Origin of the sequence: Flaviflexus sp., assembly GCF_052087705.1 — a bacterium.
GTDB lineage: Bacteria > Actinomycetota > Actinomycetes > Actinomycetales > Actinomycetaceae > Flaviflexus > Flaviflexus ciconiae.
The window spans coordinates 21,852-137,194 of sequence record NZ_JBQCYC010000002.1 but is presented as its reverse complement, the minus strand read 5'-3'; the positions used below and the strand labels follow the sequence as shown (position 1 = coordinate 137,194).

The window sequence follows — 115,343 nt, the reverse complement described above, 5'->3', positions numbered from 1 at the left end:
TGTCAGTACAGTCGGGATCAATTCATTAACGTCTGCAGCCCGGCCATTAATTCATCAGGTAAGGTGCCTCGTCCGGTAGGAGACCGCCACAACGTAAGACACAGTTAATTACTCACATGGAGTACTTCTTAACCCTTGCGCAGAATTCCTTGGAGCCACCGGATTGCATGAGACGTGTGCACGATGCCGCCGCCCGCGTGCGCGTTAAACCTGTACACCTCCATCTCCGCCTGTCCCGCAAACCAGTTGTGGGAAGCGAAGACCGTTGAGGGCGGAGCCACCGGGTCCATGAGTCCCGTGGAAAACAATGCGCGGCCACGAGCTCGCTTCGAGAAATTAACAACGTCGAAATAGGAGAGAGTCTCGAACACCTGGTCGACCATGTTCTTCTTAATCGCCAGATAATCCGTTATTTCCGCGTAGGGATAGGCGTCGGTCAAGCCGATCGCACGTTCGAAATTCGCGAGGAAGGGCACGTCGGCAATTGTTGCTGTCACGGGCGTTCCCCTCATGCCCGCCAGGGTGGCGGACACAAGAGCGAGGGCGCCGCCTTGCGAGCCACCTGCGGTCACGAGCAGCCCCGGGTCAATACCGTCGAGGTGCTGTGCGGTTTCAATGGCATTCGCTGCATCCGTATAGAGCCGCCGGTAATAGTACTCGGATGGATCGTGGATGCCTCGCGTCATGTGCCCCGGAATTGATGGCTGTATCGTCCCGATGTCGGGGGTGTCACCACCCCCACCCCACTGGGCTCCCTGTCCGCGCGAATCAACAACGAGTTCCGCAAATCCCGCGCTTGCCCAGTGCAGGTGCTCCTCCGGTAGGCCGCGCCCACCCCCGTACCCAACAAAGGAAACAACGATGGGCAGTGGTTTCGAGCTCTCGCGGGGACGAATAAACCACGCCTTGACCGGCATCTTCCCAAATCCGCAAATCGAGAGGTCCTCTACGATCAGCCGCTCCAGGTGCGGTGCACAGACCGTGCGTTCGAGAGGCTCGGGGTTCGCGGGATGCTCGGACAGCGTATCGAGCCAGAAGCGGTCGAAGTCAGCGGGTTCGGTCACATCGGGCCGGTAGGTGCGAAGCTGATCAAGTGAGTAGTCAAAGAATGCCACGGTTATTTCACCTCGTCCCTAGTCCAGGGCGCAATCGCGCAGGATCTGAAGGATGTGTCGATAGTGGGCACCTGTCGCACGGGTCATTCCTATCTCGCAGGTTCGATTACATGAGGCATGTGCAGTGCTGCTCAGTTCTGCCACCTCCTGGCTCTGACCAGCCGTGGCCGAAGCCGTGAGCTCCGGGTGCAGCATCCCCCTGTCGCCCGCAAATCCGCAACACTTCCACGCCTCGGGCACCACTGTAGTTTCAGCAACGGCTCGAGCCACCGCTTCGAGGTCCTCATTCAATCCGAGCTGGGTCGATGAGCAGGTGGGATGAAGGGTGATGGAGGACAGGCGGGTACCGACTTCCAGGAGGGGCAGAATCTCGCGCCGAGCGAAGGTGATCGCATCGATGACCTCGATGTCGATCCCTTCCATGTCGTCAACAAGGCGCGCAAATCCCTGCGTGCACGAGGTCGCATCCGATACGAGGGTCACGTTCCCGTTGCCGGTTGCAATGGCCGCCTCGACGATACTCTTCATCGTGTCCTTGCCCCGCCTTGCCCCTTTCGACGACCAGACCGTACCGCAGCACAAGGAGTCGACGTTGTCGGGAATCGATAGCAGGACGCCGACAGCATCGGCCAGCTGTAGCAGAGCATCCTGGACTCCGGGTTCCCCTTCGGGACCAAACATGGAATTGACACAGGCCGGTACGTAGAGGAATCGGGAGGGTGCCTCCCTCTCCCTGCGACGTCTACTCTTCCCTCCCGCCGGCAGATCGGGTTCCCACTGTGGGAGAACATTGGGATCAAGAATGCGGCGACCCGCAGCATTCAACGAACGCGTGGCCTTCTTTAGGGGGCCCGGCAGCACATTTGCAACCGTGAGGCCGGTTGCCGCGACGCGAGTGAATGCACCCCAGTGCCTCGCAGCCACATCCCATCCCCGGTCCGCGATCGGGCTCATTGTTCCCGCGCGCTGGCCCTTCACCAGCTCCCCGGTATCGATACCGAGCGGGCACGCCACAGCGCACATCGAATCCGCCGCACAGGTGTCGACCATGCCGTACTCGTACTCGGCGGGAGCATCGCTGGGATGGAGAGCACCTGTTGCCACGTTTCTCATCGTTGCAATGCGCTGGCGCGGAGTGAGCGTCAGGTCCTCGGATGGGCAGACGGGTTCACAGAACCCACATTCCGTACACCGGTCAAAGGAGGGGTCGACGGCCGTCGATTCCTTAAAGTTCTGCAGATAAATGCGATCGTTGTCGGACAGAATTGCGTCCGGGTTAAGAATGCCGTGGGGATCGATCAGCTTCTTAATATCCCGCATGATCCCATACAGTTCCGGGCCGTATTGGCGTTCGACAAATGGTGCCATGACTCGACCGGTCCCGTGTTCCGCCTTGAGCGTCCCTTCCCGGCTCAGAATGAGGTCAACCATGTCCTCGGTAAAGCGCTCATATTTGTCTCGCGCACGGTCATTCCCGAACGTATCGGTCAACATGAAGTGGATATTTCCGTCCTTGGCATGCCCAAAGATCACGGAATTTTCATATCCGAACTGATCAAAAAGAACCGAGAGTTCCTCGCACGTGTCGGCGAGTTTTGCCATGGGGACGGCCACGTCCTCCAAGAGCGCCGTGCTGCCGCTGGGGCGAGCACCAGCCACCGATGTGTAAAGCCCTTTACGGAAGCTCCATAGAGCGGAGCGGGTTGCTGAATCCGTGGTCGAGTCAATCTTCGAATCAATGGGGAGGTCGCGGAGCACGTGTTGGAAATCCCTGACTCGTTCGGCCAACTCATCGCTCGTCGAGCCTTCGTGCTCGACGAGCAGGGCCGCCTGACCAAACACATCCAGATCACGTACGAGTCCCGGCACACCAGGGATTACCTTCCCTACCGTGAGGGATTGGGCATCCATCAGCTCAATCGCACTTGCCCCTGTGCCCTTTAGAGCTTCCAGCGAGCTCATGGCATCGAATACGGAGGAGAAGACGAGGAGCGCGGTGGAGGCATACGTCTTCTTTTCGACCGTTCGGAACGTTGCAGACCCCACGAATCCCAGCGTGCCTTCGGAGCCAATGAGGAGATGCTCGAGGATTTTGGCCGGAGTCGCGTGATCGAGGAAGGAGTTGAGGCCGTATCCCATCGTGTTTTTCAATGAGAATTGGCGTCGAATGTGGCCCACAAGATCGGGGCGGCTCATAATCCGAGCTCGCAGGTCAAGAAGCCCCGTGCTGATGGCGTTCTCGCGGCTGTGCAGGTGATGGTCAGCATCAGCTGCACCGGTTTCGATCATCGTTCCGGACGGGAGAACCACGGTAAGACTGTCGATCGTCTCGTACGAATTTAATTCTGTTCCGCAGGTCATGCCCGAGGAGTTGTTCGCCACCACGCCCCCGATCGTGGCAGCTCCTTCCGAGGCCGGATCGGGGCCAAGCTTTCGGTGGTATGGGCTGAGGACGGCATTGGTATACCGGAGGGTCGTACCCGGCTGGCAGGTTACTCTTCCACCATCATCGCGCACCTCTACACCGCGAAAGTTCGTTCTTACGTCGACGAGAAGCCCCGCCCCTTGTCCCTGACCCGACAGGCTTGTGCCACCGCCCCGGAAAGTGACAGGCCGCGACGGGTTTGCTTTCAGCAGCGACGCCACGTGCTCGATATTGTCTGCTCGGACAACAGCGTCCGGCACGACGGCAAAGTGAGAGGCATCGTGCGCCAGTGCCTGCCGCATTAGTTCATTGGCCATTGTCCCGTCATCTTTCTCTTCGCCAGTTCCACGGCCCCCTCGACACCATCCAAGCCCATGATGTTGAAGCCTTGACCGCGCAACTTCTCCCGCAGGCCGTTCCCGATCGGGTTGTCACCAGCCGCGATAGAGCCGGTGAGGACTATGTTGGTGGCGTCGTTTCCGGCAGCCGCATGGACAGACTGAACGAGCTCATCAATCGCCTGCGCGACGATCTGCCCAGCAACCTCATCGTCTCGCGCCTGTGCAGTATCAAGGTGCATGGACAGCGCGGCAACGCGGTTCGGGGGCTGTTTGTAGAAATTCCCAATCCAGTCGTGCGGGCTGACCCCATCAAGGACGAGACCCTCAAGCACGGTCGCCGGGCCACGGTCCGTGGCAGAATCCAAAGCGGCTCGAGCCACCGCCATCCCCAGCCATGCGCCGGCACCACGATCGCCGAGGATGTAGCCGTAGCCGTCAATGATCCGGTCGACAGCGATGCCCCGAATCGTGGCGGCTACTGCCCCGGTGCCCGCCACCAGGATGACACCGTCTGCCGGAACTTCCACCCCGGGCTGCGCCAGTGCGGACCAGTAGCCAACAACAAGGTCGGAACACACGGTTGGGGTTCCGGGTAGCCCCACAGATCGCCACGCATCAACGGTGGCCTGCGTCATGGCATCCGGGCCACTGAGAAAGCCTGCGAGACCCGCGACTCCAGCTCGAATACGAGCTCGGTCGCCCTCGGTGATCTTGTCGAGGGCACGGCTGAAAACATCGGTGAGAGACCTATACGGATCGGAGCCGGAGTTCGGGTTGACTCCCCCACCGAATTCCGTTGACACAACGCTGCCGTCGGCCCGCTCAATCCGTACCCGTGAGCGCGTACCCCCGCCGTCTATGCCGAGGACAAGACCATCGTCCAGCTCTGCACTCAATCTCGTAACCCCGCACATCCCGTCACACTCGTTCGCCCTTCACTCTCGCGAACTATGCCGATCATCCTCATGGCTTGTAATGCCTTCTGGATCGGGAATCCTCGATGGCGGCCCTGGTAACCTCCAGGGCCCTAATGGACGCTTCAAAGGTCTGCTGCGCAATCGCAACGAAGAGGCAGTCCACAATCATGAGCTGGGCGAGTCTGGAACCGGTGGCCCCCGACCGGAATGTGGTTTCACGGGCCGCGGTCAGGAGCGTCTTGTCGGCCATCTTCGCCAGCGGGGAATCTGGCGAATTGGTTACGCCCACAGTTGTCGCACCATTGGCCCCTGCAATCCGTAGTGCCTCCAACGTATCGACCGTTGACCCGCTGTGAGAGAACCCGAATGTGACGGTCTTGTCTGTCGCGAGTGCGGCAATCGTGATGGCACGGTGGGGGTCGATCGAGCAGTCTGTCACCAGCCCGATTCGTTCCAGCTTCTGCTCGAAATCCAGCGCAACGAGACCCGAGGCGCCAACGCCGAAGACCTGGATGCGCTCGGCCGCTACGACATCGGCGACGACGGCCGAGAGATCGCTCAGGGAGAGCATCCGGGACGTGTCCTCGACGGACTTCAGGTCCGCGTACGCAATCTTCTTGACGACAGAATTCAGGCTATCGCTGGGGAGAATATCACCCGTATCGCTGTAGACTTCTTCCGCTTGGCTCCGGGCACCTGCCTCGTGGGCGAGTCCGATCCGCAGTTCCGAATATCCCGCAACCCCTACCTCTCGGCAGAACCTCACGACCGTTGTCTCCGAGGTTTTGGCTTCCACAGCAAGCGATCCGATTGACATGGTCGAAACCCGCGAAGGATCGGCAACGATGATCTCCCCGACTCGTCTCATCGCAGGCTGCAGATCGGGAAGCTTCCTCCGGATGACGGCGCTGAGTGGTGCTGCGGTCATGTTCATTGCTCCTCTACGAGTGTTTCCACCGTGTCCAGGGCGGAGTCCGAGCCAGACCGAGCCAGTTCTTCTCGGACACTTGCCCGGAGCTTACCGTAGTTGGCAGGAGATGGCGCCGCGGCGAGCAGCTTCTTCGTGTAGTCGTGTTGCGGATTGAGGATGACCTCGTCGGATGGCCCCTGCTCGACGATGTTTCCGCGATAGAGGACGATGATTTCATCGGAGAAGTGCCGTGCCGTCGCAAGATCGTGGGTGATGTAGAGAACCCCGAGATTGTCCTCCCTCTGGAGCCGTGCCAGCAGGTTCAGTACGGAGAGCCGAATCGACACGTCGAGCATGGAGACCGGCTCGTCCGCCACCAGGTACTTCGCACCGGGGGCAAGCGCGCGGGCGATAACCACGCGCTGGCGTTGACCACCCGATAGCTCGTGGGGTTTACGGTGCGCATAGGTTTCCGGGGGTGTGAGGTTCACACGTGAGAGGAGCTCATTCACCTGCTCCGCTACTTCGTCCTTCGACCGTGCGCGACCGTGGATCTTGAGTGGCCGACCGATGTGGTGAGCAATCGTGTGGAAGGGGTTTAGGGAGGCAAACGGATCCTGGTAGACCATTTGAACGAGCTTGAGATAGTCACGGCTCTGGGATCCCCGGACATCCGAATGCAGGCCCTCGACGGTAATGGAACCCTCGGTAGGTTGTTCGAGCCGCATGATCATCTTCGCGATTGTCGACTTTCCCGAACCAGACTCTCCGACGATTGCAATCGTCTTCCCCGGTTCCAGCGTGAGCGACACGTTGTTCACGGCACGTAGCTTCGAGGATTTCAGGCCCTTCCGGATCCGGAATTCTTTCGACACATTGTCAACAATGAGACTCATCGACCTACCTCCTCGCTCTGCCCCCGGACAAACGCACCTTCGTCCCCGAAGAGTGCGGGGAAGGAACCGAGGAGCTTCTTCGTGTACTCGTGTTGTGGATTCTCGTAGATGCTTTGTGCGGTGTTGAGTTCCACGATTCTGCCCTCCCTCATGATCGCGATCCTGTCCGAAATCTCGAGGAGGAGTGGTAGATCATGGGTGATAAAAATGACCGCGAAATCGAGCTGCTCGCGCAGTTTCATGATCTCTCGGAGAATCTCACGTTGAACGACAACATCGAGGGCCGTCGTCGGCTCATCCATGATCATGACCTGGGGATTGAGGGCGAGCGCCATGGCGATCATGACGCGCTGCCTCATACCGCCAGATAGTTCGTGGGCGAACGCGTTGATTCTCTCGGGGTCCACCCCAACGATTTCCAGGAGCTTCCTGGACGCTTCTTCCTTCGCCTTCTTCGACATGTTCGGCCGATGCGTCTTAAAGACATCGTGGAGCTGGGCGCGCACCGATAGCACCGGGTTGAGGGCGTTCATTGCACCCTGAAATACCATGGATATTTTGTTCCACCGGAAAGCGCGCAGATCATCACCATCGAGCTGCGTCACGGCAATATCGGTTCCATCCCGATCGTGGAACGTGACGTCACCGCTTGTCAGGGTGGCGGGGGGCTTCAGCAGCCGGTTGATACCGTAGGCCAAGGTGGACTTTCCGCATCCGGACTCCCCGGCAAGGCCCAGGATCTCACCTCGATTGAGAACGAGATCGACATTCTGCACGGCCCGAACCGGTGGTTGCACGTGATAGGTAACGGAAATACTCGACGCCGACAGGACCGGGGTGTGAGTGCGCAGGTATTCTTCGTGATCAGCCGTCGTGAGCGGTAGCGTACTCATCGTTTTTGCGCCTTTCGTGTGCGTCGTGCCTGCTTCTTGGCCTTGCGGACTTGCCGCACGGCCTCCGGTGCAAGTTTGAGCTTCGGGTTGATAGTTTCATCGATCGCAAAGTTGATGAGGGACAGGCCGCACCCCAGCATCGCGATCAGCAGCCCTGGCGGCACAAACCACCACCAGGCACCCTGATGGAATGCACTTTGGGTGGAGGCATCATTCAGTATGGTGCCCCACGTGATCGCACCGGAGGGGCCCAGTCCCAGATAGGAAAGACCCGCCTCGGAAAGAACAGCGAGGACCACTGCCGAGAGGAACATCGACGACAAGAGCGGGAGCAGGTTGGGGAGGATCTCCACGAGAATAATCCGGAACGTTGACTCTCCCGATGTCTTCGCCGCCGCCACATAGTCTCGGCTCCGCAATGACTTTGCCTGGAATCTCAGGACAACCGCTGAGCCTGCCCACGAGGTGAAGCCGAGGACAACGGCAATCATCCACATGGAGCGGGTCTCGAGGTAGGTTGCGATGACGACAACGAGCGGCAGGCCCGGAATCACCAGCATGATGTTGGTGGCAAGAGACAGGATCTCGTCGACGATCCCGCCACGGTAGCCCGCGACGATACCGAAGAAGAGGGAGCAGATCACAGCGATGAGGCCGGCTGTCGCACCCACCATGAGGGAACCGGCAGCGCCCTCGGCAAGCTGAGCCAAGAGATCAGCACCAAGGTTGTTCGTGCCGAGGGGGTTTTCTGCCGATGGCGGTGAGGTGACGGGGTTATCGTAGTTGCGCGGGTCCTGGGTGAGGCCCGGCCCGATGATGGCAAAGACGACCACGATCAGGGTCAGGACGATACCAATGCCGAGCTTCACGTCAATCCGACGCCTGCGCTTGCGGGGAGCAACAGTTGCTTCCGTGCGGATCCCCTCCATCCGCTCATCCACCGTTTCTTGGGTGGTCAGATCGAGCGGAGCGTTTGGGAGGTGTTCTTCATGAGAGTTAGACATTGCTACGAGTCCTCGGGTCGACGAATCCATAGACAAGATCCATGATGAAATTGGCGAGCAGGACGGTCACGGTGATGACGAGGAAGACACCCTGCATGAGAGCGAAGTCCTTGTCTTGGACCGCCGTGATGAGGAGTTTTCCGATCCCCGGATAGGAGAACACCTGCTCCATTACGATCGAGCCGGCAACCACGAAGCCCAGCGTGATCCCGAAGCCAGCCAGCGATGGCAGCACTGCGTTTCGTCCCGCGTACCAGAAGAAGATGCGCGACTTCCGCAGGCCCTTGGCCTCGGCTGTGGTCACGTAGTCCTCTGACATGACCGACACCATCATGTTGCGCATGCTCAGCACGTATCCACCAACGGAGGCAACGATGATGGTGATGGCGGGGAGTATGCCGTGATAAATCACGGAAGAAATGAAGCCCCAGGATAACTCTGGCCCGGCATAGAACTCCCGCAGGGAATAGCCTCCGATAATGGGGAACCATCCGAGCGAGACAGAGAATACGGCTACAAAAATGAGGGCGAGCCAGAAATAAGGAAGCGACTGCAGGAGTGTCATGGCGGGGATGAGCGCGTCAGCTGCGCTTCCGCGCTTCCATCCGGCAAAGGCGCCAATAGCCACGCCCATAATGAAGGAGATGATGGTCGTGAGCCCAACGAGCCCCAGCGTCCATGGCAGAGCCGAGCCGATCAGGTCAGTCACCTTGGCGGGAAACATCGAAGACGAGACACCGAGGTCTCCCCGGAAAATGTTGCCCCAGTACTCGACGTATTGATCGAGCATGGACGAGTCGTCTGCACCGAAGATCGTATCGATCGACCGGCGCATCGCCGGGGTAATCTCGCCACCACGGCGCATGATCTTGTCCATGAAGATCGTGCGAGGGTCACCGGGCATAAGCCTGGGCAGCAGAAAGTTCAGCGATACGGCTGCCCACAGCGTGACAACGTAGAAAGTAAGGCGCCTGAGATAGTAATTCATGCGGCGCAGCTCCTTCACATCAGAGAGGTGGGTGGGGAGCACCTACGCACACCCCACCCACCTCTATCAACTACTCGGCGTACTCCAGCGAGGAGAGTACGTAGGCGGCAGATGCGCCATCCCAAGAAGCGGGGAAGACGTACAGGTCGTCTTCACTCGGCCATCCCGTGAAGTTCGTCTGGTTGTAGAAAGTCTGCGAACCAGCGTGGAACAGCGACAGGTACGGCACGTCTTCGACGATGTGACGCTGCACCTCGGCGTAGAGCTCCTTCAGCTCCTCTTCATCATTCGTGGCTGCGGCGGCAGTAATCGCCGCGTCAACCTCGGGATTCGAGTAGCGTGAATAGTTCGTCTGGGTCGGCTCAAGCTGAGTTCCAACCGGCTGCGTGAACTCCGTTGTAAAGGAGTTGCGGTAGATCTGGAACGGATCCGAGGTCGGGGTTCCGAAGAGCGCACCGAGGAAGATCTCGTAGTCACCGGTCATCCGTCGATCGGAGTACTGGTCCTGCGTGATCGTATTGTTGATGAGTTCGATACCGGCATCTTTCGCTTGCGCGGTCATGAGGTCGGCAGCGGCGTTCTGGTCAGACCAGCCCTCAACGGTTTCGATCTTGATCGACAGTCTCTGACCGTCCTTTTCGAAATAGCCGTCCGAGCCCATCGTGTACCCAGCTTCTTCCAGGATCCTCTTGGCCTCCTCCGGCTGAGCATCCTCCGGGTTGAGAGTATCGATACCATCGGCTACCCAGGCGTCATCACGTCCAGGCTGGACGAAGGCCGGCGAACCCAACTGAGCGAGGTTGTAGTATGCCTTTTCGTTGATTTCACCGCGATCGATCGCGACGCTCAGTGCCTGACGCACGGCCTTATCGGTTTGCATGCCCTGACAGCCAAGCTCCGCGTTCGAGCAAATGAGGCCCACGGTGGGGTTCGGGGAGGTCACGTTTAGGTAGCCCAGGTCGGCCGCATTGATGATGGAGTCGGGCTGCGGGGCGAACATGGTCGTGTAGTCGAGTTCCTTCGACTTCAGCAGAGATTCGGCAGAAGCTGCGCCATCAATACCGAGGTACTGTACTCGGTCGATGGACGGACGCTCCGTGTCCCAGTAGTTCTCGTTTGCCACCATCGTGTATCCAGCATCGGTCGCCGAATCGACCATGAACGGGCCGGTACCGACGGGTGCGTCATCGTTAGCGAAGGTGACGAGGTCGTCCAGGTCGCTGTAGACGTGCTCAGGAACGATGTAGGTGGCACCAAGAAGCGAATATTCGTTTCGGAAAGACGGGATTGTGAAGGTGAACTTCACCGTGTTTCCATCGACTGCTTCCACGGACTCAATGAAGTCCAGCTGCACCGCATCATTGGTGAAGGAGTAAACAACATCGTCGGCGGTGAAGTCCTCGCCATCGTTCCACTTCACTCCCTCGCGGAGGCTGATTTCCAGCTCTGTACCATCGTCATTCCAGGTAGCTTCCTCACCCAGAAGGGGGATCGGGTCCACGTCCTGGATCTTGTTGTACAGGAAGAGCGGCTCGTAAACCCCACCGAGTGCACCATGTAGAGCCGTCGGGGAATACGGGTTGAAGTTGGCAACGATCGGGATATTCGATCCTGCCCACACGGTCAGGGTGGGGCCATCCTTAACCTCACCATTGGTCGAGTCGCCAGTATCGTTACCCGTGTCTCCACAGGCACCAACCAACCCGATCATTGCTACCGCAGCAACGGCGGCAAACCGTCGAAGAGTATTTCGTCGTGATGACATAATTTTCCTTTCGAACTTCTTTGTTCGGCCACAAGCGTCCGAGCGCCCACTCAAATGGTAGGTTTATTACCTTCGAATAATCAAGCAGAAATGTTATTTACTTACAAAGTCGGTTTTAGACGAGCATGGAAGAACTCTTCAGTACAGGAGTTCGCCCATGTTTCCCCGAGTAATGGGTGCCATGACGTCCGACACTTGGCGGGCACCCGGGATGGCCTCCCGAAGAGACGATGCCCCCCACAACTTGTCAATGAAGTGCTGTGCCCCAAGACCGATATCGGGCGGCGTCAGCCACCCAAACCCCTCCCCTAGGTTCGCGGCCAGCATGAGCATCTCAACGCCGGTGCGAACCGGCTCAAAGAGACCTGGATCAAGCACGTGGACCTGGACCCCGACGCACACCTCACCGCGGTGCTTCGAGAATGTGGGAACAAACCGTGCCTCGCGAAACGCCACTCCCGGCAAGCCAAGGGCGTTGAGGGAGGCGGCGTAGCTCGCCGTGAGCCACGGCGCCCCCACGATCTCGAATGGTCGGGTCGTCCCACGCCCCTCGGACAGGGTGGTGCCCTCGAAGAGAGCAGTGCCGGGGTACACGAGCGCCGTATCCGTCGTGGGGAGATTCGGGGAAGGCATCACCCACGGCAGCCCGGTGTCCGCCCACGTCATGGACCGGCCCCACCCCTCCATCCGAATAACCGACGGCAATTGAATCCCGGCGCTCCGCGCAGCGTGCTGGGCGAGCTCACCGAGGGTCAGTCCGTGCCGAATCGGGACATCCAACCTGCCCACAAGGCTGGCAAAGTCCGGCTCGAGGCCCGGACCTTCTCTCGTCACCCCGTTGAGCGGGTTGGGGCGATCGAGGACATAGAAGGGGATTCCGGCCTGGATAGACGCGGTCATGACATCGATGACGGTCGCGGCATAGGTGTAGTACCGCGTCCCCACATCCTGAATATCGGCAATGACAGCATCCACACGCATCTCACGGAGAGCGTTGGCAATATCCGAGCTCTCGGCGGCGTACACATCGATGATGGGCAGGCCCGTTGCAGAATCTGTCGCATCCTGTTCCGTGAAGCCTGCCTGCGCCGTTCCATGCAAGCCGTGCTCGGGCGCGAGAAGGGCACGGAGTTGTCCCGTCCCATTCAGCGCATTCTTTGCACTCACAAGGTCGGCGGTCACCGCCGTGTCATTCGTCAGGAGCGCCCAGCGCTCTCCCGGCACCAGAGTCGGATCGGCAAGGAGGCGTTCGAGGCCCGTCAGCACCCTCACGATTGCGTCCGGCTCCCAGTCGACGGCACCGGCATCGGACATCTGCCGGTCGGGACCTCATCACCGACAAGCACCCGCCCCGCGGCCCGAACCGCACTGCCGTTGTCCCCGTAGGTGTACAGGAGAGGCACACCCGAGGGCACCGCGACCCCATCGTGCGGAGAGCGGATGGCAACCACTGTCACGCTAATTCCCGCACCGACAAGCCCGTCAATCACCCCGGCAACGTCGACGCCATCCTTCCACGCATCACGAAGAATGAGCACCGCCTGGCTGACATTGAGATCGGGGTTGCTCCACGGTCCTCCCTCGGCTTCACTACCGCCCCACAGCACCTCCCGCACATCGTGTCCAGCACCTTCCAGCATGCCCTTCAGGACCTCACCGGGGTTCACCCCGCGTTTTTGCGGATCAATGCCCGGGTGTGCGATGAGCACCGACGCCGGCTGCTCGAGTGGGAAAAAGACCTCGGCATCACGAACGGTGAGCGATGCTCGAGCAACTCGCTCCGCGATTTCTTTGTGACGTTCGGACGAAAAGACATCAAGGCCGGGAATGTCACTGTCGTCGAGTCCCACCTTGAGTTTCAAGCGGAGGATCCGCCGAGCGGACTCGCGCAGGCGCTCACGATCGAGCCTCCCATTACGTACCGCGTCCAGCACCGCGGCGTATGCGCTGTGTAGATCACTCGGCATGAGGACCTGATCGACTCCCGCCAGGAGCGCCGACACGCATGCCTCGGCGGGGCCTTCCGGTCTGGCCGCGCCACCCATGTCCATGGCATCGGTCACGATAACGCCATCAAAGCCCAGATCCTCGCGCAGCACCCCCTGCACAATCGGCTTCGAGAATGTCGCAGCGTTATCCGGGTCAAGGGCGGGAAAGATCACGTGGCCGAGCATGACCGCCTCGGCACCCGAGCGGATTGCCGCTTCAAACGGCATCCGTTCGGTCCTGTCCCACTCTTCTCGGGATACGGGAATCGACGGAAGATCAAAGTGCGCATCCACCCGCGCGCTCCCGTAGCCGGGAAAGTGCTTGAGGGTTGACGCAAGTCCGTTCGCCCCTTGGGCTTTTACGAAGGTCGACACATATTCCGCCGAAACACGCGGATCGGACCCAGTGGTCCGAATATTCACGCCGGGATTATCTGCCACCATCATCACGTCGGCCACGGGTGCGAGGTTCTGATGAATACCCACCGCCCTCAATTGCTCCGCAGTCACCCTCCCCACCTCTGCGCAGAGGTCGCGGTCCCCGGTTGCCACGAGGGCCATTGCCCCGGGCATGTGAACCGCACCCACCCGCACGCGAGCGACGGTGCCATTTTCCTGGTCGGTCGAAATCAGTAGCGGCACATCGGCTGCCGTCTGCAGGTCGAGCATGGTGGTGCGAATGTTTTCGACGGGCTCATGGTCCCCACCGGGTGGGAAGTAAATAACCGCACCAAGTTTGTACTGATCGATCATGTCCCGCAGCTCCGCATGGAGTTCCTCGGCACTCGCCCCGTCAGCGGAGCCAAACCCCATGACATTCTGCGCGGCATGCCTGCCGCTCGCCACGCAAAACAGTTGCCCTACGAGCTTTTCGTCGCTCCACTCATCCACGCTTTCGAGCGCAGACCGCACTGTCGTCGCCATTTCGTTCCTCAAATCTTTTTGGTATCGAGCAATAATCCTGGACCAAACACGTAACATGTAAGATACTTTCGTAATACACTTCATTTTGGTCAGTTACCTACAACGATAAAGGGCCGGCTCCCAATCAACAAGAACGGAGACATGATGACCGACCATTCATTGCGAGCTCACACACGGACTACCGAGACCATCGACCCCGCCTACTCGAACCTGGACACCTTATCGCCCACGGAGATCGCCACGGCGATGAATGGGGCCGAATCGCTTGTCACGCTCGCAATCGACAAGGCAATACCTGCGATCGGCCAGGCAATCGACGCAATTGTCACGGGGATGACGTCGGGCGGTCGGCTCATCTACATCGGTTCAGGAACGTCCGGACGGCTCGGGGTTCTCGACGCGTCTGAATGCCCACCAACTTTTTCCTCCCACCCCGATGACATCATCGGAATTATTGCCGGGGGCGATGATGCCCTGCGCACTGCCATTGAGGGGGCCGAGGACGACGCCGACGCAGGGGCGCAAGATCTCCTCGCCCATTCAATCACCAATCGTGACGTCGTCGTCGGCATCACAGCGTCGGGGCGCACGCCCTACGTTCTGGGTGCGGTCCAGGCCGCACAGCGGGCCGGAGCCACGACTGTTGGCATCTCCAACAACGACGGCTCCAAGCTGGGCTCCCTGGTCGATATTCCCATCGAGGTTCCCGTCGGCCCGGAAGTCCTCGCGGGATCAACCAGGCTCAAGGCTGGTTCAGCGCAAAAGCGCGTGCTCAACATTCTGACCACCGCCACCATGGTCAAGCTGGGAAAGACATACGGCAATCTCATGGTCGATGTCTCCCCGACCAACGAGAAGCTGCGTGAACGCGCAATCAACCTCGTCACTCGCATCACCGGAGCTAGCGAGGAAACTGCGCTGGAGACACTCGTGGTAGCACAGTGGCGAGTCAAGGTCGCAGCCACAATGCTCACCCATTCCATCAGCCCCGCAATGGCCGAACAAGTCCTCGCAGGGAAAGACGGCAGGCTTCGGCTCGCACTGGCCGACACCAAGTAGTCAGCACACTCCACGAGCCCATCTCCACAACCCAAATACTCGTCTCCACGACCCACACAAAAGTGCCGGGGAAGGATTACCTTTCCCGGCACTTTCAAGTGTGACTCAATGAGTCAACAAGTTACTTGAGCTCAACCTTGGCGCCAGCGGCCTCGAGGGCCTCCTTGGCCTTGTCAGCGGCCTCCTTGTCGACACCCTCAAGGACAGCCTTGGGAGCGGAGTCAACGAGGTCCTTGGCTTCCTTGAGGCCGAGCGACGTGAGTGCACGGACCTCCTTAATGACCTGGACCTTCTTGTCGCCGATCTCTGCGAGGATGACGTCGAAGTCCGACTTCTCTTCCTCAGCAGCAGCCTCGCCACCAGCGGCGGGAGCGCCACCGGCTGCAACAGCAGCAACCGGAGCAGCAGCGGTAACTTCAAATTCCTCTTCGAACTTCTTGACGAAGTCGTTGAGCTCTACGAGGGTGAGCTCCTTGAAAGCCTCAATGAGCTCTTCGGGGGTGAGCTTAGCCATGCTAGCCTTCCTTCCTTCCTGCTACGCGAGCAGATTGTGTTTATGCCGCCAACTTAGGCAGCGGATTCCTGCTTCTCGCGCAGGGCATCGACGGTGCGCACGGTCTTGGTGACCGGCGCCTGGAGAACGTAAGCAGCCTTGAACAGCGATGCCTTGAGGGCACCTGCAGCCTTGGCGAGCAGTACTTCGCGCGACTCGAGGTTCGCAAGCTTGGCGACATCCTCTGCGGGGATGATTGCCCCTTCGAGAACACCGTTCTTAATAACAAGCTTTTCGTTGTCCTTAGCGAAGTCACGAAGCGCCTTAGCAACGACAGAGATGTCGCCCTTGACGAAGGCAATAGCGGTGGGACCAACGAGTTCTTCGTCGAGGCCCTCAACGCCGGCTTCCTTCGCGGCAATCTTCGTGAGCGTGTTCTTCGCGACCTTGTACTCGGCGTTGTCGCCCATTGCGCGCCGAAGGTCCTTCAGCTGCTCAACGGTCAGACCGCGGTACTCGGTCAGGAGCGCACCGCTCGACTCACGGAACAGGTCCGCAAGTTCAGCGATTGCTTCGCTCTTATCCGGCCTTGCCATAGGGCCTCCTTCCACTTGTGCCGCCTGGCCACAATTCATAAAAAATGCCCCGTGCAGGCGGCACGGGGCATGAAAGCTCTATACTCACCTGCGCTGGCTTCTTTACGAATTTCACCCCGTCTGGCTCACGGGTGACCGGCGGTCTTCGGCACATACCAGATTACGAGATCAGGCCCAATCTGCCAAGCGGATGGACCGAAGTGTGCGCGAGGACTCAGCCAGCCTTGCCACGGGTCCGATTTGATGTCGAATTATGGCAGAAGTGGGGACAGGAGAAGCACCGCATAGCCTGCCATACCAGCCGCGGGAAGGACCCAGCGTACAGTGTCTTTCTGCTGCGCCAGAGCCGCGATAAAAGCGACGTAGAGGGGCACGGCCGTGATCGCATATCGGCCGGGAACGACGCGGAAGTAGGCGATCACGGAAGCTATTTCGCGGGCCTGCACGATGAGACCGGTGAGGATCGGGAGCAGGACGACGAGGATACCCAGGTAGCGGAGCGCTCCTGTGCGCTTAATTGCGCAGTAGATCCCGACCGGAACGACGATCAGGAAGGCCGCAAAGAGCAGCCAGCTCCATCCCTCCAGTAGCCAGGAGTTGAGACTCGGGTCGAGGTACCAGTCGCGGGAGGGTCTCGTGAGCCCCCAGGGGGCTCCCGCACCCACGATCGTGTTGATGACAGCAAGGGTGTCCCCTGCAGTGAACGGATCGGTCGATAACCCGGTGATTGAGGGAACGTAGTCCTCGGGGCGACGCCCATTCTGGAATACGGTCCACGCCACGTACGACAGCATCGTCCCAAGTGCGATGGCAAAGCCGGGCTTGAGAGCGCCGCGCTGATCCTTCTGGAACAGCCCCATAAGAATGGCTAGTCCGCCCACGGCGAGAACCGCAACGACGGACATTGTTCTCGTTAACGATATTCCCGCCGCTATGAGGAACGGCGGTATCCAGCCGTAGTTGCCGTGCTTAACGACTCTCGCCGCAAGCCAGACAGCAGCGGCTCCCGCCATCATGCTCACCGCATCGTTGTGAACAATCACGGACGACAGTGCGAGTGCTGGCACGCTCATGGCAATGAGCGTGGCTCCGGCACTGTTTCTCTTACCAATGCCCCAGCACCGAATGGCGCCATAAAGTGCGGCTACTCCCACGGCACCAAACAGTGCGGATGCGAAGCGCGCACCGTCGGTGAAGTCAATGCCCACGGTATCGGCTATCTTGCCGACTCCGGCCGCGAAAGCGAAGTAGAGGGGCGGGTGGAAGGTGTTGTAATTTTCGCCTTCGAGCGGCCAGTCGGTAACGGGACGCTCTGTGACCTCATCGCACGGTGGCGGGGTCTCCCCGCGAATATCTCCATCCATGCCCCGACACGACCACGTCTCAAGGGTGTACGGGCTCAGATTGTCGCCCTGGACGGGCAGTTCCCCGATCGAGATCCGGTAGGCGTAGTCAACGTACGTCCATTCACCAATGTTGGACAGGGCGGGGGCCGCTAAGGCGGCCACGGTTGACCAGATAATCGAGAGCAACGCGAGGATTCCGGCGATGCCCCAATCGGGTAAACGCCAGCCCCCGACCTGACGGTCGGGGGCTGGCGTTGGTGAACTGACCAGGGTCAGTCCTCTTCGTTCAGTCCACGGGTCTTGGTGGCATCAAGCGGGATGCCGGGGCCCATGGTGGTCGAGACGGTTGCCTTCGAAATGTAGCGGCCCTTCGAGGAGGACGGCTTGAGACGAAGGATCTCCTCCTGAGCTGCTGCGTAGTTGTCGACGAGCTGCTCGGCGGTGAAGGAGGTCTTGCCGACGATGAAGGCGAGGTTGCCGTGCTTGTCGACGCGGAACTCGATGCGTCCACCCTTGATGTCGTTAACAGCCTTCGCTACGTCCATCGTGACCGTGCCGGTCTTCGGGTTGGGCATGAGGCCACGGGGGCCGAGCACGCGGCCGAGGCGGCCGACCTTGCCCATGAGATCCGGGGTTGCGACAGCCGAGTCGAAGTCGGTCCAGCCAGCTGCGACCTTCTCGATAAGCTCGTCGCCGCCGACCTCGTCAGCGCCAGCGTCGATTGCCTGCTGTGCACGCTCGCCGGTGGCGAAAACGATAACGCGGGCAGTCTTACCTGTGCCGTGGGGCAGGTTGACGGTGCCGCGGACCATCTGGTCCGCCTTGCGGGGGTCAACGCCGAGACGGAACATGACCTCGACGGTGGCGTCGAACTTAACGGTCGACGTCTCCTTGGCGAGCTCGAAGGCCTTCTTCGGGTGGTAAACTTCGCCGGCGTGGATCTTCTCCGCCGACCTCTTGTAGTTCTTTGAGCGCTTTGCCATTGCTGCTTTTCTCCTTAGCAGTTGTGGTTAGCGGACCTGCGCAGGCCCTTCCACATTCCGCGGTTGCGGATTTCTAGTTCTGTGGTTGTCGATTACTCGACCGTGATGCCCATGGAGCGGGCGGTGCCTGCGACGATGGCGGATGCTGCCTCAATGTCATTGGCATTAAGGTCGGGCATCTTCATCTCGGCGATTTCGCGCACCTGGTCCTTGGTCAGCTTGCCGACCTTGACGGTGTGCGGGGTGGCCGAAGCCTTCTTGACGCCAGCAGCCTTCTTAATGAGCTCTGCTGCGGGCGGGGTCTTCGTGATGAACGTGAACGAGCGGTCCTCGTACACGGTGATCTCGACAGGGATGACGTTTCCACGCTGGGATTCTGTCGCGGCGTTGTAGGCCTTGCAGAACTCCATGATGTTGACGCCGTGCTGACCGAGAGCCGGACCGATGGGCGGTGCCGGGGTAGCTGCGCCAGCCTGAATCTGGAGCTTGATCAGGCCAGCAACCTTCTTCTTGGGAGGCATGATGATCCTTATTTCTTGAGTGTTGACGGAACCCAATGGCAGAGGGGTCCGCCCTGGTTTCCTTCTAGTCGGCCTTCTTGACCTGACCGAAGGACAGATCGACCGGGGTTTCCTGGCCGACAAGTGTCATGAGCACCGTGAGGCGCTGGTTTGCTGCGTCGACCGCATCGATCGTGGCCGGCATACCGACCCACGGCTCGGTGGTAAGGATGACGTTCTCGCCAACCTCGAACTCGACGGAGACAACGGCGGGCTGGCCCTTCGTGGGCTTGCCCTGAGAGCGGAGCTCCTGAGCAACCTCGGCCTCAACAACCGGGGTAAGCATTTTGATGACCTCGGGCTCGGTGAGAGCGACCGGGTCGCGGCCGTTACCGACAAAGCCGGTGACGCCCTGAGTTTCCTGCACGGTACGCCAGGCCTCGTTGTCCATGTTCATGCGAACAAGGGCATATCCGGGCATGCGGACGCGGGTGACGAGCTTGCGCTCGCCGCGCTTCACCTCGAAGACCTCTTCCATCGGCACCTCGACCTGGAAGATGTACTCCTCCATGTTCATCGACTTGGTGCGGATCTCGAGGTTCTGCTTGACGCGCTTCTCGTAACCGGCGTACGTGTGGAGCACGTACCAGCGGCCGGGAAGGCCCTTGAGGCGCTTACGGATCGCGGCGGGTGAGGTCGGATCCTCGACCGGGGTCTCAGTCTCGTCCGCTTCAGCGGCGGTCTCCTGAGTTTCCTCGACCTGATTCTCCTCAGTAGGAGCTTCCGTGGCAGCGTCTTCCGCCGGGGTCTCGACAGCGTCCGAGATCTCCTCGGAATTCATCGACTCGTCCTGCGACACGATTTCCTACTTTCCTAGCCGAAGATCAAAAATGCTAGCCGTGCAAAGACAACGTCCAGCAGGCCTACAAAAGCCATGATAATGAGCACGAACACGATGACCGTGACGAACAGGGTTCCCAGTTCCTTACGGGTCGGGGTGACGACCTTCTTCATCTCGCCAATGATCTGGCGGAAGAACAGCTTGATGCGCGCCACTAGACCGAGCTTCTTCTCGGATTTGGGCGAGCGCGAGGCGTCTCCGGCCTGGGTTGATGCGTCGCTCACGCGCATGTCCTTCCTTTGTTGGGATAAAGAAAGCGGCTCCGAAGAACCGCCTTCTCTGGCAGGGCAGGAGGGACTCGAACCCACAACCGCCGGTTTTGGAGACCGGTGCGCTACCAATTGCGCCACTGCCCTACGACTGAGAAAGCCTTGTCTATTATGCCCGCCCGAGCGGTTAATAGCCAGTGAACGTTCTCACGCCTTTGCCAACATTAATACCCTGAAGTCTCGAAGTCGAACCGGGTGGCGCCAGGGTGGTGAGCATCACGGGCTACATCCCACTGACATCGTTCGGCCGCACCTTCCTTAGTGATGGAGTACGGCGATCTCGCGATCGACCACAGTATCGCGCATCGTTCGATAGCAGTACCCCTGACAGCGCGGGAGCGGAGCTCCTCGTCACGCCGCAGTGGACGCCGCCGGCAGAATTCACCCGGCCCTAGAGGTTCCAGCTATCCCCCAACATGCGTCGATAGCTTCCGACACCCCGGAGCCTGCCGTTCACCACTCTCCGGCATCGCCTTTCTGGTGGTCATTGTTCCATCCTGGTAGAAACCTGTGTCCATAGAGTAATAGGGCGCAGACATGCGGGGGAAGACGTGAAAAGATTACCGGGTGAGTACAAATACACCTGCGCGCCGCGTATCCGCGCGGCTTGGCGCACTTCAAGAATCTGCAACCCTTGCCGTCGACGCTAAGGCCAAGGCCCTGAAGGCCGCCGGACGCCCGGTTATTGGCTTCGGTGCCGGCGAGCCCGACTTCCCCACGCCCGATCATATTGTCGAGGCCGCTATCACCGCGGCTCGCGACCCGAAGAATCACCGCTACTCCCCCGCGAAGGGACAGCCGGCACTTCGCCAGGCGATCGCGGAGAAGACGCGCCGCGATTCCGGTGTTGAGGTTGACCCGAACAACATCATCGTGACGAATGGTGGCAAGCAGGCCGTCTTCGAGTCTTTCGCCGCGCTCCTTGACGAGGGCGACGAGGTTATTCTCCCCGCCCCGTACTGGACCACCTACCCCGAGGCTATCCGTCTAGCCGGTGGCGTTCCCGTTGAGGTGTTCGCCGGAGCCGACCAGGAATACAAGGTCACCGTCGAGCAGCTGGAAGCGGCCCGCACGGAGAAAACGAAGGTTCTGCTGTTCTGCTCGCCTTCGAACCCAACCGGTGCTCTCTATTCAAAGGAGCAGACGAAGGCGATTGGCGAGTGGGCTCTCGAGCACGGCGTCTGGATCATTACCGATGAGATCTACGAGCACCTGACCTACGACGGCCTGGAGAACTCGTACATTCTTGCCGAGGTTCCCGAGCTCGCAAATCAGACGCTTGTTCTTAACGGCGTTGCCAAGACATACGCGATGACGGGGTGGCGGGTTGGCTGGATGTACGGCCCTGCCGACATCATTAAGGCCGCCACGAACATGCAGTCTCATATGACCTCGAACGTCGCAAACGTCAGCCAGGCAGCCGCCCTCCAGGCTCTCACCGGCGACCAGGCTTCCGTTGCCGAGTTCCGCGAGGCCTTTGACCGTCGCCGCCAGCTTATCGTTGCCGAGTTGCGCAAGGTCGATGGCTTCGAGGTCCCCACCCCGCAGGGTGCGTTTTACGCTTACCCGTCCGTGGAGAAGGTGCTTGGGCGAGAGATCGCCGGGCGCGTCCCGACCACGTCTTCCGAGCTTGCCGAGATCATCCTCGAAGAGGCCGAGGTCGCTGTTGTTCCCGGTGAGGCCTTCGGTCCCTCCGGCTATCTCCGCCTGTCGTACGCGATGGCGGACGAGGATATTCTCGAGGGCGTCCAGCGCATCCAGAAGCTACTCAACAACTAGTTAAATGAATTCTTCCCGGTCATTTTGTGCCGGCGCGAGATTCGAGAGCGGGCGGCACGTGCCGCCCGCTCTTCGTTACCCGAACTCTTGCTTCCATCAGTCTCGTTCGTTTCCCTGCCCGCAGTCGTTTCTTCCTCCCTCGCTCGGTTATCTGTCGACATTGTGCTTTTTCTCCGCAATATTGGTGTTTCTCATCTATCCCTCATAATTTTCCTTGATAATCAGGGCTAGGGAGAGTTTCTAATCCCGCCCAACATGTTGTCTGAACAGGAAGGATGTCCATGCGGTTACCGAAGCCCCGCTGGTCGGTGCGCACGCGTATCGTGGCCACCGTTTTCCTTCTGACAACAATGACCCTGACAGTTGTCGGTATTGCCTTTTTCACGGTTCAGCGGAACCAGATCGAGGATCGGATCAATAACCAGCTTCAGATTGCACTCGAAGAGTTCGCAACGGAAGCGGTAGAGGCTTACGAGTCCGATAACTTCAACAACTTAAGCGACCTCTTGCAGGACGTCCTGAGCCACCGGGTGCCCGAGGAATCGGAGGGCATGGTTGGTTACGTCGGGTCTCGGCCCGCGTGGACACAACCGGGTGGGCTCGACATGATCGCCGACGACGAGCTCATGGACACTCTCGATGCTCGCGTTGAAGCGCTCGAGGGGTCACAGGAGGGTGAGGTCCGCACGGTCGCCACGGCAACGTCAACGTACCGCTACGCCCTGATGCCAATCACCCTGGGAGATCTTGGCTCCGGCGCCTATGCCGTTGCCTACGACTTCGATGCGGAACTATCCCAGCTCGTCGACACATTCCAGATCTATCTCATCGCCGCGGTTATCTGTCTCGCCATTCTTCTCGGTGCCTCCTGGCTTATCGCGGGCGAGCTACTGCGCCCCATCAGGGAGCTGCGAGAAACAGCTGAGCAGATCAGGGAAACTGACCTGGATGCTCGCATCGAAGTAGACACCAACGATGACCTGGCCGACATGGCCCGCACCTTCAACACGATGCTGGACCGTATCCAAGCCAGCTTCGACTCCCAGATGCGACTGTTGGATGATGCTGGGCACGAGCTTCGCACCCCGATCACAATTGTCCGCGGTCATCTTGAACTCATGGATGCCGACAATCCCGAAGACGTGAGCTCGGTTCGCGATCTTTCGATTCACGAGCTCGACCGCATGCACCGGCTCGCAGATGACCTCGTTATGCTCGCCAAGGCTGAGCGCCCCGACTTTGTTCAGACCCATCCGGTGGATGCTGGGCCGTTTATTGATCACATTTACGAACTGGTTCAGCAAATCAGTCCCGAACATACGTGGCAGCACGAGTCCCGCATCGAGTCCATTATTGAAATGGACGATCAGCGCATGACGCAGGCAATGGTCCAGCTTGCTGCGAATGCCGTGAAGTTCTCCCCGAAGGGATCGATGATCGGCATTGGAATATCCGTTGGTCGCGAGGCGCGCCTCTGGGTACACGACCGCGGGATCGGCGTCAGTTCTGAGCGCCGGACCAAGATCTTCGAGCGTTTTGGTCGCGCCGATACGACGGTCGAGGGCGCCGGCCTGGGCCTGCCCATCGTTGCCGCAATTGCTCAGTCGCACGGCGGCCGCATCGACCTTGAATCTACCCCCGGGAAGGGATCCACCTTCACCATTGTTATTCCGCACGAGGAGACCCCATGGCCAACATCCTGATCGTTGAAGACGAGGCCGGCATCTCGTCCTTCGTTTCGAAGGGCTTGAAGTCCGCCGGCCACCTGCCCACCGTGGCAAGCACCGGTGAGGACGGTGTCATGCACGGACTATCCGGAGGCTACGATCTCATCATTCTGGATATCGGCCTTCCCGACATTAACGGCTACGAGGTTCTCGAAAGGCTCCGCGGCCAGGGCGTAGCCACTCCCGTTATCATTCTGACCGCTCGGTCCTCCGTTGGTGACACCGTGCAGGGCCTCGAGTCCGGTGCAGACGACTACATGGCGAAGCCATTCCGGTTCGAGGAGCTTCTCGCCCGCGTCCGCCTACGCCTGCGTTCCGAGGCCCCCACCCAGTCAACCACCCAGCTTCAGGTGGGCGAGCTCGTCATGGACCTGCCCAAGCACCAGGTGACTCTGTCTGGCAGAATCATTGACCTGTCATCCCGCGAGTTTTCTCTGCTCGAGGCGTTCATGAACCACCCCGATCAGGTGCTGTCCCGCGAGCAGCTACTCGATCGGGTTTGGGGCTACGATTTCGACCCAAATTCGAACGTCGTTGACGTCTACATTCGCTACCTGCGACGCAAGATCGGCAACGAGTGGATCACGACTGTCCGCAACATGGGGTACCGGCTCAGTGAGCCAGTCAACGAAGGCCGGGGCAGATAGTCACATGCTCCTTTCGGTACCCTTAATGTGTGCCGAAGAGACCCGCCTCGTCGACCCGTGCATTCTCCGACTCTCGCTCATTCAGGCCGGAGCTGCACGGCGTTAGAGGACTCGCAATCCTCCTTGTCGTCCTCTTCCACATCATCGGAGCCGGCAAGGTCTCGGGAGGCATCGATGTCTTCCTCGCCATCACCGGTTTCCTTGCCATCCCAAGCCTCCTTCGTCGCACCGGCAAGACGTGGCGCATCGATCTTACAAAGCGTTTCTCCGGCCTGATCCGCCGCCTCTTCATCCCGCTCCTTCCCGTCCTTGTCGCAGTTGGAGTAGCCGGAATCTTCCTCACTCCCCTGTCTGAACAGCCACAGCTCTACGCCGAGTTGCAGGCAAGTATTTTCTTTTACGAGAACTGGGAGCTCATTAATTCTCAGCTGACCTACGATGCTGCGGGACCGCAAACATCCCCGCTTCAACACATCTGGTCTACCTCTATTCAGGGCCAGTTCCATGTCGCCATGACGTTGCTCGTCATGCTCGTCGCGTTCATCGCAACCAAGGCCGGTCTCACGAAGAAGAGCACCCTCATTGGTGTTCTCCTTATCGTCAGTGCCGCCTCGTTCGGATGGGCAATACACGACACGGCGACCAGCCAGGCCTCCGCCTATTTCTCGACATTCTCCAGGGCCTGGGAACTCACCCTCCCCGGCGTTCTCGGCCTGGTTGTCGGCAACATCAAGCTTGGACCGGCCACCCGCGGAATCATGTCCTGGGTAGGTATTGCACTGATTGTCTCCTGCGGATTCGTGCTGGATGGTGCGGCCCTCTTCCCCGGGCCCGCTGCCCTGTGGCCCGTCCTCGGCGTCTGCCTCGTTCTCACGGCAGGTAAAACCCGCACCCGCTGGGGCGCCGACAGGATGCTTCGCAAGTGGCCGTTCCAGCGCATTGGTGATATTTCGTATTCGCTGTACCTGTGGCACTGGCCAATCCTTATTTACACCTTGGCAGCAACCGATCAAGAGCGCGCCGACACGCAGACCGCAGTCTTCGTGCTCGCACTTTCGCTTGTCGCCGGATACCTGGGTAAGAAGTTCTTCGAAGACGGTGCCGCAAACTGGAAGCTGGCCTTCCCTCACCCGGTCCGGTCGCTGGCCACAGGAACAACCGCTGTCGTTTCTTCCTTCATTCTCGCCTCCGGGGCCCTCGCCTTCAGCGAAGAGGAGCTCGAAGCCACCGTCATTGAGTTCGAAGAATCCCTCGTCAACGCCGACTACCCGGGCGCCGGTGCGATGATGGCTCCGGCCTACATGGTCATTGAGGGCCGCACCCCGGCACCGGAGAAAGACATCCTTAAGGTCGATGTGGGGTGGCAGCGCGAAGCTAACCTCGAGTCCCCCTGCATCCAGCGCAAGGACGGCACCGACCCCACCTCCTGCCAACACCCGGTGGCTGACAGCGGGCCGTTGGTGATCATGGCGGGGTCTTCCCACACCGGCCAATGGTCCGCCGCAATCGGCGAGCTAGCCGAGGAGTACGGGTGGGATCTCGAGCTGTACGAAAAGTCCGGTTGCCTGCTGACAACCGACCCGGAGGACAACGAGGCGGGTATCCAGGTGACACCGAGCTGTGTCGAGTGGAATGAAAACGTCATGGCCACAATCGCCCAGCGGCAACCAGATCTTGTCATTACAACGGGAACTACGAGGCTCGGTACCGAGCCCGAGATGACATCGGAGGGCATGGTTCAGGCCGTCGATCGAATCACCGACATGGGGATCCCCGTCTTCCTGTTCCGCGAAAACCCGGAACAGACCGAAGAGTGGCTCTCCTGTATTCAAGAAGCCAACGGCGATGCGCACACGGAGTGCGGCCAGGACCGCGATGCCTTCTACAGCGCCACCATAGATGAGCAGGGTTACCCGCTGGACCGTCCCACCATCGACATGTTCGACACGTCAGAGTACCTGTGTGACAACAGTGAATGCTACGGAACCGTCGGCAACGTCTACGTTCTCCGGGACGAGAACCACCTGTCCGCCACGTTCGTGAACTCGGCCCGCCCCTTTATCGAGGAACAGATGAGGGCTTCTTACCCAGAGCTCTTCAACCTCCCACTGATGAGCTACGCGGACGAGGGAATAAACTAGCCCTCCCCTCGCCGGAGTTTGTGGAACTCGCTCCAACCACCCATGCGCGGCTGAGCCCCGCTGTGCCGGCTCTTTTGCCGAGCAGGGCTCACGCCCGTGCTTTCCCCCGGGAAGCTCTATCTGTCGGGACTATTTGCCGCTGGCCGTCATGCGGTTGCGCCGGGCCAGGTGGCCGTAGCCGCGAGCAAGCCACCGTTCTGCGGCAGCAAGCCTGCCCTCGGCGTCGCTCAACCACTCACGGCCGTCTTCGCGGCGGGCTCCGGCAATCAGAGAAAGGGTTACGCCGGCGCAGCGTGCCATGAGGGCCGTGGGATCAACCTGCTCCTCGCAGATCTGCGCCCACCGTTCCAGCTCCGCGGGAACATGAGGGTAGGCCTGGGGCGCCAGGTACGGCAGGACGGAGATGTGCCCGAGCAAGCAGCCCAGGTCATCCACCCGATATCCGGGGCCCAGCGAGTCGACATCAATGAGTGCGGAAACGCTGTTGTTTTCAGAATCCATGAGGATGTTTGCTTCGTAGAAGTCGCCGTGGGTGGTGATAACGGGACCCGGGTCGGAGTTGGCCATGAGGTAGTTGACACCGTAGGCCAGCATTTCAATCCTCGTCCGGTACTGCGGGAGGACGGTGATGGCGGCATTGGCGTAGTGGTCGGCACGCTCGGACCAGGCAGGACGCCTCGTCAAAGTGGCCGCCTGTTCTGGGAGCTTGTCGAGCAGGCCAATGAGGTTGCCGAGCACCTTGTCGGTGTTCTTCCCCATGCCCCGGCTCAGCAGATTGGCGAGCGGCTCGCCTTCACCGGAGGAAATAAGAACAAGACCCTCGGGCGTGTCGTGCAAGACCCGGGGTGCCGGGATCCCAGCGTCAACCAGCATCCGGTGCCGTTTTACGAGCGAGTGTGCGTGGGCGGGGCGGACGACCTTCGCGTAGGCCTTCGTCTGGTCCGGGTAGATCACGCGGAGCACGCCGCGGCGGGTCGGCCGGTACGAGAGGAGTTCAAGCTTGACCCGCTGGCCAATCAGGTTGCCCATGGCTCGCGATTCGCAGGCAACCTTGAGGGCAGGGAGTTCCGGGTCGTTGGGGTGGCGCCACACGTGAACAACAATTCCGTCGGGGCCGTCGATGCGGACGAGGATGTCGGAAGGCGGCTGGGACACCTTGCCGGTGGTGGCACAGATGTATTCGTCGGCAACCTTGCCGCCCGGGACGAGAACGTGCGGGTTTCCGGGTCCTTCGATCTGGACCGTGTAGCCTACGGTCACTCCGGCGCCGGGACGGTGGTGGACGGAATGCACCTTCCACGACCGGACGATCCCGGTGTTTGCGAGCGCAGCGCTCAGCATATCGCCGGCATCGTTGCCGGTTAGCAGCTCAACTTCGCGAGCTTCCCGAATGGCCTGATCAGTCATGCTCATGTGGCTATTGTCCCTAACTTTCTTCAGTCGGGCGCGGTGAGGGCGTTTGCGCGGAACCGGTTCCTTTGGCAGATTGAGTCTGTGCGCGACTTGGACAAACTACCGAAGGTGCACCTGCATCTCCACTTTACCGGTTCGATGCGGGTTTCAACGCTACGCGAGATGGCAGAGCAGCAGGGTATCCGACTGCCCGCCAATCTTGTCGATAACGTTGCCCTTTCCGTCCCCGCTGACCAGCGTGGCTGGTTCCGGTTCCAGCGCTCCTACGACGCTGCCCGTAAGGTCGTCTCTAGCGAGGAAGCGATGCGCCGGATTATCCGCGAAGCAGCGGAGGACGATGCGCAAGAAGGCTCACGTCGGCTCGAGATCCAGGTTGATCCGACCTCCTATGCGCCATTCGTTGGCGGGCTCACCCCGGCCCTCGAGATCATTGTGGACGAGGCGCGCACGACGAGTCGTGTCACGGGAGTCGAAGTTGCCGTTATTGTGGCCGCCTCCCGAATGAAACACCCCCTCGACGCACGAACACTTGCGCGCCTCGCAACAACCTTCGCAGGCGACCAGCCCGGCGACGTCATTGGCTTTGGACTATCGAACGACGAGAGGCGCGGCAATACCTCGGAGTGGGCCGGTGCGTTCAACATTGCCCGACGGGGCGGATTGGCAGCTATGCCGCACGGTGGCGAGCTCCTGGGACCCGAGCACTTGCGCGAAGTCGTTGCCCACCTGAAGCCCACGCGAATCGGGCACGGCGTCCGCTCCGCAGAGGACCCGGACCTCCTTGCCCGCATCGTCGACGCCGGAATCGCCCTCGAGGTGTGCCCCGCCTCGAACGTTTCTCTCGGCGTCTACCCCGACGAGAGCGCGGTACCCCTTCAGGTCCTGTTCGAGTCGGGTGCACAGATCGCGCTTGCGGCGGACGACCCGCTCTTGTTCCTTTCCCGGCTCACTGACCAGTACCGAATCGCACGCGATCTGGGTGCCACCGATCGCCAGCTGGCTGACATGGCGATCTCATCCATCAATTCCTCGCTCGCCTCCGAACACTCGAAGTCGAAGTGGCGTGCAGAGGTTAGGGACTGGCTGGCAACTGACGAAGACGAACAGGGAAACACGGACTGAGTCGCCCACCATGCCTCACCGTCGCAACACTCGTCCCGTTCTTTGAGTACGGTCTCTCGTTGTCGTGTCCGCGTTTCAGCCCAGCCACCACAGCATTGCAATAGTTGCCAACCATGTGCCGCACCGACGAGTCTTGTTTCCAATAAGGTTCCTTACCCATTCCATACGCAAACGCGGCCTGCCTTCGAGTCTTAGGTCGGTGGTCCTAGGTGCGAACGACGTCCCACAGACGAGCAAAACGGATGGTCTTAGGATGACTCTGCTTCCAGAGAATTTCGCTTATCACAAGGGAATACATCACTTCTGATGACCTAGGTCCCGGAGTCTGGAGTGCTGGATTCGCGAAGATTGTCGTGTATTTAATCGTCGATTCAGTCGGATCCGGAACGAGGAGAAAACATGACCTTAACAAAAGAATCACCGGTGCAATACGATGTGATTCTTTCACCCATTGAGGTTGGCAACATTACGTTGCCGAATCGCGTGATCCTCGCACCCATGGGTACCGAGATGGGAACTGAGGATGGTCGCTCCACTCCACGCGAGGCTGCATACTACGGCGCTCGCGCACGCGGTGAAACCGCCCTCATCCTCACGGGAGTGACCTTTCTGCAGTCCGACCTCGAACCGATCGCTCCGGGCCTTGCCCGCCCCGACACCGATGAACACACAGCCGGCCTCAAGGGCATTGCCGATGCTGTTCACGCCGAGGGTGGTCTCGCAGCTCTTCAGCTGACGGCGGGTCTTGGTCGCAACAACTAGTATTACGACGACATAGGCATGGAGCCCGTTTCTTCCTCCGACAACACGTACTTCTTCGATCCCTCCCGCAAGTGTCGCGCGCTGACCACGGAAGAGATTGAGATCATCGTCAAGCGCACGGGCAAGGCGGCACGCCGCGCCTACAAGGCCGGCTTCGACGTCATCGATCTTCACGGCCACACCGGTTATCTCATTGACCAGTTCATGTCTGAGGTTTGGAATCGCAGGACCGACCAGTACGGCGGTTCCCCGGAGAACCGTGCCCGCTTCGCGGTCGAATGCCTCCAGGCGATCAAGGCGAACGCACCGGGCGTCACGACCTCGTTCCGTATCTCCGTCGACCACCATTTCGAGGGTGGCCGCACCTGGAAGGAGACACAACACCTCATTGGCGCACTCGAGGCCGGCGGCCTCGACATGATCCTGTGCGACGACGGCTCGTACGAGGCTATGGACTACGTGTTCCCGCCCTACTACCTGGGTGACGACTGCATGACCTCAGCAGCTGCTCGCGTGAAGTCCATCGCCACGATTCCGGTGGGTGCGTGTAGCAATATTACGCCCGCGAACGGTGAGAAGATCCTCGAGCGTGGCGAGGCCGACCTCATTGTGATCGGTCGCGGCCTCATTGCCGATCCCGATCTGGTGAACAAGCTGCGCGAGGGTCGCGCCGACGACATCCGCCCCTGCATCCGTTGCAACCAGCTCTGCACCGGCAACGCCTTCTTCGGCAAGGCCATCGGTTGTGCGGTCAACCCCGAGGTCGGCTACGAGGCGGAACGCATCATCACTCCCACCGACAACCCGAAGAATATCGCGGTCATTGGTGCCGGTCCCGCTGGGCTCGAGTTCGCTCGCGTCGCGGGTCTGCGCGGGCACACCGTCACGGTGTACGACAAGGAGGAACGCGTTGGTGGCGTACTCCTGCCGGCAGCAACACCGGAGTTCAAGCGTGAGCTGTTCAAGATGATCGGTTGGTGGGAACGCCAGATTGCCATGATCGAGAACGTGACGATCGAGCTCAACCACGAGGTTAAGCCGGGCGGGCCGGAATTGGAAGGCTCCGACGTCATTGTGGTCGCCACCGGTTCACACCCGTTCGTTCCGTCCTCGATCGAGGGAGCAGAGAACGGCGTTGACGTTCTTGCCTTCCACAAGGGCGCCGAGATCGGAAAGCGTGTTATCGTCTGCGGCGGCAGCCTGTCCGGTGCTGACTCAGCCCTCGAACTGGCACAGGATGGTCATGAAGTCACGATTGTTGGGATGGCAGACGAGGTTGCTCGAGACATGCTCATGCTCAACCGCACCTCCCTCCTGCGCGTACTCGACCAGCACGACGTCAAGATCCTGGCCGGCACGACCGTCAAGGCAATCCGCACCGACGGCATTACCGCCGAAACCGCGGAGGGCACCGTCGAGCTCGACGCCGATACAGTGGTCACCGCCTTTGGCCTCAAGCCGGCCACGGAACTTGGCGAGTCACTCGGCGCCCAGGTCCTGACCGTTGGCGACTGCGTGGCACCCCGCAAGGTTGGTGACGCCGTCAACGACGCCTACGCTCTCGCATTCGAGCTCTAACAAGTTCTACGCTAGAAGAATTCACACAGAATCTGACTCATAGTGCGGTGGCCCTGAACATCGCGGCCACCGCACTAGAGAACTCGTCAGCAGACGGGTCTTCTAGAAACATGTCAATCTCGGAGCCGTTGCGAAGAGCGGCGGCACTGGTGTCCTCAACATCCTTCAGTCCGCCGTCCGTCTCTACCTTACTCTCGTGACCGCTGAGGTCATGAAGGGCACGGGCGTCGGCGCATATCTGGCCGTTGTCATCGAGACCAACAACTTCTCCGTTGCTCGCCTTCCCCTCGGCCTGTTCGTCGTCTCCGTATTTATGCCCTACGCCATGGGCTCCACCCTTGGCACCATAGTCCTGACGATCCCGATCGACGCAGAAGTCGTCGTCAACATCGATCCCTGGTTCCCCATCCACGTCATCGGCACCGTCTTTGCGGGCTGTGTCTTCGGTGAGCGCACCTCTCCCCTGTCGGACACGACGATCATGTCCTCGATTGGATCTCAGGTCGACTCATTCGACCACATCGTCACCCAGATGCCGTACGCGGTTATTACGAGCGTCGCCTCGATCCTCGGCTACCTGGTTCTCGGCTTCACCCAGTCGACGCCGGCCGGCCTCATAACAGCGCTCGTCACTCTCGCGATCCTCGTTGTGGTTGCAATGAGGTGTTACAAATCCAGGCCAGGTCATGGTTCGGATTACGCGAAGGTAGAAACTTCCTCACCGAGTACCGCAAACGCCTGAAAAGTGTGATTCCACAGGATCGAGTGTGGGGGTCCCGATCATCGCGGTTGGCACCCACACTATTGGATACTCACACATACCCGAACCTGCCGAAGGTTCTGAAGAACAACACGGCAGGCCGTAGGGTTTAGGCCGACACCCCCATAACACGGTCAAACGCTCTCTCAACAAATGTCCGGTCCATTCCGCCTTGACCAAGCGCACGGTGGAGTGAGAGCCCCTGAATAAGGGCATCGAGATGGACGGCTGTTTCCTCGTCCACGAACCTGCCGAGAACTTCCTGCGTCTCAGCCATCCATCCACCAGTTAGCGTCCGGAAGTCAGGTTTACGTGCCGCGAGGGTGTAGAGCTCGAGGGTAAGAACAAGATTGCGATGCGAGTCGAGAAGCACATCGGATACGTAGGAGACATAACGGTCCCGGAGCTGTTCAGCAGACTCAACATCACCCATGAGCTGGCCTAGTTCCGCCGTACGCTCTTCCACGAAAAGCCCCAAGGCTTCTCTTAGCAGCTCTTCCATGCCGTCGAAGTAGTAGGTCATAGAACCGAGGGGAACATCTGCAAGGGCCGCGATCTTGCGATGAGACGTTCCGCCAACACCGTGCTCAACGATCGAATCCAGGCAAGAGTTAACGATTCTCTGCCTGCGCTCGGGATCCCTCGCGTGCTTCGTTCTCATTGTCCCTCCGGTTGCCAACCACACAACGGCAACGATTTCCTACAGTCGATTACATCTGTACGATCGTACACGTGCCATTTTCGATGACTGAAATCCGCCGCGCTCGCATCGCGGTTGCCGCCATGTTCTTCACGAACGGCGTTCTGTTCGCGAATATCCTTCCGCGCTACCCGGAAATCAAGGACATGTTCGAGCTGAGTAACTCGGCATACGGATTCACGATCGCTCTTTTCCCGGTGGGAGCGATCGCCGCCGGGCTCGCTTCTGCGACTCTTGTGCGGCGCTTCGGATCCGCACGTGTGGCAACGACCGGCATGATTCTCACGTCAATAGCACTCGTTCTTGCGGGGTCCTCCCCCAGCGTTGCCCTGTTTGGAATCATGCTTTTCTTGGCGGGTGGGCTCGATGCGGTTTCTGATGTTGGGCAAAACGCTCACGCCATGGTTGTCCAGCAGGCCTACGGCAGATCAATCATTAGTTCTTTCCATGCGATCTGGTCAATTGGTGCCGTCACCGGTGGCGGCATGTCGGCTCTCGCCATCGCACTGGACCTACCACTCCCCCTACATTTGGGGATCGTCGCAGTGATCTTCTCAGTCGTCTGTCTCTTTGCTCAGGCGAACTCCCTACCGGGGCGAGATCCTGTCGCCGACGAGGAGCACGTGGCCGATTCGGAGGAAATGAAGGCGAGCATTGGCGTCGTGAAACCGCGTGTGGTGTGGATGTTGGCCGCTCTGGTCCTTATTTCGATTGCCGGCTCCATCATCGAGGAGATCGGTAACTCGTGGGCAGCGCTGTACATGACCGACTTCCTCAACACACCGGAGGCAATCGCGGCCTTCGGATACATTTCGCTTGTCGGCGGTCAGTTCATTGGCCGTATCCTTGGTGACCGTCAGGTCGACCGCTGGGGCAACCGCCGCGTCGCCTTCGTCGGCGGCCTTGTCGGCGCAGTGGGCGCTGGGCTCGCTCTGGCTTTCCCCTCGGTCCCCGGCACTCTCATTGGTTTCGCCGCAGCCGGCTATGGCTGTGCCACGATCGTGCCCTCGGCCTTTGATCGCGCCGATAAGCTTCCAGGACTCCAGGAGGGCACGGGAATCACGATGATCTCGTGGCTCATGAGACTCGGCTTCCTCGGTACTCCGCCCTTGATTGGCTTCATTGCCGACAGCACGAGTATCCGCACCGGCCTCATTCTCCTGCCAATCGCCGGCCTTCTCATTGCCCTGCTTTCGGTGGTCCTCCCCACCAAGGAGAAAGACTCAGTGAAGTCTCCTAAGCCCGCTAACCGTAGCGGCTCATAGTCGCATCCGGACGTCACCGTCTGAGCAGTTCCCAGTTGTCTCACCGGGGCAACATCGACCGCGCAACACGACGTTCTCTGACCGCAGGCTTTCCGCTTCAGATCGGAACGTCGCTCCTGCCTGGATCGACGGGACAATTCCACAACAAACACCCCGAGTACGCAGAGGTATGCTCCCCACGTCCTGAGCTGACAATTCAGCTTGGCGCGGGGAGCATGCCTTAACTCTTAGCGCATTCGGTTATCCGGACTCTGAGCCCGAATGATGTATTAGTCTTTCGCCCGCGCCATCATGTTTCGACCAGGTAGTCCCAACAGTAGGGTTTGTTGCTGGCAGGCGGGTCTCGTTACAGGGTCTGCCCGAGGATAAAGGGCTCGTTGACGAGGATGATGCCGTAAGCGTCCTCCACCCGCGAGCGCACTTCCCGTGCCACGGTCAGAATGTCATCGGTTGTGGCACCTCCCCTGTTGGTGAGGGCGAGGGTGTGTTTGGCGGACAGGGAGGCTCTGCCTTCTGTCAGGTCGGCACCGAATCCCTTCTTGCAGCCGGCGTTGTCGATAAGCCACGCAGCGGAGGTCTTGAACTGGCTCCCGTACGGGTACTTCGGGGCGTTTACGGGGATGAGCGCTTCGTCAATGATGGGGTTGGTGAAGAACGAGCCGAGAGAGTAGGTGTCGCGGTCAGCATCGTCAAGGACCATGCCCTTGGACCTGCGGAGGTCAAGAACTGCTTCTCGTAGATCTATCGTGGGTACTCGCTCGCCTACTTCAACGCCTAGAGCATTGGCGAGCTGCTGGTAGGCGATCGGGGTTGAGCGGGTTGCGAGCCCCAGCTGATACGTCACCGACAGGACCACCCACCGTCCCGTTGCACCCCATTCGGCAGTGGACTTCTTGAGGTACGAATTGCGGTAGGACAGCCCCAGTTCAATGGGAGCAAGGTCGGTACGCTTCTTCTTCTCGCGGTCGTAGACGCGCACGGAGTAGAGCGTTTCGGAGACTTCCTGACCGTAGGCACCAACGTTTTGAACGGGAGTGGCACCGAGAGAGCCGGGGATTCCGGAGAGGGCTTCGATGCCGTTCCAGCCCTGGGAGATCGCGACCTTGACGAACTCGTCCCAGGGGGTTCCCGCGGTTCCCTTAAGGATCGCTCCCCCACATCCAGATACCTGGACCTGCTCGATCTCGTTTCGCATATCGATGACGGTGCGACCAGCAAACCCACTGTCCCCCACGAGTAGGTTGGACCCACCACCGAGAACAAGGACATCGATTCCGTTCTCGTCAGCGTCCCTGACGGCATCGACGATCTCTTCTTCGGTCGTTGCCTTCACGAGTCCCCCCACGGGGCCACCGGTTCCGATGGTGGTCAGTTCGGCGAAGGACGACTCTCCTGTTCTCCTGGTGGAGGGGACAGAAGGTCCGATGTCGACGGGTTCGTTCGGTTCGATGATTGAACAGCTCATGCGATCATCTTAGGCCCGCCGGCTACTCATCGGCAGACGCAGAGTTCACCACTCGTGACTACCCTCGCGAAACTACTTCCCCACTTTTCTCACCGCTCTCGTCTTTGCCTTGCCGATGGTCCTTGGTCTCTTCTTGCTCTTCATCCTCGTTTGCGTCAGGGTTGTGGAATGAATGAGGCAGCCGATCTCCTTGCTCTTGCCCAGAAACACGGGCTGAATATCGACCCTGAGTCGTTGAAGGTCAATGACATGGGGCTCGACTACCGCGTGGTCATTGGGTCTGATTATGGCGGCGAGGAGTGGGTTCTGCGCGTACCACGCAGGGAGGGCCTTGCCGACGGTGCTGCTATCGAAGCAAGAGTTCTTGAGCTCGTTTCCCCACATCTGTCGTTTGCGGTCCCCGATTGGCGGATCCAATCCCCAGAACTGATTGCGTACCCGCTGTTGCCGGGTAAGCCAGGCCTGACACTAGACGAAAACGGGAACCCCGTTTTTTATGTTGACATGGCGTCTGTGGAGTACGCGCGGGACATGGGTGATCTCTTCTACGAACTTCATTCCATCGACACAAGGAGGGCCGCAGATATCGGAATTCCTGTCCGTAGCCCACGAGATGTGCGGGAGAATTGGCAGCGCACGATCGATAGGGTATCTCAGGAGTTCAGCATCTCGGGATTCCTCATGGATAGGTGGAATGCTTGGTTGGCTGATGATGAGCTGTGGCCGGATTTCTCTGTGCTTACCCACGGCGAGATTTATGCGGCACACACCCTCGTGGAGGGCAATCGAATCACCGCGGTTCTTGACTGGACCACCTCGGAGGTTAGCGATCCCGTTCGGGACTTCTCGCTCTTCCATGCCTCCGCCGCACCCGAAGCTTTTGACGTCATGCTCGATCGATACCGCGAGCACGGCGGCACCGTCTGGTCGAGGATCAGGGAACACTGTGCGGAGTACATGGCAGCTTCACCGCTGGGATATGCCCTATACGCGATTGAAACGGGAGACCCTCAGCAGCGCGAGATAGCTCAGGCCGGTCTCAGCACGGCCGGCTAGATCATGCACAAGCTTTCTCGGAAGTCTGAGAGCTCGAGTTCCAACCGACCATTTGGACAAAAGTTCTACTCGACTACGCGAGTAGCGTCCCCCACTATTCCTCACACTTGGCTGTTTATCCCCTTTTAACTTGGTATTTACAGCCCGTCTCTCATGCCATCCACCTGGTACGGAGCCTTGCGCCCACCGGAATTCGGGATCTCGTTCCCGTGGTCGTGTAGCGCCACCGGCGGTCGAGCAAGTACGAACCAGACACGAGGTAATTTTGGCAGGGCCCCGTACTTGTCGCCCAACCACCTGAACAGCGGTGGTGTCCCATGTGTTCTCGATGCAATTTTCCGCTACGGCGAAAGTAGGTAAGCAAGACTCGGAGCTTAGCCGGGCATCTTCACGGACACTGGTCAAGCTCCCCATTCATTTCTCGGAAAAGTCCATGTCTGTAAGTTCCGCGAGCGCAATGCCAATAAACCGCAGGCCGGTCTGTTCAAAGGGTTCGTCTCCAACTTTGTGTGCCCAGCAGGCCGTTGCAACAGCTTCTCTCAGAACATGTTTCCACCACGTGCTTCCCAGACTCTCACGAAGGTCACTGCCGTAGCCCTCAAGGAACGCGTTCATCTCGTCTGGGTTATCGTGCCAGCGCCGGAAATACATGCGGATAAAGTCGTGGTGCGCTGGTCGGTATCCGTAGCGACCAAAGTCAATGACGGCAAGCCTCCCCTCGTGAAGGATCCAGTTTCTGCCGCTGTAGTCTCCATGGTTTGGCACGACAGTCACCGGACTGGTCTCGTAGGCTTCCAGGGCCTCGCGCACCCGCTCGCAATCATCCGGCGGGATCCTGTGCGGCTTATCCAGCCACTTCACCGCCTTCCGAAACAGATTCCTCTCGAGCGTTTCGTCGGTTTGGCTCTTCAGTCCGTGGAGTACCCCGAGAACAGCACCCGCTTGCCGCAGGACGTTCGGGTCCCTCTCCATCTCCCCCTCATCCACCAGCTCCCCCGGCAGGTACTCCGTAACGAGAATGCGGTGAGAAGGACTTGCACGGAGCAGTCGCGGGGCAAGGCCCCGCTGCGCAAGGACAGCAATGCCGTCGCGGTGTCCATTGATTTCACGCGCAATATGGTGGTTATCGGGACCGCCCGCTTTCACGATAAGGTCACGGTCCTCGTGGCGGACCCGTACAACGGTCGAATCGACCAGCCCCCACGACAGGTCGGCAACGACCTCCGCCCCGGGGAGCCACTCATCAACAAGGTCCCGCTGCTCCCGATCCATCACCGGCCAGTCACTCATACTCCAACTGTAATGGGAGAAGCAGTGGGGCACTTACCGGGCAATTCTGGACAAGGTAGACACAAAGCGTGGCCGTTATTTTCCCGCCATGGGACCACGCACCGCTTGCTGTAGAGATCCTGCGGGGCGGATGTATGCTTGCGTCACAGCAGAAGGAAAGTAGGTGCCATGAGGTTCCAGACAGTTGGGAGCGCTCTCGCCCTCCTGCTTATGTTGGCGTCCTGCGGCTCTTCGAATGATGATCCCAGCACCTCGGGGGAAGACATGGCGGAGCTAGCCGGAACATCATGGACTGCCACAACACTTGCGGGTGAGGACTTGGATAATGAGCGGATCACCGCAGCTTTCAGTGCGAAATCCATTGCTGGTGGCTCTGGATGTAACAGGTACTGGCGAGACTACGAGACCGACGGAACTAGTATTTCTTTCCCCGGCTCGCATGCTCTGACGAAGATGATGTGCGATGCGAAATCGATGCGGCAAGAAACCGAGTACCACGAGGCATTGTCGAATGCTGAAACATTTGACCTGTCCGAGGAGAGCCTAACTTTCTATAACGGTTCTGGCGACACTCTTGTTGCCTATGTTCGTGCGAGCCAAGAACTTGTTGGGACCACGTGGAACGTTACGAGCTATGCCACCGATAGTGGAACCGTCTCCCCTATCGTCGACACGAAGATGTGGGTAGCGTTCGAAACCGAAACCGGGCTGGCTGCCACGGCGGGCTGCAACCACTTCAGCGGAACCTACATGGCAAATGACGGGGGCCTAATCGTCTCTGAACTCGCGCAAACAGAAATGGCATGCGTAGAGCCCGAGGGGATCATGGATCAGGAATCAGCAATGGGGGACGTCATCAACGCCTTCGCAAGCTACACCATCGAAGGTAACCAGATCACGATTCTCGACCAGTCGGGCCAAACCCTCCTCACAGCCGAACGGCAGGAATAGGGCCAAGCGGAAATAATGCCGACGGGCCTCCGGCGCCGTCAGCCAGTGGCTCTCCCTGCGAGGCTCCTACGAGGCATCCTTTTCGAGGGCGGCCGCCACATCGTCGACATACACGTACTTCCCACGGTCCAGCCTGTCGAGTGAACCATCATCTGTACCGCTCGGACGGTGCGGGATCTCAACTTCGGCGGGCTCGACCCGTTGCCACGGGATCTGCTTCAAAATGTCGTTGATGACGTTGATGCGGGAACGCTTCTTATCTTCGCTCTCCACCGTGTGCCAGCGGGCCCAGGGAGTGTCCGCGGCAGCAAACATGGCGTCCTTGGCACGTGAATAGTCATCCCACCGGGAGATTGACTCAACGTCCATGGGAGACAGCTTCCACCGTCTCATCGGATCCTCGGACCGAGACCGGAACCTGGCCTCCTGCTCCTGAGCTGAGACCGAGAACCAGTACTTGATGATCCGGATCCCATCATCAACCAGCATCCGCTCAAAGTCGGGTGCCTGCCGAAGGAAACGATGGTATTCCTCAGGGCCACAGAAACCCATGACGCGCTCAACGCCGGCGCGGTTGTACCAGGACCTGTCAAAGATCACGATCTCCCCGGCCGCCGGCAAATGGGCCGTGTACCGCTGAAAGTACCACTGCGTCTTTTCCCGCTCCGTCGGCGAAGGAAGAGCAACAACCTTCGCGTGCCTGGGGTTCAGGTACTGGGTGATCCGAGCAATCGCCGAGCCCTTGCCTGCAGCATCTCGACCTTCGAAGATCAGGCATACCCGCTCACCTGTCTCAATCACCCATTGCTGCATGGCAACAAGCTCGGCCTGCAAGCGCCGTAGCTCCTTCTCGTACTTCTTCTTGTCGAGCTTCGGGGGCTTCGGGGCCTGTCCATTCACGTTATCGCTGGTCATCTCCCCATCTTAAATGGAAGGTGACGCACAATACATTCGGGTAGCTGGACATTTCGGACTGAATGACGGGATTACTACTCGAAAATGGAACCTCATCCCATCCCCTCGCTATCCGAGGATTCCCAGTATTCAACGCCGTTGCATGACCGATCTGCTCGCCATCCATGGCACGTACGGAAGCGACGATTTCCCGGTGCCTGTCATGTTCTGGGAAACATAAAACCCGCCCGGGTGTTCCGGGCGGGTTCAAGACTTAGTCGCTTATTAGCGGGTCTCGCGGTGCGTGGTCGAAGCGTTGCAACGTGCGCAGTACTTCTTCATCTCGAGACGGTCGGGATTGTTACGACGGTTCTTCTTCGTGATGTAGTTGCGCTCCTTGCACACCTCGCAGGCGAGGGTGATCTTGGGGCGAACGTCGGCAGACTTAGATGCCACGGTTTCCTCACTTCGTTCTGCGAGATACGGCGGTTCCGCATTCTCTGTTTCCTGTAGCGGGGGCGGGGCTTGAACCCGCGACCTCACGATTATGAGTCGTGCGCTCTGACCAGCTGAGCTACCCCGCCGCAACATCCCACGGGCTGTTGTCCGCAAAATGTGGAGCCCCGACAGGGAATTGAACCCTGGACCTTCTCCTTACCATGGAGACGCTCTGCCGTCTGAGCTATCGGGGCGGCGCGCATAAGCTTATCAGCGCTTCCGATTGCCGACCAAGTTGATCGAACCCTGGAAGCGGTGAGGATACTCACGCACTTTGCACGACTGGTCGTGCGGTGGCGGATGAGGGATTCGAACCCCCGTAGCTCTCGCGTCTGATTTACAGTCAGATACCATTGGCCGCTCGGTCAATCCGCCTCACACCCGAAGGGTGCATATGGGAGACTACCAAGTTTCCTCCCTATCGTGTCAAACTGGTAGGCGTACCAGTGCGCGACCTCTCATTTAAGAGGTGCTTTTCCCGCTTTTGAAAGGGTGGATCATGGCAGACTCGTCGTTCGACGTTGTTTCAAAGTATGACATGCAGGAGGTCGACAACGCGGTCAATCAGACCGCGAAGGAGATCAACCAGCGCTATGACTTCAAGGGCGTCGACGCATCTGTCGAGCTCAAGGGTGAGACGATCACCATGAAGGCGAACTCGGAAGAGCGTGTGCTCGCCGTCTATGACGTGCTGCAGACGAAGCTCGTTCGTCGCGGGGTCTCCCTGAAGTCCGTTGATGTCGGAGAGGGCGAGCCCATCCAGTCGGGCAAGGAGTACCGCCTCGTCGGCACCCTCAAGGAGGGCCTCTCTCAGGAGAATGCCAAGAAGATCACAAAGGTGATCCGCGATGAGGGCCCGAAGTCAACCAAGACGCAGATCCAGGGCGATGAAGTGCGCGTCACCTCAAAGTCCCGTGACGACCTTCAGGCAGTCATCGCGCTCCTCAAGGAGCAGGACTTCGACTTCGCGCTCTCGTTCCAGAACTACCGCTGACCGGAACGGTCAAGCCGTTCATCCCTGCGGCTGAGCAGCTGCAGGGATCCGGGAGGCAGAGGAATGGGTGGGGCCCAGTTCAATTTGATGAACTGGGCCCCACCCACTGCTGTATGCAAGGCTCTGCCGGCCCTGTCAGTAGCCTGCCATCTCCTCCAGGCGCCGAATCCGCTCCTCCATCGGAGGGTGTGTGGAGAACAGCGCACGCCCCTTCCCCGCGAAGGGGTTGGCGATCATCATGTGCGAGACCGTGTCCATCTGAGGGGTCTCCCGCATGGGCTCTCTGACGGTGCCGCCTGAGATCTTGTTGAGTGCCGAGGCGAGTCCCAGAGGGTCTTCTGTCAGCCCTGCTCCACTATGGTCCGCATCGTATTCCCGTGTCCGGGACACGGCGAGCTGGATGACGCTCGCCGCGATCGGGGCAAGGAGCGCCATAAGGATGACTCCAATAATCCCGATCGGGCTGCCGCTGTTGCGTCCCCGCATGCCGAAGAACATAAAGAACTGGGCGACGGATGAGATGATGCCGGCCAGCCCAGCTGCGATCGACGACGTGAGGATATCTCGGTTGTAGACGTGCATGAGCTCGTGTCCGAGGACGGCCCTCAGCTCACGCTTGTCGAGGAGGTCGAGGATCCCATCCGTGACGCAGACAGCGGCGTTCTTCGGGTTCCTGCCCGTCGCGAAAGCGTTGGGGGACGGTGTGGGCGCGATGTAGAGGCGCGGCATCGGCTTGTCCGCCTTCTCGGCGAGCTCCCGCACTGTCTGGTGGTACCAGGGGAACTCAGCTTCGCTGACGGGCAGTGCGTTCATCGCCCGGATCGCGAGCTTGTCGGAGTTCCAGTACGAGTATGCGGTTCCGGCGACCCCGATGAAGGCGAATATGACGATGAAGATATAGTTCCCTGTCCCTGCGGCAAGCAGACCCCCGATCCCGAGAAGGATCGCCCAGAGGGCGCCGAGCAGCACCGCGGTCTTGACGCCGTTAAGCGTTGAACGGTTCATGGTGTCCTTTCGCCTACCACGAGGGTAAAACGGCTCTTTGAGGGCGTGACTGTTGGGCGTAACTTAGTAGTGATAAGGCCGGGTCTTTCGATGATCGGGGTACTTAAGCTACCGGTCAGAATGACTTCTGCATGGATTATTCTGCGTTCTCAGGCCCTGATGTGGCGAGTTTGTGTCGCATTGATTGTCGTGTCCTGGTCCAGAATGGCCAGCGAAACGAACCTGACCGGACGGTCTTAAAGTGCCGTACGGAACTGCTCAGGGCTGGGTTGACTCCTTGATTGCATGACTTTCACGAGTCGTGTTAGAAAGATGGAGGCTATGCGGCGGAGGGTGGCCGCGGATACTCTCGCCGCTTGTCGGGTCAAGATCATGGGTTAGCCAAGACACATACAGGACCTGACAGCGTTAGTTGGGCCAAAAATTTGCCGGGAATTGTGGGCAGGCTCCGTAGAGTTCATTGACCGCGTCGAAGCTAGCCTCAGTGTTTTGTCTCCAAAATGCAGCATAGGGGTCCCACGACTGCTTACCGGTAATATAATCGTCGACCCAGGTGTCTTGGGTTGGTGGTTCATCAACTGGGACCCCGTGGCCCTCAAGGCAAGTTGTGAGCGGGCCCGTATAGTACGCGTAGAGTTTGACGATTTCCTGGCGCGGTAGCGGGCCGATTTGCATAGGATCGACAGGGTATTGGAGAACACAAGAATAATGGGCTAAAAATTGAGCATTTGCCTGGTCCGCTGGTATCCGCTCATATAGGTATGTTCCATTTGCATATGCGGTGCCTTCAAAGCCCTGTTCCTTCATGCATTCGACCTGGACACGGGCGCTGTCGGCTCCGTCAACAACGTCTATGATGGGGAAGTCATCGAGCGTGTAGTTTTCTTCGTGATCCCCATTTGCCCCATGCTCCTGCATGACCTCAAAAATATCCTCCCTATTGTTTTGGATCATTTCGTCGCGGGTCTGGCCGTTGGTTTTTTCTTCCCACGTCTCCGGATAGTCGGTGTCTATAGACGATGCCATAGGGCCCGAATCTGGCTCCTCGATGATGGTCGGATTATGGCGCTCAGCGTCGGTTGATTCGCTCGAGCATGCTACAAGGCCGAGCAGTACCAGAGTGACGGCCGAACATAACTGAATACCTCTCATGGCGTCCTTAATGCTTGTTTTTCAGGAAAGCTTACGAATGTAGCGATTTCTATCACTTGGAGCGCATTTCGGTTATAATGTGATTGACATCCTACTACAACCAGGAGTCGATTACCATGTTCTCTATACGAAAATTCACGAGTCTCGCATTCCTGCTTGCTCTAGCCAGCGCGTTGGTATTTCCTTCAGCTGCCTCTGCTGAATCGTGGGGCAAGTATGTTAATGCTGGCGTGGGGAAGTCCGTTTCCATCACGTCAGTCACCACAACAAACCACTATTGGACACACTCTGTGGAGAGTCAGGTTATCGGGGGTGGGAATTATGTTGGAGGCAGTCAGGCGTCAGTCAGCCATAACTGGTCGGGTAACGTCTTCGCTTCCGTCTTTTCCACGGGAACCATTACATCTCATTCTGCGCGGACGTATTGCCCTCCCGGGAAGGTCTGCGGTCAGTCCACGGGCCTTGACCCCGCGGTAACGCATTGAGGAGTAAGGCGATGAGGAGAAAAAGTGAGTGCTAGAAGCATTGTGACCAAATGGCTTGGCCTCGTAGTGGCGATTGCACTCATTAGTGGCGCTGGATGGTGGGCCGGGAGAGCGACATTGTCAGATCGCGATCAGAGTTCCGAGCAGTGGGCTGATCGGACGGCTTGGGCGGAAGCAAGTGAGACCGAAGTGGGGCGATCGCTAGCATTGACTACAACCGTTCGTCAGCCCACTAATGTTGTGGCAACAAACGTGCTGCCGGGTGTAGTTCGGGAAGCTCATGAGGGGATGCGTAACCAGGGCGAGATTCTCTATGTTGTCAATGATGTTCCCGTTCGTGCCGTGCAAGCGGACTTACCGTTTTGGAGGGACATATCGTATGGTACTCACGGCGATGATGTTGCAGCCCTTCAGCAGGCACTTATTGATTTGGGATACCTGAATACGGCGGTCGATGGGAATTTTGGCAATGCGACCCTGACGGCCGTCAAGCATTGGCAGAAAGACTTGTCCCAAAATCAGACGGGTACGATCGGGCATGGAGAACTTGTCGCCTTTAAGTCTCTGCCCGTCTCAGTTGAACTATCAGAGAGCATCGCGCCCGGCACTGTTTTGAGCGGCGGTGAAGAAGCCGTCATGGCCCCGACAGGTGAACGGACGTTTGTCGTCGTTGTCGCTTCCTACCAATCAGAGCTAATTCCCCCTGGAGCCACCGTTGATGTCCGATATGAGGAATATGAGTGGCAGGGAATCATTGTCGAACGAGTGGAGAACATCGAGGGCAACTTTGATCTCATCCTCCAGGAAGTCGATGGTGGGGAGGTGTGCGGGAGTGACTGCGATGTGCTCCCGCCCGACTCGTATTTGCCGCTCGCTTCTAAAGTAAATATTGTTCCCGAGGTCGCGGGCGTGGGTGTGCCTGCTATGGCCGTACAAACCCGACCCAGTGGTGAGACCTACGTTGTCACTGAGGATGGCGAGATTGATGTAGTGGTGGCGGGATCCGGTCAGGGCATCGTCATAGTCGACGGCATTACCAGCGGTACGCGGGTTGAGCTGCCGGTAGGCGCATCCAATCAAGCGGATCAGCAGTCATGAGCACCGCGACTGATCGTCTCGATGTAGCCATTGGAGATTTGGGTTCGGTACTGTCAGTGGATGACCTTGTATTCCGGTACCGGAAGAATGGTGACGAGCTGTTTGATGGCCTGAGCCACGACTTCTCTCCCGGGCGTATGACTGCATTGACGGGCCCTTCCGGTCGTGGAAAATCCACCCTCCTCTACATCCTTGGTCTCATGCTCACACCGTTGAGTGGAGCTGTGACAGTTGCTGACAAAGTTGTTAGTACACTTCCCGATCGTAGAAGGTCACGGTTTCGAGCAGAACATATGGGTTTCGTATTTCAGGATGCTGCCCTCGATCCAAGGCGCCAGGTGATCGACTCGGTCATTGAGCCCGCCTTGTATGCGGGGTGGGACCGCAATTCTGCTGTGCTCCGCGCCATGGAGCTCATGGATATGATGGGCGTCTCCATTCGAGCTGATCATCGTCCCGGTGAGATTTCCGGTGGTCAAGCGCAACGCGTGGCAGTATGTCGGGCCCTCATGAACAATCCCAAGGTTATTTTGGCGGACGAGCCAACTGGGAATCTCGACCACGAGAACGCAGAAATCGTTCTCTCCGCTCTCGCCGCCATTGCCGAAGACGAAGAGCGCACCGTCATTATTGCGACCCACGACAGTTTCGTGATTGAGAGCTCGCACGAGGTCTTAGAACTGTGAAGCCGCAACTCATACTTCGAGAATCGTGGCAAATGATCCTTGCCTCGAAGGTGCCTTCACTCCTGATTGTGTTACTCGCGACCGTCATGTGCGCAGGAACAATCCTTACTGTCGGACGTACTGTAGCGACAGAATCACAGATCGAGGACCGCCTCGAGTCAGCAGGATCCAGACTCCTTGTTGTCCGAGACATTTCTTCCGCAGGTGACTACCTGACGGAACAGGTTGTCGCGGCAACCGATGGTGTTTCGCACGTTGAGCGGGCTGTCGGCATTTACAATGCGATCGACGTTGTTAATGGTCAAGTGGGTGGCGGCGGAGGGAGGGTTCCCGCCTGGGGTGTCCTCGGTGACATGGAGAATGTTGCACAGTTGACGAGTGGGCGCGTACCCGGACCAGGGGAGGCCTTGGTCTCTCGGGAAGCGATGCTAAGCCTGGGGCTAGAGTATCCAGCGGGGTGGGTGCATCATGTCACCGAGCCTGGACTCAATGACCTCAACATTGTTGGCAGCTTTGAACCGAAGGAGCCTTTTACTGATTACGGGTCGGGAATCATCTACGCCCCCTTATCGCCCATGCCCGCAACATCCCTCCAGGTCATCCTGACCAATGCTGATGTTGCTGACGAAGCACAGATTATCGTCCTAGGCATTATCGATGGGAAAGCTGAAGAGCTCAGGGTCGAGTCACCTATCGGGGTTGCAGCGTTGCAGGCACAGATCATGGAGGATGTGACGATCTTTGGTCGTACCCTTCTTGTTGGTGTCCTCTTGGCGGGCGCGGTCCTGGTTGCGATTGTGACGCTGACAGATGTTCTCGTCCGGCGTGCGGACCTCGGACGCCGCCGTGCCCTCGGGGCAACAAGAGACACGATCATTGGTCTTGTGGTTCTGAGAACCGTCATAGCAGCATGCATTGGCGTTATTCTCGGAATCAGTGTGAGTGCGGCTCTCACGAACAGGCTGGAGGCCATGCCACCTACCTCATTCATGGTTGGGGTCGGTATCCTATCGATCATTGCAGCTATCGCCTCTTCCATCCCGCCAGCAATGTACGCAGCTTACCGGGATCCTGTCGCTGTCCTGCGAACTCCGTAGTCCATCGAACTGAGACCACCAGTAGTAGCGGGGACGCGGGAGGTAGTTGGAGGCACTTGTCGATGGGGACCTAAGGACGAGTGGTACCGCTACACGGACAGGTGACAGTTCTTGTTTCGCGTTAGTGCGGCATTTATGATCCTGATGGCTTCCAATTCGAGTGGATCGCGCGTCAAAGCGGTGCTTGTCCGCGGCGGACAATGACAGATCGTACATTGATGAAGCGCTAGACCCTGCGATGGTCTAGCGCTTCAGGCATCGAATGATGTCTCATTTGACTTGCCTTGGTTTAGGCGTAATGACATCCGTGCGGGCTAGTTCTCGGACTAGCCATCTGGGATACCGGCTCCGAAAGGGGGCACTCGGGTGCTCCTAATCGGAGGGTCCTTCCAAAGGAGCGCTGGACGCGCGAGCAGGCCACGTCCTACGGCAGCCGGTAGGTCCATTCCTCAGTGTCGAACTTCGTTCCACAGCGTGCCTTCGCGGTCTCAATGTCGGCGGCAGTAATTTCACCGGGCTTGGCGTTGAACTTCTGGGTGAAGTGGTCGAGGAACACGTCGATGATGTCTTCGCGTGCCATACCCGTCTGGGACTTCATCGGGTCCACGCGCTTAACGGCTGAACGGAGCCCCTTATCGCGGACCTTTTCCTTGCCGACGCGGAGGCACTCGAGCATCTTGTTGGCATCGATGTCGTAGCTCATTGTCACGTGGTGGACCATGACCCCGTTTGCGAAGTGCTTTTGAGCGGCGCCACCGATCTTGCCCTTCTCGGACGTGATGTCGTTGAGCGGAACGTAGTGGGCCTTCACACCGACCTTCTCGAGCGCTTCCATCACCCATTCGTCGAGGAACGGGTAGGAGTCTTTGAAGCTCATGCCGTCCACGAGAGCGGTGGGGATAACAAGGGAGTAGGTGATGCAGTTACCTGCCTCCATGAACATCGCTCCCCCGCCGGTCACCCGGCGGCAGAGCGTGACGCCGTGACGGTTCATGCCATCCCAGTCGATCTCGTTTTCGACGGACTGGAAGGAGCCGATAACAACGCACGGGGAATCCCATTCCCAGATCCGCATGAAGGGCTTGCGGCGCCCCGCCGCAACGTCCTCGATAAGGGTCTCGTCCATGGCGACGTTGATCATCGGGGAAACAACCGGGCCGTGGATGACTTCGAAGTCGATCTCGTCCCAGTCGATTGATTTGCCGAGTGCACGGCGCACGGCCGTGGCGATGCCGTGGGGGCTGAGGCCGAGCAGTTCGTCGGTGGGCTTGAGAACGTTCGTGACAGCCTGCGCGATGTCGGCGGCATGTGAGTCCTCCGGGAGGCCTTCGATAGCTGCCGTGATCCGGGCAAGAGCATCATCGGGTTCAAGGAAGAAGTCCCCGGCAATCTGAACGTGAGTGAGCTTTTTGTCTTCGACGTCGAGGTCAACAACGACAAGCTTGTGGCCCGGCTCTTTATATTCACCGTGCATCAGTACAGCTTCCCGTCGTGCTCTTCGCCCCGGGAAATCGCCGTCATGGTGTCCCTCTCGACAACCTTGACGCGTTCCCTGCCCTGCTCGGCACCGAGGGCCTTCTCGAACTCTTCGAGAATCTCCCAGCCCTGCCAGGTCGTGTACTTGATGCCTCGTTCGTCGAAGATTCTCGTCATCGTCTCGTAGCCGACCCCCGCGGAGTCGCCGAGCTGGTCGAGTTTGCCGGCCTTCGCGTCTTCCACGAGGTGGGTGATGGTTTCCCTCGCGTCGGACTTTGTGGAGCCAATGAGGCCCACGGGGCCGCGCTTAACCCAGCCGGTCGAGTAAATGCCCGGAATGTGGTCGCCACCGGCTTCGATAACGCGGCCCTCAACGTTCGGGATCACGCCACGAATGTCGTCGAAAGGCAAGTCCGTGATCGGGGACGAGAAGTATCCGACCGCACGGTAGACAGCCTGGACGGGGTAATCAATGTATTCGCCGGTTCCCTTGACGGAGCCGTCACCAACGAGCTCGTTCCTCTCCATGCGGATGCCCTCAACGCGGTCGGTTCCAAGAATCTCGACCGGGGACTGCATCATGTGCAGGTGGATACGGCGGGAGGCCGTCGGCTCCCCGTCTCGCATGACCCAGTCGGTCAGGGTGTTAACAACCTGCTTTGTCTGGTTCGAGGAGCTAATCGCTTCCTGCGAGCCGTCGTCGAAATCAAAGTCTTCTTCGTAGACGATGACATCAACATCCGGGACCTTGCCGAGCTCCCGGAGCTCAAGGGGCGTGAACTTCACCTGGGCGGGGCCGCGGCGACCGAAGATGTGAACGTCGGTGATGGGATTGGCACGCAGGCCCTTCTCGACGTTCTCGGGGATCTCGGTGACCATGAGATCTTCCGGGTGCTTCGACAGCATGCGAGCAACGTCCAGAGCAACGTTGCCAACGCCGATAACGGCGACTTCCTTCGCCTCAAGCGGCCACGTCCGCGGATAGTCGGGGTGACCGTCGTACCAGGAAACGAAGTCGGCAGCGCCGTAGCAACCCTCGAGGTCAACACCCGGAATATCGAGAGGAGCATCGCGATCCGAGCCGGTTGCGAGGATGATTGCGTCGTAGTGTTCGCGCATGTCCTCGATCGAGATGTCCTCACCGACGGTCACGTTGCCGACCAGGCGGATGTCACCGCGCTGCAGGATCTTGTACAGAGCAACGATGATCTGCTTGATTCGCGGATGGTCGGGAGCAACACCGTATCGGACGAGTCCAAAGGGAGCAGGTAACCGCTCATAGAGGTCGATCGATGTTTCGATGTCCGATTTGGACAGGATGTCGGCGGCATAGATTCCTGCCGGGCCGGCTCCGATAACAGCAACTGACAGCGGGCGATCGCTCACGTGCACCTCGATACTTGGGGGTGGATATACCTGATCCATTCTACCGAGGCCCCGACAAAGCGGAAACCAACCAGAGCAAGGCCACATTATGGCTTTCGCGGTCATGGGGCCTCCGGTGGCAAACCGGCCAGTATGCGGTAACCGGGATAGCCCATATGCCGGTGTCGGGGGCAAGCCCATTGTTCCGCACCCGAGCAAGCGAAGACCCGCGGTACATCGCTATACCTGCGGGTCTTCGCTTATCTTCTTCGGAGGCTGTCTATCCACGGTCTGCGCCGGTTTTGCTCCCGCGGTCGATACCGCTAGCCAACAACTGTCGTGTCAAGTCGGATAACACCGTACGTCCATCCGTGGCGGTGGTAGACAACGCAGGGCTGCTTCGTTTCTTCGTCGATGAAGAGGTAGAAGGGGTGGCCGACCAGCTCCATTTCGTACAGTGCCTGGTCGACGCTCATGGGCTCGGCCTCATGAAGCTTATGGCGGACGATGACCGGGGAATCTCCCAGCTGCTGCTCAATTGCTACACCCGGCTCGCGAGGCACGGTGTCCTCGACCTTCGGCGTCGCTTTGACTCCAGCGTTCAGTTCGTCGAGATCAATGTTGAGCTCGGTGGACGCGTGGCCGTTCCCGTCCTTCTTCCGATGATCCTTCTTCCGGTCGCGTGCACGGCGAAGGCGCTCAATAAGTTTGGTGGTGGCAAGGTCCAGTGCCGCTCCGCGGTCCGAGGCCGATGCCTCTGCCCGGATAACGGGGCCCTTGTCGATGACTGTAATCTCAATCTTCTCGGTGACGTCCGTCTGTGCCAGGTGCGCTTCGTGAGTGACTTCTACTTCTACTCGCTGCGCACGGGGTGCGAACTGTTCAACCTTGGAGAGCTTGTCCGAGACATGCTCCTTGAACCGATCCGAAATCTCTGCATTACGACCTTGTACGATGATTTCCACGATTATCTCCTCATGAGGGGTTAGGGCTCAGGGCCCTCTTGAAATGGCAAACTCGCCGAAGTGGCGAGACGATCAAACCACCTCCTTCGAATTCACGATTCCCTGTGGATATCGTTTAACTCATTTTACTCTACGTTTACCCAAAAGTGTCTCGTGAACAGACAATTCCCCTGGCGGAATAACGGCCGCTACACAGAGAGCTCCAAGGATCCGATGTTTGCCCTGATGGAGCGCCTGCCAGCAGGCCTCAAGGGTCGATCCGGTCGTCGCCACGTCATCTACAAGTAGAACCGTCCGAGGCTTTTCCGCTCCCACGAGCCTCACCGGTTCACGTCCCCGACGCTCCCGACGGGACCGTCCCCGTTGGCGCCCCTGCCGGGGCTGAAACATCGTCCGGGACGTCACGGTAACAGATGGGGCCAGCGTGCTCTGCAGGCGCCCGGGGCGGTGCGCGGCTTCGGCGCCACCCGGGTTTACCGTACCGCATACAAGGTCGGAGTTATTCGGATAATCAGAGCTTTGCTCTTCTTGGCTCGATTCGATCGCGCGAGCGAGCCGCTCTGCGAAGCCCCGGGCTATTCCGCCGGCGATTCTATCGGCAATTGTTCCCGCAATGTAGGTGTCGCTCCGGTATCGGGCAGTGCGTGACGGTGCGGGCACGACGTCGATTTCAACGCCGAAGGGCAGACGGAGAGCCATGTCGGTAGCGCAGTCGTCGATGCGGTTTCCCAGCAGCCGATCCAGCAGGCTATTGGGCCTGTTCTTCCAGGCCTGAATGATGCGCCCCATGTCTTCGTAGGACGACATGGTCCACACGGGAAAGAGCGGGTTCTCGTCTCCGTCCGGTCCAATCTGCGACAGTTGCGGAAGGAAGCGGGAGATCTCCAGCGGCGGCCCCACCCGTTCCAGGCACGCGTCGCAGACCGCAACATCCCACTGCCCACACCCGGGGCACTGGACTGGAAACAGGACGTCAAGGAAGCTCACACCACCATGGTCACCCGATTCAGAATTGCGAAGTGTCTGCCTGTGGATGTGGACTCAGCCAGAGCGGGGTTGCTCTGGAATATTGATTGAAAATTGATTGGCTTAGCCCATTATCGGGTGGTTTAGCCCGCGAGCGCGGGATCGTCTCCATCGGTGAGTAGCAGTCGCCATCCCCCACCGGAACGTTCAAGAATTTGACCGTTTTCGGTGGAGAGGATGATGGAGCCTTCGCCGTCACCCGCGGTAATTGAGGTGGCTCCGTTGGCTTCGGTGATGGTGTGGATGGGGCCGCCAATGGGAATGGCATAGATGGCGGGGCTGTTGCTTCCGGGGATGGTTGCGAGTGCCGCGACCGTGGTTTCGTCGATCCAGGCAAGGTCGGTGACGGATTCGATTCCGGCTCCGAGTTCGAACGGGTCGTCGAGGGAGACCGGGTTGCCCTCTCCGTCACGGACGATTGCGGTTGCCGAGACGTACGTTGTTGATTCGGTGTGCCAGACAACGATGGCGCGGGATCCTTCGCGGGAGACGTGGATCGAGTCGATGGTGCCTTCGCGGAGCCAGTCTGCTGTCATGTCGACGCGTCCGCCTTCGCGGTTAACGGCGGTGATTGTGCCGTTCCCTTCGGCTGATCCGGTCCAGATCCATCCGTAGGTATCAACCGACGGGGCGATGAGGTCGTCGACTTCGAGGAGCGTGACCGGTTCCGACCCGTCGTTCGGCAGGGAGACGAGCCGGTCGCCTGAGATTCCTACCATGGGCGGGTCGTCAAGGTAGCCGATGGCAAGGGAGTGCAGGTCTTCGGGAACGGATGCCATGTCGAGCAACTCGGTGGTGCCGTCCCAGTAGAGTGCGGGCGCATCCCCCACCATGACGAGTACGCGGGATTCTGTGAAGGGATAACTGGAGGGCGGATTGCCACTCGCCACCTGCCACGGAGCGCCGTCGATTGTGAGTTCTACTTCTTGGACGTTGGAGAGGAGCGTCAGGGTCTCTTCGAGTTGCGCCTGGAACAGTAGCCGCTGATATCCGGTGACGGCGAGTGCCTCCTCATTCAGTGACACGGTGGCGACCCCGGAGTCGATGGCAACTCCTCGCGCGCCAATCTGTGTTTCCGCGGGAATCGAGGTGCGCACCGCGGCTGCCAGCCAGTCGGATGGTCCGTCGAAAAGCTCATTCGTGGCGGCCGTCGCGTACGTGGTTCGCGGGAACCAACGCATGTCTGCAACAAGGTAGCGCGAATCAGAAGTTAAGAAGTAGAGGACCGACTTGGCGTACTGCGTGTCAAAGAGGGTTGCCGAGATCAGGAGGCCGTTCTCGAGATCAATGATCCGCCACTCCCCTTCCGCATTGCGGGCGAGTGAGAATTCGGTGGTGATGACCGCGTCGGGGTTGGAGGCAATGAAACGACCGTCCTCATCGAGGGAGCCCTCGCTGCCCAGGTTCAGCCGAACTGCTTGAGTGTCAGTTCGTGTCGTGACGGGGACCCGAGTATCCGAGTAGATCCGGACTTCCCCGAGGGGTTGCCACGATTCGGATGCCTGCGGTGACAGGAATTCGCGGGCTACCTCGAAGTCGTCGGAGAGGCCGGCGGCGGATGCGGTGAGGAAGCCGATAACGATGTCTTCGGGGTCGGCTCCGGCCGAGGGGCCGTTCGCGTGGAGGCCGACGCTCTGACCGGTATCTGTCGGGGCACGCGTTGCGTTAACCGGGCCTTCGGTCGGCAACGAAGTACACGCGGCAAGAAGGCAGACGAGGCTAGCGAGCGCCATGAGCTTCTTCATTCTTCCTCCTTGAACTTCTCCGGGTCGAAGTCAACTTCAACGTCGACGGGAGCAACGAATGGGCTTCCCGGTTCCCTGGGCAGGATCAGTAGGAAGCTCGAGCCTTCACCGAGAACACCCCAGACGCGGATTTCTCCGCCGTGGAGGTGAGCGTCCTCGCGGGCAATCGTCAAACCAAGGCCAGTGCCACCGGCCTTGCGCACGCGGGCAGCATCGGCACGCCAGAACCTGTCGAAAACGTGATCGACCTGTTCCTGGCTCATGCCAACACCATCGTCGACAACGCGGACAGCGACCGCTGTCTCGTTACCGACAACGTCGAGGCGGACGTTGCCGCCTTCCGCGTGTTCGATCGCGTTGACCAGCAGGTTACGCACCATGCGTTCCACTCGCCGGTGTTCCACAGTTGCATAGGTGTTGCCGACCGAGTGCACGCGGACCGTGACTTCGTCTTCGCGTGCGAGAGGTGCCGCCATCTCCACTACGTCTTCCACGAGGGTCGTGAGGTCAACGTATTCGGTACTGAGTGCCATCGCCCCCGCATCGAATCGCGAGATTTCCAGAAGGTCGGCAAGCATTGCGTCAAGGTTAACGAGCTGACGCTGCATGAGTTCGGCGGACCGCTGGAGGCTGGGCGGTAGCTCGTCCCTCTTGTCGTAGATGAGCTGCCCCGCCATGCGGATCGTCGTGACCGGGGAGCGGAGTTCGTGGGAAACAGCGGAGACGAAGTCCTGCTGGACCTTCGACAGCTTCTGGAGGCGCGTGAACTGTTCATCCAATGACCACGCCATCTGGTTGAACGACTCGGCAAGCTGTGCCAGTTCGTCGTCACCCTTGACGTCCATCCGCACCTCGAACGCACCGTCGGCGATCCTGCGCGCGTTTCGGGAGGCTTCTCGGATTGGGCCGAGAACCATGCGGACAAGAACCACCGCCATGAGAACCAGCAGAATCAGAAGGATTCCGCCAGCAACTAGCTGAACGGTGGTAACGAGGCTGAGGAGCTGTTGCTCCGCCTCCAGTGAGAACACCGAATACAGCTCGTACGAACCGGCCCCCGGGATAGATACGGAAACGCCGATGACGACACCCGGCTCCGTTTCCCCGCTGCTGAGGGGGATGGAGACGGACTGCCAGTGAAGAGCTTCCGAACTGGATATTTGTGCTCTTAGTTCATCCGTGACGAGATCGCGAGTAACAGCGGGTCCACGAACCGGCTCCAGGATCTGGATGTTCGTGCTTGCCTGGTCCTCGGACCGCATGAGCAGAACGCCGATGATCGAGGATGACGGGTCATACATGCTGGTGACGATCTGGCTGGCACGCAACTGAACATCACCGGGGTTGGAACCGATGGTTGCCGAGAAGTTCTGCTGGGCTGACCGAGCATCCACCCCGAATTCTTCGACGATCGAGTCGATGCGGGAGTCGAATACCTGGTTGCGAATCTGCCAGAGGGCAACACCGAACGTTATGGAAACGGAGAACGTAACAATCGTCAGGAGGATAGCAATCACGCGGACCTGGAGGCGCTGGCTGAAGAAGCGCCCCAGCTCCGTCAGGTTCTCTGCGATCAGTCGGCCCCTCGAAGGGCCTGTATGCTCCTGCTCCGGAGCTTGGTCGCTCACTCCTGTGCCGCACCCGCCCGATATCCGACGCCGCGAACGGTCAGAACAACCTCGGGATTATCCTGATCCTTTTCGACCTTGGCGCGGAGCCTCTGGACGTGGACGTTGACGAGGCGGGTGTCCGCACTGTGGCGGTACCCCCACACCAGCTCAAGAAGCTCCTCGCGCGAGAACACCTGGCGAGGCTTACGAGCGAGAGCAACAAGAAGATCAAACTCGAGCGGCGTCAGCGAGAGATTTTCGCCGCCACGCTGCACGGTGTGACCGGTAATGTCGATCGTCAGGTCGGCAACCTTGAGGATCTCCGGCTCCAGCTCCTGCCTGCGCAGGCGAGCCTTAATCCGGGCCATGAGAACAGAATTCTCAAACGGCTTTGTCACGTAGTCGTCGGCGCCTGCCTCGAGGCCCGCAATGACATCAACGGAGTCGGTTAGCGCACTCATCATGATGATGGGAATATCTGTCTCGTCGCGAAGCGCCTTGCACACCTCAACGCCGTTCATGCCGGGGAGCATGACGTCAAGGAGCACAAGGTCGGGTCGTTCGGCACGGTAGAGCGGGAGCACCGACTGCCCGTCGGCACACACCGTCACCTCATATCCTTCTGACTCGAGGAGAATGGCAACCATCTCCGAGATCGAGGGATCATCATCGACGACAAGAATGCGGGACTTCATGCCACAAGTTTCCCACGAATGAGCAGAGTTTGCCCGAGCACTCGCCAACCTCACACAGGCTAACTGCGTAATCCACCAGGTACGATCCCACATCGCTACCAAACAGGTATTCCGCCGCTCTTACTGGTGCTTGATTTGCTCAGCAGGGAAATAATGAAATACACCCGTGCACCGGCGGAAATCCCTTCTTCCCCGGTATCTCGTTAACGACGATCTTTCCTTGCCAAATACGTTGCAGGATGCAACTCCCCGCCTCTCACCTCCCATTCAAAGAGGTCACTGTGCCAAGATGAAACCAGTCTCAGTGACACGAGGGGAAGATTATGTCTAACGACAACCACCGTTGGCATCCGGAGAACGATGACTGGGCGGACCGGAACGGCGCCTCCGAAGGCAACACTCCAAACCCGGAAAGCAACCAGGGAAACTACCCGAATAATGGTTCGGGCAACTACCCGAATCCATCGGGCGAGAACTCGGGATATCCGTCGGGCAACAACGACCCGGACAATAGTTCCGGCACCAATACGCAAGGTGGCGGCGGTTTCGGTTACTTCGGTCATCAGAATCCGAGCCGGGGGCCGTGGGACGGTGGCGCTGGAAACGACGATCGGCCTTCGACGCTCGAAAACTATGGGCAGTTCGGAACATCGTCGGGCAACTACGGGAGCAGGCCGTACGGCGGTTACAGCGGATCTCCGTTCCCTCTGCACCCGCTCACAACAATGGAACAGATTGATGCCGCAATCCGGCTGATCCGCTACAACCCCAAGGTGTTCGTTGTACTCCCGCTGATCGTCTACCTGATCGTCGGTATTGTTTCTACAATTATTGTTCTTATCGGCGGCGAGGCCAGCTATCTGACTACTTCGCAGATCGTCAGCGTTGACGCGGATGCCTTGTCGACGTCGGCCACGGTCTCAACAATTCTTACAGCGCTTGTTTCCTTCATTGCCGGCCTGTTTATTTACACGACGGCCGTCAATGCGGCGATGAGTGCTGTGTACGGCCGCAAGATCACCATCGGCAGGGCGATCAGTATGTCGACGGGCGATGCTGGACGCCTGGGAGTCGCCTACATTCTCTATGTTGTCGCCATGGCTATCATCATGACCCTGATCTCCCTGCTGTTTATTCCGTTCGGGGAGTCGATGGGAGGCGGCGGCGTTGCTATCCTCGCCCTTCTCCTCCTGATCGGCAGCATCTACTTCGCGGTCCGACTTTCCTGCGTTGTTCCCGCTCTCGTGGCCGAACAAAGGGGCCCAATCGCGTCGATTGCGCGTTCCTTCCAGCTGACGTCGGGCATGTTCTTCCAGGTGTTCGCAACATTCTTCGTTGCCGTGGTCCTTTCCATTGTGCTCATGATTGCCGCCTCGATCGTCATTGCCATCTTCTCGTTCCTCAGCATGGGAACCACGACGGGCACGCTGATCTACGCAACAATCACATCGGCTCTTATTTCCGCCGTGTCAGTTGCGTTCTTCCAGGCAGTCACGAACGTCATCTACATCAACCTGCGGATGGTCCGGGAGGGCTTCCACGGCCAGGTCCGCGACTCCTAGGCCGTGCTCGCTTCCCTCCCTTTGCGTTTCCTCGACCCCGAGGGGGACGAGGCGCGCAGGTGGGCCGTGGAAGAACTGTCCAAAGCCAAATACCAGGAACCCGGCCAATCCCTCGTTGAACGGCTTGGTACGTGGCTCATTGAACGCCTCCAGCAGCTCAATCTCGATGTCACGTTCAATCCCTCGGTGACGGGGTCGGTCACAATCATCATTTTTCTTCTCGTCGTCGGCGGCTTCGCTCTCTACTACGGCAGGCTCCGCCCCGGCGCCCGAAAGAAGGCATCCGGGCCGTCGACCATCCTCGATGATTCGCGGCCGCTCGACAGGCTCGAGCAGGACGCTGCCGCGGCGCTGCGCGCAGGCAATTACGCTTCAGCGTGCGCGGACTACTATCGCGCCAGCATCCGCATCCTTGACGAACGCGGCCTGATTCTTGCCACCCCCGGCATGACTGCCGTGGAAGCAGCCTGGCAGGGAAATGCCACAACGGGGTTGCCACTGGGCCCGGGCGCGCAACTCTTCGATTCGGTCGTCTACGGCGGCGGCTCGGCAACGCTCGCCGATGCTCAGGCAATGGCCGACCTTGCGAACCGGTGCCGTCGGGCGGGCCGGGTGGTGAACGCATGAGCTCCAATCCGAAGTTCGCGCAACCCGTTGCTAAGAAGCCGCTCAAGAACAAGATCCTGTTCGGGATCTTTACCGCGATCATCATTGGCCTCCTTGCTCTCTCGATCATCACCCTTCAGGGCAGGGGCAATCAGCAGGCTATGCACCCGGATTCGGTCTCACCGGATGGTGCTGGCGCACTCGGATCGATCATCGAGGATCGCGGTGCCACCATCACCGTTGTCCGCACCGCCGATGAGGCACTTGATCATGAAGGCACGATTCTCGTGTGGGACCCGTTCTCGCTCCTGACCGAACGGGAACGGGAATCGCTCATCGAGTCCGGCAAACCGGTCGTGGCTGTCATGGACGAAGGCAGGGATGCATCCCTGTGGCTGACCGGCAATCCCCGCGCCTTCTCATCGTCCTCAGCTGCACCGACCGGCCCCAACTGTTCGGTCGACTGGGTCTCGGATCTGGACGCCATCGACGGCGCCACCTGGGGCATCGACACGAACAATATTCCTGCCACCGGGTGTTTCCCGGTGACCAGCGGACACTATCTGGCGGTCGAGGGGAACGTTTCGGTCTTTGCCTCTCCCGAGGTCTTCACCAACGACTACTTGGACCGAGCGCACAACGCCGCCGTTGCCATAAGGGCTCTGGGGCATACCGATTCCGTGTCCTGGCTCATACCGACGGAAACAACGGCGACAGATTCCTCGATCTCGGCCGTTCCGCCCGCACTCACCGGCGCTCTCGCTGGTTTTGCTATCGCGGCCCTCTGGTACGGCATCTGTGTTCGCAGGCCCGTCGGCCCCCTGATCCCCGAATCCCTTCCCGTTATCGTGCCCTCCGCAGAATCGGCACGCGGCCGCGCCCGACTCTACGAGCGGGGCGGGAACGCGGGCCATGCTGGCAAGGCTCTACGTGCGGGAACGATCGCAAGGGTCGCCGCCCGGCTCGGCATCCCCTCCGAAGCCACACCGGAGAACGTCATTTCCCGGATCTCAGAAGCATCTGGCTGGCATCCAGACCGGGTCAGCCAAGTTCTCTACGGCCCTCCGCCGACAACCGACCGTGAGCTTGTTGACCTCGCACACGAACTGACCGCACTCACCAAGGAGCTCATCCATGACTAGCCCCTCGTACCGCCCACCTCTTGCCATGCCAACCCCCGGTCCCGGTGCCTCTGAATCCCAGCGGGCCTTCGCGGGGATTGCCACCGAGGTCCGCAAGGCTGTGATCGGCCAAGAGGGCGTCCTCTCTGGCCTGCTGATCGGCCTGCTGTCTGGCGGTCACGTCCTCCTGGAAGGCGTTCCCGGCACCGCGAAGACTCTTCTCGTGCGTTCCCTGTCAGCCGCGCTCAGCCTCGACAACTCTCGCGTGCAGTTCACGCCGGATCTCATGCCGGGCGATCTCACCGGCTCCCTGATTTATCGTTCGGCAACCGGCGAGTTCACGTTCCGTCCGGGCCCGGTCTTCACCCAGCTGCTGCTCGCCGACGAGATCAACCGCACCCCACCAAAAACTCAGGCGGCTCTCTTGGAGGCCATGGCCGAGGGGCGTGTCACGGTCGACGGCGACCCGAAAGACCTTCCCGAGCCGTTCATGGTGATCGCCACGCAGAACCCGATCGAATACGAGGGAACGTATCCGCTTCCCGAGGCTCAGCTCGATCGCTTCCTGCTGAAGCTCGAGGTTCCGCTCCCTGAGCGGGACGCCGAACTCGAGGTGCTTCGCCGGCACGCGGGTTACTTTGATCCGAACGATCTTTCCACCGCAAACATCAACCCCGTCGCGGCGGCAGAAGATGTCATCAAAGCCCGCCACGAGGTCCGTTCCGTCGAGGTCCACCCCGCTATCCAGTCCTACATCGTTGACCTGGTGCGTGCCACCCGCACGGCGCCCTCGGTCTCGGTCGGAGTATCCCCGCGCGGCGCAACCGCCCTCCTGCGCACCGGTCAGTCCTGGGCCTGGCTGTCGGGAAGGGACTACTGCACTCCCGATGATGTGAAGGCCATGGCCCGTCCTGCACTTGCTCACCGCATCAGCCTCAACCCCGAGGCCGAACTCGACGGGCTCACGCCCGAACGGATTGTCGAGAACGTTCTCACGCAGGTTCCGGTCCCCCGCTAATGTTCGCAACCCTCCGTTCCGCACTCCTCGTCCTCCTCGCCATCCCGGCGGGGCTGTTGGGCGGCAGCTGGGTATGGCCGGTTGTCGTTCTCCTGGTCGTCGTTGCCCTGTGCGGTGCGGACTGCCTTCTCGCCACGAATCCGCAGAACATTGCCGTCACCCGCTTAGATGTCACTCTTCGGCTGGGAACCGTGCAGTCTACCAACGTGGAGATCCGCAACAATTCTTCGCGCAGGGCGCGCGGCTCCGTGCGAAACGGGTGGCCACCTTCCGTAACAGCGGCACCGTCGCTCATTCCCTTCAATCTTGGCCCCGGCCGCCGCACCATCCAGTCAACAATCATTTCTCCCTCCCGCCGGGGCAAGATCGAATCCGGCCCGATCACCGTCCGCACCGCGGGCCCCCTGGGCCTTGCTGGACGGCAACGCAACAGGGAAGACTCCGCGAAGCTAACCGTGATGCCGGCGTTCAAAGCCCGCAGGGTCCTGCCCAGCAGGATTGCCAGGTTGAAGGAAATGGAGGGGAAAAGCCTCCTCCTTGTCTCGGGCGAGGGAACCGAATTCGATTCGCTACGCGAATACGTGCGTGGCGACGACGTTCGATCGATTGACTGGCGGTCCACTGCCCGGCGGGGTCAAACGCTCGTGAAGACGTGGCGGCCCGAGCGCGATCGACGGATCGTCTCGGTTCTGGACTGCGGCAGGTCCTCCTCGATCCGTATCGGTGAGGAACCACGGATCGACTCGTCGATCGAAACCACGCTTCTTCTTGCGGCCCTTGCCGAGAAGTCCGGCGACCTCCTCCACGTTCTCGTCCACGACGACACTCTCAAGGCTCGCGTTGATCCGGCACGCCGATCCACCATCCACACGGTGGCGGCGGCTCTCGCCGATGTTCAACCATCGCTTGCCCAAACGGATTGGGCGGACGTGGCCGGCAACATTCGCAAGACGGTCAACGCCAAGTCCCTCATTGTCATCACCACCGCCCTCGACTCGGGAACGGTGCCCGGCGGTCTGCTCGAGGCAATCAGCCTCCTCCACCGCCACACCATCATCGTCGCGGTCGCAACCGACCCGGTGATCGTGGATATGACGCAGACCGATGGAACGTCCCAGGGAGCCTACGAGGCGGCGGCAGCACACCGCGCTCTCCTCGACGAGAGAGCCCTCTCCGACCATCTGTCTCGCTTGGGTGCCGTTGTTGTCACCGCTCCCCCGGACGATCTGCCCGCCAAGGTGGCCGACACGTACCTGGCCTTGAAGGAAGCCGGCAGGCTCTAGAGCTTTGACCGGAGGTGAAGCAGGGGAGCTCAAGTAGCGCGTTCGGTCCCGCCCGATCATCCCGATTCCAGTTCCGTTACCGTGCCCGACTTGCAACGTGCCTGCTATGCCTTCTGCACCGCCACCGATGCGCTGTAGCCCGCTTCGGCTTCATCAATATCGGCTGAATAGCCCTGGCTTAAGGCCCACCGTCCACCCGCGATTGTGTACACCCAGTATCCGGCCAGTGCCAGTGCGCCAATGAAGATCTTGACTGCCCAATGCAGCCCCGAGGGCGTGACGAAGCCTTCGATGATGCCGGAGATCGCGAGGACAATAACAAGACCGGCCGCAACGATCACGGTGGTTCTTCCCTCTTCCGCGAGCGCCTGCGATCGCGTTCGATAGCCCGGTGACACCATCGCCCAAAACAGCGAGAACCCGGCTCCGGCGGCAATGAAGATCGCGGTGAGTTCGAGGAGGCCGTGGGGAAGGATCAGTTTGAAAAAGACGTCAAGTCCGCCCTGGGAGTGCATGATTGCGGCGGATGAGCCTATTCCCGCGGCGTTTTCGTAGATAACGAGGGCGGGAACGAATCCGGTGATTCCCCCGGCAATGGATTGGACGGCGATTCGCGCATTGTTTGACCAGACCTGTCCGGCAAAGTCCGCCGATGGGTACTCGGAATAGTAGGAGGCAAAGGCAACATTGGCGTAGTGCTCGAGTTCCGCTTCGGTTCCAAGCGCCGAGAGGACCTCCGGGTTGGTGGCGGTGTAGATTGCCGTGGAGGTTGCGATAACGAGGAAGGCGATCATGACCCACACGGTCCACCACCGCACCCGGTAAAGGGCGAGTGGCAGGGTGGCCCGGAAGAACTGGGCGACGGAGTTTCGATTGACCGTTCTCGTGCCCGTCATGGTGGCACGCGCCCGCGAGAGGACCTGGGAAAGCCGCAGGACAACGTTCGGGTCGGGGCTCTCGGTGCGGAGCATGGCGAGGTGGGTGGCGGACCGCTGATAGAGGCGGATGAACTCATCTGATTCGGGCCCGGTTAGGGTCTTGCGTCTGGACAGTTCGCGGAGCCGCTCCCATTCGGGGCGGTGCGCAAGAGCGAAGGCATGAGCGTCCATGCCACAAGTCTCGCATGCGAGAAAGCTGTGTGCGCGGGGAGTTCTGCCGCGCACGATTGTTTATTTTGTCGGTACTGTGGTGGCATGACGAAGGATACCGAGGAGCGGTACCAGGTCGGCCGGGCAATCGAGGTTGCCGATAGTCGCACCGATATCGTGACAGGCGAAGGCGTGGGCCTTGTCCTGCCCACAGTTTCCCTGGGTACGCGGATCATGTCGGCAGTTATCGACACGACGCTCTATACAGTTGTCACCGGTCTCGCTATCTACCTGACGCTACGAGTGTGGGAGCCGTCGAACGCGGCCCAGATCATCACGTGGTTGACGACGTATCTCATGGTGTGGGCTGTCCTCATCCCGTTCGCCGTCCAGTACGCAACAAAGGGCAGTTCGCTCGGCAGGGTCATGACCGGTTCACGGACCGTACGGTACGACGGGGGAACTATTGGGATGAGGCATGCGCTCACTCGTTCCGTTGCGGGACTTTTCGATATCCACCTGTCCCTCGGCGTCCTTGGCATCTCAAGCATTCTTCTGACGTCCAAGGGTCAGCGCTCCGGTGACCTGCTCGCAGGCACCATCGTGGTGTCATGGCCGAGGCGATACAGGGGGCCGGAACCTCATTCCGTCGATCCGTCACTGGCCCGCTGGGCCCAGGTGGCAACAATCAGTCCCGTCCCCGGTCATCTTTCCATCGCTTCCCGGGACTTCCTCCGCTCCGCGAAACCAATGACCGAAGACGCAAGAATCTCTCGGGCTCGGGATCTAGCGGCCGGACTGGAAATGTTCGTCGCTCCCCCGCCCCCGCGCGGGACCAATCCCGAAGCTTTTATCGCAACCGTCCTAGCAGTGCGGGAAGCAGCGGACTACGAACGTGAGGCGCAGGCGATGGTCCGTCAGATGAAGACCGAGGAACGCCTCACCACGCTGCCCTACTCGGTTCGGTAGCCCGGCCAGTTCTTCCGGACGGAACAAAACCTTTTCTCAGCCGGGCCAGGACCTTTTCGTGGCGAAACTGAACGTGCGACGAGTTCCTCAAGGGCGCGCCGGAGCTAGGTAGGCAGTCTCGTCCCCGGCGACTAGGCACGGTCTCAGGTAACAGGCTCGGCCTGAGTTATCGGGCTTGGCACCGGTGGCCGTGCGTGGTTCTAGCTCGCTGGATGAGCCTTAGTTTGCTGGCTCGGCCTCGGTCGGAAGGAGGATCGGAACGTCGTTCTCGATGCGGTACTTCCAGGCCGGGGTGGACTGGGACACGTAGTAGTTTCCTTCACGCTTGAGCGGCGTGCCGGTCTTGGGGCAAATGAGTGCGTTGTCGATCCAGTCAGTCATTGTTTTCCTCCGGGTTGGGTACGGCCCTCAGCTTCGGCCCGACTTGGCCGGGGATATCGGACTGTCTGCGCACTTCGCGTTGCGCGGGGCGGGGTTCTGGGGCGCGGCGCTGGCTCGCTTCTTTGATCGCGTTGGCGAGCGCCATGAGGTCATTGTCGGAGGGCGGTGCTGGCTCGTATTCGGTGACGAGACGGACCATCGACCATCCTCTGGGGACAGTTACCGACTGGGCATGATCCTCACACAGGTCGAGAGCACCCTTTTGTGCGACGGGTGAGAGGGGTCCAACGACAGCGGTCGCTTCACCGTAGTCGTACGTCATCGTGACGACCGCGCGACCGGTGCATCTAGTCCTCGAACATTGCCTTACCACAACTACTAACGGTAGCACGCGGGGTACCCTGGTCGGGTGACCACCTATCCGTCGAATCAGTTCCCCAAGCCACATCCGACCCTGCGCCGCGACCGCCACGGCCGTGGTATCCGAGGGCCGATCATGCCTCCCAGCACGCCAGCCTGGCGAACGCGTGCGGAACGCTTCGATGACATTGTGTCGATGGAGATCGCCACCTATCGTCGGCACCTCGGTCCCGATGTTGACCGGCTCGACTACGGCGTTCTCGACGTACCCGAATCCGATCCGACGCCCTGGGAGGACGGCATCCCCCAGGCCCGCTTCTTCCCCATGGACAAGTCATCGGGCGTGGAGGGAAGGATTGTCTTCTACCGCAGGCCCATGGAACAACTGGCCCCCACGCCGGGAGCGCTCTCGCTTCTCGTCCACGCGGTCGTCACCCAGCAACTCGCATCCTTCCTCGGAAAATTCCCCGAGGAAATCGACTACCACGGTCACTGACAGCATGCCCCTCGCGCTAACTCACCGAAACTCGCAACGTACGGGATAGCAGCATGTGAGATTAGGCCTGCCGCCGCTCGACGCCCATCACTCACGCGTCTGCGACACTGGCGCAGACACTCATTCGTGTTGCCGTGACGAAGCGTGCCTAGTTGATGACCTGGAGTTCCAGGTCGCTGGATCCCGCCGGTGGGATCGTGAGGGTTAGCCCCGCTATTCCGGTGATGGTCTCCAGCTCCTTGACTGAGAGAATCCCGGCATAGACCCCCGCATCTGCTTCAACAACCGCGTGCGATGCACTATCCGGCGACGCCACTGTAGCGATCTCGTCAACGTCGACCTCGGTTTCTTCGACCTCTGCGCCAAGGTGGTCGTAGAACGTGATCGTGGCTCCGGTCGGTTCCGCAGAGTACAGCGTCACATACGATTCCGAGTCCGGGATCGTGACAACACCGTTCGTGACGGGCTCACCAGAAGCGAGCCAGGCAAAATCACCCTCCAAATCTACCCGCGCCGCGGCAAGAACTGGACGGTCGGCGTCAACGATCAGGGCGGACCAGTCACCACCCAGCCCGTCCATCGACAGGTCCAGGACCGTGCCCGGGGCGAGAGCCACATCCTGCGAACCCGGCACTTCTTCCGTACCATCTGTCGTTGCGGACAGTACCGACACGGTCGCCGTCTTCGATCCCGGATTCGCTACCCGGAGAGAGACATCGCCGTTCTCCCCGGATAGATCGGCTCCCGGGACAACAACTCGCTGCGAGGGCGCAGCCCCTGGCGAGACAGTTTCGACACCGGAGCCGACAATGCCATCAACCTCGTGGGTGAGCAGCTGGGCCGCCACCTCACCTCCCGTGGAGGTGATGCGGAAGGCAAGGCGAGCATCCCGTGCCCCTGCCTCAACCAGAAGGGTTTCGCTCGAATAGGCGTCGACGGTTGTGCTCGACAGGATCGATGGGGCCGCTTCGCCGGTCGACGTGTAGACATCGATATTGACCGTGGCGGGACTTCCCGAAACGTTTGTGAGGACCAGCTGGGATGAGGAGGACGCCGACGTTGCTCCGCCGACAAGGAACTGTTCGGTTGCTGGCGCCACGCAGGGAGTCATCGCCATGCCGGCAAGTTCGCCGCGGTCCTGGAAACGCTGGGTCGTACCGGTAGCTAAAGCCGCCTCATCCCCCGGCTCTACGCGAAGCTCGCCCGGGAAGGCACCCGACTCGAACGACGAACGCAGATTGTCCGCGCCCTCGGATTCGATAGTGGTTCCGGCCAGGCTCGCGTCGCCGCCGGACACAACGATCGTTCTCGTGCGCACGAGGTCCGTGGAGTCTTCCCCGCCGATTCCGGCAGTCGTCTCCCCCATCGTGTTCTCAAAGTCCGGTCCGCAGGCTAAAGACACGGCGCGTGCCGTTCCCTCCACCGAGGACAGTGCGGGATCTGCCGGGTCTGCGGCGGGCGTCAGGAGAGCAAGGGAGACGCCTCCGACCCCGATGGCAAGGGAGGCCAGTCCGGTTGCGATACGAGTCTTGCTCATCGGATCCTCCACGGCAGGCTGACGGTGACGTTTCCAATAATGAGAAGAGCTCGGAGCAGGGTCACCCAGATAATCGAGAACCCGCCCTCGTGGGAAATCGTGACCTCGCCGGCCTCTTCAACGGTCCACGCCGCACGCCAATCATCATCGGCACGCTCCAGCTCTTCGCCATTCTGGGTTGCGGTCCACTTCGGGTTGTCACGCTCGGCAAGGTACAGAACACCCGGTTCGGCATCAACTGCCGCCTCGATAACGCCGGACGGCAGTACCTCTCCGCCCTGCATGACGCGTCCCGACGGGACGTCGACTCGCCAGAACGTGCCAACATCCGCGGTTGTCACCCGGGTGATTGAATCGGTTGCGTCCAGCATCCTCGCGAGCTGCTCCGACTGCTCTCCGGTTCCGGGAATGAGAATAACGGTGACAGCGTGCTCGGCTATAAGGTCGGCGAAATCGTCCTCACCGAGCCGGGTCAGGGCCTGCCCAAGGTCGTCCCTGCTGGATGGGAGATGACCGGTGTGGGTAAGTTGCGGACCGTCGCCCCGCCACAGCGAAACCGTGATCTTCTCACCTTCGGGAGTGACCACGAGGGTTCGGCCCTTTTCCGGGTCCGTTGAGCTCTTCTGCGCGAGCGCGGGAACGCTCACCTCGGGAGCGCTACTCACCGCATGCTGAGGGGATCCGGTATGAATGCCGACGAGCCACGAGGCCGCCGACGCGACGGGAAGGGCAACGAGGCCCAGGGCGCAGATACCGACGAGGGCGTGCCGCAATGACAGGGACGAATCTGAGAGGTCGGCGCGGATACCGTGGGCTCCGCCCACGATTGCAACGAGCAGGCCGAGCCACAGCAGGCTGAGGCCCGGGCCCGGCCAGGCGATTGCCGTTTCGAACACTCGCTCGTCCACACCGATTTCCTGGGTGAGCGAGAACGAGACGAGCAGGCCGCCAAGACCAACCAGCGCCCATCCCGCTCTGACCGTACCGAAGCGGCGTGCCCGAGCAAGCGAGACCATCGCGGCTAGAACAACGAGACCGGTGGCGACGAGGATGACGACTTTGAAGGAACCGATTCCTCCCGGCCATCCCGCCACCACTTCGTACTCGGTTCCGTCCTGCCAGGAGAACGTTGCTCCGGGGAGGCGAACCAGGGAACCGGGAAGGTCCTTCAGGAGATACCAGAGGGCGGGACCCGCGAGGGAGACGCCGGGGGCGACAAGCCACATCCAGGCGGCCCGTCGCTGGGCAACGGCAAGGACGAGGGCCACAACGCCGATCGAGAGGAGGAACGCCGGGTAGGCGGCGCCCGCCACAAGAGTCCACCAGGCTGCCGATCCCAGATGGGAAGAGCGTTGCGCTCGCACGTAGCGAGCAATCGCTGCCACGACGAGGGGAAGCACAATGTGGAGCAGAACCGCACCGGCCTGCCCCGCGGACAGGGACGACAGGAGGGGCGGCGCTACCGCCCACGCGGCACCCGCCACGAAGCGCACCGCCGGGGAGTTCGCGACCGCACCGGAGGCGCGGAAGGCCGCCATGCCGGCCAAGAACGGGGCGAGCAGGAAGAACAGGAAAACAACTTCGGTGAGCGTGCCACCAAACCAGCCCGCCACGTACACAAACGGGATCGCCAGAACCCAGATCGGGTCCAGGTATCCGGGATAACCGTCACCGGTGGGAACCCACGACGATATGGCAAGGCGAAGGAGATCGCCTGCCGACGAGTCATCGGGAAGCAACCCGCCACCCGTCAACCCGAAAGCCGGGAGATTTGGCAGGAACGCGACGATTCCCGCAACGATGGTGATAACGGCGAGGGCAAGACCACTGGCTCGGGTGCGACGGCGCCGCTCGGCCGCTTCTTTGCGCAGGTGCTGAGGCGGAAGGTGCCGCAGGCGTCGAGCCTCGCGCTGGGCCTTACGAATATCTGAGCGACCGTCAAGAACGTCGCGGTGCCGGGCTTCGAGGCTCCGGTAGGACGTTGTGACGGTTGCCTGCTTGAGCCGCTTCCGGGCGCGCCACAGCGCGCCGGTCTTCGCAAGTAGGCTAGCACCGCCGCGAAGCTCACCACGGGCACGGACCGTGTCTTTCACGCCAAGACGGAAGAGTGCGCGTATGGGGGACAGGAGCAGGAACCAGAGGAAAAGGACCGGGGCGAGAAGGAGCGGGGCTCGCTGAATCGCCGTGTACATCTGGGATCCGCGGCGCCGACCAAAGGAGGCAGGGGTGTCCGCGAAGGACTCGCGCGCGTGCCTGATAACTGCGGAGGGAACAACAACGACGCGGTGGCCGGCCGCTCGGAGGCGCCGTGACAGCTCGAGGCCGTCACCGAAGGGCCCCAGGACGGGATCGAATCCCCCAGCATCGACCAGGTCAGCGGTCCGCAGGAGCATTCCTGCGGTGCCGACACCGAGAACATCGTCGCGCCAGTCGAACTGGCCCTGGTCTTTCTCCCTCGGATCCAGCTCGGGGACACGGCGGCTTGACCGGGTCGCCGTAATGCCAACTTCAAGAAGCTCCGTCGGGTCGTCCCAGCCAACCTGCTTCGGGCCGAGCGCTGCGACTGCGCGGGAAGCTTCACCTTCGCGGTGCAAGTCGGCGAGGCACCGTTCGCCCGGTGCCGAGTCTGCGTGGAGAAGCCACGTCCACTCCGACTCCCCCATGCCGTCCTCGTAGGCGGCACCCGATGCGGTGGCGTCGGAGCGAATGATGTCGGTTTCGATACCAACATCCGTGAGGACGGATACGTCGAATTCACCGTCGTCCAGGAGGACGAGGTTCAGCCTGTCGGGGGTGCGGGTTCCGGACGCTACCGCCTGGAGAGTGGTCGGTAAATGGTCGGACGTGGAACGGCCGACGACAATCGCAAGAATGCCGCCGGCCGCGGTGTTAGCGCTCACCGCTGATTACCGTTCTCCAGCGGCCCGCCTGCGCTGGCGCGAAGCCCTTCTGCGGTCATTATCTGACATGCCTCCCCAGATGCCGTGGCGAATATCGTTCGACAGGGCGTACTCGAGGCACTCCCCACGAACTTCACAATTCTGGCACACGCTGGTTGCAGGGGCGGTGGAGCCGCCCTTCTCCGGGAAGAAAATATCGGGATCGGTTTCGGCGCACAGCGCTCTGTCGAGCCAGCCGAGTTCTCCCTCGTCGTAGCCGAGCCCCCACAGGTTATGGAACAGTGAGCTCGTGCTGGTGGGAAGCTCCGTTACGGACGCTCCCTTGCTTTCATGGCGCGGGTGAGGCGCCTGGTTGCCGGTCAGATTCCACATCTGATCGAACCCCCTTACTAATTCGGTCACTGAGTAAATTACAACCGTGTAAGACCCAATTAGTCAAGGTGAAAAAGACAAGTTATCTCGAGAATTCTCTCAAGTGGCCGATAGACACGCCACAAATCGCCCATAAAGATTGGATTCTCTTCACAGCCTCATTGGCGTGTTGCTCCCCGGCGTGTCAGCATGGATATGTGCTTGATACGACACCGTCCGAAATTCGCCAGTTCATTATCGATCTCTGCACCACCCTTTCCCCAGGTCTGAGGGCCGCGAACAGGGATGCTGGGGCGATCGACACGAAGACAGATTTTCACGATGTCGTGACCGTGCACGACCGCGCCACCGAGGTAGCGATCCGGGAAGCAATCTTTGAGCGGTTCCCCGAGTCGGTGGTTCTCGGTGAAGAGACCGGATGGTCCAACCGCACGGGTGACGCTGGGGAGCCCTCCCCAAACGATCTGATCTGGATCGTCGACCCGATCGACGGCACCTCCAACTTTGCTGGCGGATGGGATTACTGGTGCATCTCAATCTCGGCAGCCCGCGATGGAGAGTTTGTGGCATCCGGGGTCTGCCAGCCCATCGTCAACCGGATTTGGTCGGCTGACGACACGGGCGCATACCTGGATGAGCCCGGTTACGAGACTCGCAGGCTCTCCGTCCAGCGGGACGCTGTTCCTTCGGATGGTCTGTGCGCCACGGAATACCCAAAGATCAACACTGCTGATGATTCCGCGCTGGTGAGATGGCGGGAAGCGGGACGTTCGTTCCGGTCGATGCGCCGCCCGGGCTCCACGGCTCTCGACCTTTGCTACGTGGCAGACGGCAGGGCCGTTGCCTCGTTCTCGACGGGAGTTCACTCGTGGGATGTGGCGGCGGGAATCCACATTATCCAGCAGGCCGGCGGGATCTACGAAGGCCACAATGGGACAGAACTATCAACTCCTATCTGGGATGGTTCTTCCTTTGTTGCAGGCGCCTCTAAAGCCTGCGTAGCGGCCGGACGAAAGGCTCTTGGACTGTGACTGCAATTGACGTGTATCGCGCCCTGCTCAGCCGGGGCGCTCTACCGGTGCTCACGCTTTATGGGAGCTCGGCCGGGGCTCCCCGCCTCGAGCTCTCCGGCAAAGTTGTCGCCAACCACGTCGCTAAGGCAGCTAACTTCCTTGCTGACGATCTCATGATCGATGCTGGTAGCAATCTAGAACTGGACCTGCCAAGTCACTGGCGTCTCATCACCTGGGGCCTCGGCGGGCTTCTGGCCGGCGCCACCGTTGGCTTCGAAGACGGGGAAACACTGGTCACCACCGATCCCTCCGGGGACGCCGACGAAGTCATTGCCGTTTCCCTCGGGGCCCTCGATCTGTCCTACCCCGGTGATCTTCCAGCAGGGGTAACCGACGGCAACGGTGAAGTTCTTTCCCAGCCAGACATTCTCCTCGACGAAACTCTTGGTGCGGACTCCAACGCGGCAGACTTTCAGGTCGATCTGCCGGAGGGAAGCGGCCGCCTCCTTCTCGTCGATCCAACGCCCCAGGAACTCCTCTCGACGTTCCTTTCCGCCCTTCAAAAGGACTGGACCCTTGTCGTTGCCGACGCGGACTCGGCAGAAAAGGCAGAGCAGGTCGAGGGAGCCGTTCGCCTACCTCGAGTCTGAGAGAACGCTTCGTCCCTAAGAACATGCCGTCCCTGAGAGCGCAGGTCGATTAGAAGTTTGGGAACATAGGCGGATTGGATCCGACAGCTTTGGTCGTTCGGGCCCGGATCGGTCGCTTAGTGCCAGCATTATTCGCCCCTTGGCACCAACATGATCGGTCGCGAAGGTCACGCAGTATCCTCCTCCCGACTTGAAGGCAATGCATGTCTGCTCAGCCTGGGACGTTGACGAACAGTTCCTGAATCCTCCCTGATTCGAGTACCCGTTACCGGCTACTACTCGTGCGCTCCCACGGGTTTCAGGCAATAATGGGCGAAGCACATCCCCCTACCGGAAGGTTCAGCTATGCGTGGCATTATTCTTGCCGGTGGTTCCGGCACACGCCTGCACCCCATCACCCTGGGTGTGTCCAAGCAGCTTGTTCCGGTCTATGACAAGCCAATGATCTACTACCCCCTGTCGACTCTCATGCTGGCTGGGATCAAAGACATTCTCATCATCACGACGCCGCATGACGCGGAGTCTTTCCACCGTCTGCTTGGCGACGGTAGCCACATGGGAGCGAACCTCTCCTACACCGTCCAGGAAGTTCCCAATGGACTGGCTCAGGCTTTCGTTCTGGGAGCCGACTTTGTTGGCGATGAGGCAGCGGCACTGGTCTTGGGTGACAACATCTTCTACGGCCCAGGTATGGGAGCAAAGCTACGCCGCCACATTGATCCCGATGGTGGTGCGGTCTTCGCCTATCACGTCAACGATCCCGAACGTTACGGCGTGGTAGAGTTCGATCGCGAGTTCAAGGCCCTGTCGATTGAGGAGAAGCCAACAAAGCCGAAGTCAAACTATGCGGTTCCTGGCCTGTACTTCTATGACAATGACGTCGTTGCGATTGCTCGTGACTTAAAGCCTTCGGCTCGGGGCGAGTACGAGATCACGGACGTCAACGCTCACTACCTGCGTGAAGGCAAGCTGTCAGTGGAGGTCCTCCCCCGCGGCACGGCCTGGCTCGATACCGGCACGTTCGATTCTCTTGCTGATGCGACAAGCTTTGTGCGTACTGTCGAGGCACGCCAGGGCCTGAAGATCGGCGTGCCACAAGAGGTCGCGTGGCGCATGGGATTCCTCACCGATGAGGAGCTCGTCGAACGCGCGGAGCCTCTCGTGAAGTCGGGCTACGGCCAGTACCTCCTCAACCTCGTCGAGCGAGGTAAGTAAGAGCCACCACGCCAACCACGTTGTGGCTAACGCCGGTGCCGTATGAACAAAGGTGACGGCCCCCTCAAGCCTCATACAAATGTCGGTCGGTCTCGCTTAGTGCGTGACCGACCGACATTTAGATGAAACCTTGTCTAGTTAAAAGCTTGTTTAGATGAAAGCTAGTCTCGTTGAAAGCTTGATTGCTATTCAATCCCGGTTCTTAGGGTAGATCGATGAGAGTCTTCCGAACGAGGAGTGCAGCACCTGGGTTGCGTCCGCTCTAGTCCTTGAACTCTGCAAGGACGGCCGGGGCGGCTTCGTTCCAGCGTTCGAGCCAGTTACCGATCGGGTCGACGCCGACGGCGACGAGCTGGTTGTGGCCAAGAACTGAGAAGGACGGGCGCGGGGCGGGACGCTGGAATGCTGCGGCCGTAGTTTCCTTAACGATGTCCGGGTCCTTACCGAGGGAGGTCATGATGGCCTGAGCAAAGCTGTGCCAATTGGTTCGCCCTGAGGAAGTGCCATGGTAGGTGCCGGAAGGCACCTCGGCGAGCACGAGGCGGAGGATCAGGTCTGCGAGGTCAGCGGTCCATGTCGGTTGACCAACTTCGTCGGTAACGACAGACAGGGTCGAGTTCTTGTTTGAAAGCTCGGCCATGGTCTTCGGGAAGCACGTGCCGTGAGCACCGTAGAGCCATGCTGTGCGGACAATAATGTAGTCATCGGTACCTGCGCGCACCGCCCATTCACCCGCGGCCTTCGTCCGTCCGTAGGCTCCCGCCGGGTTGGCGGCACCGCTTTCCAGGTACGGGGACGAGTTCGAGCCATCGAAAACATAGTCGGTGGAGATATGTACAAGCCGGGCACCGATTTTCTTGCAGCGGCGCGCGAGGTGTTGAGGGCCTACGGCGTTGGCGAGGAAAGCTTCCGCCTCGTTTTCTTCGGCGGAATCAACGGCCGTGAATGCGGCAACGTTGACAACAACGTCGACTTTGTCGATCGCGTGCTCGACGGATGCTTCGTTCGTGATATCGACTTCGGTTCGGTCCACGGCCATAACATCGTGGCCTTCCGCAACGAGCCGCGTAACCAGGTCGGTTCCGAGCATGCCCTTTGCGCCGACAACCATCCACCTCATCGGCAGTCCCTTCGTTCGGTGACAGTGGTCTTAGCCTAGCGCGCCCGGCCCAATATTCATGCCAGGTGCTAGTGTGGGATCCAACAATTGAACCGAATTTGGGAGGCCCCCTTGGACATCCAGCCACTTTCGATCAGCGGCGCTTGGCGCATCACTCCCCAGCAATTCCCTGACGAGCGGGGAGTTTTCCTCGAAGCTTTCCAACAGCCAGCCTTCCATGAGGCAATCGGCAGGTCCCTCGAGATTGCTCAGGTCAATACGTCAATCTCGAAGGTCGGCACGATCCGCGGCATCCACTACGCCGACATTCCACCGTCACAGGCCAAGTACGTCTTCTGCACCCAGGGTGCGATCCTCGATGTCGTCGTCGATATTCGTACCGACTCCCCAACATTTGGTCAGTGGGACGCTGTCGTTCTTGACGATATTGACCGTCGTGCCGTCTTCATTTCCGAGGGCCTCGGCCACGCATTCATGGCCCTGGATGACAACTCCGTTGCCACCTACCTGTGCTCCACCACGTACTCGCCGACGCGCGAACACGGCATCAATCCCCTGTGCCGCACGATCGGGATCGAGTGGCCCACGGAGGACCGCAACGGCAATCCCATCACCCAGATCATTTCTGGGAAGGACCGCAATGCTCCCGGACTGAATACGTCCAAGGAACAGGGGCTTCTTCCCACCCTGGCTCTCGCTGAAGGCTTCGTCCGCGGACAAAAGTAGCAGCATCAGACTATAGGTCGACGCGCAGCAAATAGATCCAAGTACCCATCGCGGTTCTGTCAATAAGCATCGCGGTTCAGTGATCTAGCACCGCGGTGCTGTCGCCCAGTACTAGCGCGGACCAATCAGGTCCCGTGGGGAGCACCAGCTGCTCCCCACAGTCGTATCGGCAGGTTGCTTAGCCCTCAATGGCTCGCTCAGCTGTGAAGAGCCGGTTTAGCGGCCTTCAACAGAGGAGTCCTGGACGGCGTCGCCCGTGGCTGCGTGGCGTGGCTTGGCGTCACCGTTCAGAGCCGGCCCTTCCTGGGCTTCGGAGGCTTCATCACCGACACCCACCGGCGGGTTCGAATCTGCTTCGTCAGATCCCGGGGTGGTTTCCCTGCGGGGGCGGAAGAGCCGCTCGCCGAGAAGCGGACGAACCTTTGCCTCGTCTTTCGATAGGTCAAGGCGTGATTCGATTCGGGCAACGATAGCTGCAAGGACAAGTGCGGCAACAAGGACGATAACCACGCCGGTCATGAGGACCGTGGTGGTCCTGGAGCTGATACCGGTAACTTCGGAGAAGCGCTCAAGATCAATCCTCGTGTCCTCACCGGGGTAGAGACTTTCGAGGAAGTAGACGTAGCCGTAGGCACCGACGGTGACGGTAATCGCGGCAAAGATAACGAGGGTGATTCCTCGTCTGCTTTGCAACCCGAGAATGATGACTGAAAGGGCGGCGATCATCGGGAATAGGTACCTGCCCTGAACACCCGCGATCATTCCCGTCTCAACGTAGGTGGACCAGGACTCGGCCAAGAGAACGAGGACGAGTCCGCCGACGGGAGAGAGAATAGCAACCGCCGTGCGGCGATGCTTGCCTGCGGCGATCACGCCCCAGATCACTGCAACAATGAGGGCGCCCGAAAGCAGGAAAGTGAGGTCGCTCGGGAACTTCGCCTCGAGCCAACCAAACGACGAGAAGAACGACGTGGCAATGCTACGGAGTGCGGATGATAGGAATCCCGCGGGTTCGGCAAGGGCCGGATCCCATTCCGCGCCTGGCGCGCGGTGGAAACCAGAGGGCTGGATAACGCCGTACCGCACAACGTTGAGAATCCACCACCAGCCGATGGCAAGAGCGAGAACGCCCGACGTGCCGGTAGCAACGATCCGGCGCCTCCACGACTCGTCTCGCTTGAGCATGAAGACAAGGACCAGTGCCAGACCAAGCGCCAAGAGAAGCCCCTTGCTCCAGAGGGCCAGCCCCAAAGAACCGCCCGCGAGAAGAACGGTCTTCCGAGAAATCGGTTCCGTACCCGCCTTGGCTAGCGCGGCAACAACGAGAGCCCCCGTACCAATTGCCATCGAATCATTCGTCACGCCCCCCGTAATCGCAAAGTACTGGGGTATAGCGAAAGGCAGGAAGCCCGCGGCCAGCGCCCATGTGCGTCGCACGCCCAGCCTGCGTGCCGTGTAGACAAGAGCGGGAACAACGGGCGCAGTGAGGAGTATTCCGTAGAGGCGGAGCACGGTGAGCATCCTGTCCCACGGCTGCTCCTCCAAATCAAAGACAGAAACCAGGGCAGCCCCACCCGCGTAGTAAACCGGCGGGTGCTGGCTCATCTGGTCAATCTCAACGGCCTCCGGATCGGCCATCTCCACCGGGCCAATCGCAGACCGTTCGCCTTCCGGGACAACTTCCCGCTCCGCAAAGAACGTATACAACGGGGGCTCGCTACGCTGCTCAACACCGCTGTTCTCCAGGCGGGTGCGAGACATACCGACGAACCTATCCGCCTGCTCAACGATAATGCCGGATTCCCGTCCCGCCTGCACAACGGCAGGATCAAGCATCGCCTCACCCGGCACCGGCCATCCCCCACCGCTCGCTAACCGCAGGATCGAGTTCACGTGGTGCGGCTCGTCCGGGCCGCGGAAACCAGGAAGGGACAGCGCCCAGGCAACCTGGAACACCATGACAAGTCCCGTCAGAAGCAGGGTCGCCCCCATGAACACGCGTTTCGTCATGTCCTACTCCCTTCCTGTCCTGATGCTAACCGTACGAATAGCGCTCGCGGGCAACGACTCAAGTACGGCAAGTGCCTACTCGGCAGAAGATCCGCGCGGCATCGAAGACTTGGGACTTGGCAACGCGTTGCCGCGCTTGCGGACTGCTCTCCCGCGTCGCGACGTATCGTCACCAGCATGCTCATGGCGGGCTTCGCGGCTACGTGAGCGTGCAACCTGCCAGCGGCCCAGCCAGTCGTTACGCTTCAGCGATGTCACCTGGTGCCCTTCGGCAGGTGCCAGCTCTGCCCAGCGGAAGCCAACCATGGCAATGGCTGCGATCACGAGGACATAGACAAGGACGATCAGCCAAACGGCGACCTGGGGCAGGCCGACAACCTCTGCAAAGCGTTCCATGTTCGCCCATGCGCCGCCCGGGTAGGCGCTTCGGAGCATCCACAGGTAGCCGAAGGCCCCGATGGTCAGAGTGGCCCCGACGAGGATCCGGTAGCCGCGGGTGCCGTACCTGCGAATTGCGAGAAAAATGCCGCCGAGCACGGCAAAGCAGGGATAGAGATACCTGCCCTGGACTCCTGCCACGGCCGCTGTTGACAGGTAGTTCGACCAGGCTTGGACGTAGAGAAGAAGAAGCAGTCCGACGAACGGGCTGAGCAGAATGACGTAGGTCTGGCGGGTGTTACCAGCACGAACAACGCTGAGCACGACGAGGACGATCAGGAGAATGATGAGGCCCTGGCCGATGATTGCCGGGAAGTCAGATTCGAGCCAGCCGAACGACGAGAAGAACGAGTTTGTGAACGTCCGGTAGGCCGTGGAAAAGAAGTTACCAAAGTCGGCAGAATCAGCACTCCACCCCACCGGTGGATCCCGGTGGAAGCCCGCCGGTTGGATTACGCCGTAGCGGAAGATGTTCAAAACCCACCACCAACCAATGGCGAGCGCCAGGGTGCCGGAGGCAAGCGTGGCGATGATCCTTTTCTTCAAAGGCTCGTTCTTCGCGAGCATGAAGACGAGGATTAGGGGAAGCCCGAGCGCTAGGAGCAGTCCCTTCGTCCAAAGAGCCGCACCAAGCGAGCCCCCGACAAGAAACACGGTCTTCCAGGAGATTCTTTCCGTGCCCGCCTTCGCAAGAGCTGCGACGGTCAGTGCTCCCAGTCCGATTGCGAGAGTGTCATTCGTGACGGAAGCGGAGGTTGCCAGAAGCTGGGGAACAGCAAGTGGCAGGAAGCCTGCGGCAAGAGCCCAAGGTCGGCTGGCCCCGAGCCGTCTCGCCGTGTAGATAATCGACGGAACAAGCGGGATCGTCAGAAAGATCCCGTACAGGCGGAGCACCTGAACGAGACGATCCCACGGAGCATCTTCCAGATCGAAAGCTTGAACAATGAGGGCACCGCCCGCGTAGTACACGGGTGGATGCTGCGTCATCTGATCGATTTCGGCAGACTCCGGTGAGGCGGCCTCGACGGGGAACAGGACGATTCTGTCCTCGCGATCAGCCACTTCCATGTCAACAAAGTTGGCCTGGCTGGCACCCGAGAAATGAAGCTGGGTGCGGTTTTGCCGGGTGAAGTCTTCACCGTCCGGGACGATCATGCCGGATTGCTGTCCGGCCTCAATGATCTTCGGGTCAAGCATCGCGTCGCCCGGTTCCGGCCATCCACCGCCGCTGGCGATGCGGAGGATGGAGTTCACGTGATGCGGTTCGTCCGGTCCTCGAAAGGCGGGGATGGTCAGGGCCCACACCGTTTGAACAATGACGACGAGAAGCGTGAGAAGAGCGCTGGAACGGACAAAGCTACTGCGGGTCACGTGATGCTCCTTGCGTCACGTCTCATCTGGAACGATGCTCCCAGGCCCAGAAGCAGGTCGGCCACGGTGAAGAGGATGCGGCTGAGAAGAACGACGACAACGACATCGCCCCCGGGGACGAGGCCCGCCAGGGTCGCGCCGAGGGCAAGTTCGCGAACGCCAACGCCGGCGGGAATGAAGAAGACGAGGAAGCCCACGACCCAGGCGAGAGCGTAGCCGCCGACGGTCAGGATGTAGGTGTCGATCCGGGCCTCGTTACCGAGCCCGGTGAGGATCAGGAAGACCTGGAGGCCAGCAATGATCCAGCTGGCCGTGGAGAACAGCGCTGCAACGGTAATGGCTTTCCCGGTGAAGGGACGCTCAAGACGGTCCCGTTTGATCAGGGCCAGGCCCTTATCGATAAGGCGATTAAGGACCGGTGGGTATAGAATGATCGCAAGAACCGGGAGGACCAGCAGCACCCACCAGTAGGCGCTCGTGCCCGAAGGGCCAAAGACGATCGCGATAGCTGCAAGGGCAAGGCCCGTCACAACACTGACCGCCATCGACATCAGTAGAACGGTGACGGAACGCCTGCGGGAAATGTTGTAGTCCGCTCCCATCTCGGCCGCCGCAACAAAGTTCCAGACGCCGCCGGGCAGGTACTTAGCGACCTGGGAGACGTAAAAGATCCTGCGGGCAGGTCCCTTTCCCACGGGCTCCCCAGCATCATTCAGAATTACTCGCCACGCCAGCATCGTGAGGATGACGAAGATGATGGAGACGACAAGCGAGAGGACAACGATCCACCAGTCGAGGCGCGACAGCGCGGCCGAGACTTCATCCCAGTTGCCGATCACGGCCCAGATCGCTGCCACTATGGCGGCAAGCATGAAGACCGCGCGGAAGGCAGGCGACCGGAGGGCGTCGAGGACGGCCCTCACGAGAGCCGCTCCACGAGCGGACCAACAACGGCCGCATGGGAGAACGCAGAGTCGGAGACCTTCGCGGCCCGGGAACGCATGTCCTCGCGCAGTTCTCGGTCGCCCAGGAGGGTTCTGATGGCATCCGCAAGCGCTTGCGGGTCGCCCGGTGCCACGTAGGTTGCACCGTCCCCGAGGAGCTTTTGCTGGGGATCGGTCCTGGAGGTTATCACCGCACATCCCGCCGCCATCGACTGGTACACCTTGTTGGGAACAACCCGCTGGGCTTTCTCGGTGGTTCCAAAGATGCCGAGGGCAATGGAATGGTTCGCAACGATGTCGGGCAGATCACCGGATTCGACCCAGTCAATCCAGGTAACCGGTGCATCCCCAACGATGGTGCGGACCTCGTCGTAGTCCTGGCCCGTGCCGATCATGGTGGTTTTTGGCAGATCCCCTGACTTGTTGAGCAGGGCGAGTGCGTGAGCAATGACCGGGGCGCCCTGCAGGGGCGTGTACAGCCCGAAGAAAACAATCCCGTTGTCGGGGTCCTGCCGGCGTGCCTCGAACCATGCATCCGGTGCACCGACGGGAACGACAACGCCCTTGTGCCTCATGGACTGCGGCGCAAGCTGCGCGTGTGCCGGGGTGTCGTAGACGACGACGGTGGCAGCGCCAATGGCAAGCCTGTCAAGGATCGATAGGACGGAAGCGAGTGCTCGTCCGCGCGCTCCCCTGTCCGCTGCCGTGTCGGCCGCGTAGATGAGGTGGTCGAGGACGATCGTTGCCTTCCGGAACAGGATCCGGGCAAGCACAACATCGAAGTGTCCGAGGTAGCCGACCACGACCACGTCAGGACTGTATTCCCCGCGGTATTGCGCACTGGCCTTTATGAGCCTGCTCCAGTTCTTCGCTAGGTTCCCGAAGAAGCCTGCCGCCGCCTTCGGGGAGGACAGTGCTTCAACGCGCGATTCGGTGCTGACCGTTGAGGGCTCGTTAATTTCCCGGACCGTATGGCCTGCGTCTTTGAGTCCTTCGAGGAGGATGCCGGCGCGTGGATGGACGGACGTGTTGTAGGTACCAAAGCCAAGGATCTTCATCGTTCATCCCTCCATTCCCACATGGCTCGCACACCCTCGGTGAGGGGTGTTGTTGCGGACCAGCCAAGCAGGTCCCGGGCACGGGTCGTGGCGAGCCACGTCGACCTGTTGTCGTAGGGCCGTCCCTCAAGAATCTGAGGGGCAGTATCAATGCCGGTGACGCCCGCAAGAACTCCGGCAAGTGCCTCCAGCGAGGTGGGCTCTCCGGAGCCAATATTGATGGTCTGGCCGGACGCGGACGGAGTCTCAGTTGCCGCCACAATAGCGCACGCGCAATCAGCGATGTAGATGTAGTCGCGAGCGACCGTTGGATCCCCGTAGATCACGGGAGTTCCGCCGTTGCGGAGCGCCTTCATCCAGTGGCCGAGAACGCCCTGGCCTCCTCTGGCGCGCTGGCCGGGGCCGTAAACATTCGAGATCCGCAGGATTGTCGAGTCCGGGAAGATGCTCCGACAAACCTCTTCCATCCGAACCTTGAATTTTCCATAATCGTTCGTTGGCGACAGCGCATCGTCTTCGCGGTGGGGCGGGTGACCATGGCCGTAAACGGTTCCTCCCGACGAGAGGAGAATAAACCGGGTGTCGCCGCCGCGAGCCAGGGCCGCGCAGGCTTCTTCGAACTCTTTGAGCTCAGTTTCCCCCGTGCCGGGATCAGCTGCGATCGTGGCGGGAGTCGATGACGTGGCCGCCCACACGACGGCGTCGAGGTCCCCGGCGCCTGCTCGAGCAGCGTCTTCACCGGCAACCCTGTTCTGGTCGGCGCCGGCGCTGACCGGGCGATAACGGTCACCGCCCGAGATCGGGTTGGCGCGCGTGAAGGATACGGCGCTGTGGCCCGCCTTCTGTACGGCTGGGGTGAGGGCACTTCCGATGAAGCCGTTGGCCCCAACAATTCCGATTCTCATCGCATACCCGCGATCTTTTTGAGCAACGGCGCATAACGCTCTCCGACGGCAACGACGGAGCGGTTGGCAGCGCGGTCCTTGCCCGCTTCGGAAAGGGTGCGACGCAATTCCGTATCGGCTGCAAGCTCATCGATGGCGCGGGTGAGCGCCGCTTCGTCGCCGGGGGTGACGAGGAGTCCGGTTTTCCGGTGGGAGACGACGGTGTCAATTCCGGGAAGGTCGGAGGCAATGGTTGGTAGGCCGGAGGCAAGGGATTCCAGGAGAACAACGGGAAGACCATCCTGGTCGCCGGAGGCGGCCCGGACGGACGGGAGGATGATCATGTCGGCAGACGAATAGCAGGCACGCAGTTCAGTCTTTGGTTTCTCGCCAACGAACGAGACGGGCATGCCATCCGCCAGTTGCCTGAGTTCCTCTTCGAGGGGGCCATGCCCGATCACGGTCAGACGATAATTGGTTTCAACATCTTTGAGGGCGGCGATGAGGTGGCGCAGGCCCTTCTTTTCGACGAGGCGGCCCACGAAAAGAATCTCAACGGTATCGGTTTCTCTAACGTCGTGGGGAACAATTCCGGACAGGTCGGCACCCATCGGCTCAACGGACACCGCGAAGGGATCAATTCCGAGCCTCTCCACTTCCCCCTTCATCTGAGCATTCATGACGGTCGTGTGCTTCGCATGCTTCACGATCCGCGTGATTAGGCCGCGTAGCGGAGTGTCGACGAGGGCGTAGAGATCACCGCCGAGGGTGGTCAGGAGGACCGGGATTTTCCGGTTCACGACAAAGGCGGACAATCCCTGAGGGATGATCCAGAAGGCATGAATGACATCCGGTTTGAAGGAGCGGATGTGGCGGGCCACGTTATAGATTTCGGAAACGAAGAAGGGAACGATTTGGAGTGCGCGGATCCTGCGGCCCCTAATGTTCTCCAGGATCGCACCGTCGGCAAGGTCTTCCCAGCGGCGCGGGAAAAACCGGAAGCGGTAAATGTCGACGCCGCGATATGTCGAGCGCGTCGGAGCGTCCGGCACGGACGGGACAAGAATCCTCACGTCCATGGTTTTCGCCAGTTCCACGGCTAGGTCGCCGACGAATTCCGGCGTGCCGTCACCCGGCTCGGCAGGGAAGGTCGATGCGAGGAGGAGGACTCTCGTGCGCCGTTCAGTCACCGGGTTTCATCTGCTTCCTGCTCGAGAAGACCATCGGGGGCCTCAATCCGCGGATCCTCGGTTACCGGATCCAAACCGTACTGAACGGCCTTTATTCGCTCCAGCTGATCTTCGAGGAGAACCCTGTTTGTTCGTAGCAGATCGGCGATCACAAGGAGGGCAAGGCAGAGGAGCCCGCCGACCAGCATCGAGGAACCAAGAATCAGGGACTGAATGTGGCCGGCGCCGTCACCTTGGAGCCAGAAGATAAAGAACCGGATGAACGGGACAAGACCAGCCACCATCATGAGCCCGCCGAGCCATCCGAGGATGACGTAGGGCTTGAACATGAGGAAAGAACGGACGATCGCAAGGCCCGACTTGAACATGTGCTGCCAAATGTTCTTAAACAGGCGCGATTCGCGGGTTTTCGGGTTCGTCGTGACCGGAACCGACTCGATCCGCAGCCTCTTATTGCCCGCCTGAATAATCGTTTCCATGCAGTACGAGAACTGGGTGACGACATTCAGGCGGTACAGGGCAGAACGGGAGTAGGCACGGAAGCCCGATGCCGCGTCGGGCAGTCTCGTGCCCGCGGCAACGTTTACGACCTTCGAACCGACGTTTTGCATGAGCTTCTTAAACTTCGAGAAGTGCGCAATCTTTGAGGTTTGACGGTCGGCGATCACGATGTCGGCGCGGCCCGCCACGATCGGGGCAACCAGGTCCGGGATTCGCTGCTGTGGATACTGGTTGTCGCCATCCGTGTTCACGACAATATCGGCGCCATGCGACAGCGCGTAGTCAACCCCGTCGCGGAAGGAGCGGGCAAGACCCATATTGCGAGCGTGACGCACGAAGTGTGTCACGCCGTAGGACTTGGCAACCTCGACGGTACGGTCGGTCGACCCATCGTCAACAACGAGAATCTCAATCGAGTCAACGCCCGGGATCTCTTTCGGGATCGATTCGAGCACCAACGGAAGGGTGTGCTCCTCGTTCAGACAAGGAACCTGGACAAAGACTTTCATAGCTCCTCCTTCAAACCCCCTACCTTACGAGAAACTACCATTACCGCGGGGAATCTCGTCCTCATCTGTAAGCGATTCGACACGCACCAATCCTATCGCTCACGCGAGAGCGCCAATCCCAACCCATTCCGGTTCGCGCAACTCCGGCCCGGCACCGTCGGCGCGTCGCCGCTACCGGGTTCGATCGACGGTAGGAAAGAACGCGTGGATGGGGCAAATAGAAGCGCCCGAGCCGGGTGTAGCAACTGCTCGCTATCTCCGGCCCGGGCGTATCGAGATTCCGATGGACTTACTTAGCCGAGGAGTTCGGGACGCTTCCACTCGTCGCCACGCACGTGCTGGGCGAGGAATGCCATGACGGTCTCGTACCAGACGAGCGAGTTCGAGGGCTTGAGGATCCAGTGGTTCTCGTCCGGGTAGTACAGGAACCGGTGACCATCGACCTTCGAATCGCGTAGCAAAGCGTGCCAGAGGGCGTGGCTCTGCGACAGCGGAACACGGTAGTCCTTGTCGCCGTGAATGACGAGCATGGGAACTTCAATCTGCTCCGCAAACGCGTGGGGTGAATAGGTTTTTGCCTGCGTGGGTGCCATCCACTCGTGCCATTCACCGTTGTCGGTGGTGCGTCCCATGAAATCAACATTCCACAGGGATGCGTGGGTGACAATGCAGGAGAATCGATCCCCCGTGTGCCCCGCCATCCAGTTCGCCATGTAGCCACCGTAAGAACCGCCGAGAAGCGCCGTGTTCTCACCCGAAATGTCCTCGCGGGCTTCCGTCACGTCAATGAGGGCAAGGATATCCGTGTAGGGGGCTCCGCCAAGTTCGTCGTTGCCGCGGTCGATCATGGCCTGGCCGTAGCCGGTTGAGATCGCCGGGTCCGGCATGAGAACCGCGTAGCCAGCAGCCACGAACGGTCCCGGGTTCCAGCGCCACGTCCAGTCGTTCCACGAACCCCACGGGCCACCGTGCACAAATACGGCAAGCGGAGCGGGCTCGGAGGAATCCGGCAGTGCCAGCCAGGCCCTGATATCGGTTCCGTCCGCGCCCTTGGCGGTCACCTCGGTGAGCGAGCCGACGCTCGCGATCTCGGGGGTGAGCCTCGGAAGCTCGGTAACCGCGCCGGTTGCCGGGTCGATCTGCACCGGCGTGGCCGGCTGGACGATCGAGGAGCGCAGGCACACGATCTTGCCGTCTACCAGGCCAACGGAGCTGTAGGACAGGTCGTCATCGGTCAGGAGAGTGAACTCTCCTGTGGCAACATCCACCCGATATACGGAGGAACGTCCCTTCCTGGGCGCAGATGCTACGAGCGTGTTGTTATCCAGCCACTCGCCACCGGTCGTCCAGTCGTCAAACGAATCGGTGAGCGGCTTCCGCTCGCCGGACTCGAAGCTGTAGACCTCGAGCCAGGACCTGCGAGGCTTGCCATCCCGGTTGCCGGTCGAGGCGCTGATCATGGCGCGCGAGCCATCCGGGGAGATCGGGCCTGCCCCGAATTCCACCGGGTTCTCGGCTGCCGTGTCGGAGAGGTGATCCGCGAGCGCAACGGCGGCAATCTTGCCGTCATGAACGGAGTAGACGCTACGCACCTGAGTGGTGCCGCCGACGAGGGTCTCGATGGTGACGAGGATTCGGGTGCCGTCTTCGGAGACCTCGATGCCCTGCAGCCTCCCGTCAGGGATTTCAACCGGCTTGAGTTCGATCAGGTCGTCACCGTCGAGGCTCGGGAGTTCTGCCTCATACACCCGCGGATAAGCGGGCCCGAGGTCGTGGTCCCAGAACCTGACGGGGAATGTTTCGTGGAGGATCGCGGACACTCCACGTTCCTTCCGGTCCTTCGCAACCTCGAGGTTCTTCTCCTCATCGGCAGCATTCTTCAAAGTCTGAGCAACAATGATGAGCTTGCCACCGGTGGCGACAATGGACTTCACCCCACCGGGCCGGCGCAGGACGACGCGGGCTTCACCATTCGGGGGAAGCATCCAGATGGCCTTGTTGACATCTTCGGATGAATCATCGTCATCCCTTTGGGACGTGAAATAGATTTCTCCGCGTTCGCCGATCGCCAGGAGAGTATCGCCCTTCTTTGAGCGCGTGAGCCGCACGGGCTCTTCCCCGACCTCGACGAGCCTTGTCACGTAGGTGTCCTTTTTCTTGGACAGGGAGGCCACGGAGGCAACGGTCCGTCCGTGGCGTGAGGTTAGGCCAGTGATTCGGGGTGCCGCGATGAAATCCTCAAGGGAATCGAAAATGTTCGCTTCTTCAGTCATGTACTTCTTGTTCTCTCTCGTCGACGAAATCCTCAACCCGACCCAGCCCAGCAGCTCAGGTCATCCTGGGTCGCATAGCGGGCGGTGGATCGGCCTAGCCCAGCATACCCAGAAGGATCCTCACCTAGCCCCGCCCAAAGCCACCGGCGTAAGGCGTGCACGGCAGGAGCACATGCAATGCGCGGATTCAGCCACTCTTCTGCACCAGATCTGCCGCCTGTCTACACCAGATCTGCCGCCTGCTGTACGAGAGGTCATGCCGGGTTACGAGAGGTCATGCCCTGGTACGCGGAAGGGCGGCGTGCCCCTTGGCTACGCCACCCTTCCGTTCGGTGCTGTGCTTGTCGGCGTGCGCAACTGATTTGTGCGCGACCGCCGGGTTACTACCGGTTGAGTTCTCGGACGACGCCGATTCCATCCTTGCCGTCGCGGTCCCAGTCGCCAACAACGACCTTGTCGTCTTCCCTACCGTATTTGAACTCGAGATCGGCTTGGCCGGACACGTTGAGGTAGTTCATGTAGTAGGTCTTGCCGCGGCGCACGGTGATCGTGTCGTACTTGCCACCGTTCCAGTTACCGATGAGAACCTCGTCGCCAACACGGCCGTAGTTGATGACCTTGTCAGCGTTACCACCGGTCACCGTCCACTTCATGTAGAACTTGTAACCGCGGCGGACAATGATCTCGTCGTTCCCGTCGCCGTCCCAGTCCATGATGTAGGCCTCGTCGTTCTCGCGGCCGTACATGAGCGTCCTCGTCGGCCTGTTCACCGACAGGTCGTCGTAGATATAGAAGGTCTTGCCGGAACGGAGGATCAGGGAGTCCTTCCCGTCACCGTCAATGTCTCCGGTGTAGACCTCTTGGCCAGGCTGACCGATCGTGTAGGTCCGAGTACGAGTCGGGGTGCCGCTCGTTTCCGCGAACGTGAAGGTGTTGCCGCGACGAATGAAAGGGAGGTCGCCCTTACCCAGGAGGTTACCGACGTAGAACTCGTCACCGGGCTTACCGAAGAACTGAACGTCGCTAGAGATCGGCGAGAAATCGTTTGTTCGGTAAATCGCCAGGGTCGGGCCGCTCGTTGCTTCCGCGATGGTCGACTGGACGTTGTTCCGAATGCTTGGAAGGAGCGGGTAGATGTTACCCGGGCAGATTGTGGCAGAAACGTCACGGTGACCGAGGATCGAGTTCACCGTCATGTAACCGCCGGTGCGGGAATTGTAGAACGTCCACGTGCCCTTCGGATCAACTCCGGCCACGGAGAACTTCCAGGAGATCAGGTCCGTGATCGCATTGATCGACGCGTTCGTGGGCTGAATCGAGCCGGTGTAGGTTCCCATGACAGAGATTCCCATGGAGCCCGTGTTCGCGGGGGCAGCGTGTCCGCCGACCACCATGTCGTTGTCTGCGGAGGTGAGGGAGCCGTAGCGGCCCTCATAGATCGTGCCGAAGCGGTCAACGAGGAAGTTGTATCCAATGTCGTCCCAGCCACGGCCCCAGCTGTACGTGTGATAGTCGTGAACGGACCGAACAACGCCCGGCGCCTGCGCCTGCGTGTAGTTGTTCGTGCCGGCCGTGTGGTGGATAACTGCGCCACCGAGTTCAACGTAGGTCGGGGTCCACGCCGGTGGTATCCGTTCCTGGCCCCACCCGGAACGAGACACGATGCGGGGAGCTACCACGCCGCCGGAAATAGAAGCGGGCTCATGGGCGAGAGCCTCGGCCCCACCTGCGGTCTGCTCCTGGGCAGTGGCTTCATTCGCACCCAGGGGCGAGTCGCTGCTCTCTGCGACCTGCTCGAGCTCCGGCAGTGCCGCAGCATCAACCGGATCATCAACGTTGACGGCTGGAACACTCTCGGTGCCGACAGTGGGGGCAATGGAGGCCTCCGAAGGATCGGTGTTCTCTGCCGCCTCGGACTCGCTACCATCCGTGAGGACAAGCGTGAGGCCGTCTGGAACAGTGTCACCGGAAACCCGCACCTGAACACCTTCGGCGCCGCCGGCGATAAACGGTTCCGTACCATCATTGCCGCCCTCGCCGGTTTCGATCTCGAGGTTGTACCAATCGCTCCAGGCACCGGCTTCGAGAACGCGAAGATCAACGGATTCCGGAGCCTCGCCCTCCCAGGTAACGCCCGCGACGTAGAACGAGTCAGCAGACATCGGCTCCGTCAGCAGCGTGTATCCATCATCAGCGCCCCCGGCGCTCAGATGGGACTCGCGAAGAGTCAGTTGCGTGGCCGACTCGGAATGGTCGAGAAGGTCAACAAGTTGGGCTCCCTCCCCCGTGTCCGCAACCGCCACCGCTGGCGAAAGCACAAGGACCGAGGCGAGAACTGCAGAACGGAAAAGCATGCTTTAACTCCAGGACAAAGATCTCTACGAAAACTAATGTATCGCGTTGTGACAAATGAGCAAGATGTTATGAAAGTTGTTTATGTGTTATTCACATTTACTTCTTTACCTGCAGTGACGCGGGAAATGTCCTGTCAAAGGATCCATTACGGGGGTGAAATGGCGGAGTAACGCCAGTGCCCGGGCCCCACCCACAGAGCCGGACTGGCCACGTCGGCAATTCCGACATATCGGGCGTGACGTTTATAACGTGCAATTGACGGCAAATTATTGCCACCAATTTTGGGGATGTCCCATTCTCCGAGATTGATTCAACGTACCTTCGCTTCTGGAGCCCTGCTCTTTCCGGTCCCCCACCTGGGGATTTCATGAACGTTCACACAGGGCTGAGCAATGTCGCAGGTCATTGCCGCACTTTTTGGATACCGTGTCTCTATGAACATTTCTGTCATTGGCTGTGGTTACTTGGGTGCCGTGCACGCTGCGTGCATGGCCGAGATCGGCCACACGGTCGTGGGTGTGGACGTGGACGAAGAGAAGGTTGGTCTTCTGTCCGCTGGTCAAGCCCCGTTCCACGAGCCCGATTTTGAAGAACTGCTTGCCAAGAATGTTGACGCTGGCAGGCTCCGGTTCACCACGGATTTTGCCGAGGTTGCCAATTCCCAGGTGCATTTCATCGGGGTGGGTACGCCCGAGGCAGCCGATGGCTCGGCAGACATGACGTACATGACCTCCGCTGTCCAGTCCCTGTTGCCCCACCTGGGTAAAGCCGAGAGGCCTTCGATCGTGGTAGGTAAGTCCACCGTTCCGGTGGGCACCGCCGACTCGATTGAAGACGCAGTTGTGGAAGCGGGTGGGATCCTGATCTGGAACCCCGAATTCCTGCGCGAATCGTTTGCTGTGCAGGACACGCTCCGTCCAGACCGTCTCGTCTATGGCGTGTCCAAGGACGAGGAACGTGCCCAGGTGTCCCAGGACATCCTCGACGAGGTCTACGCCAACATTATTGGTGCCGGCGTGGTGCGCCTGGTCATGGATTTCCCTACCGCCGAACTGGTCAAGGTCTCCGCGAACTCGTTCTTAGCCACCAAAATTTCGTTCATTAACGCCATGGCAGAGATCTGCGATGCCACGGGTGCGGACGTGACCAAGCTGGCCGAGGCAATTGGCATGGATGACCGAATCGGGAAGAAATTCCTGCGCGCCGGCATTGGCTACGGCGGGGGTTGCCTTCCCAAGGACACGCGTGCCTTCCAGGCACGAACCGAACAGCTGGGCCTGCACTCCCTGGACTTCCTCACTGCCATCAATGAGATTAACGACCGTAGGCGTAACCACGCCGCCGAGCTCGCAATCGAAGCATTGGGTGGGGATGTTGCGGGGAAGAAGATCGCGATCCTGGGTGCGGCTTTTAAGCCGAACTCCGACGATATGCGCAACTCCCCGGCACTGGATATTGCCAAGAAGCTGGCCGATGCTGGGGCCACCGTCGTGGTCACCGACCCGGCCGCCGGACCGGTCTTGCAGCGCAAGCGTCCCGAGATCACGGTCGCAGCCGACGCTCACGACGCGATTAACAACTCCGAAGTAACACTCCTGCTCACCGAGTGGGACGTGTTTAAGAATCTCGACCCCACCACACTGGCCCCCGCGAACAAGATCATCATCGACGGACGTAACGCACTCGACCCGCAGGTGTGGAAGGACGCGGGCTGGGACTACTACGGCATGGGCCGCTCCTAAATGTTCCCAGGAAAGGTGAAGCCATGAAGGTTCTGGTTACCGGTGGTGCCGGGTTTATTGGTGCCAACTTTGTTCGCGCCACGATTGAGGAACGTCCCGATGCTGAGGTGGTGGTTCTCGACAAGCTCACGTATGCGGGGAACCCGGCCTCCCTCAAGGGCTTAGACCGAGTCAAACTCATCGAGGGCGATATCGCTAACCCCGAGACAGTGGACGCCCTCGTCAAGGATTCGGATCTCGTTGTTCATTTCGCGGCGGAGTCGCACAACGACAACTCACTGATCGACCCCTCCCCGTTTATTACGACCAACCTGGTTGGCACATTCACGCTACTAGAAGCGGTGCGCCGTCACGGGGTCAGGTTCCATCACATCTCCACCGACGAGGTGTACGGGGACCTGGAGCTGGATGATCCAGCAAAGTTCACCCCCACCACCCCCTACCATCCATCCTCGCCCTACTCGGCATCCAAGGCTGGTTCGGATCACCTGGTGCGGGCCTGGGTGCGGTCCTTCGGCATCGAGGCAACAATCTCGAACTGCTCCAACAATTACGGCCCCTACCAGCACATCGAGAAGTTCATTCCCCGCACCGTCACGAACCTGATCGACGGGGTCAAGCCCCGCCTGTACGGGGCCGGGTTAAACGTACGGGACTGGATCCATGTGGCAGACCACAACACGGCTGTGTGGACCATTATCGACCGCGGCGAAATCGGGAACACGTACCTGATCGGTGCCGACGGTGAGAAAAACAACCTGGAGGTTGTCCAGCTGATCCTGGAACAGTTCGGCTACGACAAGGACGACTTCGACCACGTCACCGACCGGCCCGGCCACGATCTGCGATACGCGATTGACAACACGAGCCTGCTCGAGCTGGGCTGGCAACCCCAGTTCCCGAACTTTGCCGACGGCCTGGCCGACACCATCGCCTGGTACCGCGACAACGAAGCCTGGTGGCGCCCCCAAAAAGAAGCCGTCGAAGCCAAATACGCACAAACCGGCCAGTAGTGCCGGTCTGGTGAACCACACATGAGGTGGCGCCCCAATCGGGGCGCCCCGTGTATTCACCCTCACACTTTCCGGATGATTGACCTAACATGGGGAGTTGTCCACGCAAGTAGGCGCCTTGGATTTGAGTGTTGAGCAACCCACCTGTCGTTGATCACCTGCCCTTAGCACTAGTATTTGAAAGGTGAGTCAGTCCCCCCTCGCGTCTCGAGCGCCCAGCCACGAACCCACCGGACGACGCTATCCGTGGATCGTTCCGGTCCTGTGTGCTCTGCTCGCGATTCTCCTCTTCCTGGGGTCCACCGTTTACTTCGCCTACGCGAGGCTCGACGGCAACTTCCAGTCGGAAGACATCGATATTTACCTCGACCGTGAACCGGAAACGGACGAGGAGGGTGACATTATTGAGCCCTTCCGTCCCGGGGAAGCCATCAACATTCTGATCATTGGTTCCGACTCGCGCGACGGCATCAGCACCACCAGTGAAGTGACCGGCATGCGGTCAGACACGACCATGCTGGCTCACATTTCTGCCGACCGGGAGCGTGTCGAGATCATCTCCCTCCCCCGCGACACCCTTGTCGATATCCCATCGTGCCGTCTTCCCGACGGTACGTGGACCCAGCCGCGGCAGATGTCAATCTTTAACTCTGCCTTTGCGACCGGCGGTCAAACAGACGACGTCGGCGCCGCAGCCGCGTGCACGATCCGCACCGTTGAGGACCTCACGGGTCTCTACATCGATGGCTTTGTCGTCGTGAACTTCTCCTCCTTCGAACAGTTCGTTGATGCGCTTGGTGGCGTTGAAATGTGCTTCGAGGAGGCCCTCGAGGACTCGGCGGCGGACCTGTCGATCCCGGCCGGATGCCAGACACTTAACGGCGAGCAGGCGCTCGCTTTTGCTCGCGCCAGGAAGGGCATCGGGGACGGCTCCGACATTGGGCGTATGGATCGTCAGCAGGAACTTGTCCTCGCGATTGTCGATGAGGCACTCAATCGCAATATCCTCACGAACATTCCATCCCTGTACCGGCTTGTTGATGCTGTCTCCCAGTCGGTTGTGACCGACTCCGAGCTCGGAAACATGGATACCCTTATCGCCCTTGCGAACTCTCTTCGCAACGTGAAGACCAACGACGTGTTCCTCATGACCATGCCCTGGGATCCTGCCGGTGCGCGCGTCCTCCCATCCGAAAATGCCCAGATAGTGTGGGACGCTCTCGACGAAGACATTCCCCTCGATACCGTGATTACCCCCGAGGGCGAGCCCATCGTCGAGGAAACTCTTGAGCCAACGGATGGCACGACCGAGGACGGCACAACTCCCGGCACGGAGGGTACGGACATGAACGGAAACACCGAGCTCCCCGGTACGGAGCAGACCACGGGAACCGACGGTCTGACGGGAGACAGCACGGACGGAGTACAGCCGTGACAGGAGCACCGTCATATCCGCCTAAGGAGCCTGGCAAGCGCCCCTCATCCGAGGGCGCCAAGATCATCGCGGGCCGTACCGAACGCATGTCGAAGCCGGCACGCCGTAGCGCAACCCCAGGAACAGGCCCCAAGCCGGCCGGCGCCAGCACCCCGTCAGCAGCCCGCGCTGCCGCCAATCAGGAGCGGCCCGCACCGCGGGAGTCCGCACCAGCGTCCCCGCCACCTTCGTATGCTCCCAGCGGTGAACGGCCGCGTAAGAACCAGCCGCTTGGCCTGCCGATCGATGACCGCCCTCAGGCGCGGCCTGCTTCGCACCCCGAGGGCAGGCCCCAGCCGGGCACCCGAAACGGCAATGGCGGCGGAGCTCCTCCCCCGCGGCCCCCGAGGGCCAGGAAGAAGTTCCGCAAGCGCCGGGTCATCATCCCGATTCTCGTCATTCTGCTGGTTGTTCTGATCGCGTGGCCGTCCTATCTCGTCTGGTACGGGAATTCGAAGCTCAGCCACACCGACGCACTCTCGGGCGCCCCGAACACACCCGGCAAGACCGTTCTGTTCGCAGGGACGGACCGGAAGGTTGAGGGGATGGACGATGAGGAGATCGGCGGCCAACGTTCCGATTCGATCATGCTCGTTCACATTCCCGAATCCGGAAACGCCTCCCTGATCTCGCTACCTCGCGACTCCTATGTCGTCATCCCGGGCTACGGCCCGGGGAAGCTCAACTCCGCCTATTCGCGGGGCGGGCCCGAGCTTTTGGTCGAGACGGTCGAGAATCTTTCGGGCCTGACGGTGGACCACTACGTTGAGGTCGGCATGGACGGAATCCAGGAACTCGTCGACGCCGTCGGCGGTGTCGAACTGTGTTACGACCACGATGTTTCCGACTCCTATTCTGGCCTCGAGTGGGAGGCGGGTTGCCATCATTCCGATGGGGAGACAGCCCTTGCCTTTACTCGCATGAGGTATCAGGATCCGCTCGGCGACATCGGCCGCACGGCGCGGCAGCGTCAGGTCATCGCGAAGGTCATGAACGAGGTGCTGACCGTGTCGACTCTCGTCAACCCGGTCAAGCAACACGACCTTGTTGGTTCCACGGCATCCGTGCTCCGCACGGATCCGGACACCTCAATCTTTGACCTGGGGCGGATTGCGATCCCCATGAGAGGCATCCTCGGTGCCGATGGGATTATCGGCACCCCGCCGATTCTCGACATGAACTACCGGCCCGGAAACGTTGGCTCAACCGTTCTGCTCGATCCCGAGGGAACCGATGAGTTCTTTGCGAAGGTTGCGGACGGTTCAATCACTCAAGACGACGTCGCAGCGAATCTCCCTTAGCCCGGGCAATATCGGCTAGTTCCTCCTGGAACGTCTCCATCTTCTCCCGGACGTCCTCGTCGGTGACACCGATGATTCGTGCGGCCAACAGCCCTGCATTCCGAGCTCCGCCGATGGAAACCGTCGCGACGGGCACGCCCGCCGGCATCTGCACGATCGACAGCAGTGAATCCATGCCATCCAGGTACTTGAGCGGAACGGGAACGCCGATCACGGGCAGGGTCGTGACGGAGGCCAGCATCCCCGGCAGGTGGGCTGCACCGCCGGCGCCGGCAATGATGACGCTAATTCCGCGCGACTGAGCGGTCTTGCCGTACTCGATCATTTCTTCGGGCATGCGGTGCGCAGAGACAACATCCGCTTCCCACTCGATTCCGAACTCGTCGAGGGCCGCGGTCGCGGCCTCCATCGTCCCCCAGTCAGAATCCGACCCCATGACAACGCCGACTCTCATGATTCTTTCCCTTCGAAAATGGTGATTGCGGCGTGGGCCCTGCGGCGCACGTCCTCCAGGTCATTCCCGCACACGGTCACGTGACCGATCTTGCGCAGGGGCTTTACTTCTTTGCCGTACATGTGGACCTTCACCCCGGGGTCCTGCTTCCAGACCTCCCCGAGGGCCTCACGCGGGTCTGCCAGCTGCGAGCCGAGCAGGTTGACCATGACCGACCAGGGCTGGGTGGGCGACGTGTCACCGAGGGGCAGGTCGAGGACGGCACGCAGGTGCTGCTCGAACTGGCTTGTCACGGCGCCATCGATCGACCAGTGGCCGGTGTTGTGGGGCCTCATGGCGAGCTCGTTGACGAGCAGGCGGTCCCCCACGACAAACATTTCGACGGCGAGTACGCCAACGACACCGGTCTGCTCCGCAATCTGCTTAGCGATCTCTTCGGCTCGCTCGGCAAGCGCGTAGTCAACGGGTGCCGGCGCGATAACCTCCCAGCAGATCCCGTCTTTCTGGGTGGACTGGACGAGCGGCCACGCCTTGACTTCGCCGGAGGGACTGCGGGCAATCAGCTGCGCCACCTCCATGGTGAATTCCACCTTCTCCTCCAGGAGGATCCGGTCGCCATCGGCCCAGTCCCAGGGAATATCTGCGGCCGAGGTCACGACGGCGACACCCTTGCCGTCGTATCCGTCGGTCGGTGTCTTCGCGATTGCTGTTCCGCCGAGCTCGGCAATAGCCGCATCGATTTCCTCGGCGCTGTGGGCTTCCCGCCACTGCGGGTGCGGAGCATCCAGGCTGTTTCTCATGATGAGCTTGTCCTGGGCAAAACGGAGCGCATCCGCCGAGGGGCGGGATCCGATCTCGTGCAGAATCTCATCTGGAATGTGCTCGTGTTCGACGGTGACGACGTTCTGTCCAACGAATTCCACGATCGCATCGCGGTCTTCGGCGTGTCCCACGGTGGAGTAGGGAATGGCTTGGCCCGCGGAGCCATCCTCGGCCTCCACGAGTGCTCTTAGTTCAATCCCGAGCGGGATTGCCGCCTCTTGCATCATCCTTGCCAGCTGGCCGCCGCCGATCACACAAACTACCGGTGCGCCCGCGCGGGCTCCTGTCCCCACAACTTTTTGCGTCATGTCCTATATGCTAATCGAGTGTTCTCGCGTTTCGTTAGGCGGCTGCTCCGCGGTCAAACCCTGAGGGAATGGCTGATCGAATTTCTGCGATTCTGCACCGTTGGACTTGGTGCATACGTTGTCGACATTGGCCTTTTCAATCTCTTGGCTTACCACTGGCCCATTGAGCTCCCCTTCGACCAGTCGATGTCCGCAAAATTCATCTCGGTTGCCGTTTCTATCGTCGTCGCGTGGATCGGGAACCGGCTGTGGACTTTCCGGGACAAGAAGCAGAACAACAGGCGCCGCGAATTCACCATGTTCGTTACCGTCAACCTGGGTGGCATGGCGATCGCCCTCGGCTGTCTCGCAGTCTCACGATTCATCCTGAACTTCGACTCTCAGTTCGCTGACAACATTGCCGCAAACGTCGTTGGTCTCGTGCTTGGAACAGCTTTCCGGTACCTGTGCTACCGCTACATTGTGTTCGCCCCACCAGAGCTCGCAAACCAAAAGAAGTAGCTTCCAACACGGATCACCATCCCAGGTGAAGCAAACCCGGGTAAGTCCCGGGCACCGGTCTCAGAGCGTTCTTCGTCGTGTTCGGGCCGCGACGCTTCACTCAAACCTATTGCTAGAGGCCAGCTCTTAACCGCACTGGCTTATCCCCAGCTCGGACCTGCTTGCTCCCACCTCAGGCTTACTTGCAGCCTGTGCCCCAAAGCCTATTGGACTACTCCATCCCAAAGCTTGTTGGCCTACTTCATTTCAAAGCTTGTTGGCCTACTTCACTTCTGATGTCGGGACTACTGCAAGCTCGGGACCGTCTCTTAGCGGCGGCGCCTGCGCGATCCCATGGAAATGAGAGCTCCCTGGGGAAGGACCTTGTCCGGATCCAGGGACGTGGGTACTGCGTTGAGGGTGAGGGAAAAGACCGGCGGGGTGTTCTGGGTAAGTTCTAGCTTTCCGCCGTCGGCGCGAGCAAGGTTGAGGGCAAGCGGGAGACCCAGCCCCGTGGAGCCGCCGGTGGATACACCCTGCTTGAAAATATCGTCACCGATCTCTTCGGGAACGCCCTTCCCTTCGTCGCTCACCGTGATAACGATGCCCTTGCCGTTTGCGGTGCGGCGGGCTCCGATCGTCACATCCCCATCGCCATACTTCACGGAGTTCTCGATCAGAGTGGCGACAATCTGGGAGAGCGATCCCGGGGTGGCCAGGACGGTAACGTCCTCGTCGCCGTCGAAGATCAGTTCCCTCTTTGCTTTCGCAAAGACCTTCTTCCACTCGTCTCGCTGCTGATCGAAGATCTTCGACAGGTTGACCGCTTCCGTGGTACCGCCCGAGTCCGAACGGGACGTCTTCAGGAGTTCGGTGACGACGCCGGTGAGGCGCTCTACCTGGTCCTGGCAGGCACGCACTTCCTCGAGCACTTCATCGTCTTCTGTGATCATCTCGATTTCGTCGAGCCTCATCGAAAGTGCCGTGAGCGGGGTGCGGAGCTGGTGCGAGGCATCGGCCGCGAACTGCCGCTCGGCGGACAGCCTGCCCGCCATACGGTCCGCTGTGCGGACGAGTTCTTCGGAGACCAGATCGATTTCTTCGATCCCGGACTTTCGCAGGTGGGGGCGAACGGTGCCGGAGCCGATCTGCTCGGCAGAGGCAGCCAGGTAAATGAGAGGGGCGGACAGCTTGCGGGACTGCCTGGCGGCAAGGAGGGCACCCGCGAGCAGAGCTCCGATCGAGGCGATCGAGACCAGGAGAATGAATCCAGCGATGGACCGGAAGATATGGCCCCGGTCAGTTTGGACCTGTACAACAACACCGGAGACGCCTCGTTCGACGACGGTCAGTGGATTACTCGATAGCTCCCGGTCTCCCGTAATCTGTCCCCCGCCGGGCAAAAACACTGTGACATTGGTGGGATGTCCAGCATCCCCACCCCATCCGACAACGAGTTCTGGGGTGATTTCGGCGCCACGGTCGATACGGCGATCGACGATGGCGGTAAGTGACGAGGCTTGGTCGCGCATGTTGGCCACCTCCTGGTTCCACAGCATGGTGGATCCGAAAATGGCCATGGGGACGCCCAGAATCAGGACGGCCAAAAGCACCGCCAGCAGCGTCATCCTCAGCGCGCGGCGACGCATGGTTTAGTTCTCGAACCGGAATCCCATGCCGCGAACCGTCGAGATGTACCTCGGTTCGTTCGCGTCGTCGCCCAGCTTGCGGCGTAGCCACGACACGTGCATGTCCAGCTTTTTGGTAGAGGAAGCGGAGTCGGAGCCCCACACCTGATCCATGAGGTCCTCGCGGGACACGACGGAGCCACCATCCCTCAAAAGCACGGTGAGGAGATCGAATTCCTTACCGGTCAGGTGAAGTTCCTTGTCCTTCACCCACGCGCGGTGGGCGGACACGTCCACCTTGACGTCCTGGGCGGACAGAATATCGGCTTCGCTCTCCTCGCCGCTTCCGCGGCGCAGAAGTGCCCGCACACGGGCCATGAGCTCCGCAAGACGGAAAGGCTTGGTCACGTAGTCGTCGGCTCCAGCGTCGAGGCCAACAACCATGTCGACCTCGTCGGCGCGAGCCGTCAGGATCAGGATCGGGACGGTCGAGCCCTGCGACCGGATAGTACGGGCAACGTCGAGCCCATCCATGTCCGGCAGGCCGAGGTCGAGAATGATGAGGTCAGCACCGTTCGAGAGCTCATCGAGCGCGCTCCGCCCGGTCCCGTGCGGCCGGACCTCGTAGCCCTCACGCCCAAGAGCGCGAACCAGCGGGTCGGAGATTGCGAGATCATCTTCAACGAGTAATACCTTAGTCACACTCCGAGTATAGATGGCCAACCCATTTTCCGGCGTGATTTAGATGCAATATTTACTTTCTTTACGAAACCTTTACCATTCTCACGGGGATACCAGAGCAAAGAACGGGCTTATCGTAACTTTTTCAACTCAAAAATCTCGACGCTTCCAGTCCCGCGCAGATCCTGTTGCCCAAACGGCAGAACGAGGTAGCTGGACGACAGGGAGTTCAGGATCGCGGACGCCGTGGGGCGGTCAATGAGGACCGAGCCGGTCGGGGCCACATCAACGAGGCGGCTCGCCAGGTTAACGACGGGACCGAAGATGTCACCGAAGGAGGAGACGACCCTCCCCCACAGGAGGGAGGCCCGAACGGGTAGCATGCCTTCGATTCGACCGAGTGCCGACACGAGCTCGGTGGCGACCTTGGCGCCGGTTGCCAGGTCCTCGGATATGAAGATAACGGCATCGCCGACCGTTTTGACGAGGCGGGCGCCATGACTGGTAATGATGTCGCGGCACGTGAACTCGAAGTCCCTCATGAATGACACGAGCTGATCGGACCCAAATTCGCGGGAGCGGGAGGTGAAGGCAACGAGATCAATAAAGCCAACTGCGCGCTGGAGGGGCGGCAGGTCCGGCGTATCCACTTCCGGGGAGCGCCTGCGCAGCTCAACCTCGGAGCGGCGAAGGAACGCCGCCGTGTGCCGGCGCCACACGTACTTCATCTGCTCTTCGAGGAGCGGTAGATATTCGTCGATGTGCTCGATTACCCAGTAGCGAGCCGAAATATCATCCAGTTCGAATGTCGACTCGGCAAATTCGACAAGAGCCTCGTACTGCCACAGGACAAGGCGGTCCGCCATGTGCGACTGGGCGCGCAAAAGAGAGTTGAGAGTGTCGGCATCGAACTGACCCGCGGACAGCTTATCGAAGTGACGTCGCATCATCTCCAGGTCGTAACCCGTGAAGATCTTGTCGTTTTCCTCATCGTCGATCGCCGGGAATCCCATGGCGATCCAGAAGCGCCGGACCGTGCGAGCATCGACACCCGTCCTCTCGGCCGCCTCGACCAGAGTGAACTGAGCCTCGCCTGTAAGAAGAGAATTCGCCCGAGCCTCTACGGTCTTATGGGCCATCTCATGTCTTGTGTCGCGGGTCACATAGATGAGTTTACCAGTAGAATTCACGGAACCCAAAGCTGGTGGTCATTAAGTCCTAGCGTAGGCTGACACTATGAGCGAACTCATCACTATCAACCAGCTGGCGGACCGGTACGTGACCGAGCTGTGTGCCCTTTCCCCACTCTTTGCCTCCGAGACCGGACTGGAAAAGACCGGCAAGCTCGATGACTACTCACCTGCGGGAATCGAGGCGATGAACGACCTTGACCGTAACACGCTTGCGGCCCTGGCAAAGGTGGAGCCCACCAATGAAGACGAGTGGGTGACAAAGGCCGCCATGACGGAGCGCCTCCAGTCCGCTCTTGCAATCGCCGATGACGAGATCGGTGCACTCAATGTCATCGCCTCCCCGATCCAGGACATTCGCGATTCCTTCGATCTCATGTCCCGCGAAACCGAAGAAGACTGGGAAGCAATCGCGGAACGCGTTGCCGCGATCCCCGCGGCTATTGGTCAGTATCGCGAGGCCCTCTCGTGGCGAGTCGGTAACGGGCGGCCCTTCCCCGTCCGGCAGGTCAAGAACTGCGCGGACCAGGCCAATCAGGTGGCAATATCCGGGATCCTCGTCGAGCTTGAGGAGCAGGACATCGACACGTCGGCCGCGAAGGAGGCCTTCGCCGATCTCGCAAAGTTCCTGCCAACCCTGCCCCAGACCGAGGTCGACGGCATCGGGGCAGAACGCTACCCGGCGCACCTCAAGTACTTCCTCGGCTCCGATGTCGACATCGACGAGACCTACGACTGGGCCGATGATCAGCTGGCTGGCATCATTGCCGAGCAGGAGAAGATTGCAGCCGACCTGTACGGTCCGGGAACGTCTGTGCGGGAAGCCATGGACCGCCTCAACGCGGATCCTGCTCGACAGATCCACGGCCGGGAGAACCTGAGGACGTGGATGCAGGAGACGGCCGATGAGGCTGTCCGCGGAGTCTCCTCGGAGTTCGACATTCCCGAAGACCTGCGCCGTATCGACGCACGTGTCCTCTACCCCGGTACGGGCGGGATCTACTACACCCAGCCCTCCGATGATCTGACCCGCCCGGGCCAGATGTGGTGGTCCGTCCCCGAAGGCGTCGACACGTTCACGACCTGGACAGAAAAGACCACCGTCTACCACGAGGGCGTTCCCGGCCACCACCTGCAGCTGGGCCTTGCCGTTGCCAACCCGAACCTCAACAGGTGGCGCCGGCTTGTCAGCTGGACCTCCGGTTTCGGTGAAGGATGGGCGCTGTACGCGGAACGCCTCATGGCCGATCTTGGTTACCTTGATGACCCTGCCGACTACCTCGGCATGCTCGACGCTCAGCGCCTGCGTGCCGCTCGCGTTCGCGTTGATATCGGCGCACACGTAAAGGGCTGGACCGCCGATCAGGCCTGGGAGTTCCTCACCGAGAATGTCGCCATGGATCACTCCTTCCTCGCCTTCGAACTGGACCGCTATCTCGGGTGGCCGGGGCAGGCCCCGTCCTACCTCATCGGCCAGAGGCTGTGGATGCAGGAGCGCGATAGCGCTCTCGAGCGCGGGGAGAGCCTGCGGGACTTCCATAGCCGCGCCCTTGCCCTTGGCTCCGTCGGACTGGATGTACTTCATGAAGCTCTGTCTCGCAAGTAAATCCCCCGGCCGGCTCCAGGTTCTCACCGGTGCCGGTATCACCCCCGATGTCATCGTGTCCGAGGTCGACGAGGACGCCATTCTCGAAGCCATGCCAGACGCCACTGCCACGGAGTTGGTTCTTGCCCTAGCCCGCGCAAAGGCAGAGGCCGTAGGAAGCAGCACGAGTCATGACTTTGTCATTGGCTGCGATTCCATGTTTGAGATGGACGGGAAGGTTGTTGGAAAACCCCACACGGAAAAGGTGGCGCGCGAGCGCCTCCATGCCATGAGGGGACGTGCAGGCGACCTCCACACCGGGCATTGGCTCATTACTCCAAACGGCGCTGTCGGTGCAGTCTCCACGGCCACGGTGCACGTGGGCAATATGACGGATGCCGAGATCGAGGCTTACATTGCCACCGGTGAGCCGTTGCACGTGGCGGGTTCCTTCACAATCGACGGCTACGGCGGCCCGTTCATTGACCGCATCGAGGGCGATCCGCACGGCGTCACGGGACTGTCCCTTCCCGTGCTCCGCTCTCTTCTTTCCCAGACCGGATATTCGGTGACGGATTTTTGGCATGGGAGCTAGCGCCGACGGAATCGTCCACTGCGCCTGTGGGAAACGCCACTGGGGCCACGCCGGCGCGGCGGGAGTGCTCGCTTGGAAGGAGGCAGAAGACCCCTCGGTGATTCTCCAATTGCGTGCCGCCTGGTCCATGTCCGGCGGCACGTGGGGCATTCCCGGTGGCGCCATCGACTACGACGAAACCCCAATCCAGGGCGGTCTGCGCGAGGCGCGCGAAGAAGCGGGCATGGGACCGGTGAGGGTCTGGGCTTCCACCACTCTGCACCATCCCGACTGGTCCTACACCACGGCAATCGCCGAGGCCTCCCCCGATCAGCGGGCCATCGCCACCGATCACGAATCGGATGCCATGGAGTGGACAAAATGGAAGGATCTGCGCGGCAGGCATCTCATGCCGGCCTTCGAAACAACCCTTCCTCTTCTCGACAGCCTCCTGGGGCGTTCTCTGCTTGTCCTTGATCCCACGCTTCTTCATGAGAGATGGGAAGAATCCCTCCTGCGCTTCGCCACCCTCGGCTTCCCCATCAACGTAGCACCGGTAGCATTTCGCGATCCGGTAGTACGCGGGGCCGGAGCATCAGCCGATGAGGACTTCGACCGCTCTATCGCGTGGTTCCCCGACATTGTGCTTCTCGGAACCGGCAAATGCGCGAAGCCGATCGCTGCCAGAGGAGCAATCCCTCCCAGCATCCGCTGGGACTCGGATGTCGAGAACATCAATACCGACGGATATCGCCACATCGCGGCGATGGTAAGCACAAACATTCCCGGAGCCGAACGGGTCAATGAAGAATTGTGGAATCATCTGCTTCGAAAGAACGGCTAAGAGCACAGAGAGCGTTCAAATCCGGGGCAGTAAGGACAGTCTTGTCCAGGTCGGGGTCTTTCCAATTGGTTTGTCGTTATTCCAATCATGAAAGATCCCGACCCCGTCTCAAGCCCCGACCCGCAAACCCCCTCTTACACGCTCAACTATGAAGAGGCAGTTTATTTGCGGCTTTCTGACATGCGTAGCTGAAGGTCAGGGTCGCCCCATCGCCGAGGGTGATTGCTCAGACAATCAGGACTGCCCGATCTGGGAAAGGCATCGCTCAATCGAAGACGACAAACGGTGTTGCTCAGCCGAAGAGTGGCCGTTCCTTGAGGCGCTGTGCCGCGGCGTCGATGGCTTCGTCTGATCCGGTCAGCGACATCCGCACTTTCTGGCGGCTCGCTTCACCGTAGAAGGTGCCGGGGGCGACGAGAATGCCACGCTGTGCGAAGGCTTCAATGATCTCCCACGCATCGGCCTTCTCGCGAGCATCTCCCAGCCACAGGTAGAGACCGGCATTCGTTTCGGGGTCGGTAACCAGACCAGCTTCGATTGCCGCGTCTGTGAGGATATCCCTGCGCCTGCGGTAGATCTCTCGCTGCTGAGCAACGTGCTCGTCGTCGTTGAGAACCGCGGCCATGGCCTTCTGCACCGGCCCCGGCATGAGGAACCCCATGTGTTTGCGGACCTCGATGAGAGGCGTCAGGATCGTTGGGTCTCCGGCGATCATGGCTGCGCGGTAGCCTGCGAGGTTCGACTGTTTCGAGGACGAGTACAGGGCAAGCAGGTTGGTTTTATCTGGCCCCGACACGTCGTCTGCGAGGATTGAGGGCACGCCTTCGGTCACGTAGGGCTCTTCCCAGGGCAGTGCCGCATAGCATTCATCGGAGGCAACAATTGTGCCCGTTTCCTTCGCCCATGCCGCAATCCTGCGTAGCTGGTTCCGGTCGAGGACGTGGCCGTCGGGATTGCCCGGCGAGTTCAACCAGACCAGGTCGGCCTCGGGCCAAGATCCAGGATCAGAAGCGGTGTCGATCGGCACGGGTGTGGCGCCCGAGAGACGCGCTCCGACGTCGTAGGTCGGGTAGGCGACCTCGGGGATGAGGACGCTCCCTGTGGCTCCTATGAGCGACGGGAGGAGCGCCACCATCTCTTTACTGCCAAGGGTGGGCAGGACCGCGTCCGTAGCGAGCGTGGCTCCGCGAACGCGCTGCCACCAGCCCACCATGGCTTCCCGCAGTTCCGGTGTGCCGAGTGCCGGTGGATATCCCGGGGATTGTTCTGCCGAGCGAATTGCATCGATCGCGATCTGCGGGGTGGGGTCCACGGGAGTGCCGATCGAAAGATCGGCAACAGTCCCGCGATAACTCGTTGCGAGCTCCTTATAGGGTGTGAGGGTGTCCCACGGGAAGTCGGGTAACCCTTCCCCCAGGAGCGGCATTAGTCGTTGATGCCTTCTGGGAGGGCAGCCACAATCGGGTGGTCATAGTTAATGACTCCCATCTTTGCGGCCCCTCCTGGGGAGCCAATTTTGTCGAAGAATTCGACGTTGGCTTTGTAGTATTCACTCCACTCTTCGGGGGTGTCATCTTCGTAGAAGATCGCTTCGACAGGGCAGACAGGCTCACATGCGCCGCAGTCGACACATTCATCGGGATGGATGTAGAGCATGCGCTCGCCCTCGTAGATGCAGTCGACCGGACACTCGTCGACACAGGCACGATCCTTGATATCAACACAGGGCAATGCGATTACGTACGTCACTGTTCACAGCTCCCTTTCAAATTGGTTTTACCAGTATCCCATTTTTTCCGTGTTTAACCACAGACCGCTGCGTCGACTGGCTGATACGTCCACGAATAGCTGTTCTGGTAGACCGTTTCACCTTCGGCCGTCACGTTTCGGGAGACATCCACAGTGAAGCCGGGCCCACCCGCTCCGTAGGGGACGCAGTCCGGCGAGGTATTGACCTTCGTGGTGGGCTGGACGTAGTTATAGGGTTCCGACACCTGGATATCAACGTCGTAGTAGTCCGTCGACCACAGGCGCGAGTGGACCTCTCCATCCTCAACCCAGGTTTCAACAAGAACCGCGTAAGGCGAGTTGTTCTGCCACACCATGTCGACAGTCGGCTGCCAGATCGTGGCCTCAACTCCCATGGGGTAACGATCGAAGTACTTCGAGTGCGGCTGGTGAGTAACGTCTTCCATGCCGCCCCGATAACCGAGGTTGAAGGTGTTGGTGGACAGCTGGGAAAGGCCGCCGCCGAGTGCTGTCGCGTTGAACCCTTCCATGACAACACCGGAAGAAACGTATCCGTTCTCCTCCGTGATCTCTCCGAGCTCTTCAAGCAGGGAGAACTGCTCGCCCGGGAGAACGAGAGTGTTGTTGGTCTTGGCGGTACCGACAACGAGGTTTTCGGTCCGCACCGCATCATTCGTCAGCGGGGTCGAGATCTCGGAGACCACTTCGGTTACCCCGAGCGCCTCGGCATCGGCGGTCGTGAACTCGGGTTCTTCCTCGGTCACAACCGCTTCAACGCTACGGTTTTCACTGATTGCGGCCTGTTCGATAACGGCGGCGGTCTCGTCCTCGTTGATCACCATGCCGTTCTTGCTCGGCTTGATGATCGGCCCCTCGTCGTGGTCCTCAATCAGAATCTCGGCATCCCTGGGGGCCTCAAGATCATCGCCCGCCCCATCAATGACCCGGGCAACGAGTGGCTCGGTATCAATCGTCATGGACAGTTCGCCATCGACCTCTTCGAACGAGGCCGTATCTGCGAGCGTAGTGGGTTCGAGAACGATCTCTTGTTCACCGAGCAGGACGGTCAGCGGTGCTGCCACGAGGGGTTCCGCCATCTCGCTTCGCACCCGATCCACGTCCTCATCGGTGATTTCCGGTTCGAGGTCGGTGGGCTGAAGGACGATGGGGCGGCTCTCAGAGAGCCAGCCTTCACTGAGAACCTCCACGGCATTCTCGGTGTCAATTCCGGTGCCGTTCTCCTGGGGAGTGGTCTGAATTGTGGAGCCAGCGAACGAAATGGTTGCGTTGACGGGCTCGGTACCGAGCTGCTCGTTGAGTGATGTCACGGTGGCCTCGAGTGCCTCCTCGTCGAAGGACACGACAGGCACGAGCTCATCGGAGCCCGACAGGTGGCGCCACAGATCGGCGGGATTGAACGACAGGCCGGTCATTCCGTCAACGGTTGCCTCCCCGTCCACTCGAACATCGGTTCCTGACGGATCAATCTCGGCGGATATTTCGGTACCCGCAACGGTGACGGGAACGGGTTCGTTGAGGACGCCGTGCAACTCCGTTTCGAGCTTCTCGGCAGCGGCCTCTTCGGACATGCCACCGATCTCAACGCCGGACACCGTCGTGTTTGACGGGATCCGATCCGCGAAGAAGAAAGCCGCGGCAACGTAAAGACCTGCGAGCACAGCAATCGAACCGCCGGTGATCCAGGGCCACAACAGCCGCTTCTTCTCGGGCTGCTCGCCTCGAGCTCCCCCGGTCGGTTCGTTCATTGCGTCATCATTCCACGTCATCCGGATGCCTTCCATGTGAGACCTTATCCAGTCTAGCGCTGAGGAGGCTCTTCTTCCTGGTCAAACACACTATTAACGGAGGTTCCGGGCTTGCCCGCGCCTGTGAACATAAAGCCGATCCAGGCAAGCGGTAGTCCAAGGAGAACGGCAGCGGGGCTGCCGTAGAACCACCACTGGCTGAGCCCTTCGCTCATCGCCCCGATCATGTCGCCCTCCGAATATGCGGTCGACAGGGTAAGGGCAGCGAGAACACCTATGCCAAATCCTGCCCACCCGAGCACACCGCCCAGCAGGGTGAAGGCGGCCGAGCCAATGAGCACGGCCAGAAGGGCAACGGTAATACCGGTTGCGCCGCCGTCGATCCCGCCGGAGTGGGTGACTGTCCCAAGCAGGCCTGCCAGGGCGCCAAGGATAACCCCGGCAACCACGGTGAAGGTCAGGACCTTACCTGTGAGGCCGGATCCCTTGGCTAGCCTGGAGAAGGACGACACTACAGTTTTCCTTGTGCTCGCTTGCGGTTGGCGCGGAGCCGCTCATGCGAGTTGAGGACAAGCTTGCGGATCCTGATCGTCTCAGGGGTCACCTCGACGCATTCGTCATCCTCGATGAACTCGAGGGACTCTTCGAGGGTGAGTTTGCGGGGCGGGACGAGAGTCTCAAACACGTCGGCAGAGGCGGCACGCATGTTCGTTAGTTCCTTTTCGCGGACCACGTTCACCTCCATGTCTTCCGCACGCGGGTTCTCTCCAACGACCATACCCTCGTAGACCTCCTGTGTGGGCTCCACGAAGAAGGTGCCACGGTCCTCAAGACGTAGCAGGGAGAACGGCGTGACGGCGCCCTGACGGTCGGAAATAAGGGAACCGGTGACGCGGGATTCGATGGGACCAGCCCATTCGTCGTATCCGGCGAAGAGCGAGGAGCCGATGCCGGTGCCTCGAGTCAGGGTCATGAAGTGCGTACGGAAGCCGATGAGGCCGCGTGCCGGGATCATGTACTCCATACGGACCCAGCCGGTCCCCTGGTTCGTCATGGTCAGCATGCGGCCCTTCCTGGCCGCCATGAGCTGCGTGATCGTCCCGAGGTAGTCCTCGGGCGTATCGATCGTCATCTGCTCGTACGGTTCGAGAACCTTACCGTTCTCATCCGTGCGGGTAACAACCTGGGGCTTGCCAACAGTGAGCTCGAAGCCTTCGCGCCTCATCTGCTCAACAAGAATCGCCAGCGCCAGTTCGCCACGGCCCTGAACCTCCCAGGAGTCGGGACGCTCGGTCGGGAGAACGCGGAGCGACACGTTACCGATCAGCTCGCGATCGAGGCGCTCCTTGACCTGGCGGGCTGTGAGCTTGTGGCCCTTCACCTTGCCGGCCAGCGGGGACGTATTAATGCCAATGGTCAGCGAGATCGCCGGCTCATCGACGTGAATCTCGGGCAGGTCGATCGGGTTCTCGGGGTCAACGAGCGAGTCACCGATGGTGATCTCGGGGATACCCGCGACGGCGACGATGTCACCGGGGCCAGCTTCTTTGTCGGGAACACGTTCGAGGCCGACGGTGCGGAGCAGTTCGGAGATGCGGACATTCGACATGGTGCCGTCCTGCTTCCGCCATCCCAGCGTCTGGCCCTTCTTGATGGTGCCGGAGTGGACGCGGATCAGGGCAAGCCTGCCAAGGAACGGGGAGGCGTCAAGGTTGGTGACCTGAGCGGCGACCGGCGCCTCGTCGTCGTATGTGGGGGCCGGGATGTTCGTGAGGATTGCATCGAACAGCGGCTCGAGGTTCTCCGAGTCTGGCAGGGTGCCATCGGCGGGCTGCTCGGCGGATGCTCGGCCCGCCTTGCCGGAGGCATAAATGACCGGGACATCGAGCAGGGCATCGATGTCGACCTCGGCTTCCTCGCCCTCGAGATCCGAGGCGAGGTTGAGAAGAAGATCGGTCGTTTCGGAGACAACAGCTTCGATTCGGGAGTCCGGGCGGTCAACCTTGTTGACCACAACGATAACGGGGAGCTTCGAAGCAAGGGCCTTACGAAGCACGAAGCGGGTCTGCGGGAGCGGCCCCTCGGAGGCGTCGACGAGGAGAACAACACCGTCAACCATGGACAGTGCGCGCTCGACCTCGCCACCGAAGTCGGCGTGGCCTGGGGTATCAACAACGTTGATTGTGATTCCCTCGGGGGCACCGTGCTTTGCGGCGTGCTCACCGCGGTAGGTGACGGCGGTGTTCTTCGCGAGGATCGTAATGCCCTTCTCGCGTTCCAGATCGCCGGAGTCCATGACCCGCTCGCCGGTCGACTCGACCGAGGCGTGGGAGTCGAATACGTCCGACTGCCACAGCATGGCGTCGACAAGGGTTGTTTTGCCGTGGTCGACGTGGGCCACGATTGCTACGTTACGAATATCTGAGCGAGTTACTTTCACCGGCGTTGCTCGGTTCCTTTCTGGGCGCTAAGCGCGAGGGTAGGACCCCAGTAGGTCCCGGTACATGGTACTCGCACAAAGCCGGAATCATGCGTTTGAGCGAGCCAGTTCACCATAGCGTTCTCAGATTGTTCACCGTTCGGCCGCTTCCTTTCATCAACTTGGTGGCTTTCAACGCCCGCCACGGCGGGCATGAGCGAGCCACCAACAGTTCCGCAATCGACGCTTGCAGGACTCAACTCATTCACCTATCAGCTATCTCACCATTCACCTGCCAACGCGTTCCCGGCAACCACCAAAGGTGATCAAAGCAGTGAGCACTCCCCCGTTCAAGCGGGCGCGCAGAACCTGACAGAATAGAGGGCATGAACGAACCGATTTACAGGCTGCGGTCAACGGGACAGTACACGAAGCTGGTACTGCTTCTCTTTTTCTTCCTTTTTATCGTTGTCTCGCTGTACCTTGACCCGTACTCGGAGGGATTCTTTCCCCCGCTGATCTTTGCGCTCGGTGGGATTCTCGTTGCCTACGTGTTTTTCTACCAGCCCCACGTCCTGCTGACCCGGGACGGGATCACGGCCGCGAATTGGTTCTTTGATCGCTCGGTCTCCTGGAAGGACTACGACCAGCTCGACATGCGGTACGGCATGTACATCATGTCCGAGGGCGGTCACTCGGATGCTGTGAGCTCCTACCCCGGTACCGGTGGTATCGCGAAGGGCCGCGAACAGCTCAGCCCCTCCTCGCCTCTCGCTAAGACCCAAAAGCAGGAGAAGTACATTCGCATTCATGAATCCGGGCAGTACAACCACACCGCTTCCCAGAAGGAAGCTTCTTCACTCATCAACCGGATGGCAAAAGAGTTTGCACGGGACGCTACCTACGCACCCCGAACAAAAACCATTCAGCCCATCCGCGTTGCCATTCTCCTCATCGGCGCCTCCCTCATCGCCCTCGGACTCACCGGAACCGTCAACGGCTAAGTACCACTCATAGCTTCCGGCCGCGGGACCAAAGAACCAGTATCGAACGCATGCGAGGCCGCTCAGTCAGCGCGGCCGGCGGGTAGGCAGTGAGGCACGGAGATGAGAATGCAGGAAGTTAGCTACGTGGGGCCACTGTCCAAGCACGCGGGCTAGCCTTCCGGACGCAAACGATGACGGTGCCGTGAGCAGAAGGACATAAGGAGAGGGAGGGAGCAGTTCTGGACTGCTCCCTCCCTCTTTGATTGATATCCGCTTGGGCGTTTAGATCCTCAGCTCGGAGATGTCTTCACCGAACTCGCGCAGGAGTGCGTGGCGTTCTTCGCGACGACGCTTCTGCTCGACAGGCTCCGGAACCGGGGCCGCGGCGATAAGGCGTTTCGTGTACTCCTCCTTGGGGTTGTGGAGCACGTCGGCGCAGAGACCCTGCTCGACAACTTCACCGTTCTGGAGGACGACAACACGGTTGGCCATGAGGTCAACGACTGCGAGGTCGTGGGAGATGAAGAGGCAGGCAAAGCCGAACTCGTCCTGAAGCTCAGCCAGCATGCGAAGGACCGTTGCCTGGACCGAGACGTCAAGAGCCGAGGTCGGCTCATCCGCAATCAGCAGGGTCGGGTTCAGCGCAAGAGCGCGAGCGATACAGACGCGCTGGCGCTGACCACCAGAAAGCTCGTGCGGGAACCTGTTGAAGGTTGATGCGGGTAGCTGGACAGCATCCAGGAGTTCATAGACGCGCTTCTGCTGTTCCTTCTTCGAACCTTCCTTATGCACAACGTAGGGTTCGGCGATACAGTCACCGACCGGGAACCTGGGGTTGAGCGAGGCGGCGGGATCCTGGAAGACCACGCCGACGGACTTGCGTACCGCCTGCCGCTCCTGCTTGGAACGACCGAGCATCGGCTCACCGAACAGTTTGATCTCGCCTTCGGCGGCCGGCTGAAGTCCGAGGATCGTCTTACCGATCGTGGACTTACCTGAGCCGGACTCACCAACGAGGCCGACGATCTCGCGTTCGGCGACGTCGAAGGACACCTTGTCGACGGCGCGGAAGGGCTCCTTGCCCCACACGTCGTATTCGACAACGAGGTCGTTGACCTCGAGGACCGTCTTCGCGGAGTCGAATGCCTTCCGGTCGAGCTCCTTCAGTCCGAACTGCTGACGGCCCTGTCCAAGGTGCGGGACCGCGGTCAGGAGACGCTGCGTGTAGGGGTGCTTCGGGCTGTTAAGAACCTCGGTCACCGAGCCGGACTCGACGATGTTGCCGCGGAACATGACATGCACGCGGTCCGCCATGTCAGCCACAACGCCCATGGAGTGGGTGATGAGGAGAATGCCGGTGTTGAGCTTGTCCTTGAGCGAACGCAGCAGGTCGAGGATATCGGCCTGGACGGTCACGTCGAGAGCCGTGGTCGGCTCGTCGGCAACGATGACTGCGGGGTTACAGGAGATCGCAATAGCGATAACAACGCGCTGGCGCTGACCGCCCGACATCTCGTGCGGGTACTGTTCCACTCGCTCTTCCGGGTTGTCGATACCAACCATGCGGAGTAGCTCAATGGCACGTGCCTCAGCGGCGCTACCGAAGGCAATCTCGTGAAGCTCAAGGGCCTCCGTGATCTGCCTGCCGACCGTGAGAACGGGGTTCAGGGCAGTCATGGGCTCCTGGAACACCATGGCGATGTCGGTGCCGCGGAGGCGACGCCATCCCCTGCTCGACATGCTGCGGACCTTGTGTCCCGCTACCGAGATCTCGCCCTCCACCTTTGCGTTGCCGGGCAGGAGGCCCAGTGCGGACATGGAGGTCACGGACTTACCGGAACCGGACTCACCAACGAGTGCCACCACTTCGCCCGGATGGATATCAATGTCGACACCGCGGACGGCGTGGACACGACCAAACTCGGTGGCGAACTGGACGTCAAGATCGCCGAACGAAAGAACCGGGGTGTCCGTCTTCTCGTGAACCTTGACGATCTCGGTCGACTCGGCACGGTTTACCTGCTCGGTGTCCTTGTCGGACTTCTTCTTACCGAAGATCATGCCTTCGCCTCAGCTTTCTTTGACTTAATCTTCTTTGCCTTGCCCTTCTGGCGGGGGTCGAAGGCGTCACGCAGACCGTCACCAATGAAGTTCACGCTGAGCGCGATGGCGAGGATCAGGCCGGCCGGCCAGTAGAACAGCCACGGCTGCGTTGAGAACTTCTGCTGGTACTGGGAGATCAGCAGGCCGAGCGACGTGTCAGGGGCGCGGACGCCGAACCCGAGGAACGACAGCGCGGTCTCAAGAAGAATTGCTGCGGAGATAGCGAGCGTCGCGGAGACGATGATCGTACCGAGGCAGTTCGGGAGGATGTGCTTGATGATGATGCGGGGCGTGGAGGCGCCAAGCGCCTGCGCCGCATACACGAATTCTCGTTCTCGTAGCGAAAGCACTTCGCCTCGAACAAGACGGGCGAGACCTGTCCATGACAGGAAGCCGAGAAGTAACGCGAGCATCACGATGCCACCGTTGAGCCTCTCGCTGGCAAGCTGACCAACGACAGCTGCGAGGAGGAGCAGCGGGATAACGATGAAGAGGTCCGTGATGCGCATGAGGATCGACTCGACCCAGCCGCGCAGGTAACCCGAGAGAGCACCGATCAGGGTGCCGATGAGGGTCGATACGATACCGACGATGAACGCGATAATGATCGAGCGCTGGGTTCCGCGCATGATGAGCGCGAAGTAGTCCTTACCGACGTTGTCCTGGCCGAACGGGTGCTCACCAACGGTGAACCAGCCAAGCGTCGGGGCGCCTCCATTAACGATGTCGTGCGTCGAGGTGTAGTCGTACTTCCACCAGCCGGGGACGGGCCCGAAGCCGATCGAGGTGAACGCCATGACGACGATGAAGAGGAAGATGAACAGCGAGATCATCGCAGCGCGGTGGCGAAGGAAGCGGCGCAGGACGAGCTGGCCCTGCGAGTAGGATTTGTTTGTTGTCGAGTCCAAGACCTCATCGTCGAGCTCTGCCGCATTGAAGTCGCCCACTGCGGCCATGTGGGCCTTAGGATCAGTGTTTTCCATTACGAGTCACTCCTGAGAATTTTCGAATACTGCATCACGCGACTCACCTTCTGATCCTGGGGTCGATGTACGCGTACAGAAGGTCGGCGAACATGTTCATGAGGACAGCAATACCGCCGGTCACGAGGAAGAAAGCCATGACGGGATCAGGGTCAACCTGCTTCAGAGCCGTTTCGAACAGCTCACCCATGCCCTTCCAACCGAAGACCTTCTCCGTAATAACGGCGCCACCGATGAGCCCTGCGAAGTCGAAAGCGACGATCGTGGTCACGGGAAGAAGCGCGTTACGGAAAGCGTGCCTGGTCATAACCGTGTGCTCCGGAAGGCCCTTCGCACGTGCGGTGCGGACGTAGTCCTGGCCGAGTACCTCAAGCATCGAGGAACGGGTGTACCTGGTGTAGGACGCGATCGACATGAGTGTCAGCGACAGCGTCGGGAGGATGAGGTGCGTTGAGGTGTCCATGAGCTGGAGCCAGAAGTCATCGGCGCCGCGGAAGTTCGGGGACTCGGAGCCGATCGTGGAGATCGGGCGTCCGCGCATGTCGATGTAATCGGACCAGTGACGGCAAAGGAAGTCGACGACAACGGCAAAGCCGATCGAAACGACGGTCCAAATACTTGCCCACGTAATGGAGCGCTTGGCGTAACCACCGAAGACCTGGGAAATAGCGACCGCGAGAACGATGCCTGCGATAAGGAGACCACCGAGTAGCGACCAGGTGGGGTCTTCCAGCTGTCCCTGGAAAACGATGACGAGGATAAGCATCGCGGCAGCCGAACCGCCGACGGAGAGGACTGCCCGCTTGTTGCCGAAGTTGGCGAGGAGGCTAATGAACAGCACCGATGCTGCAATAGCCATGACGATCGGCATCCACAGGCCCGAGATTGGTTCACGAATCCAGTTGGTTGCATCAACAACAAGGAGGATGACAACGGCGGCAGCAAACGATACGCCACCGACCAGCAGTCGCTTCTTGGGGGTGCCGGCAACAATCGCCTGACCGAACAAAGCGAATATCAAGCCGACGAGAATGACAAAGATTATATTGAATGTTGGCGCGCCCAACCAGTCATTGAAGCGGATCGCACCGAATTCCTTGAGGAGAACTGCGAACACGAACGAGGGCAGCGAGTAGAAGATAAAGGCGATCGCGGTAACCGAGTAGTCGAAACCGGAGTACTGGCGGATCGCAGCCATGAGGCCAAGGAAAATACCGACGACAATGCCGAGAATTGTCGCGAGGAGGACAAGACGAATGGTTGAACCGGCGGCGAGGGAGAGCAAGTCGTTAACGCTCTGGCCGCTCCTGTTCTCGCCGAAGTCACACTGCAGTCGGAGACAACCGGCTATTCCGCGTAACCAGTCGCCGTAGCGTACTACCCATGGCTCATCGAGTCGCATCTGCGCGGTGCGTTGAGCCATTCGGCTTTCGCGGTTCTGATCATTCGATTCACGCAGATCCGCGAGGGGGTCGCCCGAGTGGACGACAAGCCCGTACACCAGGACCGATGCGAAAAAAAGAATCATCAGGGATATGCCGATTCTTTTTAAGACAAATTTGAACACGTCTCGTACTTCTTTCTGGAAGGTGTGTCCCTATAGCTTTTCGGCAGCTAGCCCGCCCGTGCCAAGTACGTTGAGATGGGTGGCCTCAGAGCACACGTTAGGCATTCTAGGTGCAGGTTTACCGATTGCGAAATCGTATTTGGTGCACCCCTCACCGCCTCGGGTGATTGTTCCCATGTGGAAAGCCGCGTAGCGGCGGGGGTCTGGTGATCCACCAGGCCCGCCGCTACGCGGCCTATCAGTTGGGTTCGGTAGTGATTAGATTCCTACCAGGTCCACTCTTCAGCGTTCCACACGACGCCGGACTGAGTGACGTTGCGCTCAACGTTCTGCAGGCCAGTGGTGTGTGCTGCAATACCCGGGTGAGCGTAGAGCGGGAGACCGAAGAGGTCGTTCCAGAGCTCTTCCTCAATGATGGTCTTGGACTCGAGCCAGGCCTCGGGGTCGAGCGATCCAAGGATCTTGTCCCACTCGGCGTCGACGGTCTCGTTGGACCAGCCGTGCCAGTTCTGCTGACCATCGGTGTGGTAGATGTTACGGCCCGAGACGACCTGGCCGGAGCCGGACCATGCGAAGAGGGCTGCATCGTAGTTACCGGTGTCGAGGCCGCCACCCGGTGCGAAGAAGTCGGACGCGCCGATGTCTTCAACCGTGATGCCTGCTTCTGCACAGGAGGACTGGATGAGAGCAACCGTGTCAGCGCGACGCTGGTTCGGTGCGGCGTAGCCGAGGCGGACGGTCGGGTTCTCGACGCCGGACTCGGCGACGAGCTCCTGAGCGCGCTCGATGTTGACCTCGTCGTACGAGCCGTCGTAAGCAGCCTCAACGACTGCGTCATAGTCCTCGTCGGTCGGGAAGTACTCGCGAGCGTTCATGACGATCGTGTCCTCATCGAGGGGCTTCACGAGACGGTCAACGATGTCCTGACGGGGGACGCAGTAGGCGAATGCCTGGCGAAGCTCAAGGCCGCCGTTGGCATCGGAGAAGACCGAGCCCTCTGCCCAGTTGTAGTCAATGTGCTCCCAGATCAGGGTCGATCCGGAAAGGACGGTCACGTTGTCCATGGCCTCAAGTGCGTCAAGCGCGTCCTGGTTGGCCTGGGGCTCGATGACGTTAACGTCTTCGTTCTGGAGAGCCTGGTTCTGGCCCTCCGGTGCGATGAAGCGGAAGATGAATTCCTCAACGCCGGGGGCTTCGCCCCACCAGTCCGGGTTCGGAACGAGCGTGATGTACTCGCCGGGCTGCCAGCCATCTTCCATGTAGGTGAAGGGGCCGTACGAGGGGGCCTCTTCGATGGGGGGCAGTTCGCCCGGGGTCTCGGAGTACCAGTTGTTCCACTCCTCAGCTACCTGCTGGGCAACCTCGAAGTCCTCATCCTTGAATGCCTGGAAGAGCTCTTCCTTGCTCAGGCCAACCTTCTCAGCCATGACGTGCGAGGGGAGGGCTCCGGAAACAACGAGCTCCCAGTCCGGGTTCGGAGCGTTGTACTCAATGGTGAACGACTGATCGCCGGGCTCACACTCGGGACCAGCCGGAACTGCGAGTGCGTAGGAGGCGGGGCCAGAGACGTGGTCGAACAGCGGGGTGCCCTCGCCAGCGTCGTTGGTCTTGCCAGCTTCTGCCTGAGCATCAAGGATCCACTGCGGGTTCTGGGAAACCCAGTCCATGTAGTAGTCCTCACAGGTGATGGAGGTCCCACCCTGGTAAACGGCCTCTTCGTTGATGGTGTACTCAACGGTCAGCGGCTCTTCCGAGATCATCTCGTACGAACCAAGGTCCGTGCCGTTCTGCCACTCGCCGGTTGCGTTGAAGTAGCCGAAGCCAACGCCAAGGCGGTCGTTAATGACCGAGTTACCGGTCGAGTAGGTGGAGGAGAGAACACCGTTGTAGCCGGCGTACTCGTCTGCACCAGTGGTGAAGGCTACGGTGCCGCCGGGGCCCGAGCCCTCGTCGGTACCTTCGTC

The 115,343-nt window shown here is 60.2% G+C and carries 98 protein-coding genes, 4 tRNA genes and 1 pseudogene; 36 read left to right on the top strand and 67 right to left on the bottom strand.

Going from position 1 to position 115,343, the window contains the following annotated elements:
* Positions 1 to 128: 128 nt before the first annotated feature.
* The 11 genes from ACTHUY_RS01905 to ACTHUY_RS01855 all read right to left on the bottom strand — a co-directional run bounded on the left by ACTHUY_RS01905 (position 129) and on the right by ACTHUY_RS01855 (position 14,166).
* Positions 129 to 1,115, bottom strand: a complete 987-nt coding sequence (locus ACTHUY_RS01905) for an acetylxylan esterase (protein WP_441655331.1) — start codon at positions 1,113 to 1,115, stop codon at positions 129 to 131.
* Between the two features lie 18 nt (positions 1,116 to 1,133).
* The gene (locus ACTHUY_RS01900; RefSeq protein ID WP_441677443.1) at positions 1,134 to 3,842 is read right to left on the bottom strand and encodes an FAD-binding and (Fe-S)-binding domain-containing protein; all 2,709 of its coding nucleotides are present in this window, start codon (positions 3,840 to 3,842) and stop codon (positions 1,134 to 1,136) included.
* A complete protein-coding gene (locus ACTHUY_RS01895) occupies positions 3,842 to 4,777 on the bottom strand; it encodes an N-acetylglucosamine kinase (RefSeq protein WP_441677441.1) in 936 nt (311 codons plus the stop codon). Before ACTHUY_RS01895 ends, ACTHUY_RS01900 begins: the two co-directional genes overlap by 1 nt.
* Before the next feature lie 67 nt (positions 4,778 to 4,844).
* The gene (locus ACTHUY_RS01890; protein ID WP_206501728.1) at positions 4,845 to 5,726 is read right to left on the bottom strand and encodes a MurR/RpiR family transcriptional regulator; all 882 of its coding nucleotides are present in this window, start codon (positions 5,724 to 5,726) and stop codon (positions 4,845 to 4,847) included.
* 2 nt (positions 5,727 to 5,728) lie between these two features.
* Entirely contained in the window at positions 5,729 to 6,604 is an 876-nt protein-coding gene (locus tag ACTHUY_RS01885; RefSeq protein WP_441655328.1) for an ABC transporter ATP-binding protein, read from the bottom strand.
* On the bottom strand, positions 6,601 to 7,497 hold the full coding sequence (locus ACTHUY_RS01880; RefSeq protein ID WP_441655327.1) for an ABC transporter ATP-binding protein: 897 nt from the start codon (positions 7,495 to 7,497) through the stop codon (positions 6,601 to 6,603). Before ACTHUY_RS01880 ends, ACTHUY_RS01885 begins: the two co-directional genes overlap by 4 nt.
* Entirely contained in the window at positions 7,494 to 8,501 is a 1,008-nt protein-coding gene (locus ACTHUY_RS01875) for an ABC transporter permease (RefSeq protein ID WP_206501727.1), read from the bottom strand. Before ACTHUY_RS01875 ends, ACTHUY_RS01880 begins: the two co-directional genes overlap by 4 nt.
* A complete protein-coding gene (locus ACTHUY_RS01870; RefSeq protein ID WP_441655326.1) occupies positions 8,494 to 9,489 on the bottom strand; it encodes an ABC transporter permease in 996 nt (331 codons plus the stop codon). Before ACTHUY_RS01870 ends, ACTHUY_RS01875 begins: the two co-directional genes overlap by 8 nt.
* A gap of 70 nt (positions 9,490 to 9,559) precedes the next feature.
* Positions 9,560 to 11,254, bottom strand: a complete 1,695-nt coding sequence (locus tag ACTHUY_RS01865; RefSeq protein WP_441677439.1) for an ABC transporter substrate-binding protein — start codon at positions 11,252 to 11,254, stop codon at positions 9,560 to 9,562.
* A 138-nt stretch (positions 11,255 to 11,392) separates the two neighbouring features.
* Positions 11,393 to 12,568, bottom strand: coding sequence for an exo-beta-N-acetylmuramidase NamZ family protein (locus ACTHUY_RS01860; protein WP_126702846.1), 1,176 nt, complete (start codon positions 12,566 to 12,568; stop codon positions 11,393 to 11,395).
* Positions 12,523 to 14,166, bottom strand: a complete 1,644-nt coding sequence (locus tag ACTHUY_RS01855; RefSeq protein WP_441677437.1) for a glycoside hydrolase family 3 protein — start codon at positions 14,164 to 14,166, stop codon at positions 12,523 to 12,525. The genes ACTHUY_RS01860 and ACTHUY_RS01855 overlap by 46 nt, the downstream gene beginning before the upstream one ends.
* A gap of 141 nt (positions 14,167 to 14,307) precedes the next feature.
* Here ACTHUY_RS01855 and murQ point away from each other — a divergent pair, with 141 nt between their 5' ends.
* A complete protein-coding gene (gene murQ / locus ACTHUY_RS01850) occupies positions 14,308 to 15,225 on the top strand; it encodes an N-acetylmuramic acid 6-phosphate etherase (protein ID WP_441655322.1) in 918 nt (305 codons plus the stop codon).
* Positions 15,226 to 15,346: 121 nt separating this feature from the next.
* Here the strand turns inward: murQ and rplL are convergent, their stop codons facing one another.
* The 8 genes from rplL to ACTHUY_RS01810 form a co-directional block, all read right to left on the bottom strand.
* Positions 15,347 to 15,739, bottom strand: a complete 393-nt coding sequence (gene rplL, locus ACTHUY_RS01845) for a 50S ribosomal protein L7/L12 (protein WP_126702844.1) — start codon at positions 15,737 to 15,739, stop codon at positions 15,347 to 15,349.
* A 53-nt stretch (positions 15,740 to 15,792) separates the two neighbouring features.
* Positions 15,793 to 16,314, bottom strand: a complete 522-nt coding sequence (rplJ, locus tag ACTHUY_RS01840) for a 50S ribosomal protein L10 (RefSeq protein ID WP_126702843.1) — start codon at positions 16,312 to 16,314, stop codon at positions 15,793 to 15,795.
* 251 nt (positions 16,315 to 16,565) lie between these two features.
* Positions 16,566 to 17,822 carry a glycosyltransferase family 39 protein gene (locus tag ACTHUY_RS01835; protein ID WP_441677435.1) on the bottom strand — a complete coding sequence of 419 codons (1,257 nt, stop codon included), beginning with the start codon at positions 17,820 to 17,822 and terminating at the stop codon, positions 16,566 to 16,568.
* Positions 17,823 to 17,932: 110 nt separating this feature from the next.
* Positions 17,933 to 18,643, bottom strand: a complete 711-nt coding sequence (gene rplA, locus ACTHUY_RS01830; RefSeq protein WP_126702841.1) for a 50S ribosomal protein L1 — start codon at positions 18,641 to 18,643, stop codon at positions 17,933 to 17,935.
* A 92-nt stretch (positions 18,644 to 18,735) separates the two neighbouring features.
* Complete coding sequence (gene rplK, locus ACTHUY_RS01825) at positions 18,736 to 19,164, bottom strand: 50S ribosomal protein L11 (RefSeq protein WP_126702840.1); 429 nt, start codon at positions 19,162 to 19,164, stop codon at positions 18,736 to 18,738.
* A gap of 64 nt (positions 19,165 to 19,228) precedes the next feature.
* Positions 19,229 to 20,002, bottom strand: coding sequence for a transcription termination/antitermination protein NusG (nusG, locus tag ACTHUY_RS01820; protein ID WP_441654605.1), 774 nt, complete (start codon positions 20,000 to 20,002; stop codon positions 19,229 to 19,231).
* A 14-nt stretch (positions 20,003 to 20,016) separates the two neighbouring features.
* On the bottom strand, positions 20,017 to 20,268 hold the full coding sequence (gene secE / locus ACTHUY_RS01815) for a preprotein translocase subunit SecE (protein ID WP_164719658.1): 252 nt from the start codon (positions 20,266 to 20,268) through the stop codon (positions 20,017 to 20,019).
* 56 nt (positions 20,269 to 20,324) lie between these two features.
* A tRNA-Trp gene (locus ACTHUY_RS01810) sits at positions 20,325 to 20,400 on the bottom strand.
* Between the two features lie 480 nt (positions 20,401 to 20,880).
* On the opposite strand from ACTHUY_RS01810, the gene ACTHUY_RS01805 reads away from it, so the two are divergent.
* From ACTHUY_RS01805 to ACTHUY_RS01790, 4 genes are all read left to right on the top strand, one after another.
* A complete protein-coding gene (locus ACTHUY_RS01805) occupies positions 20,881 to 22,092 on the top strand; it encodes a pyridoxal phosphate-dependent aminotransferase (RefSeq protein ID WP_441654604.1) in 1,212 nt (403 codons plus the stop codon).
* A gap of 281 nt (positions 22,093 to 22,373) precedes the next feature.
* Complete coding sequence (locus tag ACTHUY_RS01800) at positions 22,374 to 23,795, top strand: ATP-binding protein (protein WP_441654603.1); 1,422 nt, start codon at positions 22,374 to 22,376, stop codon at positions 23,793 to 23,795.
* Positions 23,780 to 24,466: a response regulator transcription factor gene (locus ACTHUY_RS01795; protein ID WP_441654602.1), complete on the top strand. Its 687-nt coding sequence runs from the start codon at positions 23,780 to 23,782 to the stop codon at positions 24,464 to 24,466. The genes ACTHUY_RS01800 and ACTHUY_RS01795 overlap by 16 nt, the downstream gene beginning before the upstream one ends.
* Positions 24,467 to 24,495: 29 nt before the next feature.
* Entirely contained in the window at positions 24,496 to 26,607 is a 2,112-nt protein-coding gene (locus ACTHUY_RS01790) for an acyltransferase family protein (RefSeq protein WP_441654601.1), read from the top strand.
* Positions 26,608 to 26,736: 129 nt separating this feature from the next.
* Here ACTHUY_RS01790 and ACTHUY_RS01785 read toward each other — a convergent pair whose 3' ends face one another.
* On the bottom strand, positions 26,737 to 28,020 hold the full coding sequence (locus ACTHUY_RS01785; RefSeq protein WP_441654600.1) for a phosphotransferase: 1,284 nt from the start codon (positions 28,018 to 28,020) through the stop codon (positions 26,737 to 26,739).
* An 81-nt stretch (positions 28,021 to 28,101) separates the two neighbouring features.
* Here ACTHUY_RS01785 and ACTHUY_RS01780 point away from each other — a divergent pair, with 81 nt between their 5' ends.
* The 4 genes and pseudogenes from ACTHUY_RS01780 to ACTHUY_RS01765 all read left to right on the top strand — a co-directional run bounded on the left by ACTHUY_RS01780 (position 28,102) and on the right by ACTHUY_RS01765 (position 32,224).
* Positions 28,102 to 29,142 carry an adenosine deaminase gene (locus tag ACTHUY_RS01780; RefSeq protein ID WP_441654599.1) on the top strand — a complete coding sequence of 347 codons (1,041 nt, stop codon included), beginning with the start codon at positions 28,102 to 28,104 and terminating at the stop codon, positions 29,140 to 29,142.
* A 399-nt stretch (positions 29,143 to 29,541) separates the two neighbouring features.
* Positions 29,542 to 30,567 (top strand): annotated as a pseudogene (locus ACTHUY_RS01775) (NADH:flavin oxidoreductase); the annotation flags it as partial.
* Entirely contained in the window at positions 30,550 to 31,482 is a 933-nt protein-coding gene (locus ACTHUY_RS01770) for an FAD-dependent oxidoreductase (protein ID WP_441654608.1), read from the top strand. The pseudogene ACTHUY_RS01775 and the gene ACTHUY_RS01770, both read left to right, overlap by 18 nt.
* 196 nt (positions 31,483 to 31,678) lie before the next feature.
* Complete coding sequence (locus tag ACTHUY_RS01765) at positions 31,679 to 32,224, top strand: Na+/H+ antiporter NhaC family protein (RefSeq protein WP_441677433.1); 546 nt, start codon at positions 31,679 to 31,681, stop codon at positions 32,222 to 32,224.
* Positions 32,225 to 32,351: 127 nt separating this feature from the next.
* Here ACTHUY_RS01765 and ACTHUY_RS01760 read toward each other — a convergent pair whose 3' ends face one another.
* The gene (locus ACTHUY_RS01760; protein WP_441677431.1) at positions 32,352 to 32,903 is read right to left on the bottom strand and encodes a TetR/AcrR family transcriptional regulator; all 552 of its coding nucleotides are present in this window, start codon (positions 32,901 to 32,903) and stop codon (positions 32,352 to 32,354) included.
* A 71-nt stretch (positions 32,904 to 32,974) separates the two neighbouring features.
* On the opposite strand from ACTHUY_RS01760, the gene ACTHUY_RS01755 reads away from it, so the two are divergent.
* Positions 32,975 to 34,207, top strand: coding sequence for an MFS transporter (locus tag ACTHUY_RS01755; protein WP_441677429.1), 1,233 nt, complete (start codon positions 32,975 to 32,977; stop codon positions 34,205 to 34,207).
* Positions 34,208 to 34,553: 346 nt separating this feature from the next.
* Here ACTHUY_RS01755 and ACTHUY_RS01750 read toward each other — a convergent pair whose 3' ends face one another.
* A complete protein-coding gene (locus ACTHUY_RS01750) occupies positions 34,554 to 35,672 on the bottom strand; it encodes a UDP-N-acetylmuramate dehydrogenase (RefSeq protein ID WP_441677427.1) in 1,119 nt (372 codons plus the stop codon).
* Positions 35,673 to 35,840: 168 nt separating this feature from the next.
* Here ACTHUY_RS01750 and ACTHUY_RS01745 point away from each other — a divergent pair, with 168 nt between their 5' ends.
* The gene (locus ACTHUY_RS01745) at positions 35,841 to 36,728 is read left to right on the top strand and encodes a macrolide 2'-phosphotransferase (protein ID WP_441654593.1); all 888 of its coding nucleotides are present in this window, start codon (positions 35,841 to 35,843) and stop codon (positions 36,726 to 36,728) included.
* Between the two features lie 414 nt (positions 36,729 to 37,142).
* Here the strand turns inward: ACTHUY_RS01745 and ACTHUY_RS01740 are convergent, their stop codons facing one another.
* Entirely contained in the window at positions 37,143 to 38,018 is an 876-nt protein-coding gene (locus ACTHUY_RS01740) for a phosphotransferase family protein (RefSeq protein ID WP_441677425.1), read from the bottom strand.
* Positions 38,019 to 38,186: 168 nt separating this feature from the next.
* Here ACTHUY_RS01740 and ACTHUY_RS01735 point away from each other — a divergent pair, with 168 nt between their 5' ends.
* Complete coding sequence (locus ACTHUY_RS01735; RefSeq protein ID WP_441677423.1) at positions 38,187 to 38,969, top strand: META domain-containing protein; 783 nt, start codon at positions 38,187 to 38,189, stop codon at positions 38,967 to 38,969.
* A 66-nt stretch (positions 38,970 to 39,035) separates the two neighbouring features.
* On the opposite strand, the gene ppk2 is transcribed toward ACTHUY_RS01735, so the two are convergent.
* The 5 genes from ppk2 to ACTHUY_RS01710 all read right to left on the bottom strand — a co-directional run bounded on the left by ppk2 (position 39,036) and on the right by ACTHUY_RS01710 (position 40,736).
* Positions 39,036 to 39,884: a polyphosphate kinase 2 gene (ppk2, locus tag ACTHUY_RS01730; RefSeq protein ID WP_441677421.1), complete on the bottom strand. Its 849-nt coding sequence runs from the start codon at positions 39,882 to 39,884 to the stop codon at positions 39,036 to 39,038.
* A 264-nt stretch (positions 39,885 to 40,148) separates the two neighbouring features.
* Entirely contained in the window at positions 40,149 to 40,319 is a 171-nt protein-coding gene (gene rpmG / locus ACTHUY_RS01725) for a 50S ribosomal protein L33 (RefSeq protein ID WP_054953237.1), read from the bottom strand.
* Between the two features lie 54 nt (positions 40,320 to 40,373).
* Positions 40,374 to 40,447, bottom strand: a tRNA-Met gene (locus tag ACTHUY_RS01720).
* A gap of 32 nt (positions 40,448 to 40,479) precedes the next feature.
* A tRNA-Thr gene (locus tag ACTHUY_RS01715) sits at positions 40,480 to 40,555 on the bottom strand.
* A gap of 100 nt (positions 40,556 to 40,655) precedes the next feature.
* Positions 40,656 to 40,736 (bottom strand) — tRNA-Tyr (locus tag ACTHUY_RS01710).
* Positions 40,737 to 40,857: 121 nt separating this feature from the next.
* On the opposite strand from ACTHUY_RS01710, the gene ACTHUY_RS01705 reads away from it, so the two are divergent.
* Entirely contained in the window at positions 40,858 to 41,355 is a 498-nt protein-coding gene (locus ACTHUY_RS01705; protein ID WP_441677523.1) for a YajQ family cyclic di-GMP-binding protein, read from the top strand.
* 135 nt (positions 41,356 to 41,490) lie between these two features.
* Here the strand turns inward: ACTHUY_RS01705 and htpX are convergent, their stop codons facing one another.
* Both htpX and ACTHUY_RS01695 read right to left on the bottom strand, forming a co-directional pair.
* Positions 41,491 to 42,360: a zinc metalloprotease HtpX gene (htpX, locus tag ACTHUY_RS01700; protein ID WP_441677419.1), complete on the bottom strand. Its 870-nt coding sequence runs from the start codon at positions 42,358 to 42,360 to the stop codon at positions 41,491 to 41,493.
* A gap of 408 nt (positions 42,361 to 42,768) precedes the next feature.
* Positions 42,769 to 43,512, bottom strand: a complete 744-nt coding sequence (locus tag ACTHUY_RS01695) for a hypothetical protein (protein ID WP_441677417.1) — start codon at positions 43,510 to 43,512, stop codon at positions 42,769 to 42,771.
* A 509-nt stretch (positions 43,513 to 44,021) separates the two neighbouring features.
* On the opposite strand from ACTHUY_RS01695, the gene ACTHUY_RS01690 reads away from it, so the two are divergent.
* The 3 genes from ACTHUY_RS01690 to ACTHUY_RS01680 all read left to right on the top strand — a co-directional run bounded on the left by ACTHUY_RS01690 (position 44,022) and on the right by ACTHUY_RS01680 (position 46,878).
* Positions 44,022 to 45,095, top strand: coding sequence for a peptidoglycan-binding protein (locus ACTHUY_RS01690; protein WP_441677415.1), 1,074 nt, complete (start codon positions 44,022 to 44,024; stop codon positions 45,093 to 45,095).
* Positions 45,092 to 45,781, top strand: coding sequence for an ABC transporter ATP-binding protein (locus ACTHUY_RS01685; protein ID WP_441677413.1), 690 nt, complete (start codon positions 45,092 to 45,094; stop codon positions 45,779 to 45,781). Before ACTHUY_RS01690 ends, ACTHUY_RS01685 begins: the two co-directional genes overlap by 4 nt.
* Positions 45,782 to 45,849: 68 nt before the next feature.
* Positions 45,850 to 46,878, top strand: coding sequence for an FtsX-like permease family protein (locus ACTHUY_RS01680; protein ID WP_441677411.1), 1,029 nt, complete (start codon positions 45,850 to 45,852; stop codon positions 46,876 to 46,878).
* A 424-nt stretch (positions 46,879 to 47,302) separates the two neighbouring features.
* Here ACTHUY_RS01680 and ACTHUY_RS01675 read toward each other — a convergent pair whose 3' ends face one another.
* From ACTHUY_RS01675 to mtrA, 7 genes are all read right to left on the bottom strand, one after another.
* Positions 47,303 to 48,352 (bottom strand): lipoate--protein ligase family protein, encoded by a 1,050-nt coding sequence (locus ACTHUY_RS01675; protein WP_441677409.1) that lies wholly within the window; start codon positions 48,350 to 48,352, stop codon positions 47,303 to 47,305.
* A complete protein-coding gene (locus ACTHUY_RS01670; RefSeq protein WP_441677407.1) occupies positions 48,352 to 49,779 on the bottom strand; it encodes an FAD-dependent oxidoreductase in 1,428 nt (475 codons plus the stop codon). Before ACTHUY_RS01670 ends, ACTHUY_RS01675 begins: the two co-directional genes overlap by 1 nt.
* Before the next feature lie 263 nt (positions 49,780 to 50,042).
* On the bottom strand, positions 50,043 to 50,684 hold the full coding sequence (gene hpf / locus ACTHUY_RS01665; protein ID WP_441654586.1) for a ribosome hibernation-promoting factor, HPF/YfiA family: 642 nt from the start codon (positions 50,682 to 50,684) through the stop codon (positions 50,043 to 50,045).
* A gap of 120 nt (positions 50,685 to 50,804) precedes the next feature.
* Positions 50,805 to 51,671 (bottom strand): ComF family protein, encoded by an 867-nt coding sequence (locus ACTHUY_RS01660; protein WP_441677405.1) that lies wholly within the window; start codon positions 51,669 to 51,671, stop codon positions 50,805 to 50,807.
* Positions 51,672 to 51,793: 122 nt separating this feature from the next.
* A complete protein-coding gene (locus tag ACTHUY_RS01655) occupies positions 51,794 to 53,455 on the bottom strand; it encodes an LpqB family beta-propeller domain-containing protein (protein ID WP_441677403.1) in 1,662 nt (553 codons plus the stop codon).
* Positions 53,452 to 55,083 carry an MtrAB system histidine kinase MtrB gene (gene mtrB / locus ACTHUY_RS01650; RefSeq protein WP_441677401.1) on the bottom strand — a complete coding sequence of 544 codons (1,632 nt, stop codon included), beginning with the start codon at positions 55,081 to 55,083 and terminating at the stop codon, positions 53,452 to 53,454. The genes ACTHUY_RS01655 and mtrB overlap by 4 nt, the downstream gene beginning before the upstream one ends.
* Positions 55,080 to 55,760 (bottom strand): MtrAB system response regulator MtrA, encoded by a 681-nt coding sequence (mtrA, locus tag ACTHUY_RS01645; RefSeq protein ID WP_441654584.1) that lies wholly within the window; start codon positions 55,758 to 55,760, stop codon positions 55,080 to 55,082. The genes mtrB and mtrA overlap by 4 nt, the downstream gene beginning before the upstream one ends.
* 323 nt (positions 55,761 to 56,083) lie before the next feature.
* Here mtrA and ACTHUY_RS01640 point away from each other — a divergent pair, with 323 nt between their 5' ends.
* Genes ACTHUY_RS01640 through ACTHUY_RS01620 form a run of 5 tightly spaced genes read left to right on the top strand, consistent with a single transcriptional unit; the run spans position 56,084 to position 61,350 of the window.
* Positions 56,084 to 57,322, top strand: coding sequence for a hypothetical protein (locus ACTHUY_RS01640; protein ID WP_441677399.1), 1,239 nt, complete (start codon positions 56,084 to 56,086; stop codon positions 57,320 to 57,322).
* Between the two features lie 3 nt (positions 57,323 to 57,325).
* A complete protein-coding gene (locus ACTHUY_RS01635; RefSeq protein WP_441677397.1) occupies positions 57,326 to 57,949 on the top strand; it encodes a hypothetical protein in 624 nt (207 codons plus the stop codon).
* The gene (locus ACTHUY_RS01630) at positions 57,946 to 59,070 is read left to right on the top strand and encodes a DUF4350 domain-containing protein (protein WP_441674842.1); all 1,125 of its coding nucleotides are present in this window, start codon (positions 57,946 to 57,948) and stop codon (positions 59,068 to 59,070) included. Before ACTHUY_RS01635 ends, ACTHUY_RS01630 begins: the two co-directional genes overlap by 4 nt.
* 25 nt (positions 59,071 to 59,095) lie before the next feature.
* Positions 59,096 to 60,067: an AAA family ATPase gene (locus ACTHUY_RS01625; protein ID WP_441674873.1), complete on the top strand. Its 972-nt coding sequence runs from the start codon at positions 59,096 to 59,098 to the stop codon at positions 60,065 to 60,067.
* Positions 60,067 to 61,350: a DUF58 domain-containing protein gene (locus ACTHUY_RS01620; RefSeq protein ID WP_441677395.1), complete on the top strand. Its 1,284-nt coding sequence runs from the start codon at positions 60,067 to 60,069 to the stop codon at positions 61,348 to 61,350. Before ACTHUY_RS01625 ends, ACTHUY_RS01620 begins: the two co-directional genes overlap by 1 nt.
* Positions 61,351 to 61,454: 104 nt before the next feature.
* On the opposite strand, the gene ACTHUY_RS01615 is transcribed toward ACTHUY_RS01620, so the two are convergent.
* Entirely contained in the window at positions 61,455 to 62,459 is a 1,005-nt protein-coding gene (locus ACTHUY_RS01615) for a stage II sporulation protein M (RefSeq protein WP_441677394.1), read from the bottom strand.
* Between the two features lie 84 nt (positions 62,460 to 62,543).
* Between ACTHUY_RS01615 and ACTHUY_RS01610 the strand changes: the two genes are divergently transcribed.
* Positions 62,544 to 63,407, top strand: a complete 864-nt coding sequence (locus tag ACTHUY_RS01610) for an RDD family protein (RefSeq protein WP_441654578.1) — start codon at positions 62,544 to 62,546, stop codon at positions 63,405 to 63,407.
* A gap of 219 nt (positions 63,408 to 63,626) precedes the next feature.
* Here ACTHUY_RS01610 and ACTHUY_RS01605 read toward each other — a convergent pair whose 3' ends face one another.
* The gene (locus ACTHUY_RS01605; protein ID WP_164719649.1) at positions 63,627 to 63,788 is read right to left on the bottom strand and encodes a hypothetical protein; all 162 of its coding nucleotides are present in this window, start codon (positions 63,786 to 63,788) and stop codon (positions 63,627 to 63,629) included.
* Positions 63,781 to 64,161, bottom strand: a complete 381-nt coding sequence (locus ACTHUY_RS01600; RefSeq protein WP_441654577.1) for a DUF3499 domain-containing protein — start codon at positions 64,159 to 64,161, stop codon at positions 63,781 to 63,783. The genes ACTHUY_RS01605 and ACTHUY_RS01600 overlap by 8 nt, the downstream gene beginning before the upstream one ends.
* 36 nt (positions 64,162 to 64,197) lie before the next feature.
* On the opposite strand from ACTHUY_RS01600, the gene ACTHUY_RS01595 reads away from it, so the two are divergent.
* A complete protein-coding gene (locus ACTHUY_RS01595; protein WP_228201520.1) occupies positions 64,198 to 64,644 on the top strand; it encodes a metallopeptidase family protein in 447 nt (148 codons plus the stop codon).
* A 148-nt stretch (positions 64,645 to 64,792) separates the two neighbouring features.
* Here ACTHUY_RS01595 and ACTHUY_RS01590 read toward each other — a convergent pair whose 3' ends face one another.
* Genes ACTHUY_RS01590 through ACTHUY_RS01580 form a run of 3 tightly spaced genes read right to left on the bottom strand, consistent with a single transcriptional unit; the run spans position 64,793 to position 69,453 of the window.
* On the bottom strand, positions 64,793 to 66,181 hold the full coding sequence (locus ACTHUY_RS01590; protein WP_441654576.1) for a DUF5719 family protein: 1,389 nt from the start codon (positions 66,179 to 66,181) through the stop codon (positions 64,793 to 64,795).
* Entirely contained in the window at positions 66,178 to 69,081 is a 2,904-nt protein-coding gene (locus ACTHUY_RS01585; RefSeq protein WP_441677391.1) for a glycosyltransferase, read from the bottom strand. The genes ACTHUY_RS01590 and ACTHUY_RS01585 overlap by 4 nt, the downstream gene beginning before the upstream one ends.
* 6 nt (positions 69,082 to 69,087) lie before the next feature.
* Entirely contained in the window at positions 69,088 to 69,453 is a 366-nt protein-coding gene (locus tag ACTHUY_RS01580) for a WhiB family transcriptional regulator (RefSeq protein ID WP_126702807.1), read from the bottom strand.
* A gap of 197 nt (positions 69,454 to 69,650) precedes the next feature.
* Between ACTHUY_RS01580 and ACTHUY_RS01575 the strand changes: the two genes are divergently transcribed.
* From ACTHUY_RS01575 to rfbA, 3 genes are all read left to right on the top strand, one after another.
* Positions 69,651 to 70,484 (top strand): inositol monophosphatase family protein, encoded by an 834-nt coding sequence (locus tag ACTHUY_RS01575; RefSeq protein ID WP_441677389.1) that lies wholly within the window; start codon positions 69,651 to 69,653, stop codon positions 70,482 to 70,484.
* Positions 70,481 to 71,116, top strand: a complete 636-nt coding sequence (locus tag ACTHUY_RS01570; protein WP_441674848.1) for a TIGR03089 family protein — start codon at positions 70,481 to 70,483, stop codon at positions 71,114 to 71,116. The genes ACTHUY_RS01575 and ACTHUY_RS01570 overlap by 4 nt, the downstream gene beginning before the upstream one ends.
* 345 nt (positions 71,117 to 71,461) lie before the next feature.
* Entirely contained in the window at positions 71,462 to 72,331 is an 870-nt protein-coding gene (gene rfbA / locus ACTHUY_RS01565) for a glucose-1-phosphate thymidylyltransferase RfbA (RefSeq protein ID WP_441677387.1), read from the top strand.
* 262 nt (positions 72,332 to 72,593) lie between these two features.
* Here rfbA and rfbD read toward each other — a convergent pair whose 3' ends face one another.
* The gene (rfbD, locus tag ACTHUY_RS01560; RefSeq protein ID WP_441674850.1) at positions 72,594 to 73,451 is read right to left on the bottom strand and encodes a dTDP-4-dehydrorhamnose reductase; all 858 of its coding nucleotides are present in this window, start codon (positions 73,449 to 73,451) and stop codon (positions 72,594 to 72,596) included.
* Between the two features lie 111 nt (positions 73,452 to 73,562).
* Here rfbD and ACTHUY_RS01555 point away from each other — a divergent pair, with 111 nt between their 5' ends.
* Positions 73,563 to 74,177 carry a dTDP-4-dehydrorhamnose 3,5-epimerase family protein gene (locus ACTHUY_RS01555; protein ID WP_441654569.1) on the top strand — a complete coding sequence of 205 codons (615 nt, stop codon included), beginning with the start codon at positions 73,563 to 73,565 and terminating at the stop codon, positions 74,175 to 74,177.
* Positions 74,178 to 74,393: 216 nt separating this feature from the next.
* Here ACTHUY_RS01555 and ACTHUY_RS01550 read toward each other — a convergent pair whose 3' ends face one another.
* The 9 genes from ACTHUY_RS01550 to ACTHUY_RS01510 form a co-directional block, all read right to left on the bottom strand.
* Positions 74,394 to 76,187: a DUF2142 domain-containing protein gene (locus tag ACTHUY_RS01550; RefSeq protein WP_441677385.1), complete on the bottom strand. Its 1,794-nt coding sequence runs from the start codon at positions 76,185 to 76,187 to the stop codon at positions 74,394 to 74,396.
* Between the two features lie 75 nt (positions 76,188 to 76,262).
* Positions 76,263 to 77,996, bottom strand: a complete 1,734-nt coding sequence (locus tag ACTHUY_RS01545) for a DUF2142 domain-containing protein (RefSeq protein ID WP_441674852.1) — start codon at positions 77,994 to 77,996, stop codon at positions 76,263 to 76,265.
* A complete protein-coding gene (locus ACTHUY_RS01540) occupies positions 77,993 to 78,919 on the bottom strand; it encodes a lysylphosphatidylglycerol synthase domain-containing protein (protein ID WP_441674853.1) in 927 nt (308 codons plus the stop codon). Before ACTHUY_RS01540 ends, ACTHUY_RS01545 begins: the two co-directional genes overlap by 4 nt.
* The gene (locus tag ACTHUY_RS01535) at positions 78,916 to 79,998 is read right to left on the bottom strand and encodes a glycosyltransferase family 4 protein (RefSeq protein ID WP_441674854.1); all 1,083 of its coding nucleotides are present in this window, start codon (positions 79,996 to 79,998) and stop codon (positions 78,916 to 78,918) included. Before ACTHUY_RS01535 ends, ACTHUY_RS01540 begins: the two co-directional genes overlap by 4 nt.
* The gene (locus tag ACTHUY_RS01530) at positions 79,995 to 80,903 is read right to left on the bottom strand and encodes an NAD-dependent epimerase/dehydratase family protein (protein ID WP_441677383.1); all 909 of its coding nucleotides are present in this window, start codon (positions 80,901 to 80,903) and stop codon (positions 79,995 to 79,997) included. Before ACTHUY_RS01530 ends, ACTHUY_RS01535 begins: the two co-directional genes overlap by 4 nt.
* Positions 80,900 to 82,072, bottom strand: coding sequence for a glycosyltransferase (locus ACTHUY_RS01525; protein ID WP_441677381.1), 1,173 nt, complete (start codon positions 82,070 to 82,072; stop codon positions 80,900 to 80,902). The genes ACTHUY_RS01530 and ACTHUY_RS01525 overlap by 4 nt, the downstream gene beginning before the upstream one ends.
* On the bottom strand, positions 82,069 to 83,082 hold the full coding sequence (locus ACTHUY_RS01520) for a glycosyltransferase family 2 protein (protein WP_126702795.1): 1,014 nt from the start codon (positions 83,080 to 83,082) through the stop codon (positions 82,069 to 82,071). The genes ACTHUY_RS01525 and ACTHUY_RS01520 overlap by 4 nt, the downstream gene beginning before the upstream one ends.
* A 293-nt stretch (positions 83,083 to 83,375) precedes the next feature.
* Positions 83,376 to 85,355 (bottom strand): alpha/beta fold hydrolase, encoded by a 1,980-nt coding sequence (locus ACTHUY_RS01515; protein ID WP_441677379.1) that lies wholly within the window; start codon positions 85,353 to 85,355, stop codon positions 83,376 to 83,378.
* A gap of 383 nt (positions 85,356 to 85,738) precedes the next feature.
* Positions 85,739 to 87,709, bottom strand: a complete 1,971-nt coding sequence (locus tag ACTHUY_RS01510) for a peptidoglycan recognition protein family protein (protein ID WP_441677377.1) — start codon at positions 87,707 to 87,709, stop codon at positions 85,739 to 85,741.
* 435 nt (positions 87,710 to 88,144) lie between these two features.
* On the opposite strand from ACTHUY_RS01510, the gene ACTHUY_RS01505 reads away from it, so the two are divergent.
* From ACTHUY_RS01505 to ACTHUY_RS01490, 4 genes are all read left to right on the top strand, one after another.
* A complete protein-coding gene (locus tag ACTHUY_RS01505; protein ID WP_441674858.1) occupies positions 88,145 to 89,452 on the top strand; it encodes a UDP-glucose dehydrogenase family protein in 1,308 nt (435 codons plus the stop codon).
* A 23-nt stretch (positions 89,453 to 89,475) separates the two neighbouring features.
* Positions 89,476 to 90,465 (top strand): dTDP-glucose 4,6-dehydratase, encoded by a 990-nt coding sequence (gene rfbB / locus ACTHUY_RS01500; protein WP_126702791.1) that lies wholly within the window; start codon positions 89,476 to 89,478, stop codon positions 90,463 to 90,465.
* 184 nt (positions 90,466 to 90,649) lie between these two features.
* On the top strand, positions 90,650 to 91,900 hold the full coding sequence (locus ACTHUY_RS01495; protein ID WP_441654558.1) for an LCP family protein: 1,251 nt from the start codon (positions 90,650 to 90,652) through the stop codon (positions 91,898 to 91,900).
* Complete coding sequence (locus ACTHUY_RS01490; RefSeq protein ID WP_441674859.1) at positions 91,897 to 93,240, top strand: LCP family glycopolymer transferase; 1,344 nt, start codon at positions 91,897 to 91,899, stop codon at positions 93,238 to 93,240. Before ACTHUY_RS01495 ends, ACTHUY_RS01490 begins: the two co-directional genes overlap by 4 nt.
* Here ACTHUY_RS01490 and purE read toward each other — a convergent pair.
* A complete protein-coding gene (purE, locus tag ACTHUY_RS01485; RefSeq protein WP_441654556.1) occupies positions 93,206 to 93,694 on the bottom strand; it encodes a 5-(carboxyamino)imidazole ribonucleotide mutase in 489 nt (162 codons plus the stop codon). The two genes, ACTHUY_RS01490 and purE, sit on opposite strands and share 35 nt — an antisense overlap.
* Positions 93,691 to 94,824, bottom strand: a complete 1,134-nt coding sequence (locus tag ACTHUY_RS01480; RefSeq protein WP_441677375.1) for a 5-(carboxyamino)imidazole ribonucleotide synthase — start codon at positions 94,822 to 94,824, stop codon at positions 93,691 to 93,693. The genes purE and ACTHUY_RS01480 overlap by 4 nt, the downstream gene beginning before the upstream one ends.
* An 18-nt stretch (positions 94,825 to 94,842) precedes the next feature.
* Between ACTHUY_RS01480 and ACTHUY_RS01475 the strand changes: the two genes are divergently transcribed.
* Positions 94,843 to 95,325 carry a GtrA family protein gene (locus ACTHUY_RS01475; RefSeq protein WP_126702787.1) on the top strand — a complete coding sequence of 161 codons (483 nt, stop codon included), beginning with the start codon at positions 94,843 to 94,845 and terminating at the stop codon, positions 95,323 to 95,325.
* Positions 95,326 to 95,633: 308 nt separating this feature from the next.
* On the opposite strand, the gene ACTHUY_RS01470 is transcribed toward ACTHUY_RS01475, so the two are convergent.
* The 3 genes from ACTHUY_RS01470 to ACTHUY_RS01460 form a co-directional block, all read right to left on the bottom strand.
* Complete coding sequence (locus ACTHUY_RS01470; protein WP_441654554.1) at positions 95,634 to 96,884, bottom strand: sensor histidine kinase; 1,251 nt, start codon at positions 96,882 to 96,884, stop codon at positions 95,634 to 95,636.
* Positions 96,885 to 96,956: 72 nt separating this feature from the next.
* A complete protein-coding gene (locus ACTHUY_RS01465; RefSeq protein WP_441677373.1) occupies positions 96,957 to 97,634 on the bottom strand; it encodes a response regulator transcription factor in 678 nt (225 codons plus the stop codon).
* Positions 97,635 to 97,744: 110 nt separating this feature from the next.
* Positions 97,745 to 98,776, bottom strand: a complete 1,032-nt coding sequence (locus tag ACTHUY_RS01460) for an adenylate/guanylate cyclase domain-containing protein (RefSeq protein WP_441674860.1) — start codon at positions 98,774 to 98,776, stop codon at positions 97,745 to 97,747.
* A gap of 73 nt (positions 98,777 to 98,849) precedes the next feature.
* Between ACTHUY_RS01460 and ACTHUY_RS01455 the strand changes: the two genes are divergently transcribed.
* Genes ACTHUY_RS01455 through ACTHUY_RS01445 form a run of 3 tightly spaced genes read left to right on the top strand, consistent with a single transcriptional unit; the run spans position 98,850 to position 101,806 of the window.
* Complete coding sequence (locus ACTHUY_RS01455; protein ID WP_441677371.1) at positions 98,850 to 100,409, top strand: DUF885 domain-containing protein; 1,560 nt, start codon at positions 98,850 to 98,852, stop codon at positions 100,407 to 100,409.
* The gene (locus tag ACTHUY_RS01450) at positions 100,387 to 100,983 is read left to right on the top strand and encodes a Maf family protein (RefSeq protein ID WP_126702782.1); all 597 of its coding nucleotides are present in this window, start codon (positions 100,387 to 100,389) and stop codon (positions 100,981 to 100,983) included. The genes ACTHUY_RS01455 and ACTHUY_RS01450 overlap by 23 nt, the downstream gene beginning before the upstream one ends.
* Positions 100,973 to 101,806: an NUDIX domain-containing protein gene (locus ACTHUY_RS01445; protein ID WP_441677369.1), complete on the top strand. Its 834-nt coding sequence runs from the start codon at positions 100,973 to 100,975 to the stop codon at positions 101,804 to 101,806. The genes ACTHUY_RS01450 and ACTHUY_RS01445 overlap by 11 nt, the downstream gene beginning before the upstream one ends.
* A 292-nt stretch (positions 101,807 to 102,098) precedes the next feature.
* Here the strand turns inward: ACTHUY_RS01445 and dapC are convergent, their stop codons facing one another.
* From dapC to typA, 5 genes are read right to left on the bottom strand one after another with little or no spacing between them, the layout of a single operon-like run.
* Positions 102,099 to 103,232 (bottom strand): succinyldiaminopimelate transaminase, encoded by a 1,134-nt coding sequence (dapC, locus tag ACTHUY_RS01440; RefSeq protein WP_441677367.1) that lies wholly within the window; start codon positions 103,230 to 103,232, stop codon positions 102,099 to 102,101.
* Positions 103,232 to 103,555 (bottom strand): ferredoxin, encoded by a 324-nt coding sequence (gene fdxA / locus ACTHUY_RS01435; protein ID WP_126702779.1) that lies wholly within the window; start codon positions 103,553 to 103,555, stop codon positions 103,232 to 103,234. The genes dapC and fdxA overlap by 1 nt, the downstream gene beginning before the upstream one ends.
* A gap of 53 nt (positions 103,556 to 103,608) precedes the next feature.
* Positions 103,609 to 105,357: a VanW family protein gene (locus tag ACTHUY_RS01430; protein WP_441677365.1), complete on the bottom strand. Its 1,749-nt coding sequence runs from the start codon at positions 105,355 to 105,357 to the stop codon at positions 103,609 to 103,611.
* A 17-nt stretch (positions 105,358 to 105,374) separates the two neighbouring features.
* Positions 105,375 to 105,833, bottom strand: a complete 459-nt coding sequence (locus ACTHUY_RS01425; protein ID WP_441677363.1) for a hypothetical protein — start codon at positions 105,831 to 105,833, stop codon at positions 105,375 to 105,377.
* Positions 105,833 to 107,761 (bottom strand): translational GTPase TypA, encoded by a 1,929-nt coding sequence (gene typA / locus ACTHUY_RS01420; protein ID WP_441654814.1) that lies wholly within the window; start codon positions 107,759 to 107,761, stop codon positions 105,833 to 105,835. Before typA ends, ACTHUY_RS01425 begins: the two co-directional genes overlap by 1 nt.
* 365 nt (positions 107,762 to 108,126) lie before the next feature.
* Between typA and ACTHUY_RS01415 the strand changes: the two genes are divergently transcribed.
* Positions 108,127 to 108,744 (top strand): hypothetical protein, encoded by a 618-nt coding sequence (locus tag ACTHUY_RS01415; RefSeq protein WP_441654813.1) that lies wholly within the window; start codon positions 108,127 to 108,129, stop codon positions 108,742 to 108,744.
* A 264-nt stretch (positions 108,745 to 109,008) separates the two neighbouring features.
* On the opposite strand, the gene ACTHUY_RS01410 is transcribed toward ACTHUY_RS01415, so the two are convergent.
* The 4 genes from ACTHUY_RS01410 to ACTHUY_RS01395 all read right to left on the bottom strand — a co-directional run.
* Positions 109,009 to 110,787, bottom strand: a complete 1,779-nt coding sequence (locus tag ACTHUY_RS01410; RefSeq protein ID WP_441654812.1) for an ABC transporter ATP-binding protein — start codon at positions 110,785 to 110,787, stop codon at positions 109,009 to 109,011.
* Positions 110,784 to 111,812: an ABC transporter permease gene (locus ACTHUY_RS01405; protein WP_441654811.1), complete on the bottom strand. Its 1,029-nt coding sequence runs from the start codon at positions 111,810 to 111,812 to the stop codon at positions 110,784 to 110,786. Before ACTHUY_RS01405 ends, ACTHUY_RS01410 begins: the two co-directional genes overlap by 4 nt.
* A 43-nt stretch (positions 111,813 to 111,855) precedes the next feature.
* Positions 111,856 to 113,340, bottom strand: a complete 1,485-nt coding sequence (locus tag ACTHUY_RS01400; protein WP_441677361.1) for an ABC transporter permease — start codon at positions 113,338 to 113,340, stop codon at positions 111,856 to 111,858.
* Between the two features lie 305 nt (positions 113,341 to 113,645).
* Positions 113,646 to 115,343 (bottom strand): ABC transporter substrate-binding protein (locus ACTHUY_RS01395; protein WP_441677359.1); only part of this gene is annotated, 1,698 nt, incomplete at its 5' end.

Excerpts from the sequence above, each read along its gene's own strand:
- ACTHUY_RS01900 (WP_441677443.1), bottom strand. The coding sequence starts at position 3,842 with ATGCGGCAGGCACTGGCGCACGATGCCTCTCACTTTGCCGTCGTGCCG.
- ACTHUY_RS01890 (WP_206501728.1), bottom strand. The coding sequence starts at position 5,726 with ATGACCGCAGCACCACTCAGCGCCGTCATCCGGAGGAAGCTTCCCGAT.
- ACTHUY_RS01885 (WP_441655328.1), bottom strand. The coding sequence starts at position 6,604 with ATGAGTCTCATTGTTGACAATGTGTCGAAAGAATTCCGGATCCGGAAG.
- ACTHUY_RS01880 (WP_441655327.1), bottom strand. The coding sequence starts at position 7,497 with ATGAGTACGCTACCGCTCACGACGGCTGATCACGAAGAATACCTGCGC.
- ACTHUY_RS01875 (WP_206501727.1), bottom strand. The coding sequence starts at position 8,501 with ATGTCTAACTCTCATGAAGAACACCTCCCAAACGCTCCGCTCGATCTG.
- ACTHUY_RS01870 (WP_441655326.1), bottom strand. The coding sequence starts at position 9,489 with ATGAATTACTATCTCAGGCGCCTTACTTTCTACGTTGTCACGCTGTGG.
- ACTHUY_RS01865 (WP_441677439.1), bottom strand. The coding sequence starts at position 11,254 with ATGTCATCACGACGAAATACTCTTCGACGGTTTGCCGCCGTTGCTGCG.
- ACTHUY_RS01860 (WP_126702846.1), bottom strand. The coding sequence starts at position 12,568 with ATGTCCGATGCCGGTGCCGTCGACTGGGAGCCGGACGCAATCGTGAGG.
- ACTHUY_RS01855 (WP_441677437.1), bottom strand. The coding sequence starts at position 14,166 with ATGGCGACGACAGTGCGGTCTGCGCTCGAAAGCGTGGATGAGTGGAGC.
- murQ (WP_441655322.1), top strand. The coding sequence starts at position 14,308 with ATGATGACCGACCATTCATTGCGAGCTCACACACGGACTACCGAGACC.
- rplL (WP_126702844.1), bottom strand. The coding sequence starts at position 15,739 with ATGGCTAAGCTCACCCCCGAAGAGCTCATTGAGGCTTTCAAGGAGCTC.
- rplJ (WP_126702843.1), bottom strand. The coding sequence starts at position 16,314 with ATGGCAAGGCCGGATAAGAGCGAAGCAATCGCTGAACTTGCGGACCTG.
- rplA (WP_126702841.1), bottom strand. The coding sequence starts at position 18,643 with ATGGCAAAGCGCTCAAAGAACTACAAGAGGTCGGCGGAGAAGATCCAC.
- rplK (WP_126702840.1), bottom strand. The coding sequence starts at position 19,164 with ATGCCTCCCAAGAAGAAGGTTGCTGGCCTGATCAAGCTCCAGATTCAG.
- ACTHUY_RS01800 (WP_441654603.1), top strand. The coding sequence starts at position 22,374 with ATGCGGTTACCGAAGCCCCGCTGGTCGGTGCGCACGCGTATCGTGGCC.
- ACTHUY_RS01795 (WP_441654602.1), top strand. The coding sequence starts at position 23,780 with ATGGCCAACATCCTGATCGTTGAAGACGAGGCCGGCATCTCGTCCTTC.
- ACTHUY_RS01785 (WP_441654600.1), bottom strand. The coding sequence starts at position 28,020 with ATGAGCATGACTGATCAGGCCATTCGGGAAGCTCGCGAAGTTGAGCTG.
- ACTHUY_RS01760 (WP_441677431.1), bottom strand. The coding sequence starts at position 32,903 with ATGAGAACGAAGCACGCGAGGGATCCCGAGCGCAGGCAGAGAATCGTT.
- ACTHUY_RS01750 (WP_441677427.1), bottom strand. The coding sequence starts at position 35,672 with ATGAGCTGTTCAATCATCGAACCGAACGAACCCGTCGACATCGGACCT.
- ACTHUY_RS01745 (WP_441654593.1), top strand. The coding sequence starts at position 35,841 with ATGAATGAGGCAGCCGATCTCCTTGCTCTTGCCCAGAAACACGGGCTG.
- ACTHUY_RS01740 (WP_441677425.1), bottom strand. The coding sequence starts at position 38,018 with ATGAGTGACTGGCCGGTGATGGATCGGGAGCAGCGGGACCTTGTTGAT.
- ACTHUY_RS01735 (WP_441677423.1), top strand. The coding sequence starts at position 38,187 with ATGAGGTTCCAGACAGTTGGGAGCGCTCTCGCCCTCCTGCTTATGTTG.
- ppk2 (WP_441677421.1), bottom strand. The coding sequence starts at position 39,884 with ATGACCAGCGATAACGTGAATGGACAGGCCCCGAAGCCCCCGAAGCTC.
- htpX (WP_441677419.1), bottom strand. The coding sequence starts at position 42,360 with ATGAACCGTTCAACGCTTAACGGCGTCAAGACCGCGGTGCTGCTCGGC.
- ACTHUY_RS01695 (WP_441677417.1), bottom strand. The coding sequence starts at position 43,512 with ATGAGAGGTATTCAGTTATGTTCGGCCGTCACTCTGGTACTGCTCGGC.
- ACTHUY_RS01685 (WP_441677413.1), top strand. The coding sequence starts at position 45,092 with ATGAGCACCGCGACTGATCGTCTCGATGTAGCCATTGGAGATTTGGGT.
- ACTHUY_RS01675 (WP_441677409.1), bottom strand. The coding sequence starts at position 48,352 with ATGCACGGTGAATATAAAGAGCCGGGCCACAAGCTTGTCGTTGTTGAC.
- ACTHUY_RS01670 (WP_441677407.1), bottom strand. The coding sequence starts at position 49,779 with ATGGATCAGGTATATCCACCCCCAAGTATCGAGGTGCACGTGAGCGAT.
- ACTHUY_RS01655 (WP_441677403.1), bottom strand. The coding sequence starts at position 53,455 with ATGAAGAAGCTCATGGCGCTCGCTAGCCTCGTCTGCCTTCTTGCCGCG.
- mtrA (WP_441654584.1), bottom strand. The coding sequence starts at position 55,760 with ATGAAGTCCCGCATTCTTGTCGTCGATGATGATCCCTCGATCTCGGAG.
- ACTHUY_RS01640 (WP_441677399.1), top strand. The coding sequence starts at position 56,084 with ATGTCTAACGACAACCACCGTTGGCATCCGGAGAACGATGACTGGGCG.
- ACTHUY_RS01630 (WP_441674842.1), top strand. The coding sequence starts at position 57,946 with ATGAGCTCCAATCCGAAGTTCGCGCAACCCGTTGCTAAGAAGCCGCTC.
- ACTHUY_RS01625 (WP_441674873.1), top strand. The coding sequence starts at position 59,096 with ATGCCAACCCCCGGTCCCGGTGCCTCTGAATCCCAGCGGGCCTTCGCG.
- ACTHUY_RS01620 (WP_441677395.1), top strand. The coding sequence starts at position 60,067 with ATGTTCGCAACCCTCCGTTCCGCACTCCTCGTCCTCCTCGCCATCCCG.
- ACTHUY_RS01615 (WP_441677394.1), bottom strand. The coding sequence starts at position 62,459 with ATGGACGCTCATGCCTTCGCTCTTGCGCACCGCCCCGAATGGGAGCGG.
- ACTHUY_RS01610 (WP_441654578.1), top strand. The coding sequence starts at position 62,544 with ATGACGAAGGATACCGAGGAGCGGTACCAGGTCGGCCGGGCAATCGAG.
- ACTHUY_RS01605 (WP_164719649.1), bottom strand. The coding sequence starts at position 63,788 with ATGACTGACTGGATCGACAACGCACTCATTTGCCCCAAGACCGGCACG.
- ACTHUY_RS01590 (WP_441654576.1), bottom strand. The coding sequence starts at position 66,181 with ATGAGCAAGACTCGTATCGCAACCGGACTGGCCTCCCTTGCCATCGGG.
- ACTHUY_RS01580 (WP_126702807.1), bottom strand. The coding sequence starts at position 69,453 with ATGTGGAATCTGACCGGCAACCAGGCGCCTCACCCGCGCCATGAAAGC.
- rfbA (WP_441677387.1), top strand. The coding sequence starts at position 71,462 with ATGCGTGGCATTATTCTTGCCGGTGGTTCCGGCACACGCCTGCACCCC.
- rfbD (WP_441674850.1), bottom strand. The coding sequence starts at position 73,451 with ATGAGGTGGATGGTTGTCGGCGCAAAGGGCATGCTCGGAACCGACCTG.
- ACTHUY_RS01550 (WP_441677385.1), bottom strand. The coding sequence starts at position 76,187 with ATGACGAAACGCGTGTTCATGGGGGCGACCCTGCTTCTGACGGGACTT.
- ACTHUY_RS01535 (WP_441674854.1), bottom strand. The coding sequence starts at position 79,998 with ATGAAGATCCTTGGCTTTGGTACCTACAACACGTCCGTCCATCCACGC.
- ACTHUY_RS01530 (WP_441677383.1), bottom strand. The coding sequence starts at position 80,903 with ATGAGAATCGGAATTGTTGGGGCCAACGGCTTCATCGGAAGTGCCCTC.
- ACTHUY_RS01520 (WP_126702795.1), bottom strand. The coding sequence starts at position 83,082 with ATGAAAGTCTTTGTCCAGGTTCCTTGTCTGAACGAGGAGCACACCCTT.
- ACTHUY_RS01515 (WP_441677379.1), bottom strand. The coding sequence starts at position 85,355 with ATGACTGAAGAAGCGAACATTTTCGATTCCCTTGAGGATTTCATCGCG.
- ACTHUY_RS01510 (WP_441677377.1), bottom strand. The coding sequence starts at position 87,709 with ATGCTTTTCCGTTCTGCAGTTCTCGCCTCGGTCCTTGTGCTTTCGCCA.
- ACTHUY_RS01505 (WP_441674858.1), top strand. The coding sequence starts at position 88,145 with ATGAACATTTCTGTCATTGGCTGTGGTTACTTGGGTGCCGTGCACGCT.
- rfbB (WP_126702791.1), top strand. The coding sequence starts at position 89,476 with ATGAAGGTTCTGGTTACCGGTGGTGCCGGGTTTATTGGTGCCAACTTT.
- purE (WP_441654556.1), bottom strand. The coding sequence starts at position 93,694 with ATGAGAGTCGGCGTTGTCATGGGGTCGGATTCTGACTGGGGGACGATG.
- ACTHUY_RS01480 (WP_441677375.1), bottom strand. The coding sequence starts at position 94,824 with ATGACGCAAAAAGTTGTGGGGACAGGAGCCCGCGCGGGCGCACCGGTA.
- ACTHUY_RS01470 (WP_441654554.1), bottom strand. The coding sequence starts at position 96,884 with ATGGCCATTTTCGGATCCACCATGCTGTGGAACCAGGAGGTGGCCAAC.
- ACTHUY_RS01455 (WP_441677371.1), top strand. The coding sequence starts at position 98,850 with ATGAGCGAACTCATCACTATCAACCAGCTGGCGGACCGGTACGTGACC.
- ACTHUY_RS01450 (WP_126702782.1), top strand. The coding sequence starts at position 100,387 with ATGAAGCTCTGTCTCGCAAGTAAATCCCCCGGCCGGCTCCAGGTTCTC.
- ACTHUY_RS01445 (WP_441677369.1), top strand. The coding sequence starts at position 100,973 with ATGGGAGCTAGCGCCGACGGAATCGTCCACTGCGCCTGTGGGAAACGC.
- dapC (WP_441677367.1), bottom strand. The coding sequence starts at position 103,232 with ATGCCGCTCCTGGGGGAAGGGTTACCCGACTTCCCGTGGGACACCCTC.
- ACTHUY_RS01430 (WP_441677365.1), bottom strand. The coding sequence starts at position 105,357 with ATGGAAGGCATCCGGATGACGTGGAATGATGACGCAATGAACGAACCG.
- ACTHUY_RS01415 (WP_441654813.1), top strand. The coding sequence starts at position 108,127 with ATGAACGAACCGATTTACAGGCTGCGGTCAACGGGACAGTACACGAAG.
- ACTHUY_RS01410 (WP_441654812.1), bottom strand. The coding sequence starts at position 110,787 with ATGATCTTCGGTAAGAAGAAGTCCGACAAGGACACCGAGCAGGTAAAC.
- ACTHUY_RS01405 (WP_441654811.1), bottom strand. The coding sequence starts at position 111,812 with ATGGAAAACACTGATCCTAAGGCCCACATGGCCGCAGTGGGCGACTTC.
- ACTHUY_RS01400 (WP_441677361.1), bottom strand. The coding sequence starts at position 113,340 with ATGATTCTTTTTTTCGCATCGGTCCTGGTGTACGGGCTTGTCGTCCAC.